Source organism: Streptomyces sp. NBC_00727 (assembly GCF_045161745.1).
In the GTDB taxonomy this organism is placed as follows: Bacteria; Actinomycetota; Actinomycetes; order Streptomycetales; family Streptomycetaceae; genus Streptomyces.
In genome coordinates this window covers 5,531,192-5,646,534 of record NZ_CP108981.1, presented here as the reverse complement: position 1 = coordinate 5,646,534, position 115,343 = coordinate 5,531,192, and the positions used below count along the sequence as shown (strand labels likewise).

General features: G+C 71.1%; 99 protein-coding genes and 8 pseudogenes (2 of these 107 running past the window's edge). 61 read left to right on the top strand and 46 right to left on the bottom strand.

What is annotated here, in order from left to right; genetic code table 11:
* Nucleotides 1-307, top strand: partial view of an electron transfer flavoprotein subunit alpha/FixB family protein gene (locus OG242_RS25630; RefSeq protein WP_405900379.1) — the end only. Its footprint begins 656 nt before the window's first position; the window shows 307 of its 963 coding nt (coding positions 657-963); its start codon lies beyond the left edge, outside the window; it ends in the stop codon at nt 305-307.
* A 74-nt stretch (nt 308-381) separates the two neighbouring features.
* Here OG242_RS25630 and OG242_RS25625 read toward each other — a convergent pair whose 3' ends face one another.
* Together OG242_RS25625 and OG242_RS25620 are read right to left on the bottom strand one after the other, a co-directional pair.
* A complete protein-coding gene (locus tag OG242_RS25625; protein WP_405900378.1) occupies nt 382-1,557 on the bottom strand; it encodes a macrolide family glycosyltransferase in 1,176 nt (391 codons plus the stop codon).
* 285 nt (nt 1,558-1,842) lie between these two features.
* Nucleotides 1,843-3,231, bottom strand: coding sequence for a lipase family protein (locus tag OG242_RS25620; RefSeq protein WP_405900377.1), 1,389 nt, complete (start codon nt 3,229-3,231; stop codon nt 1,843-1,845).
* Between the two features lie 191 nt (nt 3,232-3,422).
* On the opposite strand from OG242_RS25620, the gene OG242_RS25615 reads away from it, so the two are divergent.
* The 10 genes from OG242_RS25615 to OG242_RS25570 all read left to right on the top strand — a co-directional run bounded on the left by OG242_RS25615 (nt 3,423) and on the right by OG242_RS25570 (nt 15,687).
* Entirely contained in the window at nt 3,423-4,238 is an 816-nt protein-coding gene (locus OG242_RS25615) for an SAM-dependent methyltransferase (protein ID WP_405900376.1), read from the top strand.
* 33 nt (nt 4,239-4,271) lie between these two features.
* Complete coding sequence (locus OG242_RS25610) at nt 4,272-4,652, top strand: hypothetical protein (protein WP_405901787.1); 381 nt, start codon at nt 4,272-4,274, stop codon at nt 4,650-4,652.
* Between the two features lie 59 nt (nt 4,653-4,711).
* Complete coding sequence (locus tag OG242_RS25605) at nt 4,712-5,161, top strand: helix-turn-helix transcriptional regulator (RefSeq protein WP_405900375.1); 450 nt, start codon at nt 4,712-4,714, stop codon at nt 5,159-5,161.
* Nucleotides 5,162-5,227: 66 nt separating this feature from the next.
* Entirely contained in the window at nt 5,228-7,603 is a 2,376-nt protein-coding gene (locus OG242_RS25600) for an ATP-binding cassette domain-containing protein (RefSeq protein ID WP_405900374.1), read from the top strand.
* A gap of 490 nt (nt 7,604-8,093) precedes the next feature.
* The gene (locus OG242_RS25595; protein ID WP_405900373.1) at nt 8,094-10,463 is read left to right on the top strand and encodes a nitrate- and nitrite sensing domain-containing protein; all 2,370 of its coding nucleotides are present in this window, start codon (nt 8,094-8,096) and stop codon (nt 10,461-10,463) included.
* Nucleotides 10,460-10,864 (top strand): roadblock/LC7 domain-containing protein, encoded by a 405-nt coding sequence (locus tag OG242_RS25590; RefSeq protein ID WP_405900372.1) that lies wholly within the window; start codon nt 10,460-10,462, stop codon nt 10,862-10,864. Before OG242_RS25595 ends, OG242_RS25590 begins: the two co-directional genes overlap by 4 nt.
* A gap of 97 nt (nt 10,865-10,961) precedes the next feature.
* Nucleotides 10,962-12,170, top strand: a complete 1,209-nt coding sequence (locus OG242_RS25585) for an ABC transporter substrate-binding protein (protein ID WP_405901726.1) — start codon at nt 10,962-10,964, stop codon at nt 12,168-12,170.
* Nucleotide 12,171: 1 nt separating this feature from the next.
* Nucleotides 12,172-14,145, top strand: a complete 1,974-nt coding sequence (locus OG242_RS25580; protein WP_405900371.1) for an ABC transporter permease subunit — start codon at nt 12,172-12,174, stop codon at nt 14,143-14,145.
* Complete coding sequence (locus OG242_RS25575) at nt 14,142-14,948, top strand: ABC transporter ATP-binding protein (protein WP_405900370.1); 807 nt, start codon at nt 14,142-14,144, stop codon at nt 14,946-14,948. Before OG242_RS25580 ends, OG242_RS25575 begins: the two co-directional genes overlap by 4 nt.
* A 10-nt stretch (nt 14,949-14,958) precedes the next feature.
* Complete coding sequence (locus OG242_RS25570) at nt 14,959-15,687, top strand: ABC transporter ATP-binding protein (RefSeq protein WP_405900369.1); 729 nt, start codon at nt 14,959-14,961, stop codon at nt 15,685-15,687.
* A 39-nt stretch (nt 15,688-15,726) separates the two neighbouring features.
* Here the strand turns inward: OG242_RS25570 and OG242_RS25565 are convergent, their stop codons facing one another.
* Nucleotides 15,727-16,944: an FAD-dependent monooxygenase gene (locus OG242_RS25565; protein ID WP_405900368.1), complete on the bottom strand. Its 1,218-nt coding sequence runs from the start codon at nt 16,942-16,944 to the stop codon at nt 15,727-15,729.
* 568 nt (nt 16,945-17,512) lie between these two features.
* On the opposite strand from OG242_RS25565, the gene OG242_RS25560 reads away from it, so the two are divergent.
* From OG242_RS25560 to OG242_RS25535, 6 genes are read left to right on the top strand one after another with little or no spacing between them, the layout of a single operon-like run.
* A complete protein-coding gene (locus OG242_RS25560; protein WP_405900367.1) occupies nt 17,513-18,946 on the top strand; it encodes an ATP-binding protein in 1,434 nt (477 codons plus the stop codon).
* Nucleotides 18,947-18,948: 2 nt separating this feature from the next.
* Nucleotides 18,949-19,377 carry a roadblock/LC7 domain-containing protein gene (locus OG242_RS25555; RefSeq protein WP_405900366.1) on the top strand — a complete coding sequence of 143 codons (429 nt, stop codon included), beginning with the start codon at nt 18,949-18,951 and terminating at the stop codon, nt 19,375-19,377.
* A gap of 23 nt (nt 19,378-19,400) precedes the next feature.
* Nucleotides 19,401-19,727: a DUF742 domain-containing protein gene (locus tag OG242_RS25550; protein WP_405901725.1), complete on the top strand. Its 327-nt coding sequence runs from the start codon at nt 19,401-19,403 to the stop codon at nt 19,725-19,727.
* Nucleotides 19,705-20,331, top strand: a complete 627-nt coding sequence (locus tag OG242_RS25545; RefSeq protein WP_405900365.1) for a GTP-binding protein — start codon at nt 19,705-19,707, stop codon at nt 20,329-20,331. Before OG242_RS25550 ends, OG242_RS25545 begins: the two co-directional genes overlap by 23 nt.
* Nucleotides 20,328-21,539: a cytochrome P450 gene (locus OG242_RS25540; protein ID WP_405900364.1), complete on the top strand. Its 1,212-nt coding sequence runs from the start codon at nt 20,328-20,330 to the stop codon at nt 21,537-21,539. Before OG242_RS25545 ends, OG242_RS25540 begins: the two co-directional genes overlap by 4 nt.
* Nucleotides 21,540-21,548: 9 nt before the next feature.
* Nucleotides 21,549-22,778, top strand: a complete 1,230-nt coding sequence (locus OG242_RS25535; protein ID WP_405900363.1) for a cytochrome P450 — start codon at nt 21,549-21,551, stop codon at nt 22,776-22,778.
* A gap of 48 nt (nt 22,779-22,826) precedes the next feature.
* Here OG242_RS25535 and OG242_RS25530 read toward each other — a convergent pair whose 3' ends face one another.
* Both OG242_RS25530 and OG242_RS25525 read right to left on the bottom strand, forming a co-directional pair.
* Nucleotides 22,827-23,048: a CDGSH iron-sulfur domain-containing protein gene (locus tag OG242_RS25530; protein WP_405900362.1), complete on the bottom strand. Its 222-nt coding sequence runs from the start codon at nt 23,046-23,048 to the stop codon at nt 22,827-22,829.
* Nucleotides 23,032-23,718 carry a HemK2/MTQ2 family protein methyltransferase gene (locus OG242_RS25525; RefSeq protein ID WP_405900361.1) on the bottom strand — a complete coding sequence of 229 codons (687 nt, stop codon included), beginning with the start codon at nt 23,716-23,718 and terminating at the stop codon, nt 23,032-23,034. Before OG242_RS25525 ends, OG242_RS25530 begins: the two co-directional genes overlap by 17 nt.
* Before the next feature lie 231 nt (nt 23,719-23,949).
* Between OG242_RS25525 and OG242_RS25520 the strand changes: the two genes are divergently transcribed.
* A complete protein-coding gene (locus OG242_RS25520) occupies nt 23,950-24,828 on the top strand; it encodes an SDR family oxidoreductase (RefSeq protein ID WP_405900360.1) in 879 nt (292 codons plus the stop codon).
* 8 nt (nt 24,829-24,836) lie between these two features.
* Here OG242_RS25520 and OG242_RS25515 read toward each other — a convergent pair whose 3' ends face one another.
* From OG242_RS25515 to OG242_RS25505, 3 genes are read right to left on the bottom strand one after another with little or no spacing between them, the layout of a single operon-like run.
* Nucleotides 24,837-26,399 (bottom strand): phytoene desaturase family protein, encoded by a 1,563-nt coding sequence (locus OG242_RS25515; protein ID WP_405900359.1) that lies wholly within the window; start codon nt 26,397-26,399, stop codon nt 24,837-24,839.
* A 38-nt stretch (nt 26,400-26,437) separates the two neighbouring features.
* A complete protein-coding gene (locus tag OG242_RS25510; protein ID WP_405900358.1) occupies nt 26,438-26,893 on the bottom strand; it encodes an SRPBCC family protein in 456 nt (151 codons plus the stop codon).
* A gap of 32 nt (nt 26,894-26,925) precedes the next feature.
* Nucleotides 26,926-28,827 (bottom strand): alkyl/aryl-sulfatase, encoded by a 1,902-nt coding sequence (locus OG242_RS25505; RefSeq protein WP_405900357.1) that lies wholly within the window; start codon nt 28,825-28,827, stop codon nt 26,926-26,928.
* Nucleotides 28,828-29,020: 193 nt separating this feature from the next.
* Between OG242_RS25505 and OG242_RS25500 the strand changes: the two genes are divergently transcribed.
* On the top strand, nt 29,021-29,299 hold the full coding sequence (locus tag OG242_RS25500; RefSeq protein WP_405900356.1) for a metal-sensitive transcriptional regulator: 279 nt from the start codon (nt 29,021-29,023) through the stop codon (nt 29,297-29,299).
* Nucleotides 29,300-29,462: 163 nt separating this feature from the next.
* Here OG242_RS25500 and OG242_RS25495 read toward each other — a convergent pair whose 3' ends face one another.
* A complete protein-coding gene (locus OG242_RS25495) occupies nt 29,463-29,999 on the bottom strand; it encodes a GNAT family N-acetyltransferase (protein WP_405900355.1) in 537 nt (178 codons plus the stop codon).
* Nucleotides 30,000-30,202: 203 nt separating this feature from the next.
* On the opposite strand from OG242_RS25495, the gene OG242_RS25490 reads away from it, so the two are divergent.
* Together OG242_RS25490 and OG242_RS25485 are read left to right on the top strand one after the other, a co-directional pair.
* Complete coding sequence (locus OG242_RS25490) at nt 30,203-31,036, top strand: alpha/beta fold hydrolase (protein ID WP_405900354.1); 834 nt, start codon at nt 30,203-30,205, stop codon at nt 31,034-31,036.
* 353 nt (nt 31,037-31,389) lie between these two features.
* The gene (locus OG242_RS25485) at nt 31,390-32,640 is read left to right on the top strand and encodes a cytochrome P450 (RefSeq protein WP_405900353.1); all 1,251 of its coding nucleotides are present in this window, start codon (nt 31,390-31,392) and stop codon (nt 32,638-32,640) included.
* Nucleotides 32,641-32,746: 106 nt separating this feature from the next.
* On the opposite strand, the gene OG242_RS25480 is transcribed toward OG242_RS25485, so the two are convergent.
* Together OG242_RS25480 and OG242_RS25475 are read right to left on the bottom strand one after the other, a co-directional pair.
* Nucleotides 32,747-34,414, bottom strand: coding sequence for a carbohydrate binding domain-containing protein (locus OG242_RS25480; RefSeq protein ID WP_405900352.1), 1,668 nt, complete (start codon nt 34,412-34,414; stop codon nt 32,747-32,749).
* 319 nt (nt 34,415-34,733) lie between these two features.
* Nucleotides 34,734-35,117: a winged helix-turn-helix transcriptional regulator gene (locus tag OG242_RS25475; protein WP_405900351.1), complete on the bottom strand. Its 384-nt coding sequence runs from the start codon at nt 35,115-35,117 to the stop codon at nt 34,734-34,736.
* A gap of 46 nt (nt 35,118-35,163) precedes the next feature.
* On the opposite strand from OG242_RS25475, the gene OG242_RS25470 reads away from it, so the two are divergent.
* The gene (locus tag OG242_RS25470; RefSeq protein ID WP_405900350.1) at nt 35,164-35,853 is read left to right on the top strand and encodes an NAD(P)-dependent oxidoreductase; all 690 of its coding nucleotides are present in this window, start codon (nt 35,164-35,166) and stop codon (nt 35,851-35,853) included.
* 206 nt (nt 35,854-36,059) lie between these two features.
* The gene (locus OG242_RS25465; RefSeq protein WP_405900349.1) at nt 36,060-37,319 is read left to right on the top strand and encodes a DUF3500 domain-containing protein; all 1,260 of its coding nucleotides are present in this window, start codon (nt 36,060-36,062) and stop codon (nt 37,317-37,319) included.
* 27 nt (nt 37,320-37,346) lie between these two features.
* Here OG242_RS25465 and OG242_RS25460 read toward each other — a convergent pair whose 3' ends face one another.
* Nucleotides 37,347-37,895 (bottom strand): SRPBCC family protein, encoded by a 549-nt coding sequence (locus tag OG242_RS25460; RefSeq protein WP_405900348.1) that lies wholly within the window; start codon nt 37,893-37,895, stop codon nt 37,347-37,349.
* A gap of 189 nt (nt 37,896-38,084) precedes the next feature.
* Here OG242_RS25460 and OG242_RS25455 point away from each other — a divergent pair, with 189 nt between their 5' ends.
* From OG242_RS25455 to OG242_RS25425, 7 genes are all read left to right on the top strand, one after another.
* Complete coding sequence (locus tag OG242_RS25455; protein ID WP_405900347.1) at nt 38,085-38,990, top strand: helix-turn-helix transcriptional regulator; 906 nt, start codon at nt 38,085-38,087, stop codon at nt 38,988-38,990.
* 82 nt (nt 38,991-39,072) lie between these two features.
* The gene (locus OG242_RS25450; protein WP_405900346.1) at nt 39,073-40,101 is read left to right on the top strand and encodes a hypothetical protein; all 1,029 of its coding nucleotides are present in this window, start codon (nt 39,073-39,075) and stop codon (nt 40,099-40,101) included.
* A gap of 109 nt (nt 40,102-40,210) precedes the next feature.
* Nucleotides 40,211-40,414: a hypothetical protein gene (locus OG242_RS25445; RefSeq protein WP_405900345.1), complete on the top strand. Its 204-nt coding sequence runs from the start codon at nt 40,211-40,213 to the stop codon at nt 40,412-40,414.
* A gap of 113 nt (nt 40,415-40,527) precedes the next feature.
* Nucleotides 40,528-40,983 (top strand): helix-turn-helix transcriptional regulator, encoded by a 456-nt coding sequence (locus OG242_RS25440; protein WP_362458333.1) that lies wholly within the window; start codon nt 40,528-40,530, stop codon nt 40,981-40,983.
* Nucleotides 40,984-41,234: 251 nt separating this feature from the next.
* Nucleotides 41,235-41,762 (top strand): regulator component, encoded by a 528-nt coding sequence (locus tag OG242_RS25435; protein ID WP_405900344.1) that lies wholly within the window; start codon nt 41,235-41,237, stop codon nt 41,760-41,762.
* The gene (locus OG242_RS25430; RefSeq protein ID WP_405900343.1) at nt 41,759-42,949 is read left to right on the top strand and encodes an MAB_1171c family putative transporter; all 1,191 of its coding nucleotides are present in this window, start codon (nt 41,759-41,761) and stop codon (nt 42,947-42,949) included. The genes OG242_RS25435 and OG242_RS25430 overlap by 4 nt, the downstream gene beginning before the upstream one ends.
* A complete protein-coding gene (locus tag OG242_RS25425; RefSeq protein ID WP_405900342.1) occupies nt 42,946-44,136 on the top strand; it encodes a cytochrome P450 in 1,191 nt (396 codons plus the stop codon). Before OG242_RS25430 ends, OG242_RS25425 begins: the two co-directional genes overlap by 4 nt.
* A gap of 27 nt (nt 44,137-44,163) precedes the next feature.
* Here OG242_RS25425 and OG242_RS25420 read toward each other — a convergent pair whose 3' ends face one another.
* Complete coding sequence (locus tag OG242_RS25420) at nt 44,164-44,721, bottom strand: Pycsar system effector family protein (RefSeq protein WP_405900341.1); 558 nt, start codon at nt 44,719-44,721, stop codon at nt 44,164-44,166.
* Between the two features lie 261 nt (nt 44,722-44,982).
* Here OG242_RS25420 and OG242_RS25415 point away from each other — a divergent pair, with 261 nt between their 5' ends.
* The 7 genes from OG242_RS25415 (at nt 44,983) to OG242_RS25385 (ending at nt 53,233) form a co-directional block, all read left to right on the top strand.
* On the top strand, nt 44,983-45,636 hold the full coding sequence (locus OG242_RS25415) for a Crp/Fnr family transcriptional regulator (RefSeq protein WP_405900340.1): 654 nt from the start codon (nt 44,983-44,985) through the stop codon (nt 45,634-45,636).
* A 151-nt stretch (nt 45,637-45,787) separates the two neighbouring features.
* The gene (locus OG242_RS25410) at nt 45,788-46,597 is read left to right on the top strand and encodes a hypothetical protein (RefSeq protein WP_405900339.1); all 810 of its coding nucleotides are present in this window, start codon (nt 45,788-45,790) and stop codon (nt 46,595-46,597) included.
* Nucleotides 46,594-48,807 (top strand): hypothetical protein, encoded by a 2,214-nt coding sequence (locus tag OG242_RS25405; RefSeq protein ID WP_405900338.1) that lies wholly within the window; start codon nt 46,594-46,596, stop codon nt 48,805-48,807. The genes OG242_RS25410 and OG242_RS25405 overlap by 4 nt, the downstream gene beginning before the upstream one ends.
* Nucleotides 48,804-49,934: a hypothetical protein gene (locus OG242_RS25400; RefSeq protein ID WP_405900337.1), complete on the top strand. Its 1,131-nt coding sequence runs from the start codon at nt 48,804-48,806 to the stop codon at nt 49,932-49,934. The genes OG242_RS25405 and OG242_RS25400 overlap by 4 nt, the downstream gene beginning before the upstream one ends.
* 290 nt (nt 49,935-50,224) lie before the next feature.
* Entirely contained in the window at nt 50,225-51,406 is a 1,182-nt protein-coding gene (locus OG242_RS25395; protein WP_405900336.1) for a protein phosphatase 2C domain-containing protein, read from the top strand.
* Nucleotides 51,403-52,536, top strand: a complete 1,134-nt coding sequence (locus tag OG242_RS25390) for a hypothetical protein (protein WP_405900335.1) — start codon at nt 51,403-51,405, stop codon at nt 52,534-52,536. Before OG242_RS25395 ends, OG242_RS25390 begins: the two co-directional genes overlap by 4 nt.
* 19 nt (nt 52,537-52,555) lie before the next feature.
* Nucleotides 52,556-53,233 (top strand): vWA domain-containing protein, encoded by a 678-nt coding sequence (locus OG242_RS25385; protein WP_405900334.1) that lies wholly within the window; start codon nt 52,556-52,558, stop codon nt 53,231-53,233.
* 25 nt (nt 53,234-53,258) lie between these two features.
* On the opposite strand, the gene OG242_RS25380 is transcribed toward OG242_RS25385, so the two are convergent.
* The 4 genes from OG242_RS25380 to OG242_RS25365 are packed head-to-tail and all read right to left on the bottom strand — an operon-like array spanning nt 53,259 to nt 61,502.
* Nucleotides 53,259-54,518 (bottom strand): TIGR02679 family protein, encoded by a 1,260-nt coding sequence (locus OG242_RS25380; RefSeq protein ID WP_405900333.1) that lies wholly within the window; start codon nt 54,516-54,518, stop codon nt 53,259-53,261.
* Nucleotides 54,509-58,624: a TIGR02680 family protein gene (locus OG242_RS25375; protein WP_405900332.1), complete on the bottom strand. Its 4,116-nt coding sequence runs from the start codon at nt 58,622-58,624 to the stop codon at nt 54,509-54,511. The genes OG242_RS25380 and OG242_RS25375 overlap by 10 nt, the downstream gene beginning before the upstream one ends.
* Nucleotides 58,621-59,853 (bottom strand): TIGR02678 family protein, encoded by a 1,233-nt coding sequence (locus OG242_RS25370; RefSeq protein WP_405900331.1) that lies wholly within the window; start codon nt 59,851-59,853, stop codon nt 58,621-58,623. The genes OG242_RS25375 and OG242_RS25370 overlap by 4 nt, the downstream gene beginning before the upstream one ends.
* Nucleotides 59,850-61,502: a TIGR02677 family protein gene (locus OG242_RS25365; RefSeq protein ID WP_405900330.1), complete on the bottom strand. Its 1,653-nt coding sequence runs from the start codon at nt 61,500-61,502 to the stop codon at nt 59,850-59,852. Before OG242_RS25365 ends, OG242_RS25370 begins: the two co-directional genes overlap by 4 nt.
* A gap of 360 nt (nt 61,503-61,862) precedes the next feature.
* Between OG242_RS25365 and OG242_RS25360 the strand changes: the two genes are divergently transcribed.
* From OG242_RS25360 to OG242_RS25335, 6 genes and pseudogenes are all read left to right on the top strand, one after another.
* Nucleotides 61,863-62,189 carry a protein kinase domain-containing protein gene (locus OG242_RS25360; protein ID WP_405901724.1) on the top strand — a complete coding sequence of 109 codons (327 nt, stop codon included), beginning with the start codon at nt 61,863-61,865 and terminating at the stop codon, nt 62,187-62,189.
* A pseudogene (locus OG242_RS25355) lies at nt 62,093-62,878 on the top strand (3'-5' exonuclease); the annotation flags it as partial. The gene OG242_RS25360 and the pseudogene OG242_RS25355, both read left to right, overlap by 97 nt.
* Before the next feature lie 209 nt (nt 62,879-63,087).
* Nucleotides 63,088-65,130, top strand: a complete 2,043-nt coding sequence (locus OG242_RS25350) for a sigma-70 family RNA polymerase sigma factor (RefSeq protein ID WP_405900329.1) — start codon at nt 63,088-63,090, stop codon at nt 65,128-65,130.
* A gap of 90 nt (nt 65,131-65,220) precedes the next feature.
* Nucleotides 65,221-66,543 (top strand): LAETG motif-containing sortase-dependent surface protein, encoded by a 1,323-nt coding sequence (locus OG242_RS25345; protein ID WP_405900328.1) that lies wholly within the window; start codon nt 65,221-65,223, stop codon nt 66,541-66,543.
* Between the two features lie 485 nt (nt 66,544-67,028).
* Nucleotides 67,029-67,232 carry an SMP-30/gluconolactonase/LRE family protein gene (locus OG242_RS25340; protein ID WP_405900327.1) on the top strand — a complete coding sequence of 68 codons (204 nt, stop codon included), beginning with the start codon at nt 67,029-67,031 and terminating at the stop codon, nt 67,230-67,232.
* A gap of 43 nt (nt 67,233-67,275) precedes the next feature.
* Nucleotides 67,276-68,442 (top strand): annotated as a pseudogene (locus OG242_RS25335) (glucose-6-phosphate dehydrogenase); the annotation flags it as partial.
* Between the two features lie 59 nt (nt 68,443-68,501).
* On the opposite strand, the gene OG242_RS25330 reads toward OG242_RS25335, so the two are convergent.
* Both OG242_RS25330 and OG242_RS25325 read right to left on the bottom strand, forming a co-directional pair.
* A complete protein-coding gene (locus OG242_RS25330) occupies nt 68,502-69,584 on the bottom strand; it encodes a PP2C family protein-serine/threonine phosphatase (RefSeq protein WP_405900326.1) in 1,083 nt (360 codons plus the stop codon).
* A gap of 74 nt (nt 69,585-69,658) precedes the next feature.
* Nucleotides 69,659-70,154 (bottom strand): annotated as a pseudogene (locus tag OG242_RS25325) (gluconokinase).
* A gap of 239 nt (nt 70,155-70,393) precedes the next feature.
* Between OG242_RS25325 and OG242_RS25320 the strand changes: the two are divergent.
* From OG242_RS25320 to OG242_RS25300, 5 genes and pseudogenes are all read left to right on the top strand, one after another.
* Nucleotides 70,394-70,657 carry a CopG family transcriptional regulator gene (locus OG242_RS25320; protein WP_405900325.1) on the top strand — a complete coding sequence of 88 codons (264 nt, stop codon included), beginning with the start codon at nt 70,394-70,396 and terminating at the stop codon, nt 70,655-70,657.
* Nucleotides 70,654-71,070 carry a PIN domain-containing protein gene (locus tag OG242_RS25315; protein WP_405900324.1) on the top strand — a complete coding sequence of 139 codons (417 nt, stop codon included), beginning with the start codon at nt 70,654-70,656 and terminating at the stop codon, nt 71,068-71,070. The genes OG242_RS25320 and OG242_RS25315 overlap by 4 nt, the downstream gene beginning before the upstream one ends.
* A gap of 255 nt (nt 71,071-71,325) precedes the next feature.
* Entirely contained in the window at nt 71,326-71,574 is a 249-nt protein-coding gene (locus OG242_RS25310) for a hypothetical protein (RefSeq protein ID WP_405901786.1), read from the top strand.
* Between the two features lie 24 nt (nt 71,575-71,598).
* Nucleotides 71,599-72,603, top strand: a pseudogene (locus tag OG242_RS25305) (IS256 family transposase); the annotation flags it as partial.
* Nucleotides 72,604-72,803: 200 nt separating this feature from the next.
* Nucleotides 72,804-73,898, top strand: a complete 1,095-nt coding sequence (locus OG242_RS25300; RefSeq protein ID WP_405900323.1) for an ISAs1 family transposase — start codon at nt 72,804-72,806, stop codon at nt 73,896-73,898.
* Nucleotides 73,899-73,912: 14 nt separating this feature from the next.
* On the opposite strand, the pseudogene OG242_RS25295 reads toward OG242_RS25300, so the two are convergent.
* Nucleotides 73,913-74,542, bottom strand: a pseudogene (locus tag OG242_RS25295) (transporter); the annotation flags it as partial.
* Nucleotides 74,543-74,613: 71 nt separating this feature from the next.
* Between OG242_RS25295 and OG242_RS25290 the strand changes: the two are divergent.
* The 4 genes from OG242_RS25290 (at nt 74,614) to OG242_RS25275 (ending at nt 80,580) form a co-directional block, all read left to right on the top strand.
* Nucleotides 74,614-75,828: a tyrosine-type recombinase/integrase gene (locus OG242_RS25290; RefSeq protein WP_405900322.1), complete on the top strand. Its 1,215-nt coding sequence runs from the start codon at nt 74,614-74,616 to the stop codon at nt 75,826-75,828.
* A gap of 71 nt (nt 75,829-75,899) precedes the next feature.
* Entirely contained in the window at nt 75,900-78,278 is a 2,379-nt protein-coding gene (locus OG242_RS25285) for a tyrosine-type recombinase/integrase (protein WP_405900321.1), read from the top strand.
* A gap of 914 nt (nt 78,279-79,192) precedes the next feature.
* Nucleotides 79,193-79,795, top strand: a complete 603-nt coding sequence (locus OG242_RS25280) for a hypothetical protein (RefSeq protein WP_405900320.1) — start codon at nt 79,193-79,195, stop codon at nt 79,793-79,795.
* A 104-nt stretch (nt 79,796-79,899) separates the two neighbouring features.
* The gene (locus tag OG242_RS25275; protein ID WP_405900319.1) at nt 79,900-80,580 is read left to right on the top strand and encodes an ankyrin repeat domain-containing protein; all 681 of its coding nucleotides are present in this window, start codon (nt 79,900-79,902) and stop codon (nt 80,578-80,580) included.
* Between the two features lie 508 nt (nt 80,581-81,088).
* On the opposite strand, the gene OG242_RS25270 is transcribed toward OG242_RS25275, so the two are convergent.
* The gene (locus OG242_RS25270) at nt 81,089-81,559 is read right to left on the bottom strand and encodes a MarR family winged helix-turn-helix transcriptional regulator (RefSeq protein WP_405900318.1); all 471 of its coding nucleotides are present in this window, start codon (nt 81,557-81,559) and stop codon (nt 81,089-81,091) included.
* Between the two features lie 66 nt (nt 81,560-81,625).
* On the opposite strand from OG242_RS25270, the gene OG242_RS25265 reads away from it, so the two are divergent.
* Nucleotides 81,626-82,162 carry a carbonic anhydrase gene (locus OG242_RS25265; protein ID WP_405900317.1) on the top strand — a complete coding sequence of 179 codons (537 nt, stop codon included), beginning with the start codon at nt 81,626-81,628 and terminating at the stop codon, nt 82,160-82,162.
* Between the two features lie 26 nt (nt 82,163-82,188).
* Here the strand turns inward: OG242_RS25265 and OG242_RS25260 are convergent, their stop codons facing one another.
* Nucleotides 82,189-83,034, bottom strand: coding sequence for a helix-turn-helix domain-containing protein (locus OG242_RS25260; protein ID WP_405900316.1), 846 nt, complete (start codon nt 83,032-83,034; stop codon nt 82,189-82,191).
* Nucleotides 83,035-83,129: 95 nt separating this feature from the next.
* Here OG242_RS25260 and OG242_RS25255 point away from each other — a divergent pair, with 95 nt between their 5' ends.
* The 3 genes from OG242_RS25255 (at nt 83,130) to OG242_RS25245 (ending at nt 86,001) form a co-directional block, all read left to right on the top strand.
* On the top strand, nt 83,130-83,906 hold the full coding sequence (locus OG242_RS25255) for an alpha/beta fold hydrolase (RefSeq protein WP_405900315.1): 777 nt from the start codon (nt 83,130-83,132) through the stop codon (nt 83,904-83,906).
* Nucleotides 83,907-83,996: 90 nt separating this feature from the next.
* The gene (locus tag OG242_RS25250) at nt 83,997-84,740 is read left to right on the top strand and encodes an alpha/beta fold hydrolase (RefSeq protein ID WP_405900314.1); all 744 of its coding nucleotides are present in this window, start codon (nt 83,997-83,999) and stop codon (nt 84,738-84,740) included.
* A gap of 214 nt (nt 84,741-84,954) precedes the next feature.
* Nucleotides 84,955-86,001 carry a nuclear transport factor 2 family protein gene (locus tag OG242_RS25245; protein ID WP_405900313.1) on the top strand — a complete coding sequence of 349 codons (1,047 nt, stop codon included), beginning with the start codon at nt 84,955-84,957 and terminating at the stop codon, nt 85,999-86,001.
* A gap of 175 nt (nt 86,002-86,176) precedes the next feature.
* On the opposite strand, the gene OG242_RS25240 is transcribed toward OG242_RS25245, so the two are convergent.
* The 7 genes and pseudogenes from OG242_RS25240 to OG242_RS25210 all read right to left on the bottom strand — a co-directional run bounded on the left by OG242_RS25240 (nt 86,177) and on the right by OG242_RS25210 (nt 96,226).
* Nucleotides 86,177-86,755, bottom strand: a complete 579-nt coding sequence (locus OG242_RS25240) for a DUF6262 family protein (RefSeq protein ID WP_405900312.1) — start codon at nt 86,753-86,755, stop codon at nt 86,177-86,179.
* Nucleotides 86,752-89,406, bottom strand: coding sequence for a tyrosine-type recombinase/integrase (locus OG242_RS25235; RefSeq protein ID WP_405900311.1), 2,655 nt, complete (start codon nt 89,404-89,406; stop codon nt 86,752-86,754). Before OG242_RS25235 ends, OG242_RS25240 begins: the two co-directional genes overlap by 4 nt.
* On the bottom strand, nt 89,379-90,557 hold the full coding sequence (locus OG242_RS25230; protein WP_405900310.1) for a tyrosine-type recombinase/integrase: 1,179 nt from the start codon (nt 90,555-90,557) through the stop codon (nt 89,379-89,381). Before OG242_RS25230 ends, OG242_RS25235 begins: the two co-directional genes overlap by 28 nt.
* A gap of 120 nt (nt 90,558-90,677) precedes the next feature.
* Nucleotides 90,678-90,863: pseudogene (locus tag OG242_RS25225) on the bottom strand (transporter); the annotation flags it as partial.
* A 117-nt stretch (nt 90,864-90,980) separates the two neighbouring features.
* Nucleotides 90,981-91,748 (bottom strand): transposase, encoded by a 768-nt coding sequence (locus OG242_RS25220; RefSeq protein WP_405900309.1) that lies wholly within the window; start codon nt 91,746-91,748, stop codon nt 90,981-90,983.
* Nucleotides 91,749-92,711: 963 nt separating this feature from the next.
* Nucleotides 92,712-94,067 (bottom strand): class I SAM-dependent RNA methyltransferase, encoded by a 1,356-nt coding sequence (locus tag OG242_RS25215; RefSeq protein WP_405900308.1) that lies wholly within the window; start codon nt 94,065-94,067, stop codon nt 92,712-92,714.
* Nucleotides 94,068-94,177: 110 nt separating this feature from the next.
* Nucleotides 94,178-96,226, bottom strand: coding sequence for an APC family permease (locus OG242_RS25210; protein WP_405900307.1), 2,049 nt, complete (start codon nt 96,224-96,226; stop codon nt 94,178-94,180).
* 343 nt (nt 96,227-96,569) lie between these two features.
* Here OG242_RS25210 and OG242_RS25205 point away from each other — a divergent pair, with 343 nt between their 5' ends.
* Complete coding sequence (locus OG242_RS25205) at nt 96,570-97,238, top strand: TrkA family potassium uptake protein (protein ID WP_266783829.1); 669 nt, start codon at nt 96,570-96,572, stop codon at nt 97,236-97,238.
* The gene (locus OG242_RS25200) at nt 97,238-97,915 is read left to right on the top strand and encodes a TrkA family potassium uptake protein (protein ID WP_164401034.1); all 678 of its coding nucleotides are present in this window, start codon (nt 97,238-97,240) and stop codon (nt 97,913-97,915) included. The genes OG242_RS25205 and OG242_RS25200 overlap by 1 nt, the downstream gene beginning before the upstream one ends.
* A 52-nt stretch (nt 97,916-97,967) precedes the next feature.
* On the opposite strand, the gene OG242_RS25195 is transcribed toward OG242_RS25200, so the two are convergent.
* The 10 genes and pseudogenes from OG242_RS25195 to OG242_RS25150 form a co-directional block, all read right to left on the bottom strand.
* Nucleotides 97,968-98,723, bottom strand: coding sequence for a DUF3159 domain-containing protein (locus OG242_RS25195; protein WP_405900306.1), 756 nt, complete (start codon nt 98,721-98,723; stop codon nt 97,968-97,970).
* A 3-nt stretch (nt 98,724-98,726) separates the two neighbouring features.
* A complete protein-coding gene (locus OG242_RS25190) occupies nt 98,727-99,143 on the bottom strand; it encodes an OB-fold nucleic acid binding domain-containing protein (protein ID WP_405900305.1) in 417 nt (138 codons plus the stop codon).
* Between the two features lie 88 nt (nt 99,144-99,231).
* On the bottom strand, nt 99,232-99,924 hold the full coding sequence (locus OG242_RS25185) for a response regulator (RefSeq protein WP_405901723.1): 693 nt from the start codon (nt 99,922-99,924) through the stop codon (nt 99,232-99,234).
* A 53-nt stretch (nt 99,925-99,977) separates the two neighbouring features.
* A complete protein-coding gene (locus OG242_RS25180) occupies nt 99,978-102,521 on the bottom strand; it encodes an ATP-binding protein (protein WP_405900304.1) in 2,544 nt (847 codons plus the stop codon).
* Nucleotides 102,522-102,661: 140 nt separating this feature from the next.
* Nucleotides 102,662-103,396: an ABC transporter ATP-binding protein gene (locus OG242_RS25175; RefSeq protein WP_405900303.1), complete on the bottom strand. Its 735-nt coding sequence runs from the start codon at nt 103,394-103,396 to the stop codon at nt 102,662-102,664.
* Between the two features lie 100 nt (nt 103,397-103,496).
* Nucleotides 103,497-103,911: pseudogene (locus OG242_RS25170) on the bottom strand (potassium-transporting ATPase subunit C); the annotation flags it as partial.
* Nucleotides 103,899-103,970 (bottom strand): annotated as a pseudogene (locus OG242_RS25165) (K(+)-transporting ATPase subunit F); the annotation flags it as partial. The pseudogenes OG242_RS25170 and OG242_RS25165, both read right to left, overlap by 13 nt.
* 298 nt (nt 103,971-104,268) lie before the next feature.
* Nucleotides 104,269-105,027: a DUF3710 domain-containing protein gene (locus tag OG242_RS25160; protein ID WP_405900302.1), complete on the bottom strand. Its 759-nt coding sequence runs from the start codon at nt 105,025-105,027 to the stop codon at nt 104,269-104,271.
* 1 nt (nt 105,028) lies between these two features.
* Nucleotides 105,029-105,562, bottom strand: coding sequence for a dUTP diphosphatase (gene dut, locus OG242_RS25155; RefSeq protein ID WP_405900301.1), 534 nt, complete (start codon nt 105,560-105,562; stop codon nt 105,029-105,031).
* Nucleotides 105,562-106,146, bottom strand: coding sequence for a PaaI family thioesterase (locus OG242_RS25150; protein ID WP_405900300.1), 585 nt, complete (start codon nt 106,144-106,146; stop codon nt 105,562-105,564). The genes dut and OG242_RS25150 overlap by 1 nt, the downstream gene beginning before the upstream one ends.
* A gap of 58 nt (nt 106,147-106,204) precedes the next feature.
* Here OG242_RS25150 and OG242_RS25145 point away from each other — a divergent pair, with 58 nt between their 5' ends.
* Nucleotides 106,205-106,663 carry a DUF3093 domain-containing protein gene (locus OG242_RS25145; protein WP_405900299.1) on the top strand — a complete coding sequence of 153 codons (459 nt, stop codon included), beginning with the start codon at nt 106,205-106,207 and terminating at the stop codon, nt 106,661-106,663.
* On the opposite strand, the gene OG242_RS25140 is transcribed toward OG242_RS25145, so the two are convergent.
* The 4 genes from OG242_RS25140 to OG242_RS25125 all read right to left on the bottom strand — a co-directional run bounded on the left by OG242_RS25140 (nt 106,660) and on the right by OG242_RS25125 (nt 110,217).
* Nucleotides 106,660-107,613 (bottom strand): hypothetical protein, encoded by a 954-nt coding sequence (locus tag OG242_RS25140; RefSeq protein ID WP_405900298.1) that lies wholly within the window; start codon nt 107,611-107,613, stop codon nt 106,660-106,662. The genes OG242_RS25145 and OG242_RS25140 overlap by 4 nt on opposite strands.
* Before the next feature lie 13 nt (nt 107,614-107,626).
* Nucleotides 107,627-107,923 carry a DUF4193 domain-containing protein gene (locus OG242_RS25135; protein WP_003965732.1) on the bottom strand — a complete coding sequence of 99 codons (297 nt, stop codon included), beginning with the start codon at nt 107,921-107,923 and terminating at the stop codon, nt 107,627-107,629.
* 405 nt (nt 107,924-108,328) lie between these two features.
* Nucleotides 108,329-109,564, bottom strand: a complete 1,236-nt coding sequence (locus OG242_RS25130) for a sensor histidine kinase (RefSeq protein WP_405900297.1) — start codon at nt 109,562-109,564, stop codon at nt 108,329-108,331.
* A complete protein-coding gene (locus OG242_RS25125; RefSeq protein ID WP_405900296.1) occupies nt 109,564-110,217 on the bottom strand; it encodes a response regulator transcription factor in 654 nt (217 codons plus the stop codon). The genes OG242_RS25130 and OG242_RS25125 overlap by 1 nt, the downstream gene beginning before the upstream one ends.
* 389 nt (nt 110,218-110,606) lie before the next feature.
* Here OG242_RS25125 and OG242_RS25120 point away from each other — a divergent pair, with 389 nt between their 5' ends.
* A complete protein-coding gene (locus OG242_RS25120; protein WP_405900295.1) occupies nt 110,607-110,783 on the top strand; it encodes a hypothetical protein in 177 nt (58 codons plus the stop codon).
* An 81-nt stretch (nt 110,784-110,864) separates the two neighbouring features.
* Here OG242_RS25120 and OG242_RS25115 read toward each other — a convergent pair whose 3' ends face one another.
* Together OG242_RS25115 and OG242_RS25110 are read right to left on the bottom strand one after the other, a co-directional pair.
* On the bottom strand, nt 110,865-111,650 hold the full coding sequence (locus tag OG242_RS25115) for an inositol monophosphatase family protein (RefSeq protein WP_405901722.1): 786 nt from the start codon (nt 111,648-111,650) through the stop codon (nt 110,865-110,867).
* A 93-nt stretch (nt 111,651-111,743) separates the two neighbouring features.
* Nucleotides 111,744-112,871: a ferrochelatase gene (locus tag OG242_RS25110; protein ID WP_405900294.1), complete on the bottom strand. Its 1,128-nt coding sequence runs from the start codon at nt 112,869-112,871 to the stop codon at nt 111,744-111,746.
* Between the two features lie 210 nt (nt 112,872-113,081).
* On the opposite strand from OG242_RS25110, the gene OG242_RS25105 reads away from it, so the two are divergent.
* Nucleotides 113,082-114,404, top strand: coding sequence for a D-arabinono-1,4-lactone oxidase (locus OG242_RS25105; protein ID WP_405900293.1), 1,323 nt, complete (start codon nt 113,082-113,084; stop codon nt 114,402-114,404).
* A 16-nt stretch (nt 114,405-114,420) separates the two neighbouring features.
* Here OG242_RS25105 and OG242_RS25100 read toward each other — a convergent pair whose 3' ends face one another.
* A protein-coding gene (locus tag OG242_RS25100; RefSeq protein ID WP_405900292.1) for a hypothetical protein crosses the window boundary here: on the bottom strand, nt 114,421-115,343 show its 3' portion. Its footprint extends 49 nt past the window's final position; only the last 923 of its 972 coding nucleotides appear in the window; its start codon lies off the right edge, out of view; its stop codon occupies nt 114,421-114,423.

The following is a 115,343-nucleotide window of genomic DNA, read 5'->3' as shown; positions in this document are numbered from 1 at the left end:
CGAGGCGCTCGCGGACTCGCTGGGTGCCGCGGTGGGCGCCTCGCGTGCGGCGGTGGACGCGGGCTGGTACCCGCACACCAACCAGGTCGGCCAGACCGGCAAGTCCGTCTCGCCGCAGCTGTACATCGCCTCGGGTATCTCGGGTGCGATCCAGCACCGGGCCGGGATGCAGACCTCGAAGACGATCGTCGCGGTCAACAAGGACTCCGAGGCCCCGATCTTCGACCTCGTCGACTACGGCGTCGTCGGCGACCTCTTCGACGTCGTCCCCCAGCTCACCGAGGAGATCAACACCCGCAAGGGCTGACACCCCCTCAACCACGGCGCCCGGCCGGGGCGGTGAGCGCGGAGAACCCGCTCACCGCCCCGGCCGGGCTCGTTTCAGCCGAGCAGTTCCTCCACCAGGTCGGCGGCCCGCCGGGTGCCGCCCTCCGCGCGGGCGTCGTCGCGCAGCCCGGCCGAGCGCCGGGCGACCCCGGGATCGGCGGCAAGGGCGTCGAGCGCTTCCCGCAGCGCCTCGGGGGTGGCGTCGTCGGTGTCGATGCGGCGGGCGACCCCCAGCTCGACGAGCTTGTCCGCGTTCATGAACTGGTCGGCGCCCTGCGGTACGGCGATCATCGGCACCCCGCTGTACAGCCCCTCGGAGCTGCCGCCCATCCCGGCGTGCGTGACGAAGGCGTCCGCCTGCTGGAGGATCGCCAGTTGCGGCACCCACCGGTGGACCTCGACGTTGCCGGGTACGGTGCCCAGCTCCGCCAGGTCCGTCCGCTTGCCGACCTGGAGCACGACGTGCCACCCGGGCAGGTCGCCGTACGCCGCCAGGCAACTGCGGTAGAAATCCGGGCGGTTGGTGTACGCGGACCCCAGTGAGATCAGCAGTACCTTCTCCGCCCCGGCGGGCCGGGTCCAGGTCTGCTCGTCGCCGCGCCCGGCGAAGCACGGCCCGACGAACGTGACGGTGTCCATGTCCACGTCGTCCGCGTGCGGCTGCATCGCCCGGGGGATCAGCGCCAGGGTGTCGTCGGGGCGGCCGGCGAAGGCGTCCATGTCGAGCGTGGCCGCACCGCAGCCGGCCAGCCACTCGGTGAACTTCGCCCGGTACGCGTCGGCCCCGGGCAGCGTCCACAGCTGGGCCGCCACGTCCTTCTCGTAACTCCGCCAGCCGACGAAGGTCGGGTAGAGCTGCATCAGGCGGCGGTTCTGCGACTCGGCCAGCACCCGCGCCGGGTACGCGCCGATGTCGTACAGGTACAGGTCCGCGGGGTCCTCGTCGTAGACGGCACGCAGCTGCGGCAGGGCCTGGACGGCGTCGTCCAGGAAGAGGCCCATGGCGGCGATCGGGTCGTCCGGCCAGTTGTCGTCGCCGACCGGGAGCACGGAGTCGTACGGGACGAAGGTGGCGCCGGTGGCCTCGATGCGCTCGGCCATCACGGGGTCATTGGCGTAGGTGACGCGGTGGCCGCGGGCCACCAGTTCGCGGATGACCTCGATGCTCGGCAGCACATGGCTCACGGCGGGGATGCCGACCATGGCGATATGGGCACGACGACGTGTCATGGGGAATCACTCGTTTCAGTTCTGCGGCGGAAGTGGACACGGCAGACCGGCGCGTCGCCACCCCGGCGAAGGTCAGCCGGGCGGTGGGCGCGTGGATGCGGTGTGCCGGACGGGTCGGGGGTGTGCCCCGGCCGAGTCAGCCGTAGAGCTGCACGATGTTCATGCGGCGAACCTAGCCGCCGGCCGGTCCGCGCGCACTCGGTTTACGGGCGGCGTGCGGGCCGGCGGTCCGCGAATGCGGTCAGCGCCCGCCCCGGCGGACCGGGGCGGGCGCTGACGGCGGGGTCAGGGCTGGATCGGCATCGACCAGCAGTTGGAGGTGGCGCGCTTGCCGGCGAGGCGGTCGGTCATCCAGGAGATGGCGTCGCCCTGGTCCGTGATGAGCGGGACCATGTGGTTGGTGAGGATCTTGTCGCCGAGGTTGGGCAGGATGACGGCGTCGTACGTGACGTTGCCGCCCTTGCGGCACCAGTCCACGGCGAGCTGACGCGCCTGGGCGTGCGGCACGATGTCGTCCTGGATGCCGGTCGCCACCCGCACCGGGCCGGTGGGCTTGAGGGTGCCGATGCGCTGCTTGTCGAGCGCGGCCTGCGCCTTGGGCTCGGCGGCGATGATCTCGCCGAGGGACTTGCCGGTGGTGGTCCACTTGGAGCTCTTGGCGAAGCCGTAGCCGAGGATCGCGTCGCCGACGCACATCGTCGAGGCGTCCTTCAGCGCGGCTCGTCCGGCGTCGTTGATGTTGGCCTCCACGACGTCGCGCAGATCCGCGTCGGCCTGCGCGAAGCCGTTGATCGACCAGGCGAGGGCGGCGGCCAGGGCGCTGCCGTCGATGCCCTTCATCGTCGCGGTCAGGTCGGCGGGCGGCGCCCCGGCGTAGGTGCCGGCCAGCTGGATCTCGGGGGCGTACGAGGGCTGGAGCTCGGCGGCCGACGCGCTGGCCCCGCCGCCCTGGCTGTAGCCGTACAGGCCGGTGCGGGAATCGGGCGTGAGCGAGGTGGCGGGCAGCTTGTGCGCGGCGCGGACCGCGTCGAGCAGCGCGTGGCCCTCGTCGACCCGGTTGACGTAGGTGTGCAGCCGGTCGGTGGTGCCGAGGCCCACGTAGTCGGTGACGACGACGGCGACACCGGCGGACAGGAGCCGGTAGACGGAGAGGGTCTCGTAGCCGATCGACACGGACTCGGGGGTGAGGGCCAGCGGGTGCTGGAGCGCCAGCGAGGGTGCGCACTGGTCGCCCTGTCCCATGGTGCCGGAGGCCAGCGCCACCAGCGGGCGGGCGCCGCCGCCCTTCCAGGAGGCCGAGGGCTCGATGTAGGCGCCGGTCACCGCGGCCGGCTGCCCGTTGGAGTCGGTCGTCCGGTACATGAGGCGGGTCGCGGTGCCCGGCATCGGGCGGCCGTCCAGGCCGGGCAGGCTCAGGCCGAGCGGCAGGGGTTCGGTGCGTATCAGCTCCCCGTTGGCGGCGGGCAGTTGGGCGGGCGGGTTGTAGAACGCGGGGATGGTCGTGCCCCGGGAGACGACGGGCTCGGTTCCGTCCGCGCTGGCGGGCGCGGCGTATGCGGCCACGCAGGCCGCGGCGGTCATGGCGACGGCGGCGGTGCGGAGGGCACCGGCGCGCGGGCGGCGGGTGGGGGGTGTGAAGAAGGTGGAACGCGAACGGCTGTCCTTGCGGCTCACAGCTCACTCCTCGCTCTGCTTCGGAAGGCGGGTGAGCGCAAGCTAACAGCGCGGCTTACCGGTGGTAACCCATCAGTAAGTTACGCATTGGTAACTATCATCGGCGACCGAACCCGTGCCCCCCGGCAGCCAAGTTGCCTATTGTGGGCGCGAGCTGATCATCCGCAGCCTCCCGCACCCTGGAGTTGGCCATGTCCCGACCGGAGAACGACATCACCGCCCCCCTCATCGACACCAGCAAGCCGCATCCCGCGCGGATGTACGACTGGTTCCTGGGCGGCAAGGACAACTACCCGGTGGACGAGGCCATGGGCCGCCAGATGCTGGCCGTCGAGCCGAACGTTCCGGTGATGGCGAAGATCAACCGGGCCTTCATGCACCGCGCCACCCGCTGGCTGTCCGCCCAGGGCGTCCGCCAGTTCCTCGACATCGGCACCGGGATACCCACCGAGCCCAACCTGCACCAGGTGGCCCAGGAGGCCGCGCCCGCCACCCGGGTCGTCTACTGCGACAACGACCCCATCGTGCTGGCCCACGCCGAGGCGCTGCTCAAGGGCACGCCCGAGGGCGTCATCGACTACGTGCAGGCCGACGCGCGCAACGTCGACACCATCCTCGAACGCGCGGGCAAGACACTGGACTTCAGCAAGCCGGTGGCCCTGTCGATGATCGCGCTGCTGCACTTCGTGAGCGACGAGGACGGCGCGTACGAGCTGGTCAGCCGGCTGACCGACGTCCTCGCACCCGGCAGCTACATGGTCATCTCGCAGATCACCGCCGACTTCCACCCGGAGGAGGCGCGCCAGGTGGACGAGATGTACAAGGCCAACACCCTGACGCTGGCGCCGCGCACCCGCGCCCAGTTCGCCTCGTTCTTCGACGGGCTGGAGATCGTGGAGCCCGGCGTCGTCGCCGCCGAGGCCTGGCACCCCGAGCTCGGCGAGCCGGTCCCCGGCACCGGCGAGGTCGTCACCCCGGGGTACGTGGCGGTCGGCCGCAAGCCGTAGCGCGCACCCCATCAGCAGCGGCCCGGTGGGCACTTGGCGCGCGAACCGTCCGCGCCGGGTGTCACCGGGCTGTGTGATGATGCACGGAAAACGGACCGGCCGGGGTGCCGGGAGGGGCGGGAGCGCAGCCTGGACAAGGGCGGGTCTTCCATACCGGACGAGGAGTGGGAGCGCTTCCTGCGGGAGGCCGGGACCCCCGGCGCCCCCGAGGAGCCGGCGCTGAAGTCGTACCGGGTGGACTCCGCCAACGGCGGCTGCGACAACACCACCGGCTACTTCCGCCCCGAGTTCGAGAAGGAGCGGGGGACCTCGGACGACGGCACGAAGGTCGACCCGTACGAGCGGGGCACGTCGATGGACGAGCGGATGCGGGACCGGGACGCGGCGGAGTGCGGCACGGCCACCCGCACCTGACGCGGCCCCGTCCAGGCAATCCCGGGCGGGCCGGTGCCTCGCGTCGTACGCTTTCGAACGTGACCAGCAAACCCGACGCGGCGCAGAACCTGCGCGACCTCGCCCGGCTGCGCCGGGTCCGGGACCGGATCGACCGCGAGTACGCCCAGCCGCTGAACGTCGAGGCGCTGGCGCGCGGGGCGCACATGTCGGCGGGCCACCTGAGCCGCGAGTTCCGGCGGGCGTACGGGGAGTCCCCGTACGGCTATCTGATGACCCGGCGCATCGAGCGCGCGATGACGCTGCTGCGCCGGGGGGACATGAGCGTGACCGAGGTGTGCTTCGCGGTCGGGTGCGCCTCGCTCGGCACGTTCAGTACGCGCTTCGCGGAGCTGGTCGGGATGCCGCCGAGCGTCTACCGGCAGGAGGCGGCGCAGGCCACCGAGGGGATGCCGTCGTGCGTGGCCAAGCAGGTGACGCGGCCGGTCAGGAATCGAGAAGCACCGCTGCCGGGGACGCCGCTAGCGTAAGGGTGCCGGGACGGCGGGCGGCGACGACGGGGCTGCGCGACGGGCCCCGCCAATCCAGGGAGAGACATGAGCAGGGCCAGGGACACGCAGCCACACATCGCCGACAGCCACGATCTGATCCGTGTGCACGGGGCACGCGTGAACAATCTGAAGGACGTCTCCATCGAGATCCCGAAGCGCCGGCTGACGGTGTTCACGGGCGTCTCCGGTTCCGGCAAGAGCTCGCTGGTGTTCAACACGATCGCCGCCGAGTCGCAGCGGCTGATCAACGAGACGTACAGCGCCTTCGTGCAGGGGTTCATGCCCGCCCTGGCCCGGCCCGAGGTGGACGTCCTCGACGGGCTGACGACCGCGATCATCGTCGACCAGCAGCGGATGGGCGGCGACACCCGCTCCACGGTGGGCACCGCAACCGACGCCAACGCCATGCTGCGCATCCTCTTCAGCCGCCTCGGCTCCCCGCACATCGGCCCGCCCAGCGCGTACTCCTTCAACACCGCGTCGGTGAAGGCCAGCGGTGCGATCACCGTCGAGCGCGGCAACAAGAAGGCCGTGAAGGCGACCTTCAGCCGCACCGGCGGCATGTGCACCGAGTGCGAGGGCCGGGGCACGGTCTCCGACATCGACCTCACCCAGCTCTACGACGACTCCAAGTCCCTCGCCGAGGGCGCGTTCACCATTCCCGGCTGGAAGTCCGACAGCTTCTGGACCGTGCGGGTCTACGCGGAGTCCGGCTTCCTCGACCCGGACAAGCCGATCGCGAAGTTCACCGAGAAGGAGATGCGGGACTTCCTGTACCGGGAGCCGACCAAGGTCAAGGTGGAGGGCGTCAACCTCACGTACGAGGGGCTGATCCCCAAGATCCAGAAGTCGTTCCTGTCCAAGGACAAGGACGCGCTCCAGCCGCACATCCGGGCCTTCGTGGAGCGCGCGGTCACCTTCACCACCTGCCCCGCCTGCGAAGGCACCCGGCTCAGCGAGGGCGCCAGGTCGTCGAAGATCGCGGGCATCAGCATCGCGGACGCCTGCGCGATGCAGACCAGCGACCTGGCCGCCTGGATCGCCGGCCTGGACGAGCCCTCGGTCGCGCCGCTGCTCACCGCGCTCGGGCAGACCCTCGACTCGTTCGTGGAGATCGGCCTCGGCTACCTCGCGCTCGACCGGCCCGCGGGCACCCTGTCCGGCGGCGAGGCGCAGCGCGTCAAGATGATCCGCCACCTCGGATCGTCGCTGACCGACACCACGTACGTCTTCGACGAGCCCACCGCCGGGCTGCACCCGCACGACATCCAGCGGATGAACAGCCTGCTGCTGCGCCTGCGCGACAAGGGCAACACGGTGCTGGTGGTGGAGCACAAGCCGGAGACGATCGCGGTCGCCGACCACGTCGTGGACCTCGGCCCCGGCGCCGGTACGGGCGGCGGCACGGTCTGCTTCGAGGGCACCGTCGACGGGCTGCGCGCGTCGGACACCGTCACCGGCCGGCACTTCGACGACCGGTCCGCGCTCAAGGCGGAGACCCGCGAGCCCACCGGTGCGCTGGAGGTGCGGGGTGCGACGGCGAACAACCTGCGCGGGGTCGACGTGGACATCCCGCTCGGTGTGCTGACCGTCGTCACGGGCGTGGCCGGGTCCGGCAAGAGCTCGCTGATCCACGGCTCGGTGGCCGGGCGGGACGGCGTGGTGACCGTCGACCAGAGCGCGATCCGCGGTTCGCGGCGGAGCAACCCGGCCACGTACACCGGGCTGCTCGACCCGGTCCGCAAGGCGTTCGCCAAGGCCAGCGGCGTGAAGCCGGCCCTGTTCAGCGCGAACTCCGAAGGCGCGTGCCCCACTTGTAACGGTGCGGGCGTCGTCTTCACCGACCTGGCGATGATGGCGGGCGTCGCCACGGTCTGCGAGGAGTGCGAGGGCAAGCGGTTCCAGGCGTCGGTGCTCGAATACCGGCTCGGCGGCCGGGACATCAGCGAGGTGCTCGCCATGTCGGTCGCCGAGGCCGAGGAGTTCTTCGGCTCCGGCGAGGCGCGTACGCCGGCCGCGCACCGCGTCCTGGAACGGCTCGTGGACGTCGGGCTCGGCTACCTCAGCCTCGGCCAGCCGCTCACCACGCTCTCCGGCGGCGAGCGGCAGCGGCTGAAGCTGGCCACGCACATGGGCGAGAAGGGCGGTGTGTACGTGCTCGACGAGCCGACCACCGGACTCCACCTCGCGGACGTGGAGCAGCTCCTCGGGCTGCTCGACCGGCTCGTGGACTCCGGCAAGTCGGTCATCGTCATCGAGCACCACCAGGCCGTGATGGCGCACGCCGACTGGATCATCGACCTGGGCCCCGGCGCCGGTCACGACGGCGGCACGGTCGTCTTCGAGGGCACGCCCGCCGGCCTCGTCGCCGCCCGCTCCACCCTCACGGGCGAGCACCTCGCGCAGTACGTGAGCGCCTGAGCGAAACCGTGCGCCCGCCCCGGCCATGACGGCCGCGCGCGAGTTGCGCGTCGGGTCAAGGCGGCGTGCCGTAGGAGCCATCTCCCTGTTCAGGTTGGCCGGTTCACGCGGGACGGGCGGTCGCGCAGGCCCCGATGTGGACCATCGCCTTCGCTAATCGGACCCCCTGGTCCCCAACTCCGGCCAGCGTCGCGGTGCTTGCCGGTCCGCCGCGTACACAGGGGCATCCGAGTGCTCTACAGTCACACTTGACCGATTTCGATCACTTCCGCACGCATAGCTGATCGCAAATTTTCACGACCGCACGCATTCAGGGTTCTGCGCTAGGCATAGGATCAAGCCGCGCAACCTGAGCCCCGCCAAGCCCACTTGTCCCGTCCGCAACTGTGCACACGATGTGCGAGCACCCCTACCGACACCCCCACGACCCGTTAACAGGTATCTGCGTGTCATCGATACTCAGCACCGGTTCCGGCGATGGAGCCGCGCAGTGAAAATCAATCGTCGCCTCGTTCTGCTGGTCACCGCTCCCCTTACCGTCGCGGTCGCCTTCTCGGCCCTCGCCCTCGCACCCGCGACCAATCAGGCACTGCAGGCGAACCGGCTGGCCGACATGGCCGACGTCGCCGCCGGCGCAGCCGATTTAGCCCACCAGTTGCAGCGCGAGCGGGCGGCAGCCACCGCGCTGGTGTCCCACCAGGCGGACTCCTCCGCCTTCCAGGAGAGCTCCGACGCGACCGACAAGAGCATCGCCGCCTTCAAGGGCCGCACCGGCCGGCTCTCCGAGGTCCCCGGAAGCGCCCAGGAGGCGCTGAACCGCATCGACCGCTTCACCGACGAACTCCCCGCTCTGCGCGCCCAGGTGCGTTCCGGCTCCACCACCATCTCGGCGCTCGCCTTCGGCTACCGGATCGTGATCGCGGACCTCAACGGCTACCGCGACGGCATCGCGCAGGCCGACGGTGTCGACGCGGACATCGCCGACCGCATCCGTGCGGCCGCCGCCCTGTCGGAGGCCGCCGAGCACACCGCCCAGGAGCAGGTCACCGTCATGAGGGCGCAGGCCGCAGGCGGTTTCACCGTCGCCTCCCAGCGCACCTTCGACGCCAGTCGGCTCGGCTACACCGAGTCGACCGAGGTGATGTTCGGCCTCGGTCCCAGCGAATGGCGGACCTGGCTGGAACGCACGCTCTCCGGCCCGAAGGCCCTGGAGTCCCGGAAGCTCGAGGACCGGATCGGGCGCGCCGACCCCAGCAAGGCCATCGACGTCACCCCGAAGCAGTGGCTGAAGGCCTCCGAGGACCGCCAGACGCTGCTGCGCCAGGTCGAGGAGCGGATCGACGAGTCCGTCGCCGCGACGGTCGACGCGGAACGCACCAGGCTGCTGTGGACCGCCGGCGGCGAGGTCGCCCTGGTACTCCTGACCCTGGTCGGCGTCGTCCTGGTCGCCGTACGCCTCGGCCGGGTCATGATCCGCCGGCTGCGCTACCTGCGCAACGCCGCGCACGAGGTCGCCCACACCCGGCTGCCGGCCGTCATGAGCGAGCTGTCCCAGCCCGGCGCGCTGAGCGGGTCCACGCCCGAGCAGGTCGCGGAACGCACCGGCAACCCCGTCGAGACCACGGGCGGCGACGAGATCGGCGAGGTCGGTGAGGCGTTCAACGCCGTCCACCACGAGGCCGTGCGCCTCGCCGCCGAACAGGCCCGGGTGCACGAGCAGTTCGCCGAGACCCTGGTCCGGGTCGCCCGCCGCGGCGCCCAGCTCACCAGCGTCATGGTGTCCGAGCTGGACACCGTGCAGCGCGACGAGGCCGACCCGGAGCGCATGAAGACGCTCTTCGCCCTCGACCACCTCGCCATCCGCATGGAGCGCAACACCAACAACCTGCTGGTACTGGGTGGTTACGGCAACGCCCGGGTGCGGTCGGCCGACATCGGCTGTTCCACCGTCATCGTGGCGGCGGCCCAGCAGATCGAACGCTTCGACCGGGTCTCCCTCGGTGCCGTCGAGGCGGGCATCGGCATCGCCGCCCGCGCCGTGCACGACGTGGCCCACATCCTGGCGGAGCTGCTCGACAACGCCACGCGCTTCTCGCCGCCCGACGCCCAGGTCGGGGTCGCCGTCTGGCGGCTGTGGGACCGGGCGGTCGTCCAGATCGTCGACGAGGGCGTGGGGATCTCCGCGGACCGCCGCGCCGTGCTCAACGCCGCGCTCCGTGAGCCGAAGACGGGCATCGGGGACGTACGGTCCATGGGTCTGCACGTGGTGGCACGCCTCGCCGCCCGGCACGGCATCGTTGTCGAGCTCCGCGACTCCTCGGGCCCCGGCACCATCGCCGAGGTCACCCTGCCCAAGGGTGTGCTGGCCGAGGTGACCGGGGAACCGGCCCCGCCGACCGAGAACGGCTTCGAGTCGCCCCGTACGGTCGTCACCCGCCGGAAGCCGAACGACGTACGCGGACGGGTCGGCCACCCGGTCGGCGCGGGCGTCGGCGCCCGCGCGGGCGTCGCGGCGGACCCGGGCCCGCGCGAGGAGCACGAGGGCCCGGCCCGTACGGACGGCACCGACGCGCCCGCCCAGCACCCCGTGCACGACGAGCCGGCCTCGCGCATCGCGGGCGTCAGCGCGTCCGGACTGCCGGTCCGCAAGCGCACCGCGCCCCAGCAGTGGCCCGTGCGGGAGAAGCGGGGCGGCACCGAGCAGCGGTCCGGCGCCGGTGCGCCGCGACCGACCACCCGCCGCCGGGACTCCCGGCAGGTCTCCGACGTCCTCGCGGCCTACACGCAGGGCATCAGCCGGAGCACGAACCCCCGCGGGCGTCCCGCCAACAATGACGACACCGAACGGACCAAGAAATGACCTCACCCACCGACCTGAGCTGGATCCTGAGCGACTTCGCCGGCCGCATCCCGGAAGTCACCCAGGCGATAGCCGTGTCCGTGGACGGACTCGCGCTCGCGTTCACCGGCGTGGAGCGCGACGACGCCGACCGGCTGGCCGCCATCGCCTCCGGCGTCGTCAACCTGCTGTCCGCGGCAGCCCAGTTGACCGACACCGACCCGGTGGAGCACAGCCTGACCGCGATGGAGGGCGGCTACATGTTCTCCATGGCCGTCTCCAGCGGTGCCTCGCTCCTGGTCATGACCACCAGGGACGCGGACATCGGCGAGGTCAGCTACATGATGTCCGAGCTGATCAACCAGGTGGGCGACTCGCTGTCCCCCCAGACCCGTTCCCCGCACACCTCCCCCACGCACTGACCCGGCCGTTCCCCCACGGCCGCAGCGACCCGTCCGCGGAGCCCACTCCGCGGTCGGGCCACACCGTTGTCCGACCACTCCCCCGATGAGAGCCCTCATGTTCTTCGACATACCCCGCCGCACGCGCCACCGCAGATTCGTCCGGCCGGCCGGCGCCGCCGCCCTCGCCCTGGGCCTGGCCGCCGTCACCGGTTGCAGCAGCGACAGCGGGTCCGGCGACGAGACCGTCAAGGTCGGCCTGGTCGCCTCGCTGTCCGGCACCTACAAGCCGGTCGGCACCGACCTGCGCGACGGCTTCCAGCTGTACCTGAAGACGCACGACAACAAGCTGGGCGGGCGCAAGGTCGAGCTCGTCGTCGCCGACGAGGGCGACGGTCCGCCGACCGCCGTCCCGGCCGCCACCAAGCTGGTCAAGAAGGACAAGGTCGACGTGCTGACGGGCCTCGTCAGCGGTGGCTCGGTCAACGCGGTGCTGCCGCTGGTCGGCCAGGCCAAGATCCCGTTCCTCGGCTCCAACGCACGGCCCGAGGTCAAGGACGCCACGTACGTCTGGACGACGAGCTTCATGTCGGACGAGCCGGGCAAGGCCATCGCCCCGTACGTCAAGGAGAAGGTGAACGGCCCGGTCTACGCGATCGGTCCGGACTACCAGGGCGGTTACGACGAACTGCGCGGGTTCACCGAAGAGTTCAAGCGCGTCGGCGGCAAGCTCGCCAACCCGGACGGCAAGACCAAGTGGACGCCGTTCCCGAAGACGACCAACTTCATGCCGTACTTCGCGGACATCGCCAAGACCGACGCCAAGGCGGTCTACTGCTTCTACGCCGGCAAGGCCGCGATCGACTTCGCCAAGCAGTACGCGCAGTCCGACGTCGCCGATCTGCCGCTGTACACGGCCTTCGTCACCGAGGGCAGCGTCCTCCAGGCCGAGGGCGAGGCCGCCAAGGACATCTACTCCGTCCTGAACTACGCGCCGGACCTCGACAACGCGGCCAACCGCAAGTTCGCCGCCGACTGGACCGCCGAGCACGACACCCAGCCGACCACGTACGCGATGTCGTCCTACGACGCCGCCGCCGTGCTCGACAAGGCGATCGCGGACGCCGCGAAGAAGGGTGACGTGACGTCGGAGACCATCAACAAGGCCATCGCCGGCCTCGGCCAGATCGACAGCCCGCGCGGCGCCTGGGAGTTCAGCGAGAAGGCGCACGCGCCGGTGCAGACGTGGTACCTGCGCCAGGTGCGCCCGGACGGCAACCAGCTGTCCAACGTCATGGTCCAGGACCTGGCGACGCTCGGCGGCTGACATGGAGCTCCTCGATGCCCACCTCGTGCCGGCGGTGGACGGCGTGGCCTACGGGCTGCTGCTGTTCGTCGTCGCCGCCGGCCTGAGTCTCGCGTTCGGCACGGCCGGCGTACTGAACCTCTCGCACGGCATGCTGTACGCGATCGGCGCCTACACCGGCGCGGAGCTGAGCGACGGAACCTGGGGCGGTCTCGCCCTCGGCCTGGCCGCGGGCACCGCGGCCGCGGCCCTGGCCGGGGCGGGCCTGTCCGCCGCCACGGTTCCGCTCGCCCGGCGTGGGCATCTCGCTCAGGCCCTGCTGACGTTCGGGATCGCCCTGGCCGGCGGTGATCTGCTCATCCAGTTCTTCGGGGCGGACGAGCTGCCGGTGCGCGTCCCCGGCGCGCTCGACTCCTCGGTCCACCTGCTGGGCCACCGCTACCCCGCCTACCGGCTCTGCTTCATCGCCATGGCCGTCGCCCTGGCGGCCTTCGGTACGTGGGTGCTGACCCGGACCCGGGTGGGCGCGGCGGTACGCGCGTCGGCGGACGACCCCCAGATGCTCGCCGCCACCGGCCACAACCCGCGGGCGGTGCACACCGGTGTGCTCGCCGCGGCGGGTGCGCTGGCCGGTGCGGCGGGCGTGCTCGGGGCGCCGATCATCGGCCCCGGCCCCGGCACGTCCGAGAACGTGCTGATGCTGTCCCTCGTGGTCGTCGTACTCGGCGGGCTGCGCTCGCTGTGGGCGACGCTCGCGGCCGCGGTCGCCGTGGGCGAGGTCCAGACCCTGGGCGTCTCGGTGCTGCCGGACCTGGCGCCGTACCTGCTGTTCGCCGCGATGGCGGCGGTGCTGGTGTTCCGCTCCCGCTTCACGGAGCCGGAGGCCCACGAGGAGCGGGGCCCGTCCTCGGACCCGGTCTCCCGGCTGCGGCGGCTCCTCGCCGCGCGGTGGCAGAACCGGCCGCGCGCGACGGCGGCTGCGCCCCCACCGGCGGCCCCCGGGCGGCTCGGCGCGTGGCTGCGCTCGGCCGGGTGGCGGCAGGCCGTCCCGCTGCTGGTGCTGCTCGCCGTCCTGTTCGCGCTGCCGGGGATGCTCGACTCGTACAGCATCTCGCTGGCCGGGTCCGCCCTGGCGCTCGGGCTGCTCGCGGTCAGCGTCACCGTCCTGACCGGGTACGCCGGTCTGCCCACGCTCGGGCAGACCGCCCCGTTCGCCGTGGGCGCGTACGCCACCGCCAACCTGGCCGACGCCGGGTGGACGGTGGGCCCGGTCCAGATCGTCCTGTCGGCGCTCGCAGCCGCGGTGTTCTCGGCGGTGACCGGGCCCGCGGTGATCCGGGCGCGGGGAACCACGGTGCTGATGATCACCCTCGCGGTCGGCGAACTCACGAGTGCGGTGATCAACCAGGTCAAGTCCGTCACCGGCGGCGCCGACGGGCTGGTCGGCTTCCCGGCCACCCAGGCGCTGTGGGGCGGCGAGGGCATGACCGAGGAGCGCGAGCTGTACGTGTACGCGGTCGTCGTCGCGGTCGTCGCCGTCGCCCTGACGCTGCTGGTGCTGCGCTCCCCGGCCGGGAAGCTGCTGACCGGCACCCGGGGCGCCGAGGCGCGGATGCGCGCGTCCGGCCACCCCGTGGGGCGCTACCTGCTGGTGGCCCACATCTGCGCGGGTGCGCTGGCCGGGGTCGGCGGCTCCCTGATGGTCACCGTCCAGCAGTACCTCTCCCCCGCCGACGTGGGCTTCGAGATCGCCGCGTTCGCGCTGCTCGCGGTCGTCATCGGCGGTACGACGTCGGTCATCGGCGCGCTGCTGGGCGCCGGGCTGATCGTCTTCACCCGGGACTGGGTCGCCGGCTCCTGGCCCGGCCACGGACCGCTGCTCCTCGGGGCGCTGTTCATCGCCGCCGTGTACCTGCTGCCGCGCGGCCTGGCCGGTCTGCGCGCCGCCGTCGGCCGCCCGGCGCCCGCCGTCTCCTCCGGGAAGGTCGCCCCATGACGCCCGCACCGCACACCTCGCAGCCGGTCCCCGTGCTGGACCTCGACCGCGTCACCCGCAGGTACGGCAGCCTCACCGCCGTCGACGAGGTCTCCCTGCGGCTGCCCGCGGACGCCCGGCACGCCGTGATCGGCCCCAACGGCGCCGGCAAGACGACCCTGCTCAACCTCATCGCCGGCACCGACCGGCCCGACCACGGCACGATCGCGCTGAACGGTACGGACGTCACCCGCGTGTCCACCGCGAAGCGCAGCCGGCTGGGGATAGCCCGGAGCTTCCAGCAGCCGTCCGTCATCGCCGAGCTGACGGTGCTGGACAACATCGTGCTGGCCGGCTGGGCGCACCACCCCGAGCGCAGGGGCGCCTGGCGCAGCCGGTCCCGCTACCGGCTCCACACCGAGTCGGCCCTGCACCACCTGGAGACCGTCGGGCTGGCCGGCCTCGCGCACCGGCCGGCCTCCACGCTCTCCCACGGGCAGCGCCGCATGCTCGACCTGGCCGCGGCCCTGGCGGGCGGTCCCCGGCTGCTGCTCCTGGACGAGCCGGCGGCCGGGCTGACCGACGGCGACATCGGCCGGCTGCTCGCGATCCTGGGCGCCCTGCCCGCGAGCGTGGCGGTCGTGCTCGTCGAGCACCACGTCGAGGTGGTCGCCCAGGTCGCCACGTCGGTGACGGTGCTGGCGGCGGGCCGGGTGCTCGTGACCGGGCCGACCGGGGAGGCGCTCGCCCACCCGGAGGTCCGCGACGCCTACCAGAACACGGCGCCGGTCCCCGTCACCGGCAGCCACGAAGCGAGAGGATGACCGACCCCCGATGCTCGAACTCACGGGCCTGACCGCGGGCTACCACGGCGGCACGGTCCTCCACGGCCTCGACCTCTCGGTGCCCGCCGGCACGGTGCACGCCGTCGTCGGCCACAACGGGGCGGGCAAGACGACGCTCGTCCACACCGTCGCCGGTCTGATGCGCCCGGACGCGGGCACCGTTCGGCTGGACGGCCGGGACGTCACGGGGCAGCCCGCGCACCGGATCGCCCGCGCCGGGATCGGTCTCGTACCGCAGGGCCGCCGGGTCTTCGCCAACCTGAGCGTCGCCGAGCACCTGCGGCTGTCGCACCGTCCGCCGCGCCGGGGCGACATCTCGCGGCCGAGTGTGTGGACGCCGGAGCGGGTGCTGGAGCTGCTGCCCCGGCTGGGCGAGCGCCGGAGCAACCGGGGCACGGACCTGTCCGGCGGGGAGCAGCAGATGCTGGCCCTGGCCCGCGCGCTGCTCGGTTCGCCGAGCGTGCTGCTGCTCGACGAGCCGACGGAGGGCCTGGCGCCGGCCCTGGTCCGTCAGGTGCACGAGCTGGTGACCACGCTGGCCGAGGAGGGCATCGCCGTACTCCTGGTGTCGCCGAGTCCGGCGACGGCGGCCCGGTGTGCGGACACGCTGACGGTGCTGACGTCGGGGCGGGTGGGGCTGCGGCTGGACGGGGCCGAGGCCCGCGAGGACCCGACGGCCCTGCACGCGGCGCTGGAACTGGCGCCGACGGGGTTCTGACGGGCGCGAGGAGGGAGCCGCCCCTCCTCGCGCCCGCGGTCACTTCACCTTCAGGCTGTGGCCGCCGAAGCCGCTGCTGCGGTCGGAGCCGCTGTTCTGCTGCTGCCACCAGGCGTCGAACTCGGGCTGGCCCATGGCCGACCAGTCGGGCGTGTTCTCGACCTGGGTGCTGCCCATGCGGCGCGCGAGGGCGACCATGGCGGAGCCGACGGGGCCGCGGCCGGCGTCGTACCGCTCCAGCACGTCCTTCCAGCTGTCCCCGGCGATCCAGGCGGCCTCCAGGGCGGTGGCGTCCTGGAGCGCCTTCACGCTGCCGGCGCCGACGTGCGGGCGGGAGACGCTGGCGGCGTCTCCGACGAGCGCCATCCGGCCCGAGGTGTAGTGCGGGACCGCGAGGTCGTAGATGGGCTGGATGAAGGTGGTCCCGGCGGGCGTGCCGAGCACCTTGTCCGCCCAGAACGGCGGGAAGTGGTCCGCGACCAGGGCCCGCAGCCAGTCGGTGAGCTCGGAGTTGAGGCGGCCGGGCGGCAGCGAGGTGGGGGTGCGCAGGTCCGGGTGGAGGCCGTCGGTCTGCGGGGGCGTGGTGTAGAGCACCCAGTTGAGGCGGTGGCCGCCGGTGCCGTCCGGGATGCGGTAGATCATGCAGTGGCCGCCGGGGAAGACGATGTTGTGGGCGTCCAGCCCGTCCGATGGCAGGCCCTCGACGTCATCGGACGCGCCGCGCCAGCCGATGTATCCGGCGTACTCCGGGCTGATCCCGGGGAACATCGCCTCGCGGACCACGGAGCGGTAGCCGTCGGCGCCGATGACCAGGTCGAAGCGTTCCTCGTGTCCGTCGGAGAGCCGCAGGGTCACCCCGTCGTCGGCCGGGTCCACGGCGGTGACGACGGCGCCGGAGCGGTAGTCGACGTCCTCGGGGACCCGGCGGCGCAACTCGCTCCACAGGGATCCCCAGTTGTAGGCGCGGAACGGGAACGGCTGCTGCCCGAAGCCCCGGCCGTGCGGCGCGGCGCCGTCCCGTACGCTCCACACCCGCCGGGTCAGCGGCGCCCAGGGCATCTCGGGGGCCACATATCCGGCCTCTCTGAGCTCCTCGTAGCGGTCGCTCTGCAGGGCGATCCCGACGCCCCGGTCCCGGAGTTCGGCGTCGGCGCGCTCGAAGACGGTGACCCGGCCCGCTCCCCCGCGCGACACGGCCAGGGCCGTGGCACACCCCGCTATGCTCCCGCCGACCACGGCGACGCTGCCTCCACGCATGTCTGGCTCTCCACTCACTTGAGGTCCCGGCCGCCCGCCCGGCCGCACTCCCGCCGGGACGCCGCAGCGGAAGTACGCTTGCATTGGCGCTGGTTGAGCCGTTCCCGTGCGGTCGCGGCCCACTCCGAATCCTAGGGGGTGTCTGACAAGTCCCCGTGGCGTCGCGGCGTCTGGCACGCACGCTCCTTCATCCACGGGGACTTGTCAGACACCCCCTAGCGAGGGGCGTTCGGCGCGCGCATGCAGGCAGGTTTCGCTTTTCAGCCACCGATACATCGACAACAGTCGTCCGGTGTGCGCCCGTTGGCCGTTTCTGATTACTGTTCTGTCATGTCCCCATCGCCGGTCAACTGCTCAGCCCACCACCTGGCGGCCGGCTTCGGTACCGGCCGCGACGCGCTCCGAAGACGCCTCGCCCGCTCCGGCCGCCGCTGAACGAGCGGCCTCCCCCAGCGCGTCCGCCCGTACCTGCAAGCCGGTGCCCCGGCAGCAGCGGTCCGGGCGCCTGCCTGCGCGCCCGTGCCCGCACGACCGGCGGAACCGTCCCCTTGATTTCCGCGAGGACCCGATGACCGAACCGATATTGATCCTGCTCGCGCTGGCGGCGGGGACCTTCGCCTCGCTCCTGTTCCTGCGCCGCGCCCGCGCCGAGAAGCGGCGGGCCGACGAGATCGAGCAACAGCGCGAGCAGTTGGCCCAGCAGCTCCGGGCAGCCGAACAGTTCGTGGCGCACACCGCGCAGAGCGTCGTCCAGGCGGCCGCGTCCGAGGCGCAGACCGGCCGCCCCTACCAGCTGGATTCGGCCATCCCGCCGCAGCTGGCCCACACGCAGCTCGCGAACGGGCTGGCCGCCCTGGCGAACCAGGTGCGCTCCGCGATCACGATGACGGGCCGGCTGGCGCAGAACGCCGCCGAGCAACAGCTCGCCCAGGTACGGGCGGAGACGGAGCATCAGGTCGCCCAGGCCCGCCAGGAGTCGGTGGACGTGGCGCGGGCCGCGGTCCGCGCCTTCGCCTCCAGCACCGTGCACCGCGCGGCGAAGCTGAGCAGCACGATCAGCGCCGGGGTGCGGCGCCACGTCTCGGACGAGGCGTACGCGACGCTGGTCGAGATGGACCACCTGGCCCAGCAGATGCTGCTCACGGCGTCCGGCTACGGCGTCCTGGCCGGTGACAAGCTGTCGCGGCGCTGGCCGGCGACCACGCTGACCGATGTCGTCCGCACCGCGATGGGCCGCGTCGAGGGCTACCAGCGCGTCCAGCACACCGACCTGGAGTCCTTCGCGGTGCAGAGCCGGGCCGTGGAAGCGGTCGTCCACACCCTGTCGGTGCTGCTGGACAACGCCCTGCGCTACTCGCCGCCCAACGCCCGGGTGCACGTCTCTCTGGAGCACGGGGCGAACGCGGCGTTCCTCGTCGTCGACGACGCGGGTCTGCGGATGGAGGACGAGCGGCTGACCTGGGCCCGCGAGGTGATGTCCGGCGAGCAGCGGGACGACATCACACGGCTGGGCGCCTACCCCCAGACGGGGCTGCGAGTGGCCTCGGTGCTGGCTCACCAGTACGGCTTCCGCGTCGAGTTGACCGCCCCGAACCTGTACGGCGGCACCCGCGCGATCATCGTGCTGCCGCAGGCCCTGCTCACGACGCCGGGGCCGTCCAGGCCGGTGTCCGCACAGTCGCTTCCCGCGGCCCGGCCCGCCGCCGTCCGGCCCGCCGCCCCGCCGGTGCCGTCCACCGCCGCCCGGACTCCGGAGACCCTCATGCCCGAGCCCGAGCCCGTGACGCCCCCCGACGTGGAGCCCGCGCCCCAGCAGGCCCCGGCCACCACGGCCGGCGGGCTCACCGTCCGCCGGCGCGGTGCACGCCCGGCCGCAGCGGCGCGGCCGGGGCCCGAACCCGTGGTCGAGCCGGGCAGGCCCTCGGTGGCCGCCGCGTGGATGGCGGGCAGCCGCAGCAGCCGGGAAATCCAGAACCCCCCTCGTACGGACGAAGGACGTTGATCATGTCGGACACGCACGCGAACACCCTGGGCTGGCTGCTGGACGAGCAGCTCGGATCGGTGGAGGGCGTCCGCTACGCCGTGCTGATGAGCGGCGACGGGCTGCTCAAGGCCCGGACCCGCACCATCAGCCAGGAGGACGGCGAGAAGCTGGCCGCGCTGACCGCCTCGCTGCGCGCGTCGGGCCGCGCCTGGGACGAGTTCACCGGCGGACAGGGCGTGCGCCAGCAGCTGATCGAGTCCGTGTCGACGATCGGGCTGACGACCGCGGCCGGGCACCACACCATGCTCTCGGTCGTCACCACGGGCCCGCACGCCGACGTCGGCCTGATCAGCCACCACATGGGCCTGCTGGTGGTCCGCCTGGGCGAGCAGCTGGGCACGAGGGAGCGCACCCCGGTACTGCAGCCGGACGGGGGCTCCGCCGCATGAGCGGACCACGGCACGACCCGGACATGGTCAGGCCCTACATCCGCACGGGCGGGCGGGTCCGCCCGCACCGGGACGTACGGCTGGAGAGCGTGGTCGTCGCCGCGTCGGGCGCGGCCGACGAGCTGGGGCCCGACGCGCGGCGGGTGCTGAGCCTGTTCGCGGTGGGCCGGGGCGGTCTGGCCGTCGCCGACATCGCGGCCGCGCTCCGGCTGCCGCCCTCCACCGTCCGGATCATCGTGTCCTCCCTCATGGACAGCGGGCATCTGGCCAGCCCGGCCCCTGCCGTCGAGGACCAGCCCCGAAACGACCTCCTGCAGAAGGTGCTCGATGGACTCCGAGAACTGGTCTGACTCCCCGAACGGCGTCTCGTACGTACCGGCCACGGTGACCCAGTCCGCCAAGATCGTGATCGCCGGCGGCTTCGGCGTCGGCAAGACGACGTTCATCGGCAGCGTCTCGGAGGTCAGGCCGCTGCGGATGGAGGAGCCGATCACGCAGGACAGCGTCGGGGTCGACGACCTGCGCGGGGTGCCGGACAAGACCACGACGACCGTGGGCATGGACTTCGGCCGCATCCACCTGGCCCGCGGCGCCCTCGCCCTCTACCTGTTCGGGCTGCCCGGCCAGGTCCGCTTCCAGCCCCTGTGGGAGGACCTGGCGCACGGGGCGCTCGGCTGCCTGGTGCTGGCCGACACCCGCGACCTGGACGCGAGCCACGAGGCGCTGGGGCTGTTGGAGGACCAGGGCATCCCGTACGCGGTCGCGATCAACGTCTTCCCCGGCGCGCCCGATTACGGCCTCGGCGAGATCCGCGAGGCCCTCGCCCTGGACCCGGCGACACCGCTGACCACCTGCGACGCGCGGGACCGTACCTCCTGCGTCCACGCGCTGATCACGCTCACGGAACACCTCGCCGCGCAACGCCCGGCCCTCTCCCTGGAGCCCACGTCATGACGCCCCCCACCACCGCCCTGCCGTCGGCCCCGTCGGGCCGGGTCGCCCTCTACGACCCGGCCTACGCCGCCGACCCGCACGGCGCCTACGAGCTGATGCGGGCGGCGTACGGTCCGCTGGTGCCGGTCGAGCTGTCCCCGGGCATCCCCGCCACGCTGGTGATCGGCTACTTCCAGGCCCGGCGCATCCTCAACGACCCGCTGTACTTCCCGCACGACCCGCGCATCTGGCAGGAGCAGGTGCCGGCCTCGTGCCCGGTGCGGCCGATGATGGAGTGGCGGCCCAACGCCCTGCGCAGCGGCGGCACCGCGCACGCCCGTTACCGGGCCGCCAACACCACCGCGATCGACGCCGTCGACCAGCACGAGCTGCGGGCCCGGGTGGAGAAGCTCGCCGCGGCCGCCATCGCGGACTTCATCACCGCGGGCAGCGCCGACGTACTCACCCAGTACGCCTGGCCGATCGCCTTCCGCATCCTCAGCTCCCTGCTCGGCTGCCCGGACGAGATCGGGGCGCGCATCGCCGACGGGATGTCCCGGATCTTCGAGGCGACGGACGCCCAGCGGGGCAACGAGATCCTCGGCCAGGCCGTCGCCGACCTCGTCGCCCTGCGCCGGCGCCACCCGGCCGACGACATCACCTCCCGGCTCCTCGCCCACTCGGCGCAGCTGACCGACGAGGAGATGGGGCACCAGCTGGTCACGCTGTACGGGGCCGGCATCGAGCCGCTGACCAACCTCATCGCCAACACCCAGCTGAAGATCCTCACCGACGACGAGTTCTCCGCCGGGCTGCACGCGGGGCACTCCACCGTGCGGGACGCGCTCGACACCGTCCTGTACACGGACCCGCCGATGGCGAACTACTGCATCACCTATCCGCCGTACCCGGCGGACGTCGACGGGGTGCTGCTCCCGGCCCACCAGCCCATCCTCATCTCGATGGCCGCCTGCAACAACGACCCGGCGATCGCTCAGGCGCCGGGCGGCATCGCGGGAAACCGGGCCCACCTGGCGTGGAGCATCGGCCCGCACACCTGCCCGGCCCGGTCCCACGCGTACCTGATCGCGGAGACCGCGGTGACCTATCTCCTCGACGCCCTGCCCGAGATGGACCTCGCGGTCCCGGCCGCCGAACTGCGGTGGCGGCCGGGCCCGTTCCACCGCGCGCTGGAGTCCCTCCCCATCGTCTTCCACGCCTCCCACTGAAGGAGACCCATGTCCGAGCAGCCGATCCTCGTCCTCGATCCGGCCGGCACCGACCGCCACGCGGAGTACCGGGCGCTGCGCGAGCGCGGCTCCGCCACCCGTGTCGACGTCCTCGGGGTGACCGCGTGGTCCGTCAGCGACCCGGTCCTCCTCAAGGAGCTACTGACCAGCTCCCAGGTCTCCAAGGACGCCCGCGCCCACTGGCCTGCCTTCGCCGAGACGGTGGCCACCTGGCCGCTCGCCCTGTGGGTGGCGGTGAACAACATGTTCACCGCGTACGGCGCCGACCACCGGCGGCTGCGCCGGATGATCGCCCCCGCCTTCAGCGCCCGCCGCATCCAGGACCTGCGCGTCTCCGTCGAGAAGGTCGTCTCCGAACTCCTCGACGGGCTCGCCGAACGGCCGGCCGGCGTGCCCGTCGACCTCCGCACGGAGCTCGCCTACCCCCTCCCGATCGCGGTGATCGGCCGGCTCATGGGCGTCCCCGACGACCAGCTCGACGGCTTCCGCTCCGTCGTCGACGGCGTCTTCGACACCACCCTCACCGTCGAGCAGGCCACCGCCAACACGGCCTCCCTGTACGGCGCGCTCGACCAGCTCATCGCCTCCAAGCGGGACCGGCCGGGCGACGACATGACCTCGCTCCTGCTCGCCACCCGCGACGAGGAGGGCGACGGCGGCAGGCTCGACGACGAGGAGCTGCGCGACACGCTGCTCCTGATGATCTCCGCGGGGTACGACACGACGGTCAACGTCATCGACCAGGCCATCACCGCCCTGCTGACCCGCCCGGAACAGCTCACCCACCTCCGCGAGGGCCGCGCCGACTGGAACGACGTCGTCGAGGAGACCCTGCGCCACGAGCCCGCGGTCAAGCACATCCCGATGCGCTACGCCCTCTCCGACATCCCGCTGCCCGACGGGCAGAAGATCGACCGGGGCGAGGCGATCCTCGTCTCCTTCGCCCCCGCCAACCGCCACCCCGACTGGCACGGCGAGACCGCCGACGACTTCGACGTGACCCGCCCCACCAAGGAGCACCTGGCCTTCGGCCACGGCGTCCACTTCTGCCTCGGCGCCCCCCTCGCCCGCCTGGAGATCTCCACCGCCCTCCAGCAGCTCTTCACCCGCTTCCCCGAAGCCCGGCTCGCCGTCCCCGCCACGGACCTCCTCCCCCTCCCGTCCCTGATCAGCAACGGCCACCAGAGCCTCCCGGTCGTTCTCCGGCCGGCTCACTGAGGAAGACCGACGACGGCCCGCACCCGGAGGCGCGGGCCGTCGCTCGTCTCAGTCCTTACGCCCCTGCCCCGGCGGTTTCGTGTGGCGGCGGTGGCTGGTGTCGCACCAGGGGTACACGCGGCTGCGGCGGCAGGTGCAGACGGCGACGACGAAGCGGTCGGAGGTGGCGACGGTGCCGTCCTCCCGGACGATCTCGACCGGGCCCTCGATCAGGAGCGGTCCGTTGCGCTCGATGGTGAGGCGGCGGGGGCGGTCAGGGTCGTTCGGCACGGATGACCACCAGTTCCTCTGTGTTGTCGTGGGGGCCGATGAGGCCCTGCGCGCGGAGCCAGGGCAGCCGCTTCGTCATGACCGGACCGAAGGGTACGAAGGACCGGCTCGTCACCGCGCAGCGCAGGCCGCTCGCGGTGAGCCGGGCCAGGGTCTCCTCCGTACCGCACAGGCCGGAGTGGACCAGGAGCAGAGCGCCGTTCGGGCGCAGGACGTCGTGGGCGCGGGCGCAGATGCGGTCCAGGGCCAGGCGGCCGCAGAGGCCGGCGTCCCAGGCGAGGTCGGGGCCGTGGCTGCGGGTGGTGCGGGTGTGCGGGGCCGGGACGTACGGGGGGTTGCTGACGATCAGGTCGAAGCGCTGGGCGGCGACGGGGCCGGTGAGATCGCCGCGCAGGACCCGTACTCGGTGACCGGCGCGGGCGGCGTTCATGCGGGCGGTCAGCACGGCCCGGCGTGAGATGTCGACCGCGCAGACGCGGGCTCCGCTGCGGGCGGCCAGCAGGGCGAGCGCGCCGCTGCCCGTGCAGACGTCCAGGACGTCCATGCCGGCGTCGAGGCCCTCGGTCTGCAGGGCCCGCGCCAGCAGGTGGGTGTCGGCCTGCGGCGCGTAGACCCCTGGCAGGGTCCACAGGCTGCCCAGGTCGATGGGCGGTGCGGCGGCAGTCGTCATCCGAATCCTCCATGAGGGGGAAGGCGGGTCCTCGTTTCTCACCGGCGCGGGATCACCCCGTCCAGAGTGGACGGGCCCGCCGCCCGCCGCGACTCGGACGGCGGTCTCCGGCCTCCTGCCCCGAGGTCACCACCCCATGCGAGGCCGCTCCCGCCGCGCGCATCCGGCGCGCCCGGGTGACCATGGCCGGAACAGGGCGCTCCGGCCCTCCCGTCACCATGAAGGAGTTCCGTGACCGACCGGAAGCACCTGCTGAGCGGCCGTACGGCCGTGGTGACGGGCGGGGCGCGCGGCCTCGGCAAGGCCGTGGCCCGGGAGCTGGCCGCCCGGGGCGCCCGGGTGGCCCTGCTCGGCCTGGAGAAGGAGGCGCTCGCGCAAGTGGCGGGCACGCTCCCCGCACCCTCCGGGCACTGGCACGTGGACGTCACCGACGACGCCGCGATGGCGCGCGTCGCCGGCGAGGTGCGCCGCCGCCTGGGCCCCGCCTCCATCGTCGTCGCCAACGCGGGCGTGGCCGAGGGCGGGCCGTTCGCGGACTCCGACCCCGAGAGCTGGCGGCGCGTGATCGAGGTCAACCTCATCGGCAGCGCGGTCACCGCCCGGGTGTTCCTGCCACAGCTGCTGGACACCCACGGGCACTACCTCCAGATCGCCTCCCTGGCCTCCGTGGGGGCGGCGCCGATGATGAGCGCGTACTGCGCCTCCAAGTCGGGTGTGGAGGCCCTGTGCCACTCGTTGCGCGCGGAGATGGCCCCGCGCGGCGTCGGCGTGGGCATCGCGTACCTCAACTGGATCGACACCGACATGATCCGCGATGCCGACCGGTACCCCGTCCTGCGCGAACTGCGTGCCCACATGCCGCCGCCCACCCGCAAGACCTACCCGGCGCCCCACGTGGCCCGGCGCGTGGTCGCCGCGATCGAGCGCCGGTCGCCGTCCGTATACGTTCCCGGCTGGCTGCGCGGCGTCCAGGCGGTACGCGCCGCGCTTCCGGGCGTGGTCGCCCTCGCGACGCGCAAGGAGCTGACCCGGTCGCAGTTCACCGCCACGGGCCTGCTGGGCGCGGGCGGCCGTGCGGCGGGGCCGGCGGGCCCGGTACGGCGGGACTGACCCGCACGTCAGCGGCGCAGCCGCCTCCGCATCGCCGCTCGCGCCGCGTTCGCCCCCGGCGCCCCGTGCACCCCGCCCCCCGGGTGCGCCGAGGCGGAGGCCAGGTACAGGCCCCTGACCGGAGTCTCGGGCCGCCCCGCGCCCGGGGTCGGGCGGAACACCAGTTGCTGGTGTGCCGACGCCGTACCGCCGTTGATCGCACCGCCGGGCAGGTTGGCGTCCATGGATTCGATGGTCGGGGGCGCCAGCAGGCGGCGGGCGGTGATGCGGGAGCGGAAGCCGGGGGCCCAGCGTTCCACCTCGTGCTCCATGCGGTCGGCCATGGCTTCCTGCTCGCCCCGGTCCCAGCGCCCGGTCAGGCCGTCCTCGCCCGCGTCGCCCTTGATGCGGTGCGGGACGTGGGTGTACGCCCACGCGGCCTCCGTGCCGGCCGGGGAGCGGGTGGCGTCGGCGGCGCTCATCTGGCCGAAGAGGAGGAACGGGCGGTCCGGCACCTGGCCCATGGCGATCTGCGCCGTGAACCGGGTGAGGCCGTCGACGCCGTCCGCCAGGTGCACGGTGCCCGCCGTGGCGGCCGGGCGGGCGGTCCAGGGCACCGGGCCGTTCAGCGCCCAGTCCACCTTGTACGTCGCGAAGTCCCACTGGAAGCGGTGGAGGTCGTCCAGGAGACGGCCGGGCAGGTGCCGGGCGTCGACCAGCCGGGTGTAGAGCGCCGGGGCCGAGACGTCGGCGAGCACGGCGCGGGACGCGGGCACGGCCTCGCCCTTCGCGGTGCGTACGCCGACGGCGCGTCCGCCGCGTACGACGACCTCGGTGACCTGCTCACCGCAGCGGAGCACGCCGCCGTGCCGCTCAAGCCGCCGTACCAGGGCCGCCGTGAGCGCGCCCGCGCCCCCGACCGGCACCGGGAAGCCGTAGGTCTGCCCCAGCATGGACATCAGCCAGCCGAAACCGCCGCTCATAGCCGCTTCGGGGCCGAGGTCGGCGTGCAGCGCGGTGCCGGCGAGCAGCAGTCTGGCCGCCTCGCCGCCGAACCGTTCCTCGCCCAGGCGGCGTACGGGCAGCAGCAGGGTCCGCGCCAGGCGGAGGCCGTCGGCGGCGCGGAGCCGGGCGGCGAGGCGGATGCCGGAGCGTACCGGCGGGAAGGGCGTGAACAGCGCGCCCAGCACATCGCGGCGCACCCGGTCCCAGGTGGCGCACAGCTCCAGCCACGCCGCGCCGTCGCCCTCGGCGAACGCGTCGAGGCTCGCCGCGGTGTCCCGCGCGTCGCTCTCCAGCACCGCGCACCGGCCGTCCGGCAGCGGGTGCGCCAGGACGCGGGGCGCCCGCGACCAGCGCAGCCCCTCCGCCCGGAGGTCGAGCCCGTCGAGGACCGGCGAGGCCGCCGCCAGCGGGTAGAACGCGCTGAACAGGTCGGTGACGTAGTCGGGGTGCACCCCGCGGTCGCTGCGGACGGCGCCGCCGGGCTCCGGCTGCGCCTCCAGCACCTCCACGCTCCACCCCGCGGCGGCGAGGAGGTTCGCCGCGACGAGGCCGTTGGGTCCCGCGCCGATGACCACGGCGTCCGGCATCAATGCCTCCAGTTTCGGGGAGCCGAGAAGGTGCCTGGTCAGACCGCTTCGCGCGCGCCCTTCGGGGCCGACTCGACGGTCTGCGCCAGACGGGCGAGCACACTGCGGTGGCGCAGCTGGATCACGGCGTCGATGGCCGTGTTGTGCAGCTTTCCGGCCGGCCCGCGCAGGGGGTGTTCGTCCAGCGTCACCAGGGCGTTGTCGCCCCACTGCCGGATCTCCAGGGCGATCCGGGCGGTGCCGATCCGGCCGCTGTCGGCCTCCAGCTCCAGCACGTGCGGGGCCTCGCACCGCCGGACGATGGTGCGTCCCTGCACGGACCAACGGCCGATTCCCAGGGTGTAGGTGAGACTGGAGCCGACCTCCGGCCAACTGCCGTTACGAGGCTGCGAGTCGGATGTTCCGACCACCCAGTCGCTGTAGCGCGAGGGGTCCGCGAGGACTCTCCATACGTCCGCCACCGATGCTTCGATCAAGCGGTGCCGTACCGCCATGGGGTCCTCCGGTGCTCGTGGGTCGGGGCTGTTCAGGGGGTGACGATGGCGAAGTCCGGGTCGGGGGCGTCGAGGTGGCCGAGGAGTTCGGTCAGCAGGGCGGCCTCTCCGACGACTTCGACGCCGGGGCGGGACGCCAGGTCCTCGGGCGGCACCGCGCCGGTCAGGACGTCCCGCAGGTCGGCCTCCGCGAGCGCGATGACGAGGCCGGGCTCGCCCGCGGCCGGCCCGGGGCCCACGACGTGGATGAGGACTCCGTTGCGCAGCCGCGTCGTGAGGGGTTCGCCGCCGTGGACGTCCCAGCGGACGGTGATGTCCGCGTCCCAGGCGCGGGGGCCGTTGACGCGGATGGCGACCGAGTCCACCAGCTGGTCCAGGGTGAGGGCCGCCAGGACGTCGGGCGACGCGGTGGCGGTCGGGGTGCCGAGGCTGCCGTGGCGGAGTTCCCGGGCGCCCATCAGGTAGACGTTGCGCCAGGTCCCGTTCTCGCTGCCGTAGCCGAGCTGTTCCAGCGCGTCGGCCTGGAGGGCGCGCGCCTGCGCGTTCCCCGGGTCCGCGAAGACCACGTGGTTGACGACCTCCACCACCCAGCGGTAGTCACCGTCGGCGAACGACTGCCGCGCCCTGCGCAGGACTTCACCGGCGCCGCCCATGAACTCCACGTACCGCCGGGCTGCTTCGGCCGGCGGGCGCTGCCACAGGTGTGCCGGGTTGCCGTCGTACCAGCCGAGGTAACGCTGGTAGACCGCCTTGGCGTTGTGGCTGACGGAGCCGTAGTAGCCGCGGGTGTGCCAGACCCTCTCCAGCGCGGGCGGCATGTCGATCCGCTCGGCGATCTCCGGTGCGGTGAAGCCCTGGTTGAGCAGGCGCAGGACCTGGTCGTGGAGGTACGCGTACAGGTCGCGCTGTTCCGTGAGGAAGGTGATCACGCGCTCGCGACCCCAGACGGGCCAGTGGTGGGAGGCGAAGGCGACGTCCGACAGCTCGCCGAAGAGGCTGACCGACTCGGTGAGGTAGCGGGACCAGACGTGCGGGTCGCGGACCTCGGCGCCGCGCAGGGTCAGCAGATTGTGCAGGTTGTGCGTGGCGTTCTCCGCCATGCACAGGGCGGAGAGGTCGGGGAAGTGGATGTTCAGCTCGGCCGGTGCCTCGGTGCCGGGGGTGAGCTGGAAGACCATGCGGATGCCGTCGACGGTCTCGGTCTGGCCGGTGCGGGTGATGTCCAGGGTGGGCGGGACCAGCCCCGGCGCGCCCGTCGAGACGCTCTGTCCGAGCCCGGCGCCGATCTGGCCCTGCGGCCCCTTCGGGAGGGCGGCGCCGTACATGTAGGCGGCGCGCCTGCTCATCGCCGTACCCGCGTAGACGTTCTCGCTGACGGCGTGTGCCAGGAATCCGTGCGGGGCGAGCACGGGCACTCCGCCCGCGACGTTCTCGTCGGTCAGCACGCCGCGCACGCCGCCGAAGTGGTCGACGTGGCTGTGGGTGTAGAGCACGCCCGTGACGGGCCGCTCGCCCCGGTGGGCGCGGTACAGCGCGAGACCGGCGGCGGCCGTCGGGGCGCACACCAGGGGGTCGATGACGAGGACGCCGCGTTCGCCCTCGACGATCGTCATGTTGGACAGGTCGAAGCCGCGTACCTGGTAGATGCCCTCGGTCACCTCGAACAGGCCGTGCTCGGAGCACAGCCTGCTCTGCCGCCACAGGCTCGGGTTGGCGGTGTCCGGGCATTCCTGGTCGAGGAATCCGTAGGCCTCCAGGTCCCACACGGCACCGCCCGTCGCGTCACGGATCAGGGGGTCCGGTGCCGTCCCCATGAACCCGCGCCGCGCGTCCTCCAGGTCCTGGGTGTCGCCGAAGGGGTAGTCGCGCCGGACCGCCCGGTTGGCCTGGGCCACGGCCCGCTCGGCGGGCTTGGCGTCGGTGTCCTGCGGCATGTCGGTCTCCCTCACGGCGACGGCCTGACGGCTCGGCAGCGCGCGGACCCGGGCCACCGCCACCCTCACCCGGCGTACGGGCCCCCACAAGCGGGTGTACGCCGTACGGGGAGGCCGGGGCGCCCTGGACCGACCGGGCGAGGGCGCCGAACGCGCTAGGATATACCCCTATGGGTATGACGAGGGAGGAGCCGTGGAGCTGGACATGGCGGCCGACGAGCTGAAGTCGGTGCTCAACCGGCTCAAGCGGGCCCAGGGCCAGATCGCCGGGATCATCAGGATGATCGAGGAGGGCCGGGACTGCGAGGACGTGATCACGCAGCTGGCCGCGGTCTCCCGCGCCCTGGACCGGGCCGGGTTCGCCATCATCGCGACGGGCCTGCAGCAGTGCATGGCCGAAGGCGAGCAGCCGGCCGCGGACCGGAACCAGATGCGGGCCCGCCTGGAGAAGCTGTTCCTGTCCCTGGCGTGAGGCGCGCCGCGGCGCTCTCCGCGTACGGGGGAGCGCCGCGGCCCCCGTACCGCCGTCACGTCAGCGCGTCGACGAGCATGAACGCGGCGACCGCGAGGAGTAACCGGGCGAACAGCCGCTGGAGCCCGCTCCCGGAGGGGGTGTTTTTCGAGCCGTGGGCGCCCTACGGGACGGGGTCCGTCGCGAGCCTGGCGTGGGTCTCGACGTCGTAGCGGACGCCGTCGTACGCCAGCTTCCGGCGTTGCAGCCCCTCGGCCGCGAAGCCGGAGGCGAGCGCCACCCGGCAGGAGGCGGGGTTGTTGGTACGGTGCCCCAACTCCAGCCGGAAGAGCTCCAGTTCGGTGAAGCACCAGTCGGCGAGCGCCCGGCAGCCGAGGGTGGCCGCTCCCCTGCCGCGCGCTGCGGAACCGGTCCAGTAGGAGACCCACCCGGTCGCGTGGCGGGTGTCCAGGCTGCTCACGGCGACGCCGCCCAGCGCGGTGTCCGACGCGTCCACGACGGCGAACGCGAAGGCGGCACCCCGGCTCCACTGCTCCTGCCGCCTGCCGATCCACAGCCCGGCGTCGGGCACCGAGCAGATGGGTGCCTCGGCCTGCCGTTCCATGCCCGGCTCGGCGAACGCCTCCCGTACGGCGGGGGCGTCGGCCATCTCCCAGGGGCGAAGACCCAGCCCTTCCGGCAACTCCACACGTTCGTTCACCGCACGGATTATCCCGGTGGCGCGGCGGGGCGGAGGGGCGGCGGCGACTCCCCCGTCGCCGAGCCGAGGCACTGGGGGGTGTCTTGCGGTCGGCGGGTTGCGGGTTGCGGGTTGCGGGTTGCGGGTTGCGGGTTGCGGGTTGCGGGTTGCGGGTTGCGGGTTGCGGCATGATCAGCACGAATGGTCGAGCACCTGGGGGAAGCATGCCGTGGACCGAACACACCGTGGTGCGGGACGGGGTCCGGCTCGCCTGTCGGGACCGGAGCGGCCCCGGCCGGCCAGTCGTGCTGCTGCACGGCCTCGCCGGCCACGCGGGCGAGTGGGACGCGCTCGCGGAGCTGCTGGCTCCCCGCCACCGGGTCGTCGCGGTCGACCAGCGCGGGCACGGTGCGAGTGAGCGCCGGCCGGAGGACGTCTCGCGCGCCGCGTACGTGGACGATGTCGTTGCCGTCGTACGGGACCTGGGCCTGGAGCGGCCCGTCCTGGTCGGGCAGTCGCTGGGCGGCCACACGGCCATGCTGACCGCCGCCGCCCACCCGGACCTGCCGAGCGCGCTCGTGCTCGTGGAGGCCGGGTCCGGTGGGCCGGCCCCGGGCCTCGACGAGCACATCGGCCGCTGGCTCGACTCGTGGCCGGTGCCGTTCGCCTCCCGCGAGGCGGCGGCCGCCTTCTTCGGCGGGGGGCCGGCCGGTGCGGGCTGGGCGGCGGGGCTCGTGGAACGCGACGGGGCATGGTGGCCGCGCTTCGACCGGGACGTCATGACCGGCTCCATTACGGAGAACGCCCGGCGCTGCTTCCACGACGAGTGGGACCGGGTCGCCTGTCCCACGCTGCTCGTGCTGGGCCAAAAGAGCTTCCTTCCGGCCGAGCAGGTGGACGAGATGCTGCGCCGTCGCCCCGGCACGCACGCGGTGAGCGTCCCCGGCACGGGCCACGACCTGCACCTGGAGCGGCCGGAGGCGCTGTACGGCGCGCTGTCGGCGTTCCTGGAGCAGCTCGAAGTCTCCACGTCGACCAGCGCCCACCCATGGCAGTAGTCGGGCAGGGCAGGCCACCAGCCGTCACACCCCCTGCTCCACAGCATCACGACGAACGACGGACTGGCCCTCGTCCATCCCTGGGTGGAGGGCGAAGTCCTCTGCCACCCCACACGGTCCCGCCGCGGGGGCAGAGCCGCTCCCGGCAGCCCGATGGCCCGGTTCCGTACCCTCCCGCTCCCCGAGATCCACGCCGCCATGGACACCATTCCGGACGCCCATCTCGCCGTGGAGGCCGTGGGGTCAGTGGTCGTCGACCTCTACGACGGCTGCATCGGGGCCTCAACAATTCCGACCGGCCGGCCTACGCTTTGCGTGCCCCTCGCCTCGCATTCCGAAGACCTGGAGCCCTGTTGAACACGCCGTCGCCGAACCCCGTGGCCGACCTTCCGCACCGCCTGGACCCGGCGGGGGGCTGCCCGCACGCCGCCAACGCCCGGCTGCTGGCCCGGGGGGCGGTCACTCCGGTGGTCCTCCCGGGCGAGGTGCAGGGGATGGCGGTGCTGGGCCACGACGCGCTGAAGGAATTCCTCGCGCACCCGGACGTCGCCAAGAACGCACAGCACTTCACCGCGCTCCAGGCCGGGGAGATCCCCGACGGCTGGCCGCTGAAGACGTTCGCCACGGTGCAGGGGATGACGACCGCGGACGGCGCCGACCACCGGCGGCTGCGGTCGCTGATGAGCAAGGCGTTCACGGCCCGCCGGATCGAACAACTGCGCTCGCGCATAACCGTTCTGACGTACCGTCTACTGGACGGCCTGGAGGCGGCAGCCGCCACCGAGGACGGCGTCGTCGATCTGCGCACCCACTTCGCGCTGCCGCTGCCGATGGGCGTCATCTGCGAGCTGCTGGGCGTGGACGAGGCCCACCACGACCGGCTGCACGCCCTCTCCAACCAGATCGTGGCCACCGACATCGGCCCGGCCGAGGCGATGGCGGCCAACCGGGAGATGGCCGGGATCCTGAGCGCGGTCGCGGCCGCCCGGACCGCCGACCCGGGCGACGACCTCACCAGCGCGATGATCGCGGCCCGCGAGGAGAGCGGCGACCGGTTCACCCCGCAGGAGCTGGTCGGCACGCTGATGCTGACCATCATCGCGGGGCACGAGACGACGCTGAACCTGATCACCAACGCCGTACGCGCCCTGTGCACCCACCGCGGCCAGCTCGACCTGGTCCTCTCCGGCAGGGCGAGCTGGTCGGACGTGGTGGAGGAGACCCTTCGCTGGGACAGCCCGGTCAGCTACTTCCCCTTCCGCTACCCGACCCGCGACCTGACCCTGGACGGCACCGTGATCCCCCGGGGCACCCCGGTCCTCGCGGGCTACTCGGCGGCCGGTCGCGACACGAAGGCCCACGGCCCGGACGCGACCCACTTCGACATCACCCGCACCGACGGACCCCGCCACCTCTCCCTCGGACACGGCGCCCATTACTGCATGGGCGCACCCCTGGCCCGCCTGGAAGCCACCACGGCCCTGGAACAGCTCTTCACCCGTTTCCCCACCCTGGACCTCGCGGCCCCGGACCCGGAACTCCCGCGCCACGCCTCGTTCGTGGGCAACAGCGTGCGACGGCTGCCGGTGCGGCTGAGGGGGTGAGGGAACGCGCGTCCGGAGCTGCCCGGCCGCCCCGCGGCGACGGACAACTCCGGACGGGATGTGTCAGGTTGATGCGTCCGGCCCCGGTGGACCGGACGCATCGGTCCTAGCGGTTCTGCAGGGACTTGACGTTGTTGCCGAAGGACCAGCCCTTCGAGCCGTCCCAGTTGAGGGACCACGTCATGAGGCCCTTGAGCTGGCCGTTGAACGTGTTCCACGCCTGGCTGACCTGGCTGGGCGCCATGTAGCCGCCCCCAGCGCCGGGCTGGGCCGGCAGGCCGGGCACCTGCTTGTCGTACGGCACCTTGATCGTGGTGCCCTGGATCGTCAGGCCGTTGTTGAGGCAGGTGGTCTGGGCGGCGAAGCCCTCCACGGTGCCGGCCTGGTAGGAGTCGCCCGAGCAGCCGTACATGCTGCCGTTGTAGTACTGCATGTTGAGCCACCACAGCCGGCCGTTGTCGGCGTACTTCTTCACGATCGGCAGGTACGCGCCCCAGATGGACCCGTAGGTGACGCTGCCGCCGGTGACGTACGCGGTCTCGGGCGCCATCGTCAGGCCGAAGCCCGCCGGCATCTTGGCGAGTACGCCGTCGATGATGCGGATCAGGTTGGACTGGGAGGCGGACAGGGTGTTGATGTTCCCGCTGCCGGACAGACCGGTCTCGATGTCGATGTCGATCCCGTCGAAGTTGTACTTCTTGAGGATCGGGACGACCGTCTCCACGAAGCGGTCGGCGACCTTGCTCGACGACAGGTCGATGCCCGCGGCCGCGCCGCCGATGGACATCAGGATCGTGGCGCCGTTCGCCTTGGCCTCACACATCTCCGCCGGCGTCGACACCTTCACACCCGCGTCCATGCCGTCCTCCCACAGGACGGTTCCGTCCGAGAGGATCACCGGGAAGGCGGCGTTGATGACGTTGTAGCCGTGCTGGGCGATCCGGCTGTCGGTGATGGGGGTCCAGCCCATGCCCGGGTGGACACCGTTCGAGGCGCCGTCCCAGTTCTCCCAGTACCCCTGCAGCACCTTGCCGGCCGGCTTGGGCTTCGTGGCACAGGTGGCGTCGCCCGGCGGGTCGGTGGGCGGGGGCGTCGTCGGCGGGTCGGTGGGCGGGGGCGTCGTCGGCGGGTCGGTGGGCGGGGGCGTCGTCGGCGGGTCGGTGGGCGGCGGGGTCGTCGGCGGGGGCGTCGTACCGCCGGGGCCGGTGAGCGACACGTCGTCCGCGAAGTAGGCGGGTGTCCCGTACCAGCCGTGCAGGTAGACCGTCACCGACGTGGTGTTGGCGCCGGTGGTGAAGCCGACGCTGAGCTCGCTGTACGAGGACGAGTTGGGCGTCCAGGTCGACGGCTCGCTGGTGGCTCCGGTGCCGCTGGCGCCGAGGTAGACGTAACTGCCCTGGACGAAGGCGCTCAGCGTGTACTTCGAGTTGGGCTGCACGCTGACCGTCTGGGTGCACTGGGCGTTGCCCAGCCCGGACGGCGTGGCCTTCAGCGCGGACGAGCCGGAGTGGGCCGGGCTGCTGGTGGCCGCGCCGGAACCGTTGGTACAGGTCCAGCCGGAAAGCCCGCTCTCGAAGCCGGAATTGGTCACCAGGTTGGCCGTGGCGGCACCGGCCGAGCCGGTGCCGACGAGGGTGACGCAGGCGCCGATGACGGCGGCGGCGCTCACCCCGGCGAGCGTGCGGGTCAGGGCGGTCGAGCTGCGCCGGGGCCGAACGGCGGTCGAATGCCCGTCATCCGCCTCGGAGAGAGTCCGAATCCTCCGACGGAACATGCTGTGCTCCATTCTCGCCCCGTGCAGCGGGCGTGGGCGTGCGTGAGGGGGGCGTGGACGCACGGCCCCGGATGAACTGGGGAGATGCGGTGCGCCGATCGACGGGAGCGTAGAAGCGGGGACCGGGCCCGTCAATAGGTCTGGACCAAAGACGAACGACTGCGGGGTGCCTCGCTTGCCGGAAGTTGACAGACAGGGCGCCGACCGGCGAATCGCTTGCACGCGAGCCCGGTCCGGTGCGAGGGTGCGGCCCGTACCCTGCGGACGGCTGCTTCCGGGGGCAGACCCCCGGTGGTCCGGATCTGCGAGAACCCGGCCGTCAGTCCGCGCGGTCGTAGGCTTCCTGCGCCGCTGTCACGTCGCCGAGGTGCGCGATCGACCATTCCTCCAGCGCGCGCAGCGGCGCGCGCAGGGTGCGGCCCGCCTCGGTGAGCGTGTACTCGACGCGGACCGGAACCTCGGGGTGGACGGTACGGCGCACGAGCCCGTCCCGTTCGAGCCCGCGGAGAGTCTGGGTGAGCATCTTCTGCGAGACGCCCTCAATGCGCCGGCGCAATTCCGAGAAGCGGGCACTGCCGTCCCAGAGGGCGCCCACTATGAGCACCGTCCAACGGTCGCCAATGCGATCCAGGATGTGGCGAGTCGGGCAGTCCGCGCGATAGGGGCTGCCGTGGAGCACCGACTCGGACTGAGTGGTTACCACAAAGTGCCTTCTTCCGATAGGAGAGCTGCGCGCCTACGGTAATCGCATGGCGTCGTCCGACACCACCCGTTCCGTGGAAAGGCACCTCATGTCCCGCATTACCGTCATCGGCGGCACCGGATATGCCGGCTCGGCCATCGTCGCGGAGGCCGCTGCCCGAGGTCACCAGGTCACCGCGCTGAGCCGCTCGCTCCCCGGCACTCCCCTCCCGAACGTGGCCTATGTCCAAGGCGACGCCACCGACGAAGCGACGCTCTCGGCACCCATTGGGGGAGCGGACGTCGTAGTGGGCGCACTCGCCCCGCGCGGCCCGCTGGCCAGCACCTTCCGCGACGCCTACAGCACCGTCGCGCGTCTGGCCGACGCCTCAGGCGCACCCCTGTTCGTCGTCGGCGGCTACTCGTCGCTGCGCCCCGCCCCCGGGGCGGACCGCTTCGTCACCGACCTCAGCCACATCCCCACGGAACTCCACGACGAGATCCGTGCAGGAGCGGCGCTCATCATTGAGGACCTTCCGGCCACGCCCACGACACTCGACTGGGTCTTCGTGAGCCCGGCGCTCAGGTTCGGCTCACGTATGCCCGGCGAACGACTGGGCCGTTATCGGCTCGGCGACGACGTCGCGGTCCAGCCCGAGGACGGCGGCGCGATCTCCGCCGCGGACTACGCCCTCGGGTTCGTCGACCTGATCGAGAAGGGGAACCACCACAGGGCACAGGTCAACCTCGGCCACTGAGCGGACGACTTCAGAGAATTCTTCCGGGATCGACCGGGAAAACGAAACGTTGACGCGTTCCCCCGGTAGCGGCTTTCCGTCTTTTCGACGGGTCGCGAGGAACAACCGGAGCACCACACCAAAAGACGGCTCACTCACCCGGCCTTCCTGAATTCCGTCCCGGGGGAATGTTCTGGCTGTTTTTCCGCAGAGTAGAAGGACACGGCATGAATGCCGAAAACACGCAGCGCGCCACCCCGGTCCGGCAGCACACAGCCGCTTCCTTGCCGCTTCCGAAGGCGAAGGGCACCATGCCGGTGGTCGACGGCATCCTCCACGCCGACCTGCTTCCACCGGAGATCACTTTCGAACTGACGGCGCCGATCCGCGCCCACGGCGAGCCCTACGTCGGCATCACCACGGACGGTGCCCCTGCCCCCGGCCTCTACCGGCTGACCGACACGGGAATCCGGCCCACCGCGGCGGCCGACGCGGCTGACGCCTACCTTGACGCCCTCATGCCCTTCGAGCGGACCGTCGCACGGCTACCGATGAACTCGCCCGACTGGCGGCTCTGGACCAACGCCATCCCGACCTGGACCCCCAAGGGAATGCGGCTCGAACGCCTGACGGTCACCCAACGCGAACTGGCCCTGGCCGTCATCGAGGAGAGCCTCAGCCGGGAGGGGTTCGACCTCGTCCGCGCCGCGATGCAGCTCAACGGCGCCCTGGGCGAGCTGATCGACGACTACCGTGACACCCTGACCGAGTTCACCTACTGGTTCACGGTCTTCGGCGACCCCACCTCCGGACAACCGTGGGGCTGGAAGCTCATGGGACACCACATCGACGTGCACTGTGTCTTCGTCGGCAGCCAACTCGTCATGGCCCCCGTGTTCCTCGGTGCTGAACCGACCTCCTGCGACACCGGACGCTACGCCGGTGTCCACGCGTTCGACGACGAGACCGGACACGGCCTGAGATTCCGCCGGTCCCTCACGAGGCGGCAGGAGAGCAGTTTCCTGCTCAGCCGCTCCATCAGCGCCGCCGACCCGGCCGGGTCCTGGAACGGCCGGCACCTCGCCGGTGCCGGCAGCGACAACCTGATCCTGCCGGCCGAAGGGATCAACGGCAGCGAACTCTCCGCGGACCAGCAGGACCTCCTCCTGGACCTCGCCCGCGTCTACCTGCGCCGGCTCCCCGCACTCCACGCGGAGCGCAAGCTCGAAGAGGTCGCCCGCCATCTCGACGACACCCACTTCGTCTGGCGCGGCGGCCACGACGATGTCTGCGCCTTCTACTACCGCATCCACTCCCCGATCCTGCTCGTGGAATACGACAACCATCCCGGCGTCTTCCTCAGTAACGAAGAACCCGCGCGCCACCACGTCCACACGATCGTCCGCGAACCCGGCGGCAACGACTACGGCAAGAGCCTCCTCGCCCAGCATTACGCCACGCACCACACGCCGGACAGCGACCACTGACGTTCCCGGGCGGCGTCCGACGCGGAATCATCTCGTCGAGCCGAACACGGGCTGACCGCCGTGGCCCGCGATCCACTCTGCCAGGGCGACCAGGGTGGACTCCGCGCTCTCCGCCATGTGATCCCGCAGGGCGAGGACGTCCTCGACGGTGTCGCCCAGAACCGGGTCCGTACGCAGCAGTCGCCAGGTCTGCTCGACGACGCTGCCCGTGCCCTGCGCGCGGATGCGCCAGTCCCAGCGCACGATGCCGTCCTCGGCTCCGCCGACGACGAAGGCGAACCGGGAACCGGGATCGGCTCGCACCACCTCGGAACGGGTGACCCATTCGCGCCCCTCCCGGCGGTTGCTGCCACTGAACCGTGCGCCGGCCCAGGGGCCGTCCCCCGGCTCGTACTGCACCGCGCTGGCGCTCGGGCTCCACGTCCCGATCAGTGAGACATCGCTGATCAGGCGGTAGACGGAGTCCGGCGGCAGGGCCACCCAGCACCGCCTGGCAAAGGTGAACGGCGTCAGATCGAGACCGGTCAGAGGACTGCGCTCGCCACGGGGGACGCTGTTGGACGTGGTGGTGCTCATGGCTGGCTCCGTAGGTGTCGGGTGGCCCGGAGAGGGCCGGGTATGGGCCGTGATCGCCCTGCGCCCGTCGGCCGACGAGCGCGCTGCGGGCTCATCCTGGGGGACGGTGCGGAGAGCCGGCCACACCCTGCGGAGCCGTACCCCAGCAGGGTGAGGCAGGGCTCGGAGGCGCCGCGCATACTCGTTCCCATGGACAAGCAAGGGCAGCTCGCCGACTTCCTCCACGCACGCCGGAGCCTTCTGCAACCCGACGATGTCGGGCTGCGGACCTACGGCGAGCGGCGCCGGGTGCCGGGGCTGCGGAGGGAGGAGCTGGCCATGCTCGCGGGCATCAGTGCGCCGTACTACGCCCGGCTCGAACAGGGCCAGTCGCGCAACGCCTCCCGCGAGGTGCTCGATGCCCTCGCGTCCGCCCTGCGTCTTGATGAGTCGGAGCGGGCCCATCTGCACGAGCTCGCCCGTGCACCGAAGCGGGGCAAGGCCGCACCCCGTCCACGTCCTGAGCGCATCACCCCGCCCACCAGCGCGTTGCTGGCAGCTCTGGGAGGCACTCCCGCCATCGTCATGGGCCGGCGCAGTGACGTCCTGGCCTGGAACACCCAAGGCCACTCGTTGTTCGCCGGCCATCTCGACCAGGGCGCCCCCGCCGAACCGGGCTGCCGGCCGAACATGGCCAAGTTGGTGTTCCTCGACGCGCACACCCGCGACCTCTACACCGATTGGCCCGCCAAGGCCAAGGCCGTGGTCGGCAACCTGCGCCTGACCGCCGGCCGGTACCCGGACGACCCGCTGCTGGCCGGGCTCGTCGGCGAACTGATCATGCGCAGCCCGGAGTTCGCCACCATGTGGGCGGATCACCGGATCCTGGCCTGCGATGTCGCCGATTACGAGATGCACCACCCCACGGTCGGGACCCTGACCGTCACTCAGCAGACGCTCCAGAGCCCGCAGGGGACCGGTCCGGCCGTGGTGATCGCCACAGCCGTTCCCGGATCCCCTTCCGAGACGGCTCTGCAGCTGCTCGCCCACGGCACCGCGTCACGGGAAGCGGCCTCCGCTCGCGCAAACGCCGACGCGAGCACCGACACCTTCTGAACCGACCCCTCGACCACCATCACCCCGGCACCGCCGCATCGCGGCTGCCGCCTGCCCGAAAACAGTGAGAGTGAAGGAATTCATGTCCCAGCGCATCAGCCGACGGAGCAGCAAGATCATCACGACGGTCGCCCTGATGGCCGCCACCGCTTCCGCACTGGCCCTGCCCGCCCACGCGGCACCGGCGACGACCTACGCCGCCCCGCCCGCCCACAGCGCCGCGGTGTCTCCGGGGTTCCTGAGCGACGTGCGGATCGCCACCCACTTCGACCTGGACGCGCACCAGATGCCGGAGAACATCGCACTGCTGCCCGACGGCACGGCAGACGTCACGTTCGCCGCCGCCCGCCAGGTCGCCCGGATCACGCCCCGGGGCACCACCCGCGTCCTGGCGACCCTGCCCGCGCCCGCCGACGGCGGAGTCAACACGCCCGCCCTGCACTTCCCCCTGACCACGGGCATCGTCCACGGTCCGGACGGCGCCACATACGTGCTGTACGCGACCGGTACCGCCGACCTGACGGGCCTGTGGCGGCTGCGTCCCGGGCACGCCCCGAAGCGCATCGCCGCACTGCCCGCGGACGGGCTGCCCAACGGCCTGGCGCTGGACCGGCGAAGCAAGCGGCTCTACATCACCGACTCGGTGCTCGGCACCATCTGGACCGTGCCGCTCTCCGGGGGCCGGCCCACCGCCTGGTCGACCGCACCCGAACTCGCCTCGACCGGCTTCCTCGGAGCCAACGGCGCGAAGGTGCACAACGGCGCGCTGTGGGTGACCAACCTCGACAAGGGCACCCTCCTGCGCATCCCGGTCCGTCACGGAAACCGGGCGGGAAGGCCGCAGGTGAGGGCAACGGGCCTGGCCGGCATCGACGACTTCGCGTTCACCGGCCGCGGCAACGAGGTGCTCGCCACCCTCAACGCCCCCAACAAGGTCGTCCGCATCCAGCCGGACGGCACCAGCACCACCGTCCTGGACGCCGGCGACGGACTCCAGAACCCCACCTCCGTCGCCCTGCGCGGCAAGGAGCTGTACGTCCTCAGCGCCGCCTACACCACGGCCACCGACCCCAACCTCCTGCGCGCCCGCCTGCACGGCCACCACCACTAGTGACCTGATTGGGCAACTCCCCTACGGCACAGGGCCCTTCCGGCTCCCCTGCTCCTGGGCCACTCTGCCGTCGGGTTTGTGACGGCTCGCCCTGATCGCCGGGGTCCCGGTGGCCTCGGAGACCGTCCACACCGGCTGGGGCGTGTTGTACGTCCTGACGCTGACGACGGTCTCCGAGGCGCTCGGCCCGCTGACGCTCGGTCTGGTGCCGCGCTCCGGGTCGTCGGCCGAGCTCACCCCCGTGAAGCTCGACCCCGGCCCGGCCGGCGCCGCCACCCTCCTCGACACTGCAGTGGCGACGAAGCATTGGTAACGTACACCAGAGTGACTGCCCGGCGTCAACCAGAGTGTTGCCGGGGCAGTCCCGAGGGGCTTCGAGAGACACTGTGGTGGGCAAGGCTCGCCATCGCCAAGGAGGTCGTGTACGTGGAGGATGACCAGTCGCCCACCTTCGCCCAACTCCTGGACCACCTCTTCCGCGAGGTGCACCCCCCTTCCCGGGGGCCGTACACCTACGCGGAGGTCGCCGAGGGAATCCGCAGGGCTGCGACCGGAGAGGGACGCGGGGTGACGGCGAGCGCCATCCAGCAACTGCGCACCGGCGCCAAGCGGAACCCGACGCGACACACCATCAAGGCCCTGGCCGACTTCTTCGGCGTGCCGGCGGGCTACTTCGTCGACAGCGCGGCGGCCGAACGCACCAAGGCGGAGATCGGCCTGCTCGCCGCCATGCGCGACCAAGACGTCCGCAAGGTGGCCCTGCGCGCCAACGGCCTGAGCGTCGACAGCCTGAAGATGCTGTCCACCGTGATCGAACAGGCCCGGAAACTCGAAGGGCTCACCACCGACGACCCCGCGCAGGACCTCAACCTGGACGACTGAGCCGCGCACCGGGCGGCGATCGTGCGATCCCCGCCCCGACAACGACACCCCCCTGTGGCCGGTCATCGGCAGGGGGCATCAGCCGTTTCCCGGGACCGGCCTGGCGTCCCGGGCCGCACGGCACGTCCGCGGCAACACCCCGCCCGCACCGCGGAGTCGCGAACATGCCAGCATGGGGCGCGCATACCGGGCTTCCGGGGAGAGGCTCGCAACGGCCGACCGAGCCCGCCCGGCGTCACCGGAGTGAGGACATGGACTTCGAGCAGCTTCGCGCCGCGTGTGAGGCACGCGTCGAGGCGCTCCGACTCCCGCACCGCTTCAGCACCCGCGACCTCCGCGACGCCGTGGCCGGACAACGCGGGCGCCCCATCATCCTGCGCCCCCTGAGCACCCTGGGCGCCATGGACGCCCCGTGCGGCATCCGCCTGGAGACCCCGGACGCCGACCTCTTGTTCTACGAGGAGGCCACCTCCCCCCTCCACCAGAACCACATCCTCGCCCACGAGATCAGCCACATCATCTGCGACCACCCCGGCAGTCTGGAACTGGACCAGGACGCCCTGCGCGCGATCGGGTTCAGCCCCACCCTCGTGCAGCGCATGTCCGGCCGGACGAGTTACACCAGCGAGGACGAACGCGAGGCCGAGGTGATGGCCAGCGTGATCCGGCAACTCATGTACCGGGGACGCGAAAGCCCGTCGAGCCGGCCCGCCAGCGGCGCCGAGAGCTGGGATGCGCTGTTCGCCGAGCCACACAGGAAGAAGCGCCACCGGAAATGATCAACATCCTCTTCACGGGCACGTCCGTCGTGCTGCTGTGCTTCGCCGCCTACTGGGTGCGAGGACGCGGCGGACACCGCCCCACGGGCACGTGGGCGATGGCGGCGCTGCTGACCTCGTTCGCCCTCGCCTTCGCCTCCTACGCCCCCGCCGTGGAGCACGCGGTCGAATCGGTGGTCCCTCACGTCGCCCGACTCCTCAGCAACACCTTCACCCTGACGGCGGCCACCTCGGTCCTCGCCTTCCTCTTCCAGCTCAATCTGGACCGCGAACGGGCCCACCGGCAGATCCGACTGCGCGTCATCGCCCTCGCGATCTCCGTCGCCTGCATGACCGCCTTCTTCGCCGCCGAACAACTCACCGGACGAAACACGGTGTTGTACGCGTGCTACGTGCTCGTCTACATCTCCTGCCTGGGGTACACAGCCAAGGACTTCCTGCTGCAGACCTGGGCCCAGTCCAAGCGCTCGACCCGCCGCAGTCAGCGCTGGGGCCTGCGCACGACCTCGGTCGGCTGTGGCTTCGCCCTCGTCTACGCCGCGTACAAGCTCTTCGCCCTGGTCTCCATCGGCCTCGGTCTGGGGCTCGTTCCCGACCACGCCCGGTGCTCGACGCCGCTGACCCCCTTCCGCTGCACGTTCAGCGTGACCGCCCCCGCCGTCGCCGTGCTCCTCATCACCTTCGGGCTCACCCTCCCCGCCCTGCTGTGGCCGCTCAGCCGGCTGCGCCGGCGTCGCTGGGAGCGGAACTCGTTCACCGCGCTGGAACCGCTGTGGCGGGAGGTGACCGCAGCGGTCCCCGAGGTCGTGCTCGATCCGGGGAACACCGGGGCCGACACCCACGACCTCGACTTCCACCTCCACCGCCGGGTCATCGAGATCAACGACTGCGTGCTGGCCCTGCGCCGGTACCGTCGGTCGTCGGTACGGGACGCCGCGGCCGCCGAGGCCGCCCGCCGGGGCACGGCCGGCACCCCCGAGGGCGAAGCAGGGGTGGAGGCGGCGGTCATCGCCGCGGCCGTCGCCGCGAAGCACACCGGAGCCACCCCCGAAGACGACGAGGCCCCACCGGCCACCGGCACCGCCTCCCGCAAGGGCGACCTCCAGGCGGAGACCGCGTGGCTGCTGCTCGTGGCGGACGCCTACGCGCGGCAGCCGGCACCCGCGCACGCGGGCGCGGCCTCGTGACCGCCCCCCGGCAGGACCCGCTGCGCGACCCGCGCTTCTTCGCCGACCCCTACCCCACCTACGAGCGGCTGCGCGAAGGCTGCCCGGTCCGGCGGATCCCCACCGGCTCCGGCAGCCACCACGCCTACCTGATCACCGGCCACCCCGAGGCCCGCGAGGCGTTCACCGACCCCCGCCTGTCCAAGGACACGGCCCGCTTCTTCGCCGATCGTCCGTCGAACCGCGACCTGCACCCGGCGATCTCCCGCAACATGCTGGCGAGCGATCCTCCCGCGCACACCCGCCACAGGCGGGTGGCGACGCCGCTGTTCACCACCGGACGCGTCCGGGCCCTGCGCCCGTACATCACCCGGGTCGTCGAGGACCTCGTGGCCGCGTGGCGACCGGGCGCGGAGGTCGACCTGGTGGCGGAACTGGCGGTGCCCCTGCCGGTCACCGTGGTCTGCGAGCTGCTGGGGGTGCCGGAATCCGACCGCTCCACGCTCGCCGGCTGGTCCCACGACCTCTTCGACGCGACCGACACCGACCGTATCGACGCCGCCTCGCACAGGATCGGCGCGTACCTGACCCGCCTCGTCGAGACAGCCCGCGCCGGCTCCGGCGACCGCGCGCTCCACTCCCTCCTGCGCGACTGCGACGAGGGCGGGCTCGACCGGGACGAGACCGTCTCCCTGGCCACCCTCCTCGTGGTCGCCGGGCACGAGACCACCACCCAGTTCATCGGCAACGCCGTACTTGCCCTGCTCCGGCACCCGGAGGCCTTCGACCGACTGTGCCGGGACCCGGACTTGATCCCGGACGCCCTCGACGAACTGCTCCGCTTCGACTCCCCGGTGAGCGTGGCCACCTTCCGTCACAGCACGGAGGAGCTGCGCGTCGGCGGGGTCGGCATCCCGGCGGGCTACCCGGTGCTCATCGCGCCCGGGGCCGCGAACCGCGACCCGGCGGCGTTCCCCGACCCGGACCGCCTCGACCTCGACCGCGACGCCGGCGGCCACCTCTCCTTCGGGCACGGCATCCACCGCTGCCCGGGTGCCCCCCTGGCCCGGGCCGAGGCGGAGATCGCCCTCCGCACCCTCGTGACCCGCTTCCCGAACACCCGCCTGGCCGTCGCCCCAGAAGCCCTGACCTGGCGCCGGACCCGCCTCACCCGCGGCCTGACCGCCCTCCCCCTCACCCTCGCCTGACCCCCGAACGCAACCGCCGGATCGCGGTCAGACCGTCGACCAGACCGCCAGAGAGATCAGCAGAAGCCCGGAACAGGCGGCAATCAGCGAGTACTTGACGAGTACCAGCTTCCGCCAGCCGATGTGGGACATCGTCACGAGCTGACCGCTCAGCACCTCCAGCACATCGGTGTCCCGGAGCATCGCGACGACCCGTTCCGACGGCATCCTGCGCAGCGTTCCGAAGTAGACGAAGTTCTCGGGCGGAGCCGCTTCACCCGTCCGGCCCGTCCGCGTCCAGCTACGGGGAAACAGCGCGGCAGCCGCCATGAAGACACCCAGCAGCACGAGCAGCATGCCCGATCCCATCAGCACGGCACTCACCACGTTCCCGTCCTGCCCCGTACCTCGGCCGGACGAGATGAGTGCCATCCCGCCCGCCAGTACGGCGAGTTCCACGCTCAGGGCCGTGGAAGCCTTCGCGTCCGCCCGGCCGGTCCACTCCGCGAGGGAGGCGTGAATACGCCAGGCCGTCGTGACCGCCGGCGGCTCGGCGCCTTCCCGGCTCGGCGGCAGGTGCGCGTCCGGTCTGAAGCTGTCCGTCATGGCACATCCCCCTCGGTTGGCAACGTGGCCCGTCCCGGCCGCCGGTACCCGGCGCCCGGCCGGTGACCGTCATCTCCTGATTGTGTGCGCGGGCCACGCGACGCTGTAGGTCAAATGCCTCTCAACCAAGCAGTCTCAGCAATACAGTTGGCCGCCGCAGCCGCACCTCGGCCGCGTTCCCGACCGGAACAGGAGGGGGGTCCTGTGCGGGACCGCTTACGTCCGTTGCCGGATGCCGGGCCGCCCCACCCGGCACCGTATGTGTTCAGCCCCGACCACCTCGCCCTCCTTCGCGGCGCGGGGTCCCCGGAGAAATGGCGGCGCGGGGACGTGCTCCTGCGCCAGGGAGAGACGGCGGACCGGACCATCCTGCTCGGCGGCGGCGTGGTGAAGGTCGTATCCGAGTCCGTGGGCGGATACACCAGCCTCCTCGCCTTCCGGGGGGCCGGTGAGCTGGTCGGCGAACTGGCCTGCATCGACGGGGACGTGCGCTCCGCCTCCGTGATCGCGCTCCAGGACGGACACGGGACGGCCCTGCCGGGCAGCAGGTTCGCCGCGCTGATCCGGGCCAACGGCGACCTCGGCCTCTCGGTGCTCCGGAGCATCACCGCCCGCCTCCGTCATGCCGACGTCCAGCGCGAGGCACTGGGAGCGGAAACCGCCGCCGAACGGGTGGCCGGGCTGCTGGTCGAGCTGGCCCACCGGTACGGCACGGACATGCCCTCCTGGGCACCATCGGCCCGGTCGGTGCGCATCACCCAGTACGAACTCGCGGGTGCCGTCGGCACCTCCAGGGAGTCCGTCGTACGCACCCTCCGGGAGCTGCAGTCGGCTGAGCTGGTCGCCACCCGCAGGGGCGCCGTCGTGGTTCTCGACCCCGCCGGCCTGGCCCGCTGGGAACCGGAACGGCCCTGAGCCGGTCCGAACGGCCCTTCGTTCTGTGTCATTTGATGCGGAAGGGACGGCCGCGTGTGGGCTTATCTGAGAACGGCAGCCGCCGGAGCTTCACGGGGGAAAGCGTCTGGCGGCTGCCATCCGTCACAAACCGAGGAAGGTACGTCCAGCCATGGGTATCAAGCCGCACTACTACCTCATCGTGGTGCTCGACATCGAGCAGTTCGGCAGCCGAACGGACCCGCTTCAGCAATGGCTCAGGGATCAGCTGCACGAGATGGTCGGGGAAGCACTGCGGCAGGCCGGTGTCGGCACAGCCGACACCGAGGCCGTCGGAGACCGGGGAGACGGCAGTTTCCTGCTGATCAAGCCCACCATATCCAAGCTCGATCTGACCACTCGGTTCGTCGACGCCCTCCAGGCCGGTCTCCGAGGTCACGCACAGCGAGGCAACGAGGAGTCCGCCCTGCGCGTACGGGTCTCACTGCACGCCGGTGATGTCGCGCAGGACGACCGGGGCTGGGTGGGTGAGGCGCTCAACACCGCCTGCCGGCTGGTCGACCTCGACGCGCTGCGCACCACGCTCGCCGCCGCAGACCGCTCAGGGCTGGCGCTGGCAGTGTCCGCCGACTGGCACGCCGCCGTCGTCCGCCACGACTTCCCCGAGCTCCCCAAGGCAGAATTCCGGCAAGTCCCCTTCCGGGCCAAGGAGATCAGCTCGCACGCCTGGCTCCGCGTACCCGGCTACGACGAGCCGCCCGGACTCGGTTCACGTGCCCGCGAGCCCGAGAGCCCGCCGCCGCCCCCGCCCGCCGCCGCCCGGAAGGCCTCTGTCCCCGACCGACAGGCGGGCGGCAATCACGGTCCCTTCGCGGGCGCGGTCTTCCACAACCCGCAACGGGTGTACGGCGGGAACCACTACGAGGGAGTGGCCCCGGACGAGGACTGGAACCACGACGCCGGGAGCGGGGCCGGCGCATGAGCGAGCAAGCCGCACAGGAGCATCACCAGAACGTCCAGGGAGCCGCCGGTCCCGCCCCGCAGGGCGAGGCAGCGGCCCCCGGCCCCGCCGTCCCGCCGGAACACCCGGAACCGGGCGTCGACGACCTGCTCAGGGCTCTGTCCGCGCGCACGGCCCAGCCGGGCGCGACGGACGAACGTCTCTACGCCGAGCGCGACGCACGGTCCTCCCTCTCCCGCTTCACCGAGTCACGGATCAGCAGCGACCGGGTCTACGGCGGCGACCACATCGAGGTCGTCCTCGGCCGGGGCGACCGTTCCGTCCGCGCCTACCAGCTGCCCGCCCAGGACATCGACCTCGTGTCGTCCGCCTTCCTGCCTCCGGCAAGCTACGAGACGGTCCTGCGGGCCGGCGAAGCCCTCCGGGTGATCCTGCTCAGCGGCCGGCCGGGAGACGGCAAGTACGCGGTGGCGCAGCGGCTCCTGCTGGACCTGGGGCACTCCACGCTGCAGTGCCTGGAGCCGGATGCCGACCTGGCCCGGATCGACGAGACGTCGCTGCGACCGGGGCACGGGTATCTGCTGCAGGACCGCGACCCCGGCAGCCCGGCCACCGCCCTGTCCGGCTTCGAACTCCAGCGCCTCAACACGGTGATGCGCGCGAGGGGCTGCCGACTCGTCGTGACCTTGCGCGACGGCGTCGGCACGAGCGACCCGGAGCTCGTCAAGCAGACGCTCCCCGTGCAAGGGCCGCCCGCACCCCGGGACGTACTCGAGAAGCACCTTCGCTGGTGGCTCGGGCCCCGGGGGGCCGGCCGGGCGGACGAGCTGCTCGGTGCTCCGGAGACGACGCGCCTCTGCGCGGAGCCGAACGGCACGGATACTCCGCTGGCCCGGGTCGCCGATAACGCCCGTCTGCTCTCGCTGTCGTCCGCTCCACCCGCCGAGGCGGTGCGTGAGGTGACGGAGCACGCGTCGCTGCGCGACACGCAGGAGTTCGAGAAGTGGTTCAGCGGTCTCCGCGATCTGCCGACGCAATGTCTGGCCGTGGCCACGGCGGTCTTCGGAGGGGAGGCGTACGAGACGGTCTCCTCGCTGGCCGGCTCGCTCGGCCGCCGGCTCCAGCCGCCTCCGACGGCCGCACACCCGGAACGTCCGCGCGACATGGCCGTCACCGCGACGCGGGGGACACGGCTCCGTGAGGTGAGCGCCACGCTTGTCAGCGAGAGCGTCGCCTCCCGGCACGGCGGTGCCCCCGCCCGGGTCGTCCGCTTCCTCGACCCCATGATGGCGAGCCGGGTCCTGCGGACGGTGTGGGAGGAGTACGACGTACTGCGCCACGAGCTGCCCAGCTGGCTGAAGAACTGCGCGGGCCACGAACTGGCCACCGTGAGGACCCGAGCAGCCGTCGCAGTCGGCTTCCTCGCCGGTCTGTCCTTCGACAGTCTCCGCACGGGAGTGCTGCAGCAGTGGGCCGGAAGTCCCCTGGCGATCCTGCGGGAGGCGGCTGCGACAGCTCTGGTCATGGCAGCGGAGAACGACGAACTGGCGGGCCCCGTCAGTGACCTGGTGCACGCCTGGGCTGCTGACGAGGCCGCTTTCCAGGCCACGTCGGCGCGCGCCTGGACCGCGCTGCGCCGACCGGGCGGGCAGCACGACGGCGAGGCCCTCGCCTTGCTCCACCGGCTCGCCGCCACGGACCGGGGTCTGGTCATCGAGGCGGTCTGCCTCGGTCTGACCGACTCCCTCGCAGGCTCCGACCACTCCGAGACGCGTGATGTGCTGGCCGTGCTTCAGCACTGGGTCTCCGCGAACGACCCGCAGCGACGGGCCGTCGGCGAACTGGCCTTCCTCTTCTCCGCGGCCGATCTGCTGGACGTACCCGCCGAAGCAAGCGGCGGCACGCACCGGCGATGGCCAAAACTCCTGGCGCTGGCGGCACACGATCCCGTACACCAGCGGGACATCGCAGTTCTGTGGGATGCCGTACTCCAGTCCCCGGGTTCCTACACCGCGGCCAGCCAGATCCTCACCGAATGGGCCCGCATGGTGGACGCGGATGCCTACGGCCACCGGGCGCTGGGGCGTCTGCTCCACGCCGCGGCCTCGACGCCTCGCAGCCGGCACATCATCCTGCGCCACGTTTCGACGTGGCGCGGCACCGAGAGCCGCGCCTCCCGCACCGCGGCACAGGTCCTGAGTCACTTCGACAGCAAAGGCACCGACCAGTGAGCACACCCGAAGTCGAACAGCTGGTGGCCGGTCCCTGGCCCGCAGGGCCGGTGAAGCGGGGCGAGACGCCGCAGCCCGGAAGGGCCCTGGTGTTCTCCCTCAACACGGGCGAAACCGTCGTCGTGGACCGGCGGCCCTCCTTCCTTGAGGCGACACGCTTCCACTACCGGTACGAGGTGGACGTCACCGACCATCACACGAGCTGGGCGGACTCACTGCCCAGCGGGACCAAGGGCTTCGCCTTCCACGCCGAGATCACCACCACATGGCGGGTCACCGCCCCCGACGTGCTGGTCAGCCGCAGCCTCACCACACTGACGACTGCCGAGGCACTGGTGCGCGGAACCCTGAGCGACCTGCTCCGCCCGCACACACGCGGGTTCGACATAGAGGACGTGGACCGCGCGGAGGACTCGGTCAACCGAACCCTGCGCGCTCGTCAGCACGTCCTCGACACGGGCCTGACCGTGCTCGCCTGCGCGGTGACACTGAGCCTCGACGAGACCGCCGAGGCGTATCTGCGCGGGCAGCGTGACCTGGCGTGGCAGAAGACGCGGACGGAACTCACCAACCGTGTGAAGGTGGCCGAGGCCCAGGGGGCGGAGCAGCTGACCACACTTGCCGAGGAGCACGAGACACAGCGGGTACGGGAGAGGACGGCGGCGCTGCAAGCGGCTCAGCGGGGTGACGGCGGGCTGCTGATACACCTGATCGCCCAGGACCCCACCCAGCTCCGCAGCATCCTCCAGGAGGTCGCCACCCGGCAGGATATGAGGCTGGACAGGAAGCAGGCGCTGCTGCGCGACTTCAAGGACGACCTGCACCCCGCCGAGTACGCGGAGTGGGTCCAGCGGTTCATGGGCGAACCTCTTCCCTACGCCGGCCCGGCGCTGGGCGGCGGATCCCCCATGGCCCAGCGGCCGCCCATCGCCTCGCCCCAGGAGCCGTGGAGCGCTTCCGCCGAGAGCTCTCGGCGGACGCCCGCCGGGGCCGGCGGCGGCACACCGGAGGAGCAGCCCGGCAGCGGCGTCGTCAACTGGAAGCCGGTCGGCCGGCGCCGTCCCCACACCGAGGGCGCCGGGGGGCAGGGCGGTTCGCCCCGGGGCCAGGAGGACGACCGGGGATGAGACGGAGGTTCTTCGACTACGACTCCGGCCCCGACAACGGCTTCGAGTCCGGCCACGACCCACGTGCCGGGGGCGACCGGCGCCCGGCCGTGCCCGACGGCGCATCGGCCCGGTGGACGACGGGTCCGGCCCAAGGCGGACGGAACCCGGCCGGCCCCGGCGATTCCTCCGCACGGAGACTCGGGGCCCCGTCACCGCGGCGTTCCCGCAGCAGGCGCCGGCCGCGTTGGCGCCCCGCCGGGGTCGCAGGTTGGCTGACCGCGGTCATCACGACCCTTTCGGGAGGAATCATGGCGGGGCGGATAGGCGCGATGGTGGGCCTGGCCGCAGGAGCCGCGACCGGCTATGTCGTGCGAGAGGTCATGCACGCCGTCACGTCCCGGAAGCAGGACGAGCAGGCCCCGCCGGAGCCCTCGGCCGGCCGGGCGCCGCAGACCGGCCCCTCCGCCGGAACGGCACCGGCGCCCCGGACAGCGGGGGACGGCGTCGACCCGCACCGGCAGCAGCCCACCGCCGGGCCGGCCCCGCTCGCCGAGGAGGGAAGAGCCGCGGCGAAACCCACGTCCGTGGTGTATCCCGCCCTCCCGCCCGCAAGGACGGCAGCACATCCGCCTCCCCCGGTGATGTACCAGGGCTCACAGCTCACCGAACTGCCATGGCGCCTGCCGGCCCAGCCGGCGCCACCGGGCATGGCCGCCGATTCCGCGCGAGTGGGCGACCTGGAGGTGCGGGCGGCGTCCGTGGTGGGCGCCGGGCACCGGATCGACGAAACCAACGCCTCTCCGAGACAGGACGCCTACCGGGTCGGCCGGGACGCCGCCTCCCGGCACCTCGTCGTCGCGGTCGCGGACGGCATGTCCGACAGCCCTCACTCCGACACCGCCGCCGCTGTGGCCGCCCTCGCCCTCGTCAACGCTCTCCGCAGGCAGCTCGACGAGGGCGTGCCGCTCCTCCGCCTCGACCACGCCTCCGCCTTCCTGGAGGCCGCCGGCCAGGTCCACGCCGTCGCCCGGCAACGGCACTGGCCGGCCGACAGCGTACGTACGGTGGCGACCGCGGCCGTCGTCCCCGCGGCCGCGGGACCGGACGGCGGCCGCGACCTGTGGCTCGCCGGACTCGGCGACACGACCGCCTGGGTACGCCGCCCCCAGCGCTGGTCGCTGAAGCTGGGCGACAAGCAGCGGGGATTCGACGCGGGGCGGCTCGACGCCTACCTCCCGCACACCCCCGAGGCCGTCCGGCAGCAACTCGTCCGGCTGGCACCGGGAGACGTGCTCGCCCTGACCTCCGACGGCGTGGGCGACGCGCTCGCGGATCTGCCGGAGGCGCACGACTGGTTCCATCGTCAATGGGCCTCCCCGGTCAGCGCGTTCGAGCTGCTCCTGCACATCAACTACGACTCCCATCAGCGCAATGACGACAGGACCGCGGTCGTCGTCTGGCCCTGGCCCCCCGAAGGAGGCAGGCGATGAGAACCTGGTCGGACAGCCCCTTCTCCACCCAGGTCGAGGTGTCCTCGGTCAAGCTCACCGGCGAACACCTGGGGGAGGGCGGCCAGTCCCGTTCGGTGGAACGCATCGCGGACCGTCCGCACTGGGTCGCCAAGTTCTACAAGTCCCCGCTCGGTCCGCAGGAATCGGCCGTACTGGACCGGATGGTGCGGTTACCGCACTCCATGACCGCGCGGGAACGGGAGAAGCTCGACCACAGCACGGCGTGGCCGGTCTCCCGCATCACGGACAGCGGCCGGACCGTGGGCGTGATCATGGCCGAGGCACCCTCCGGCTTCTACGTGCCCTTCAACCTCCGGGGAGGACGCAGGAGCGAGCCGAAGGAACTCCAGCTGGACCATCTGGTGAACGACTCCGGCTACCTCTCCGGAATCGGCGTCCACCCGCCCAGCCGGCAACGGAGACAGGAGATCACGTGCGGCTTCCTGGAGCTGGGCGTCGTCCTGGAACGGCATGACGTGGTCTACGGGGACTGGTCCTACCGCAACGCGCTGTGGGATCACGACGGCGCGTCGGTGTTCATGCTCGACATGGATTCGTGCGGGATCGGAACGCGGCCCTGGATCTCCTCGCACGAATGGACCGACCCCGTCCTCCCCGAGGGCTCCACACTGACGGTCACGACCGACCGGTACCTGATGGCCCTGCTGAGCCTGCGCTGCCTGACCGGCGTCCGCGGCGAACCCCTGGACAGTCTCGGCGCGCTGGAGGAGGACTGGCCGACGGGAGACGGACTCCCCCGTCTCCTCCGCCGCGCGTTCACCGCCACGGACCCCTCGCAGCGGCCCCGTGCGGCCGAACTGCTGGACGCCTTGCGGAACCCGGGAGCCGCCCGCCCGCCCGCGAACGTGCCGCAGGGCAGCAATGTCACCGGCTTCCGTCCGGTCCGCAGCCGCACCGGGACCAAACCCCCTCCGGCACCCGTGCAGGTGAAGCCGCAACCGCCGGCACCCGCACCCGCACCCGCACCGACGAAGCCGCAACCGCCCGCGCCGGGGAGGAAGAGCTCCGGCAGGAGGCTCCTTCCCCTGATGCTGCTCGTGCTGTGCGCCGCGCTCCTCGTCGGCTTCCTGTCCGCCCGGTACTTCTGAATCCTTGAAGAGGACCACCATGACCTACGCACCCTCGTCCGGCCTCCCCATGTACGTGGTGCTGGACACCTCCGGCTCGATGGAGAAGTCCGAGCATCTGCTCAACCAGACCCTGGAGACCATCTACGACACGATCGACACGACCCCCCAGGTCAAGGAGTTCGTCCATCTCTCCGTTCTGGCGTTCAACAGCCAGCCACACGTCGTCACGGAGATGACCGACTTCGACAGCGTGGACCGGCTCCCGACGGTCACGTGCTCGGGACGCACCAACTTCGGCCCGATGTTCCGGCTGGTGCGCAACCGCATCGAGACGGATGTGCCCGCCTTGATCGACCGCGGGGTCCGGGTCCTGCGACCGGTCGCCTTCATCCTCACGGACGGAATCCCCACCGACGAGGAGGACCTTCCGGGAGACCCGTGGGAAGACCACCTGAACGATCTCCTGGATGCCCGCTGGAAGACGCACCCGCACGTCATCGCCTACGGATTCGGCAACGCCCGGGAAGACGTCCTCAAGCGAATCGCCACCGCGGCGGCATTCGTCGCGGAGCGCGGCGAAGACAACGCCTCAGCCCTCCGCAACGCCCTGAACGGCTTCCTCAACTCCATGGTCGCCTCAGCGGCCAAGCGCTCTCTGGAGGTCCCGGAGGAGGTCAAGGGCTACCGGTCGATCCCCCTCGACTACATCGACTGACCGATTCCGGCGACCGCAGCAACCCTCACGTGAGATCGGACAACAGCAGCTCCAGCTCCCTCTCCTCCTCGACACGAACACCGAGTTCGGCGACGGCCGTAGCGAGTGCGGGCTCCCAGGGGGTCTCCGTCGGCGTGCTGACGAGCGGTGACAACGGAGGTTGGGCACAGCGGAGCACGGCGGCGCGGTAGTCCGCGGCCGTGTAGCGCCAGGGCTGCCAGGGCACGCGGCGGCGAAGGGCTCCGGCGATCCGGAGCCCTCCCCAGTCGAAGTCCCCGTGGTAGTACAGGGTCGCTCCATGGTCGTACAACCCCCGGAGCAGTGTGAGGGCGGCGGCGGAAGGCTGGCCTTGGAGGCAGACCAGGGGCGGGCAGGCGGGGCCGAGCATGTCGGCCGCCGCCGCGAGGACGGTCGGGTTCTCGCAGATCCGCACCACGGGATCGGCGACGGCCGGAGGTCTGCGGGTGAGCTGGCGAAGGGTGAGCACACAGGGTTCGCCGTCTTCGGCCAGGCGGTCCAGGGCCGGGGTGCCGCGCAGGTTCAGGGTCAGGACGGTCGAGGACAGCTCGTCCCGCAACAGCCCCACCGAGGCCCAGGCCTCACGTCGCCATTCGGCGCCCTGACCATCGCGGAAACCGGTCAGCGCACGGGCCCCGGACAGAGTGAGGGTGGCCAGCGGTGTGCCGTCGTCAAGGGCATGAGCCCAGCCGAGGACCCGGGCAGCGAAGGCGGGTAGCGAAACGACCGGGACGGCGGGGAGTGCGTACAGGGCGGTACACACACCGGTGAGCAGGCCGAACGTGACGTCTGGTGTGCGCCCCAGACGCCGCGCCAGGCCGTCGGCGCGTATCCGGGCCGACCACTCCGCAAGCGCGGGGACCGTAGCGGCAAGCTCGTCGAGCGGCGTGTGCGCCCGTCTCCAGGCTTCCTCCTCCTCTTGGCGGGCTTGGACGAGCGATGTGACAGGCCCGGTGAGCGCCGCGACCGCGGCGGCGAGGCCATTCGGGCTGGCGCCCGAACGGCGCAGTACAGCGTCGACCGCTTCCAGCCGTACGGTCAGAGACCTGCCGCCACCGGGGGCCCGGGCGAGAAGTCGTTCGGCCGCCGCTCGCTGGGCCGGAGTGGGATCGGCCAGGGACACAGAACCAGTCATGGGCTGCCCGGCCACCAGTCGTCGGCGTGCTCGTTCGACGAGCCAGGAGAGGTCCGGCGTGCCGAGCAGCCTGGCCAGCCGCGGGCTGTCGACCGCTTCGGTGCCGGGCTCAGGCCCGTGGGTCAGCCCCACAGTGACTCGGGCTCCTCAACGCCGGGCGCGTCCTGGAGGGCGTCACGTACGGGGTCCTCGCGGCGCTGCCGTCGCGTGCCGTCCCATTCCCACCGGGTGACGAGGACCGCCGCCACCTCGTCGATCCGGGACAGTTGGGCGATGGCGATGCCGGGCACCTGCGGGTAGCAGGCCCACTCCCGTTCGCTGGTCATGACGACATCGAGGTCGAACGCGCTCAGGAGGCCGAGGCACTTGGCGCGGGAGTCGTCGTCCACGCCGGCGAACGCCTCGTCAAGGGTGACCAGGCGGGGCGCGTGCGGGCTGCCCGCGCTGGCGTAGTGGGAGGAGGCGGCGGCGAACAGCGGTACGGACACGGCGAGGACGCGTTCACCGCCGGAGGCCGGGCCGGTGGCGGGTACCCAGCGCCCGTGTTGGTGGCGTTCGACGCCGAATTCGTGCCAGGAGCGGTAGTCGAGCGCGGCGGTGAGGTGCTCGAGCCAGCTGCCCGGGCCGTCGTCGGACTGCTGGCGGGCGATCTGGGCCTGGAGGAACTCGCCCACTGCCGCGCGGTCCTGCGAAGTCCAGGCGTCCGCGGACTGGCGCAGCCTCTCGCGGGCTTGGGCCAGTCCGGACGGGGCCTTGCGCGAGGCCCGCCACACCAGCCGGAGTCTCATGCCGGTGGAGGTGGGGCGGTCCTCCAGTTCGGTGTTCATGTCCCGCACCTGTCGTTCGGCGGCACCGATGAGTTCCTGGAGGGTGCCGGCGACCTCGGTGATCAGGTGGGTCTCGAGGATCTCGCGTTCGTGAGCGGAAAGGATGCGGGTGAGCTCGCCCACTTCCGTGGCGAGCGCTTCGGCAAGTTCGGGTACGGCACGCTCACGGCCCTGGTAGACGATGTCGACGACCATGCCGTACTCGAGCATGCGGGCGGAGGCGCTGTGTCCGTGCCGGGACAGGGTGTCCTGCAGGGTCTTGAGTTCCTCGCTGAGCCGGCGCTGTACGCGTTCCCAGGCCGCGTCCGTGTCGTCGACGGACGACAGGCCGGAGTCGATGGCCCGGGCGAACGCGATGGCCGGGGTCGCGGCCCAGTGGCCGTCGTCCGAGGCGGGGACGGTGACCTCGGGCAGCGCGACCGCGACCAGGCCGGTGGTCGTGAAGCGCTGGAGCGCGGCGATGGCCTCCGCACGTGCGTCGACGGCTTCGGCGAGGTCCTTCTCCAACTGCTCGATCCGCCCCTCGGCCCGGCTCGCCTCCCGGTCCGCCTGGGCGTGGCGCTGCCCGGCGTTCTTCCGGTCGGTCTCACAGGTCCGCTGTGCCTCGGCGGTCTCGGCGAGGCGCCGTTGGAGTTCGGCGACGGCGGCGCCGACGGTGGAACGCAGGGTCCGGTGCCGCTCATCGGCCGCCGCCGCCTCGCGGGCCGCCTCCTCGGCCCGCTGGGCGAGACCGACGACCCGCTGCTCCGCCTCGGCCGCCTCGGCACGCTCGTCGTCCACCTGTCGTGCGGCCTCCCCTCGTTCGCGCAGCGCGGGCCACAGAGCCGCCAGCGCGGTGGCGAGGACGCCGAGGGCATGACGCACGACGGTGAGTCCGGCCCGGTCGGCGGGGAGCCCCAGATCCGCGGCGGCCTCGGTGAGCTCGGCGGCAGCCCGCTCGGCATTTTCAGCCGCCTCGACGACCTCAGTGGCACGCCCCTCATACCGGGCACGGGCCTTGCGTACGGTCTCGGCGGCGGCGCTCACGAGCGCGTGTGCCCTGGTGAGCGCCGACTCGTCAGGGACGTCCGCGAGCTCGGCGTCGAGCGTGCGCCGGCGTGCCGCGATCGCCGCGGACCGAGCGGCGAGATTCTCCGACTCCTCGCGCAGGGAGGTGAGTTCCATACCGAGCGCCGCGACACGAGCCCTGCGGGCGGCTTCGCGTGCGCCCTCGCCGATGTGGGCGGCGGCGGGCTTGGCCCACGTACCGGTGAGAGCGCCGACCCGGAAACGCCCGTCGGGTGCCGCCCATGTCGTGGCTCCTCCCCCGGCGTCGAGGCCGATGGCGGCGAGCAGCCGGGTCACCGTGGTCTCGTCCAGGACAGCGGCTTGCCCATCGCCGTGGTCCACGGCCGGGCACAGCACGTCTGCCAGCGAGGGGCCGCTCACCGGTCCGTTCGACGGGGAGAGAAGGACGTCGTGTCCGTCCACGGCGAGGGCGGAGCCGTCGGGCAGCACCCAGGCGTCGAGGAGGCCGGAGGCTTCGAGCGCCGCTTCGAGCCCGGCACGGCCGGCTTCGGGCAGTTCGTCACGGAAGTCGACCAGGCGCCAGAGCGGCGCGCCCGGCAACGTTTCGCGCAGGCCGGGGGTGCGCGCCGCCGGGGGCCGGGGTTCGCGTCCGGCGCCGGCTTCCAGCGCGGTGAGCTCGCGACGGGCCTCGGCGGTGCGCTCAGCCAGCTCCGTGGTCGCGCGGGCGGCTTCGGCCGCCTGGTCGGCGAGGTCCACCGAGCGGGCGGTGTGCGCCCGGGTGGCCGAGACCCGCGCCGGGTAGGGGCCGTCGAGGTGGCGGGTCCACTCCTGGAGTTCGTCCAGGACGCCCGTCGCGTCGGCGTAGGACAGCTCCTTCCAGGCGCGGGCGCGTTCCCGTACGTCGTCCAGGAGGGCCCGGCCCGCCCGCGCCGCGTTCTCCTCCGCCTCGCCGTGCGTCTCGGCGGCCAGCGCGAGGTCGGTCTCCGCCTCGTCGAGACGGCCCGACGCCCGGCGCTGCTCGGCCGCGGCCTGCTCGGACACTTCGAGGCGGCCCTCGATGTGGCCGAGCGCCCGCCGGGCGCGGTCCGTGGCTTCCTCGACGGCCCGCCGCGATTCGGGCTCGGGCAGCAGGTCGTCCGCCGGCAGGGCGACGTGCGCGGCGGCTGCCTGCTCCCGCACGTGGGCACAGGTCTCTTCAGCGCGGCCCCGCGCCGCACGCAGCCGGTTGTCGGCGGTGCCGAGCCGCCCGAGGGCCTTGGTGTGAAGGGCGTCCGCCTGCTGCTGGTCCTCCCGCGCCCGGTTCGCCGCCTGCCCGGTTCGCGTCACGGCCTGGGCGGCGTGCTCCAGCTCTCGGGCGTCGCGCATCTCGGGCGCCTCGCGCAGCGCTTCCTCCTGGGCCCGCAGACGTTCACCGGTCTCGGCCAGGGAGCTGATCTCCTCTTCGGCCGCCGCTCGCTTCTCCTCCGCCCGGGTTCGGCGCTCCTGGTCCTCGGCCAGATCTCGCTGCACGCGCTCGTAGCGGGAGTGCTCGGTGCGAGGGAGCCGGGCACGGCGCCGGGTGGCGATCCGGGCGTACCGCCGGTAGTGCTCCAGGAAGGCGGCGGCGGCTCGCTCAGCGGCGGACGCGGCGGTCAGCTCGTCCTTCTCCTCGTCCAGGGAGCGGAACGCCTCGGCCACGTCGGCGATGACGGCCTGGTCCACGGGCGGCAGCGCCTCGGTGAGGGCGCGGGAGAGAGCGGCTTCGTTGGGCCGCTTGGAGAGCTGGGGCTGGCGCAGCTGGATGAGCAGGTCGACCAGGGCCGCGTAGCGCTGCTCTCCGAGGCCGAAGAGCGCTTCGTCGACGGCCCTGCGGTACGCCTTGGCCTGGTCGTACACCATGCCGTGCCCGGCGACGGCCTCGGTAAGACGGTCCCTGGACAGGGCCGTGCCGGTGGCGTCGAGGAGCCGGAAGCTCTCCTCCGTTCGTTCGGTGGAGCCGTGGTCGACGCGCTGGCGGGTGACGGCGTACCAGTGTCGGGCGATACCCCGCCCGCTGACGGCCTTGAGCCCGCACAGCAGCGTGCGGAACTGCTGCTCGCCGGTCGCGTCGTCGAGCCTGCCGAATTCGATCCAGGTGTAGCCGAGTCGTTCGGTGTGCGGGTGCTCGCCCCCGAGGAGCAGGTTCCACTCCATCCGCTTGCCGGGGTCGCCGTCGGGTTCGACACGACGCGGACTGAGGTCGCCGTCGAGCAGGAACGGCAGGGTCAGGGCGAGCACCTTGGACTTGCCGGTGCCGTTGTTGCCGCGCAGCAGCAGGCGCCCGTCCCGGAAGTGGAACTCCTCCACGTCGTAGTGGAACAGGTCGACGAGCCCGATGCGCAGGGGTTGCCAGCGGGAACGCCGCGGGGTGGGGAGGCGGGTCACGAGGTGGCCTTTCGCTGCGGGGGCACGGGGGCGGAGCCGGGTTCGCGGATGACGGTCTCGCCGACCGCGTACCGGGCGAGGGCGGGTCGCACCACGACCGCGTAGGGAGTACGGGAGACCAGGCCGAGCGCGGCCAGCCGGGCGACGGCCTGTTCGACGAGCTCGGTCTCCATGCCTGGCTCCCGGGCGGACTTCGACCAGAATCCGCCGTGCTGGGAGGCGAGTTCACGGACTCGGAGGGCAAGCTCGTCGAGGTCGACGGGGCCGTCGGCGGCGGCCAGGTGCTCGGCGAGCAGCAGGGTGACATGGCCGTAGGTGCCCTGTTCGGGCATGCGGAGGTCGGTGAGGTCGTCTTCGGGGTCGACCATGGCGATCCCCTCGGCCCGCACCTCGGCGACCAGTCCGGTCAGCTCGGTGATCCGGGCGGTGAGGAAGCCGCGCTGCCGGGTGAGATAGCCGAGTTCGGCGTCGCTCAGGTCGTCGTAGTAGAGCACCGGATCGTCGAGGAGTCTGCGGGTGAGCGAGCGGCGCATCGCGCGGAAGCGCAGCTCGTCGCTGTCCATGGCCGTTTCCGCGACGAGTTCGACGAGCCGGTCGTCGAAGGCTTCGGCGTGGACGGTGGAGGGGCCGCGGCGGGAGGCCAGAAGCCCGGCGAGGACGCGGCGTTCGACGTCGTACAGGACGTCGCCCGCCCCGCTGACGTACGCCTCTTCCTCGCCCGCGACCCGCCTCAGCACGCCGAGGCCGAGCAGCAGCCGTACGACGGCGGCGAGATCGAGGCGCTCGTCTCGGCGTTCCAGGGCGAACTCGATCCCCGTCGCGACGAGTCGGGGATCGGCGGCGTCGAGGACGATCTGGTCGGCGAGGCGCCCCAGGGCGATCTGGGCCTCGCCGCGTTCGAGGGCGGCGAGCGCGAGACAGAGCAGGACGTAGCGGCGGCGCGTGAAGGGAGCAGCACCGCGGGTCGTGTCCCGCGCGGGGTGGGTGGGGTCGGTGAGGACACCGGGGCTCTTGCGCAGCCGGGCGGCTTCGGTGTCCGCCTGGAGCGCCCAGCCGGTGTTGCGGTCGAACCACTCCCGTAGCTCCGAGGCGTGCCGGCGGGCGAGACGGAACTCGTCGGCGTACCGGCCGCGCGCGAGCAGAAGCGGCTGCTTGAGCAGGGCGCGGGCGGCTTTGCGCAGCTCGGCGGCGTGCTGGCCGTCCAGGACCTCGGCGAGTGGTGTCGTCATCGTCGGGGTTCTCCGTCCGCGGGACCGTTTCCGTACGCCGGACCGTCTCCGTCCACCAAGCCGTCTCCGTCCGTCAGACCGCCTCCGTCCGCGTCCGTCAGGTCGACGATCTCGATGAGGTGGTCCGGGCCGCTGAAGACTCCGCCGGGGGTGCGGACCTCGGCGGTCGTGCCGTCGGCGAGTGCGGTGAGTCTGATCTCCATGGCGCCGTCGTTGCTGGTGGCCGTGGTGTGCCGCATGCCGGGCCGCCATGTGGCCAGGGCGTCCCCGAGCAGTTGGAGGAACAGCCCGAAGGAGGCCGGGTCGAGCTCGCCGAGACCGGACAGGCGCGTGACACCACGGGTGACGAGCCGGGCGCGGGCGGCGGCCGTTTCGGCGGCCTGCTTGGCGGCGGTCTCGGCGAGCGAGCGCCGCAGCTCCTCCCGGTCCTCGACCTTGCGGGGCTTGCCGCGCCGCTCGTAGCTGCCGGTGCGGCGCAGCTGCGGGCTGATGCGCAACGGCTCGGCCTCGGCCCACGGAGTGGCGGCCGGGACGGGCCTCGCCGCCCGGGCGGCGAGGGTGTCGGCGTCGACGGTCAGGTGCCGGGCCGGATAGAGGCCGAAGGCGGCCCGCCACAGCCGGTGCCGGGCATCGTCGTCGGGCGCCTCGGCGAACCAGCGCGCCAGCGTACGGAAGTCGGCCGACCGGTCGGAGCGGCCGGCCCGGCGCTCGTTCAGCGCTCGTACGACGGCGAGGAGCTGGGGAATCGCGCCGAGTGCCCGGCCTCGCAGGAGCCTGGCCTGCGATTCGCGCCCGTCCCTGCTGATGAACCAAGCGCCGAGCCCCGACCAGCGGGCGGCCCACCGCTCGTACATCTCCCGCTCCGCGCTCGCGGCATCCTCCGGCGAGGCGTCGACGGCTTCGCGCCCGGCGGCTGCCCGAAGCAGGGGCTCCACCCGCCCGTCCTCCTCCAGCTCCAGGATCAGCCGTGCGATCCGTCCGCCCAGCGTGATCAGGTCCTGGATGAACCGCTCCAGGTACTGGATGAGCCGGTCCTTGTACGCGAGGAAGACCGCCTCTTCGACATCGTGCAGGTCGATGGTCTGCTGGAGCGATCCCATGAAGGCCCGGGCGTTGTCGGCGAGCGCGGCGAACCGGCTGGCCAGCGCGTCGAGCGCCAGATGCGCTTTGGCCGGATCCGGCTGCTCCTCGGCAGCCAGGACGAGAAGGGCGCGAAGCTGGGTGACGATGTCGTGCAGGGCCACGGCCTGGAGGGCACCGCGCCGCCCGAGCGCCTCGTCATAGGCGGACAGCGCCTCCTCGGCGGCCTCCCCCTCCCTCGTGAGCTGGTAGATGAACCGCTTCCGGTAGAAGTCCTCGACCGCGGTCACACGGGCGGTGTCGGGGTCCGCCCGCAGATTGCCCCAGCCGACGAGCCTGTCGAGCGCGCCGACGACAGCCTCCAGCTCGGCGGGACGGACCTCCGCCGGCAGTGCGGTGTGCACGTCCTCGGGCCGCAGGTGGACCGCGAACCGCTCCTTGGCCGTCAGGAACGCCCGCATCACCTGGCGGTAGAGCGGGGTGTTGGGCACGGTGAGGTGAGCGAAGGGGCCGAAGCCCGACGGCTCGGGAAGGGGGCCGGCGGAAGCACTGGGAGCGGTGACAGTCATCGCCGTCATTGTCCCTGAGGCGCGGCAACCTCGGAAAGAGACCGAAATATCCGGCCGATTCACCCCGTTCTGACCGGTTCAGGATGTCAGGACGCAGCCGGAGAAGGGGCGTCTCCCGACCGCCCGCTGGCTGTATCCGTTCGGGGCAGGGGTGACCTGCACCGAACGGGACCTGCTGTCGGATACCGCCGATGCCCTTGGCCGTAGGCGCGCGACCATCCGACCGCACGCGCGCGGCCATCGCACAGCCTTCGGCAGACCTTCGAGGTGGGGACCAGAGTGAACGCGACGCCGCTGAGCCCGGACGATCCGGCCGAGCTGGGCGGGTTCACGCTGCTGGGACGGATCGGCCACGGCGGCATGGGCCAGGTCTACCTCGGCGAGTCCGCCGCCGGTGAGGCCGTCGCGGTGAAGGTCGTCAAACCCACGGTCGTCGATTCGGAGACCCGGCAGCGGTTCGCCCAGGAGATCGAAGTCCTCAAGACGGTCTGGGGACCGCGTGTCGCCGCGTTCGTGAAGGCCGACACGGAGTCGGAGCAGCCGTGGCTCGCGACCGAGTACGTGGAGGGCCCCGACCTGCGCCGGCTCCTCACATCGTCGTCGACGAGGCACAGGACCTGCGGGCCGCGCACTGGAAGCTGCTGCGGGCGATGGTTCCTCGTGCCGCCAACGACATCTTCCTCGTAGGTGACACTCACCAGCGCATCTACGGCAACCAGGTCACACTGGGCAGCCTCGGGGTCCATATCCGCGGGCGCTCGGCCAAGCTGACGTTGAGCTACCGAACGACGCGGCAGATCCTCGGCTCCGCTCTCGGTGTGCTCAGCGGTGAACGCTTCGACGACCTGGACGGGAGCACCGAGGACCTGGCCGGGTACAGGTCCGTCCTGACCGGAAGCCTTCCGGAGTTGCACGGTTGCGACGACTGGGAGTCCGAGCAGGAGACGATCGCCGCACTCCTCGCCGACTGGATCGCCCTGCCGACGCCCCCCGGGCAGATCGCCGTCTGCGTTCCGACCAACGCCATGGCGAGCGAGCTTGCTTACACCCTGCTCGCCCACAAGGGCATCAAGGCCGTCGAGATCGGCCCCGAAGGCCCTCGTGGAGACGAAGGCGTCCACATCGGCACGATGTTCCGCTTCAAGGGACTCGAGTACCAGCGCATGGTCATCGCGGGCGTGCGGGACGGGCTCGTCCCCCGTGAGGCGGTCACCCGCCTACAGAGTGACGATGCCGTCCGCTATCGGCGCGAGCTCCAGCGGGCCCGCTCACTGCTCTTCGTCGCTGCCACCCGTTCTCGGGACAGCCTCGCCATCTACTGGCACGGCCGTCCGAGCCCGTTCCTCCAACCGCTCATGCGTGTGCCCGCCTCGTGAACACACCGGACGGCTGAGCCCTCCTGGAGCAGGAGATCCTCGGGGGACTCAGCCGCCCTGTTCGGCGAGCCAGACGCTCCGGAGCACTGATGGCGCAGGTGACGTGTAATCGACATGGACGGGACATGGCACGAGGCGGCCACGAAGCGCACGCCCAGCAAGGACGCGACGCCCCGTGCCGCTCGGTGAGCTCGAACTTTGGCTGACGCGTGGTGTGGATCTTCCCCGTCTACCGGATGGTGAACACCGCCTTCAAACCGCGCGCCGAGGCGATGACGGCCACCCCGCACTTCTGGCCCCACTCCCCCACCCTGCGCAACTTCGACGTCGCGATCAACCAGTCCGGCTTCCTGACCAACCTCCGCAACAGCCTGATCGTCGTGGGCTGCTTCGTCGCCCGAGGTCCGGCACCGGCCGAGCCTGAGGCACTGATCCGGGTGTGGCCTCCTTCACGCCGCCCGGAGAGAGTCGTGAGCGCACCGGCACGCCTCGCACGGGCCAGTCACGGGGCCTCGACGGTCCGGCGGCGACGGTATGCGAGACTGCGCACCGATTGTCGTACGGATGTGAAACGAGCGCAGGGCTATGACCGACCACAGGGCTGCCCCCCCCCGAAGCAGCGACGCGGTGTGAACCGCGGCCGGAGCGGTCCCGGCGGCGCCGCCGACAGCGACGGCCTCACCGACGCGCTGCTGACCGCGGCCCTGCGCGACGGCGGTGACGCGGGCGCGGTCGAGGAGCTCTACCGCCGGCACGCCGGCGCCGTGCTCGCGTACGCCCGCACCTGCTGCCGCGACCCGCACACCGCGGAAGACCTCGCCTCGGAGGCGTTTGCGCGCACCGTGCAGGCAGTGCACGACGACAGGGGCCCCACCGACGCCTGGCGCCCGTACCTGCTGGCCGTGGTCCGGCACACCGCGGCCCAGTGGGCGGACCGGGACCGTCGGGTCGACCTCGCACCGGAGTTCGACGCATGGTTGGAAGCCACGGCACGGAACCGCGACCCGGCCCCGGCGGGTGCGGAACAGAGCGGCGAGGACCGCGTGCTGCGCGCGGTGGAAGGAAGTCTGATCGCGGCGGCGTTCCGGTCCCTGCCGGGACGCTGGCGGGCGGTGCTCTGGCACTCCGTCGTCGAGGACGAGCCCGCGGCGAAGGTGGGGACCCTGCTCGGACTGACGTCCAGCGGGGTTGCTTCCTTGACGGCGCGGGCCCGCGAAGGGCTGCGGGAGGCGTACCTCGCGGCCCACGCGGAGCAGGGGGCGGTCCACGAGGAGTGCCGCCGGTGCAGCGGGCGGCTCGCCGCGGCGGTACGCCGGTCCCGGCCGCGCCGGGACGTCCACCTCGACCGTCACCTGGACCAGTGCGGACGGTGCCGCAGGGCGGTCCGGGAACTGACGGACCTCAACCAGCGGTTGCGTTCGGTGCTTCCGGCGGCGGTGCTGCTGTTCGGCGGGCCCGCCTATCTGAAGGCGCGTGCGACGGCGGCGAGTACGGTCGGCCCCGCCATGGGCGGCGGGGTGACCGGGGCGAAGGCCGGTGTGCTGGCCGCGGGCACCGTGGCAGTGCTGTTCGGCGGCTGGGCCCTGTGGCCCGGCGGCGGTGCCGAGCCCGAGGTGCCCGCACCCGCGGTGAGCGCCGCACCGTCCTCTTTCGCCGCTCCCTCTCCCTCACCGGCGTCCCGGGCCCCGCAGAGCCCGCGGCTGCCCTCGGCGACCGCGAGCCCCTCACCGTCCGTGTCCGCACCCTCGGCACCGGCCAAGTCCACGAGCCCTCGGCTGCCCGCCCTCGGCGGGCCGAGCACGCTGCGTTTCGTGTCCACCGGACGCTGCGTGGAGATACCCGGTGGTGCCGTGCAGCCCGGCGTCCGTCCGGTGGAGGCGGCCTGCGACGGTGGCGCCGCCCAACAGTGGACGCTGCTCGAACCGTTCCCGGGGGACCGGGCGCGCACGCAGGTGCGCAACGAGGCGACCGGCATGTGTCTGACCCGGTCGGGCAGTACGGAGGACCACGCGCCGGTGACTCAGCAGACCTGTGACGCCGGGCAGGCGAACCAGTTGTGGAACCTCTGGACGGACACCGCGAAGAGCGAAGCCGCCCTCCGGACCGCCGACGGCACCCGCTATCTGGGCCTCGTCGAGTGGCCCCGCGCAGACAAGGACCAGGAGCACGGCACGGCGATCGGGACCACGCGCTACTACTACGGGTCAGCCTCGATGAGGTTCCGCTACGAGCCTCGACTGCTCGGAGGGTAAAGAAATAGCAAAGTCGCGGGACGGTCCGCGGACCTCGGACTCCTCCCCCCTCGGAAGCACTTCCGCACCACTTCCGAAGGATCAGGAACCATGAAGACATCCGCCCTGGGCCGTATCGCCCTGGCCACCGGCATCACCGCGCTGACCGCCGGACTCTTCCCCGCCACGGCGCACGCGGACGACGCCGTGGTGGAACGCCGGACGCTGCCCGTCCTGGTGGAGTTCGCCGACAGCTCCTTCCAGTACCCCGACAAGGTGAAGGAGAGCACCCCGGACACCTACTTCGGCACGAAGAAGGACTCGCTCGCCTCGTTCTACTCGGAACTCTCGCGCGGCCGGTACCGCGTGGTCCCGGCCGTCGACGAGCAGTACCTCGGCCCGATCAAGCTGTCGATGAACGCGAGTTGCGACCACGGGGAGATCAACAGCCAGACGCAGAAGGCACTGACGGAGCAGGGACTGGTGCAGGGCGAGGACTACGACAGCCTGTCGATGGTCTTCCCCGCGCAGAAGACCGGCTGCGACTGGGCCGGCCTCGGCTCCGTCCCCGGCCCCTACACCTGGATCAACCTCTACGGCACCGCCAGCGGACTGGGCATCGTCGGGCACGAGTTCGGCCACAACCTGGGCCTCGGCCACCAGACCCGCTCCATGTGCGGCGACGGGGACCTCGTCGACTGCGAGGCCAACGGCACCAGCGCCAAGTCCATGATGGGCGGCGGCGGTCCGGCGGCCGGCATATCGGCGCCCGAGATGATCCGCGCCGGCTGGCTCTCCGACAGCGAGGCCGTGAAGGTCGCCGAGTCGGGTACCTACACGCTGCGTTCCCTGCACGGCGAGGGCAGCGGCACCCGCGCCCTGGACATCCCGATGGGCAAGGACCGGCTCGTCGTCGAGTACCGCCACGCGGCCGGCTCCTTCGACCAGGACATCGAGGGCGTGCACGCCTACCGCGTCCCCGAGGGCAACTACGGCTCCTCCACGCTGATCGACACGACCGAGGTGAACAAGACGGCCGGCAACGACGCCCCGGCCGACGCGGACGCCATCACGTCCGTCACCGACAAGGAGGGCAAGGTGTCGGTGGCCGTCGTCTCCTCCGGCGCCGGCCACGCCGAGGTCAAGGTCTCCCTCAACGGCGAAGACCTCTCGACCGTCGTGGACACGCCGGAGAAGACCACCTCCCCGGCCCCCGAGCACACGGGCACGGACACCGACGCGGGCGACGGACTGCCCGACGGCACGGAGGTCAAGGGAGGCAGCGCGGAGCAGCCCGCCGCAGCCGACAACTCGCAGGATCTCGCCGCGACCGGCGGCGACTCCAGCACCCTGCCGCTGACCGTGGGCGGCGCCGCCCTCGTGGTGGCCGGGGTCGGCGCACTCGTCCTGATGCGCCGCCGCAAGCGCGCCTGACCCCTCCGCGCGGACCCCGGGTCCGGTACCGCCCGGCCCGGGGCCCGCGCCAACCGGTACCGGACCCGGGGGCAGGTGTGGGTGCCGTCCGGGGGAACGCCGTCGGGCAGCCCGCCCGCACCAGCGCCCTCGTCGGCAGCATGCGAACCGGCGGACTGTGGTGATCGTGCGTCCGGTCCGGGGGATGGTCCGGATGGCGGTCGGTGGAGATGCGGCAGGGCAAGAGGCTGAGGAACACTGCTGCATACGGCCCCGGGTCGTCCGGTTCCGCTCGACCACATCCGGGGATTGCCATGCCCACCAGCCACGCGGAAGGACCGCACGGCTGTCCGGTCCTGCGCCCTCCGGCTCGTCCGCCCGCTCTCTGCGGCGTTCTTCGGTGGCTCGACCTGCCGGCCGGCGACGCGCTGCCGGACGCGGCCGTGGCGCGGCGGCACATCGACACGGTCGTCGCCGCGGTCCGGCCCCGAAGACAAGGAGGCACCGTGAACGGAGCGGAACACGGCTTCGCCCTCCTGTGCGGACGGCGCCCGTTCGCCGTCGCACCGGACGGGCCGGGCAGGCCCGACGGGCTGACGGTCGACGCGGAGGGTGGGGTGCGGGCCGCCCTGTACGACGGCGGCGCGGTGCATCGGTACGCGCTGGACGGCACCCTCGACGCCGTGTTCGTACGGGAGTTCGCCGGATGAGCGCTGACGGCGCCGCCCGGACAGGGCCGGCGGACCGGCCGTCGACGCCGTCGTCCGCGGCGCCCGCTACGTGGCGACCGACGCCACCGACGAGGACGGCCTGCGCCGGCTGCTGGCGGGCCACCGCGGCCGCCTCTCGCTGTATTTCGCGCTGCCGGCGGCCGTCACCGTCGAGGCTTGCCGAGCGCTGTCCCGGATCGGGGTGCCGGAGGGGACGCGGCTGGTGCTGGAGAAGCCCTTCGGTACCGACGCGGCCAGTGCCGCCGCGCTGAACGACCTGCTGCACGGTTTCGTGCCGGAGGACCACGTGCACCGCGTCGACCACTTCCTCGGCATGTCCACGGTGCTCAACATCCTCGGCGTCCGTTTCGCCAACCGGGTGATCGAGCCCATGCTCACCTCCGAACACGTCGCGGCGGTCGACATCGTGTTCGACGAGACGCTCGGCCTGGAGGGCCGCGCCGGCTTTTACGACGTGACCGGCGCCCTGCGCGACATGCTGCAGAGCCATCTGCTCCAGGTGCTGGCACTCGTGGCGATGCCCGCCCCGAGCACCCTGGAACCGGCCGACGTACGGGATGCCAAGGCACACGTCCTGCGCGCCACCCACGTCTGGGAACACGACCCCGAGCGATTCAGCCGACGCGCCCGCTACACCGCCGGCACGGTCGACGGCCGTTCACTGCCCTCGTACGTCGACGAGCCCGGCATCGATCCCGCGCGGGAGACCGAGACCCTGGCCGAGATCGTGCTCGCCGTCGACACCTGGCAGTGGGCCGGTGTGCCCTTCCGGGTCCGTTCGGGCAAGGCGATCGGCTCGCCCCGGCAGGAGGTCACCTTCTGGTTCAAGGCACCCCAGCACGTGCCGGACGGGCTCGCCGGTGAGGTCCACCGCAACCGGCTGGGCATCGGCATCGGGCCCCGTCGCCTTCAGCTGGACATCAACATCAACGGTCCTGGGGACCCCACCACCGTCTCACCGGTGACGCTCGACACCAGCTTCAGCCCGGGCGAACTGCTCGAATACGGCGAGGTCCTGCGGGGTGTCCTGGAGGACGACAAGCCCCTGTCGGTGCGTGACGACATGTCGGTCCAGTCCTGGCGCATCGTCGGACCGGTCCTTCAGGCGTGGCGCGAGGGCCGCGTCCCCCTCGACGGCTACCGGGCCGGCAGTACGGGCCCGGCGCACTGGGAGGACCGTACGACATGAGCGCCGACCGCTGCTCGGCGTCCTCGGGGTGCTGCCCCCGGTGTCTTCCCGGGGCGGGCCTACTCGACACGAGTGACCGCGACGAGCGCCGCATCGTCCTGAAGTTTCCCCCCGGTGTGCCGCAGTACGGCGGTGAGGAGGGTGTCGAGCACCGTCTCCGGATCGGACGGCAGGGGCCGGGACAGCACCGGAACGGGGCCGAAGAAGGTTCCCTCCGTGTCGCGGGCCTCATCGATGCCGTCGGTGAACAGCACCAGAGTGGCGCCGACGGGCAGTTCGAACCGGTCGACCGGAACGCCGTCGCCGCCGAGGGAGCCAAGGCCCAGTGGCAGTGACGGCGTGGCCGGCTCCAGGGCGTGCACCTTGCCGTCGTGGACCAGCAGGGACGCCGCGTGGCCCCGGTTGGCGACGTGCAGCACCGAGTGGTCCGGGGGCAGCTCCGCGACGACCGCCGTGGCGAACGACTCCGCTTCCGCCCCGTCCGCCTGTGCGGCCCCCACCCGCATCCGGTCCTCCAACTGCCGGACGACACCGGGCAGATCCGGCCGGTGGTCGGATGCCTCACGGAAGGCGCCGAGCAGGGCGTTGACCGTGCGCACCGCCTGGAGGCCCTTGCCGCGCACGTCGGCGAGGAGGATCCGGACACCGTGCGGCGTCTCGTGGACCGCGAAGAGGTCCCCTCCGATGGCGGCCTCCTCATGGGCGACCTCGTACCGGAAGGCCACGGCCAGCGGCCGCACTCTGCGAGGCAGTTCCGGAAGCACCGCGCGCTGCACGGCCGCGGCCACCTCGCGGCTCGTCCTCAGCTGCCGCCGGTCGCGTGCCAGCAGCACGTTGAGGGCCGACGCCACGATGGTGAGAAGGATCAGACTGGTGAACGGGACGAGATCGTCCCGGGCCGGTTCCCGTTCCAAGAGGACCAGGACAAGCCCCGCCACGTTGGCCGCCACCCCGGTGGCGATCGTCCCACGCAGGGAGAGGAGGGGCGCGGCCGTTCCCGGGGCCGCCGCCGCGAGCAGGGGGAACACGTTGATGCCACCGAGGGTGGAGTAGTCGATGACGAACGCGCACCCGATCACCGCGGCGGGCAGCCACCGGAGCCTCTGCCGTCGCTTCTCCGCGGTGTTGTGGCTGTGGCGCATCTGGTGTCCCTGAGGTGATCGTCCCGCGAGGTCCGGAAGCCCGAGGATCGCGGGTCGGCGGGAAAGGAGGGGGACTATCGTTCGGCGGCGGAGTCCCAGAGGTCGCGCAGGGCCGCCACGACGCGGTCGGTGACCTCCTCCGGGGGGCCCGAGACATCCACCGTGACACCCGTCTCGTCCGGCTCCAACGGCTCGAGCTCGGCAAGCTGGGAGTCCAGCAGCTCCCGGCGCATGAAATGCCCCTGGCGGCGCGCCAGCCGCCCCGGATGAGCTCGCGATCGCCCGCGAGGTGCACGAAGACGACTCCGGGAGCCGTCGCCCGCACCCGGTCGCGGTACGCCCTGTGCAGCGCCGAACCGCTGATCACCCCGCCGAGTCCCGCCCGTTCGCTCGCCCAGGCACCGATCCTGTCCAGCCAGGGCCACCGGTCCGTGTCCGTGAGCGGCTCACCGGACGACATCTTCGCGATACCGGCCCGCGTGTGGAAATCGTCGCCCTCCGCGTAGGGGGCCCCAGCTGGGCCGCGAGCAGGACACCGACAGTCGTCTTGCCGGTACCCGTGACGCCCATGAAGAGATCGAATTTCGACTACTCGGAAAGACATGCAGGTCAGAGCCGGTATGCGTTTCAAAATCACACCTGGTACGCGCCCTCAGCGTCAAACGAGCGTCACGGATCACCACGGCGGCAGGCAGTGACGTGTCAGCTACACGGACGACGCGGGCGCCCAGAGCTCAGAAGGACTTGCCTGATCACGCAGCCCGAACGGCTCCGAAACCACGAGGAGCGCCAGCGGTAGGATAGGTAGCATGAGTGAAGCCACCAGCAAGTACTCCATCACCATGCCGCGGGACATCGCCGAGGCCGCCCGCCACCGCAGCGGGCCTTCCGGCCTCTCCGCCTACGTCGCCGCAGCGGTAGCCCGTCAGGTCGAGCGCGACAATCTCAACGAGCTCATCGCCGTCGCCGAGGCGGAACACGGCCCCGTCACCGACGAGGAGATCCAGGCCCTGCGCGACGAGCTCCACCAAGCCCGGCAGCAGCAGGGCTCGGGCCGGGCGGACGCCGCGTGACCCGCACCTCCCCCGCGGTCCCGGGCGGCACCCTCGTCCTGGACAGCGAAGGGCTGGCGAAGGCTGTCTTGCGCGACCGCACGATCACTGCCTGGCTCGCCCTCGCCCGCGCCGATGATCTCCGGGTCGTTACCTCCGCGGCCACCCTGGTCGAGGTCATTCACCCCCGGATCAACCGCCCTGCCCTGGAGTGGACCCTCTCCCGGCTGGTCGTGGAACCGGTCACCGACCCGCTCGCCCGGCACGCCGCCACGCTCCTCGCCGACGCCGGGCTCCACGGCCACAAATACGCCATCGACGCCATGCTCGCCGCGACCGCACTCGCCGCCCCCGGCCCCACCACCGTGCTCACCTCTGACCCGGAGGACCTCACCACCCTCTGCGGGACACGAGTCACGGTGATCAAGATCTGACGGGAACCGCCCAGCTTTCCGTCAGGACCAGAAGTCCGGTCGCAACCAAACTGCTGAAGCAGACGACGACTACCAGCAGTACGGGAAGTTTCTTGATCTTGGGTCTCCAAGATCTTCGTAGGCGTTGGTCGAAACTGCCCGGGCTTCAGCCGAGCAGGATGCGCCGGCGGAGTCGTACGTGGTCGGGAAGCGCCCGCGGACACCCCGCTTGCCGCCCGGCGTGAAACGCAACTGCCGCAGTGATCGCATCCTCACATGATCCGCCTTCTCCGTGCCGAGCGGGCCACCGAAGCGCGCCGGCCGAGCCGGCAGGTGACCTTCATCGACTGGGAACGCAAGCGGGCTTTCGTCGAACCGGTCGACGGCGGAGGGATCGCCAAATGGTCGAGCGGGACAGTCATGGGGCTCTCCCATGCACTGACCCGTGCCACGCGAGCAGTACTTCTCGGATCCGACCCGGTCGTCTCGCTCACCCGGCGGGGGACTGTAAAACGTTCGGTGTAACTCCCGATCATGGAAGATGCATCGATGACCAGCAACAACGTGACCGAGGCCGAGACCGCCGAGCCGTCTGGGCCGGTGCCGCCGAAGTCTGTGGATGACCGGCTGATCGACGAGCTCGTGGGGCGGGCTCAAGCCGAGGGCCTGCAGCTGACCGGCGAGGGCGGGCTGCTCCAGCAGCTGACGAAGCGACTCCTGGAGTCCGCTCTTGAGCGGTGAGATCACCGACCACCTCGGCTATGACAAGCACGACCCCGCCGGGAAGAACGGCGGCAACTCACGCAACGGCACCCGAGCCAAGACCGTACTGACCGACGTCGGCCCGGTGGAGATAACCGTGCCTCGCGACCGCGAGGGCTCCTTCGAGCCGAAAATCGTCAAGAAGCGCCAGAAGCGCCTTTCCGGCGTCGACGAGATGGTCATCTCCCTCGCCGCGAAGGGCCTGACGACCGGTGAGGTCCAGGCCCACCTGTCCGAGGTCTATGGCGCCGAGGTATCCCGTCAGACGATCTCCACGATCACGGACAAGGTCCTCGAAGGCATGGCCGAATGGCAGAACAGGCCACTGGACTCGGCTTGAGTTCTATCGGTGGTCTTCATCGACGCGATCCACGTGAAGATCCGCGACGGCGCCGTGGCGAACCGACCCATCTACGTGGCCCTGGCCGTCACGGTCGAGGGCCGGCGGGACATTCTCGAGCTGTGGGCCGGCGATGGCGGCGAGGGTGCCAAGCACTGGTTGCACATCCTCACCGAGATCAAGAACCGTGGTGTGAACGACGTCCTTATGCTCGTCTGCGACGGGCTCAAGGGCCTGCCCAAGGCACTCGAGGCCGTCTGGCCCCGCACCGTGGTGCAGACCTGCGTGGTCCACCTGCTGCGGAACCCTTTCCGCTATGCCGCCGCCAGGACTGAGACAAGATCGCGAAGGTCCTCAAGCCCGTCTACACCGCGGCGACCGAGGAGGCCGCACTCGAGCGGTTCGCGGAGTTCGCCGACGCGTGGGTGGGCCAAGGCTTCGGCGTAGTCGTGTGACGTCCGGTTCGTGTCGTTCTGGCGACCGGATGATGAGGGTGCGAGACGAGAGCAGGCACGGCTTCCAAGATCATGGAGTTCTCTACGCCCCGTGATCCGACTGGAAGACCGTGCCTGCCTGCGTATCATCGCCGATCCCGGCGGCCCTTGACCAACTTCGTGATCGTCCCGAGGCCGGGGACGGGGAGTTCGCCGGCTTGCTGGAGCGGCTGGCCGAGGTGCCCGACCCGCGCGATCCGCGCGGGGTGCGCCACCGGCTGACCGCCGTCCTCGCCCTCGTCGCCTGCGCCGTCCTGTCCGGGGCGACATCGCTGCTGGCAGTGGGTGAGTGGATCGCCGACGCCCCGCCGTTCGTACTGGAACAAGTCGGCGCCCCGCACGATCCGGTGCTGCCCGGCCGGGCCCTGCCGGCCGAAGCCACGGTGCGCCGACTGCTGACCCGCGTCGACGGTGACGCACTGGACCGCGCGGTCGGTCGTTGGCTCGCCGACCGTCGCACCAGACCGAAGGGGCTGCGCGGCCTCGCGGTGGACGGCAAGGCGCTTCGCGGAGCGGCCAGGGCCAAGGGCCGAAGGATTCACCTGCTGGCCGCGCTGGACCACGCCACCGGCCTGGTCATGGCCCAGCTCGACGTCGGTGAGAAGACGAACGAGATCACCTGCTTCCAGCCGTTGCTGGACACCGTCGCCGATCTGGCCGCCACCGTGGTCACCAGCGATGCCCTGCCCACCCAGCGCGATCACGCCGACTATCTCCTCGCCCGGGGCGCCCACTACATCGTGATCGTCAAGAAGAACCAGAAGAAGCTGTTCAAGCAGCTCAAGTCCCTTCCCTGGAAGGAGATCCCGCTACAGGGCCGCACCCGGGACGCCGGACACGGACGGTCCGAGATCCGCAGGATCAAAGCCGCCACCGTGCACAACCTGCTGTTCCCCGGCGCCCGCCAGGCCCTCCAGATCAAGCGACGTCGCACCGACCGCAAGACCGGCCGGACCACTCTCACCACCGTCTACGCGGTGACCAGCCTGACCGCCGAGCAGGCAGCCCCGGCCCGCCTCGCCCAACTCGTCCGCGATCACTGGAAGATCGAATCGCTGCACAACATCCGCGATACCACCTTCGCCGAGGACGCCTCACAACTCCGGACCGGCAACGCACCTCGCGCGATGGCCACCTACCGCAACCTCGCCATAGGCGCCCTCCGGACAGCCGGAACAAAGAACATCGCGGCCGGCCTCCGCCGTAATGCCCGCGACCCCCGCCGTCCCCTCGCCTGCCTCGGCCTCACATGATCACGAACCGGACATCACGCGACTACGCCGAAGCCTTGACGCTCCAGGTCGCCCTCGGTGCGTAGCTGACCCTCCAGGTCGCCCGTGCCATGGTGACCAAGCCCCGTCACGTCCCGCGTGAATCCAGGCACTAGGTCTACCGCCGCTGGAGCCGCCTTCAGATAAACCACCACTTTGGCCTGCTGCGGCGGGATGAGGCACGCGAAGTTCCGGAGCCGCTGATAGGCGCAGTACTGCTTACGCTGTACCCGAGTGACGTTTGCGCCCAGTCCGACGAGTACCTCGTCGACCGCTAGCCCCAGCTCGGCCATTGCTCCACCCTGCTTTCGAAGGCGCGGATCCCCGGCTGCGCGTCGACGTTCCCGTTTTCCCTGAGCCGACTGCCCCGTGACGGAAGCCACGGTCTCAAGGCTGAAGTGATCCCTGCCGAAGTACTGGTAGCGCACCAGATCGATTGACCGTCGGTGCTCGCGGACCGCGTGCGCGTCGTAGCGGGTGAAATCGCCTGCCACACAGATCAGCCGAGGTGCGCTCCACAGGATCTGGGAGGCGGCCGTAACCCCGAGCCGGTCGCGAACCAGGTTCCGGAAGGCATCCTTATGGTTCACCAGCCAGGCCATGTAGTAGAGGCCCTGGTTGATGACCTGTTGACTGAACTACTTGCGGAGTTTTCGCAGGTCAGTGACGTTGTGGCGTTGACGTCGTTAAGTCGACCATGGACGCATCTCGAGACCTGGCTGTCCTCTCCGTTCCCCTGGTCGGGGAACTGGTGGCCAGGGTTGATCCGTGGGAGCCCTACCGGCTCATCGGCCCGGCCGGAGAACCGGTCGAGGGAGCTCGCGCCTTCCTGCGAGACCTGCAGGGAGTCGGCCGTTCGGCGACGACCGCCCGTTCTTATGGGATGGACATGCTGCGCTGGTTCCGCTTCCTCTGGGCTGTCGAGGTGCCGTGGAATCGGGCGAGCCGGATCGAGGCGAGGGACTTCTCCCGCTGGCTTCAGGTCGCTGGACAGCCGAGGCGTCCGCACTGGCGACGCCCGAGCGACGCGGGCCGGTGGGCCGCAGGTGGCAAGCCGTACGCACCGTCGGTGCGAGCGCACAGCGAGACAGTGCTGCGGAGCTTCTACGACTTCCACCGCGACATCGGCACCGGGCCGGTCCTCAACCCGTTTCCGCTGGACCGCTCACGTCGCGGTCGGCGGGCTCACGCCCATCACAACCCAATGGATCCTGCTGCTCGGAACGAACGCGCCGGGCTCTACCGCCCGAGAGTACCCAAGCGAGTACCCCGCAGCGTCCCTGACGAGGAGTTCAATGAAATCTTCGCTCGACTTCCTTCGCACCGGGACCGCGCCCTGGTCGCCTTCTACGTCTCGACCGGTGCACGGGCCAGCGAACTGCTCAGCACGTGGCAGGCTGGCGCCGATCCGGGGCGCCAGCTGATCTCGGTTGTCCGCAAGGGCACCCGCGAGGTCCAGGAACTACCTGCCTCGACCGACGCGTTTGTCTGGCTGCGGCTCTATCAGCTGGAGATGGACGACGCGATCCCGTGCGGGCAACGGCTCCCGCTGTGGTGGACTCTGCGCTCGCCGTCGAGGCCGTTGACCTACCACGCGGTTCACCGCATGTTCGAGCGGGCGAACACCAAGGCAGGAACTTCCGCGACGCTCCACGCGCTGCGGCACACCGCCGCCTACCGGATGGCCGAGGACCCTAGCCTCCCTCTTACAGATGTCCAGTTCGTCCTTGGCCACGCTCAGTTGACCACGACACAGCTTTACCTAACGCCTCGCAAGGAAGTCGTGATCCGGCGCCTGCTGGCCCACCATGCCGAGCAGACGCGACAGGCAGCCGCACGCATCGCGCCGCCTCCAGCCGCCGACTACCGGCCGGAAAGTCTCAAGGTGTTGTTCGGAACCGGCGCCGGATGACCATCACCTCGTCGGCCCGTGCCGGCTCGTGCACAGCGGCTACTGGGACGGAGCCTCAACTAACCCGCACCATGGCCGCCCAGCAGCGCTACCCCGCCCGGACCGTTCCGGACATCTGGCCGGGTACCGAGCGATCCCGCACAGAGGTGGCCCGGCTGCTGTCCCGTCCCCCCTTCACGCTGGAGAATGCCGGCAGCGAACTGCACCACAAGCACGGCATCGTCATGGTGCTGGACTGGCTGGAAGACCAGCCGGGACAGACCTGGCAGGAGCGGTGGCAGGCCAGCGGCATCGAGCAGGCAGGCGCCGCTTGGCGGCCGGTGATCAAACATTGGTTGCACGAGCGCGGTCTCAAGGCAGCTTGGCGCATACCGGTGGTGGGCCGGGCCCTGACGACAGTGATCAGTGCTGATCTTCTACGGCCGTCGGTGGATTGGCTGGCCGCCGGGGCCAGCCGCCAAGGGGTGCTGGTTCGCTCCATGGCCCGCAGCCGCGACCCGCACGGGTTCGAGCGCCTGCGAGAGCTGGGCGCGTCAGTCGAGGACGTACGGTCGGGTGCAATCAGCGCGGCTCTCTGCCGCGGCGCCCTCATCCTTGCGGCCAAGGGCGGCGTGCTGACCGGGATCACTGTCGGCGACGTCCTGGAGCTCTTCGAGGCCCAGGCCACGGTTCTCAAGCGGATGACGGCGGGGACCGAGGTGTTCTACCGGCTGCTGCACCAGCTCGGAGCCCTGGGAGAGGCCGCCCCGCAGAATCTGCGCGAGGTCCGCAACCGAGGACAGCGGACCCCCGAGGAACTGGTCGACCGTTACGCACTGCGCTGCCGTCCCGTCCGTGACCTGCTCGTGGACTATCTCCGTGAACGCCAGCCCGCGCTGGACTACAACAGCTTGAAGTCCCTCTCCTACCACCTCGGCAAACGCTTCTGGCAGGACATCGAGCACCATCACCCCGACGCCGTTGGTCTCCGCCTCGCCCCGGACGTCATCGGGCAGTGGAAGCAGAGGATTCGCACCAAGGACACGACCGTTACCGGACCCGACGGCCGACGCAGCAGCACAAAGGTCGAGAGACTCAACCACCGGGACACACTCACCCAGGTGCGGGCCTTCTACCTCGATATCGCCCAGTGGGCACTGGAAGATCCCGGTCGCTGGGGCCCATGGGTGGCACCGAGCCCGGTGAGGGCCGACGAGCTGGAGAACCGCAAAATACAACGGCGGCGCAAGGCAAGGATGGACGCCCGCACCCGCGAGCGCCTGCCGGTACTGCCGATCCTCATCCGCACGGTCGACCAGCGCCGCAAGGACGCTGCCGCGGTACTGGAAGCCGCCCGGCATGCCGCCCCCGGCGAGGTGTTCACCGCTGCCGGTCAGCAACTCGAACGCGCTGTGGTTCCGCACGGAACGGCCGGCAGGGTCTGGGCTGAGAACCCGTCCACCGGAAAGCGCCGCGATCTGGGACTCGAGGAGGAGAGAGCCTTCTGGACCTGGGCCGTAGTCGAGGTCCTGCGGGGCACCGGCATCCGCATCGAGGAACTGCTGGAACTCAGTCACCACAGCCTGGTCCAATACCGGCTGCCCACCAGCGGTGAACTCGTCCCCCTGCTGCAGATCGTCCCGTCCAAGACGGATACCGAGCGGCTGCTGCTGGTCAGCCCTGAGCTCGCCGACGTCCTGAGCGCGATCATCTGCCGAGCCCGGAAGACCACTGGTGCCGTTCCCCTGGTCCGCTCCTACGACCGCCGCGAATGTGCGTGGCAGGAGCCGGCCCCGCTGCTGTTCCAACGACGCATCCGTGGTGAGGACTGCGCGTTCACCGATGAAACCGTTCGCACCATGCTGGACGAGGCCCTCACCGACGCGGGCCTGACCGACGTTATGGGTGCCCCGCTTCGCTATACACCGCACGATTTCCGTCGGCTGTTCATCACCGATGCCATCCTCAACCGGCTGCCGCCGCACATCGCCCAGGTGATCGCTGGCCACCAGGACATCAACGTGACTCTCGGTTACAAGGCCGTCTACCCCGAAGAGGCGATCCAGGCGCACGTGGCCTTCCTCGCCCGCCGCCGGTCCCTCCGCCCGAGCGAGGAATACCGCGTTCCCACCGACGAGGAATGGCAGGAGTTTCTCGGCCACTTCGAGCGGCGCAAGCTCTCCATCGGAGCATGCGGCCGCGCGTTCGGTACTCCCTGCATTCACGAACATGCCTGCGTCCGCTGCCCGATGCTGTGGCCCGACCCCGCCCAGCGTGACCGTCTCGTTGAGATCCGCGACAACCTCCTCGCCCGCATCGCCGAGGCCGAACGGGAGGGATGGGTCGGCGAGGCGGAAGGGCTCTATCTGAGCCTTGCCGGGACGAATGAAAAGCTCGCCCAACTCGACCGGCGCCCGTCCCGCGTCGTCGTCGACCTCGGTCTTCCCGCTAGGAGGGCGCCGTTCCCATAACAGTCGTCTTACGCGGATGCGCCTACAACCTGACCGCCGCTATGCATCACCTAGATGTGCGAGCGCCAGAGACGTTCCCCATTCTAGCCAACCACGCATGCCAAGTTGTCGCCTCCTGAAGCTCCATCAGCCTCCAAGGGGCACACCGTCGCACTCACCAGCAACTGCACCTTCGCCCCACGCCCGAGGCACCGTCGAACGGGGCGTAGCAGTGCTGCAGCGTCGGCAGCTCTTTCGCAGTGCGGCACCGTCCCCAACCGCATGACCATCAACGCTGAAGCCGGAGGCACCCAGGGGTGAGGCCGCTTGGTGATCATTTCAAGCCGATCCCCGCAACTGCTCTAGGCACTCCCATGCATAGTGCATACGATCACATCGCCCCAAGGTCAACAACACCGCGAGTTCCGTGGACACGGTTTGCGAAGCAGGTTACGCACCAGCGCAGGGAGTGCTTGCTACGCGTACGCCAACACTAGCCACGGAATTTTGCAGCCCGTCAAGCCACTGTCGCGAGGGATGGAATAGTGAGATTCACATTCAGATCGGCTGTCGCATTTGCGGCCGTATTGGCTTCAGCGCTGATGATAGGAGGGCCCTCTGCGGCTGCCGCTGAATCGTCGACCCCAGTAGGCACGTCATCGTCTGTAGCGACCCTCGGCCTCCCTGACGGGGAAGTCGGTTTGACTTCCCCTAAGAGCGCAGCAGCAGCAACCACATGCAGTTGGACCGGCGCCGGCGTCACCGGGTCGCCCTCGTATTCCACAGAGGCCCCGCGGCCGCTAATCGCCGTTGCCTGGACCGGCAGGGTCAGCGCAAGCTGCGTCGGATCCAATCCTGTCACCATCTCCACCTCAATTCAGGTAACCGATCCGCAAGGCGCCCCCCATTTGGTGGCAAGCGGGGCGGGAAGTCCGGTGAACACCGGATATGTCTGCTCGCAGGCGACCACGAACTGCGCCGGAGTATGGTCCGCAAAATTTACGATCACGTTCAGTGCAAAGCCGGGTTCCACATGGCCGGGAAGCAGTAACTGCACTTCCTCAGGTGCCGTGCAGACTTGCACCTTCGGTGGCCCTTCCGGAAATGTTCCGCCTGCTCAGATCCCGGACTTCACCACATGCTCCGAGAATGCCAGCCATGCTCTCCTCGCGGCAGCCCCGTGCTATAACCTTCCCCCCACCGGCGATATTCCTCTGCTGTCCCTGAGGGCGATCACCAATATTCGCAACTACCACTTCGAGGGCGGAAGCAACGCGGACGGCACCAAGGGGCTTTTCTACTCGACCTTGACGAACAGCAATCTGACAAAAATCTGGGAAACGGGGATGGTCGACGCTGGAAGCTGGAAGCTTAACAGTTCAAATTACTTCGAAAAGACTTTCACATTCACGGGCGCAGGCATTCAGTCTCCGCTCTACGGGGCTGGCGCTCCCGCCACCAAGGTGACGCTGGTGGTCGAACAGTACGGGGCTGGCGGGTACTCCGAAGTGGTCACCATGTACCCGGCCACGGGGTGAGCCCGAAAATAGTATGATGGGCCGCCGTCCCGAGACAGGGGCGGCGGCCCATCATTATCGTTTTTCGCTGCCGTTTCGATCAACGCAGAGAGGGTTCTACGAAAATGAATGATCCCCCCCGGGTGCTAAGTCAAGCTGCTGCATCTGGAGACGATCAGCAGGTCGCTGCAGTGCTATCGTCGGGCGCCCCCCCGGACCTGCGCGAGAACGGCAGCGGCCGCACCGCCCTCGACCTGGCCGTATGGAACAATCATCCCAACGTGGTGCGAATTCTTTTGGCTGCCGGAGCTGACCCCGATGCCGAGATGGGCGAGTACGGCGAGACGACTGCGCTGCGGCATTCCGCGCCGAGACGTATGCGCGAGGTGGCTCAACTTCTCCTCGACGCAGGAGCCAATCCCAATGGTCGAAAAAATACGAATCAATCCACACCGCTGATACTCACAGCCGCGCAAGGTGAAGTCGAAATGGTTGAATTGCTGTTGGACAGGGGGGCTTCCCCTGATTTGGCAGTGGAACTTCAATTGGTTGAAGGTGGTGCCGAAAAACTCGGATTTTCAACAAGAGTGAGTCCTTTGTCCAGTGCCGCCTGGGGTGGACATTTGGAAACAGTGCGCCTCCTCTTGGCGAGAGGGGCAAGACCGGATAATCAAGTACTGCAATCCTTGAAAAACGGCATGGCGAGAGCTGAAAAAGAAACAGCTCCATCCACTCATCACCGTGGCACCCGTCATGATTTCGCTTTGATCAGGGAGATCATCGAGGAATCTCTAAAACTCTCATAAAGTAGCGTTTTCAGCGACCTCTCCGACTGTGAACGGTTCGATTTGACAGCGACGGTCACGCAGCGTGACGGGGGCTTTGCTGAAGGTCTGGCGAAACCTTAACCGCGCCATTCCCTGTTCGGCGGAGCTCGGGCGTGAGTGCAACCTCGGTTGGCGATGAGTCTGACGCCGGGTAGCGGTCGGAGGACGGTGGTGCCCAAAAGGCCAGCGACTTGGCAGGCACAGTCGGCAAAAAATCGGCTGATCTGGTAATGCGTAGGTGCGGGCCCGGCCGGGAACCACACGGCTGAGTTCAGAGAAAACGCCGGCGTCTGTGCCGCGCTTGTACTCAACATTACCGACCGCAGGAGCCCGGATACCGGCTCTGAACTGCGATGATTCGTAGACTACATGTCCGTGACGCTGAGTGCACCGGCCGGTGTCGTTCAGTGGGTCGGGCACCAAAAAATTCTGAATTTGAGCAGGCGGGCACCGTGGTCGCCGCAGCCTCCGGGTAGGACGTTCGTGGTCAGCGGGGCCGCGGGGCGAGTTCGAGGGCGGTGAGCCAGCGGTCGAGTGCGTCGACGGCGTCCTCGTCGACCGCGCCGCTGATCCATGCCTGCGCCCGTTCCCAGGCGGGCTGGGCGTCCGCCAGTGCCTGGTGGCCGGCGTCGGTCACGACGACACGGGTCGTTCGCCCGGTCGCCGAGGTCTCTGCGGCGCGGACGTAACCGAGTTGTGCGAGCAGGTCAAGGTTCCGGCTGATCGTGGAGCGTTCGATGCCAAGCCAGCCGGCGATCTCCGACGGGCGGACGGGCTCGCCGGAGACGGCCATCTCGGAGAGCACTTCGACCTGCGGCAGGGTGAGTCCCGACTCCCGCAACTCCGCCTCGAAGCGCCGCGAGACGAGCCGGTGCAGCCGCGCGATGCGCCTGCCGAGACACCGGTCCGCCATCCACAGAGCCTGCCGTCGTACCTCTTCCGATCCCTGGTGTTGCATATGCACCTCCTCGTATGTAGTGTAGCCGACGCGATCAATGTTGCAGATACACCACATGGAGGAATCGTGTCGAACTTCGACGAGTTCTTGAAGCGCAACCAGGTTTTCGCGGCGAACGTCGACCTCGCCCGGCTGGCGATGCCCACATCGATGCCGGAGCGGCTGCCGCTGGTGCTGACCTGTGCCGATCCGCGAGTCGAGCCCGCGGGCTTCCTCGGGATCGGGACCGGGGACGCGGGAGTGCTGCGGAACGCGGGCGGACGGGTGGACGGCCGGGTGATCGAGGACATCGCGTATCTGGCGGTGCGGCTCGGGGTCAGGATGGATGTCGCAATCGTTCATCACACGCAGTGCGGCACCGGCCTGCTCGCCGACCCGGCGTTCCGCCGCTCTTTCGCGGATCGCACCGGAGGCGACGACTCGGTGCTCGCCGAGCGCGCGGTCACGGACCCGGTCGCGACCGTGCGGCGCGACGTCGAGAAGCTGCTCGCCGACCCGCTGATGACCAGCGAGGTTCTCGCGTCGGTGTCGGGATACGTGCTGCGGCTGGAGACCGGGCTCGTCGAGACCGCCGCCGAACCCGTGGCGCCGGCCAGCAGGTAGCCGAGCGGGAGGCGAGCGCCGACGGGTCAGTCGAGGATCGTGGCCGCCTGCCAGGCGCCTGGGCGCAGACCCGTCGCATTCTGGAAGAAGAGCGAGAAGTTCGACGGGTCCGGGAACCCGAGTTCGCTCGCACATCGCGCCGCGGTGAGGCGTTCGTGGGCCAGCAGGCGCTTCGCCTCCAGCACGATCCGTTCCACGATGTACGCCTTCGCCGTACGTCCGGTGACCTGCTGCACGGCCCGGCTCAGGGTGCGCGGGGCGAACCCGAGCGCAGCCGCGTAGTAGCCGGCGTCGTGGTGGGTCCGGAAATGCGCCTCGACGCTCGAGCGGAACAGCTGGAACGTCGGGTTCGCCGAGCGCACCTCGGAATGCGGCGGCTCGACGCGGGTGATCAGTGCGGACAGCAGGATCGCGGGCAGCTCCGTCGACGGGTCCTCGGCCAGGGCGGCCGCCTCGAGGACAAGGTGTCCGCGCGCCGCGTCGACGAACGGCCAGGACTCGGCGGGCACCGGCCACCGGGCGACGAGATCGGGAGAGGCGACCAACTCGCGCGTGCGATGCGTTACCGGCGCGGTCGGGACGAAGAGCACCAGGTGCCCCGCGACGCGGGTGATGTCGTCCCAGCGGTGCACCGCGCCGGGCGGGATCCACACCGCGGTCCGCGCCGAGAGCGGGTGGGAGACGAAGTCGACCGTGACCGCGCCCTCCCCTTCGTCGACGAGAGCCAAGACGTGGAAATCGGCTCGTTGCGTGCCGCGGTCGTTGATGTCCCGGAGCCGTTCGAACGTCATCACCTCGACCGACGAGGCCCCGCGCTCGGCGGGCTGATAGGTCATGTGCCGGATCGTTGCCACGAGTCCAGTTTTCACCATCGGCCGTCCACTCGCGCCGATGTCTCGTTCCGCGCCCGGCGGTCCAATGGAACCACGGCAAAACCAGCCGCAAAGCGAGACCGAAGGATCCCCGCATGACCAGCACACAGCACCTTTCCCTGCCCGCATACGACCATCGCAGGGGCACGGGTCCGACCCTGGTCTTCCTGCACTACTGGGGCGGTTCCGCCCGCACCTGGGACCTGGTCGTGGACCGTCTGCCGGGCCGCGACACGCTCGCGGTCGACTTCCGCGGGTGGAGTCGTTCGAACACGCTCCCCGGGCCCTACACGCTCCGCCAACTCGCCGATGACACCGTCGCCGTCCTCGCCAACGCCGGAATCGACGACTACGTCCTCGTCGGGCACTCCATGGGCGGCAAGGTGGCGCAACTCGTCGCTGCGACGCGCCCCGCCGGTCTGCGGGGGGTAGTCCTCGTCGGATCCGGACCGGCCAGGCCGGCCGCGGAGATCACCGCCGAGTACCGCGAGTCCCTCTCCCACGCGTACGACACCGAAGAGTCCGTCGCCGGCGCGAGGGACACCGTCCTGACCGCCACCGACCTGCCCGCACGGGTAAAGGCCCAGATCGGCGCGGACTCCCGGGCCGGCGCCGAGGCGGCGCGCACGGAATGGCCGCTGCGCGGCATCGCCGAGGACATCACGGAACACGCCCGCATGATCAGCGTCCCAGCCCTCGTCATCGCCGGCGAGCACGACCGCGTCGAACCCGTCGACGTGCTGCGCCGCAACCTCCTTCCCTACCTCTCCGGAGCGCAGTTCGCGGTGATCGCGCACACCGGCCACCTCATCCCGCTCGAAGCCCCCGACGAACTCGTCGACGCGATCACCGCGTTCGCACCGGCCGCCTGACCGGCGATACGCACCAAAACGTTCCGCACCACAGAAGTTGCGCTTCGAGCAGCGGCCACCGTTCCATCCGACAAGAAAGCAGGGCACGACATGACCGACACGACCACGACCGATGCCAAACCCACCATCGTCCTCGTCCACGGCGCCTTCGCGGACGCGTCCGGCTACAGCGGACTGATCTCCGGCCTGGAAGCCGACGGCTTCACCGTCGTCGCTCCGCCGAACCCGCTGCGCGCTCTTGCGTCCGACGCCGCCTCGATCCGGACCCGCGTCGCGGCCGTCGACGGCCCCGTCGTGCTCGTCGGCCACTCCTACGCCGGCGCCGTCATCAGCCACGCCGTCGACGGCCTCGACAACGTGATCGGGCTGGTCTACCTGGCCGCTTTCGGCCTCGATGTCGGCGAGAGCTGCCTCAGCGCCCAGGACGGGTACGCGCCGTCGCTGCTCGCCACCGAGAACGCGCCGACCCCCTACGACGCTCCCGGCGCCCCGGGCGGCCCCGATCTCTACATCAACCCCGGCCGGTTCCGCGAGGTGTTCTGCGCCGACTCCTCCGACGAGCTGGCCCGCGCGATGTACGCGACGCAGCGGCCGCTGTCCGCATTCGCCTTCACCGAGGCCGCCACCGTCCGGGGATGGGACCGGAAGCCGACCTGGTACCTCGTCTCCAACGACGACAACTCCATCCCGCCGCAGCTGCAGCGGGACATGGCCGACCGGATGCACGCACACACCGAGGACATCGACGCCTCCCACACAGCCTTCGTCGCACATCCCAAGCGCGTCGCCGACTTCGTCGAGCGCGCCGCCAAGGACTTCACAGAGAGCGTCTGACCCGCCGGGGCCGCGCGCGCCCCCTCCCTCACCTCCAGCAAACCGCACCACTCCACCAGCCGCACCGATGGCGCCGCACATCCCTGGCAGGGCGATCCGCCGTCGCTCCACGTGCCGTGCGCAGCACCTCCAAGACGAGGCACGCGTCAGCGCGTCACCGAGACAACGAACCAGTCGGCCCCGTACCGGGGCATCCGGATGAAAGACACACATCATGACCGCAGATGCAGGCTTGTCTGTCTTCGAGCAGCTCGATCTGCCCGACACGAGCCTCACCCGGGACACCTATGCCTATGTGGACCGGACCTCGCCCGCCTTCGTTCTCCATCACAGCGTCCGTAGCTATGTTTTCGCTCGCGCTCATGCTCAGAACCAGGGTCTGCGCGCCGGCAGCGACTACGACGACGAGTTGCTGTTCCTCAGCTGTGTTCTGCACGACATCGGCCTGACCGAGGAGGGCAACGGCGACCAGCGCTTCGAAGTCGACGGCGCTGACGTCGCAGCGGCATTCCTGCGCGAGCACGGCGTCGAGGAACGGCGTATCGCCATCGCCTGGGACGCCATCGCCCTGCACACCTCGGACGGCATCGCCGCGCGGAAGGGCACGGAGGTCGCGCTGGCCCAGGCCGGCATCGGCACCGATATCCTCGGAGTCCAACGTGAGAGCCTGCCATCCGGCCTCGCCGACGATGTGCACGTCCTGCTCCCGCGCCTGGACCTGGCCTACGCGCTCAGCGACGCCATCCTCACCCAGGCCACGGCCAAGCCGCACAAGGCGTCCCCGATCACCTTCCCGGGCGAGCTGCTGCGCCGTCACTTGCCGTACGGCGCCTATCCCTCCTGGTACGACCTACTGGCCTCGGCCGGCTGGGGCGACAAGCCGGTCGGTCTCACCGCCCGGCGCCGCGCTGAAACGCCTCAGCAGGTGGGGACCTTGTTCATGGAGTACCTGGAGGCAGGGGACGTCGAGGGTCTGGTGTCGCTCTACGAGCCGAACGCCCACTTCGTCCCTGCCCCCGGGACTCACTTGACGGGCACCGACGCCATCCGCGCGACCATGCAACAGATGGTCGACAGCGGCTCCCGCCTCAACCTCGAACTGCGAGACATCCGACAGGTCGACGACGTCGCCCTGGTGTCGAACAACGCCACACTCACCGGAGCCGGACCGGACCCGGTGATCTCCACCACCACCGAGATCCTCCGACGACAGCCGAACGGCGGCTGGGCCCACGTCGTGGACGACCCGTTCTTCAGCTGACCACATCGGGGGCTGCGCCCGGGCGCGCAGGCCCCCTGGCCGCAGCGCTGAGCGGTCTCGCCCTGTCCGCAAACCGCCTCGTCGATATCACCAACCTCGCCTGGCGCGCGTGCTCGAGCCGGGACGGCTGGCCGGCGCCGCCATCCGCCACGAGGCATCTGCCTGGGTGTGATCATTAGTCGCGAGACGCGAGTTGGGCTTCGAGGTCTGCGACGCGGCGGTCTTGGAAGCGGAGGTTGGAGCGGGCGGCCTTGAGCCGTTCGTCGAGGGTGCGGTTGGCGGCGGTGAGCTGACGGACCCGTTGCTTGAGGGCGGTGTTCTCGGTGGTGATCCGCTGGACGGCCTCCTCGGTCCATTCGGCTTCCAAGTCCCGTATTTGACCCAGGAGTTCGCCGATGCGGGTGCGCTGGGTGAGGATCTCGGCGTGGGCGGCCTTGAGGGCGTCCTCGGCGTTCAGCGCGCGTTCGCGCCAGGTTGCCTCGCGTTCGTTCCCCTGCGCGACGAGGATCCCCAACCGCCGTTCGCCGACCTGCGTCATTGCTGCGGCGACCGCAGCTCTGGCCTCGACGTTGTCGTAGAGGAAGGTACGTGAGACGTCCGCTCGGCGGGCGACGACGGCGACACTGATCTGGGCTTTCTCGCGTCGGAGCCGGGCGATGGCCTGGTGGACGCGTTCAAGGGCGGCTTCGGTCCTGCGGCGGCGGGCGGCCAGGGCCGACGCGGTGCGGGGTTCGGGAACGGTGGCGGTGTTCATGCTGCTTCCTGTTCGGGGTCGTCGCTGTCGGCTGTGCACGTATCGCTGTACTCGTCCGGCTCGTCGCTGCCCGCGTCGGCGAGGTCGGCGGCACGGAAGGCGGTGGACCACACGCGGTGGAAGTAGTCCTGGGGTTTGCGCAGGTCCAGGGCGAGGGCGTCGTCGAGGAGGCCGAGGCCGGCCAGGGCCTTCTCCAAGCCGTCGATGGCACGGGCAGTGGGCTCGAAGTAGTGGTGGAGGTAGTCGGCGGTGGCGTCGTCGGGGGCGCGCTCGGCCAGCAGCCGCCACTGTTCGCGCTTGCGCCGCCAGTAGAGGAGGTCGGCGCCCGAGAGGACGAACTTGTCGCAGTTGTGGCAGTCGAGGTTGAAGGGGCAGGCGCCGCCGTTGACGACGGGCTGGAAGGTGCAGAATCCACCCTCGGCGGGAGTGCTGCGGCGGGACAGATCGATGGCGAGGGCCTGGGCCTGCTCGTGGGTGAGCGGGGCGGTGTCGCTGGTGAGGAGTTCGCCGGGATGAGCCGTGCCGGGGCCGGCGACCCACACGTGCTGGAGGACGTTGTCCAGGTCGGTGCTGGTCAGGTGGACGTAGTGCTCGGCCATGCGGTCGGAGACGTGGCCGAGGTAGCGGCGGATGTGCGTCAGGCTCGCGCCGTGCCGCAGCAGCCGGGTGGCCAGCGTGTGCCGGGCCTGGTGGGCGACGTAATGACCGCCGAGGTCAAGCTCGGCGAGCCAGCTGCGGAAGCCGGTGTGGAACCAGGTGTAGGACAGGGCACGGCGGCCGTCGGGGTTGAGGATGTCGGTGGGGAACAGCGCCAGCTGGGCGCGCTCGGCGGGAGTGGGTGGGCGGCCGGCGTGTCGGTCGGCGTAGTGGGTCAGGGTCTTCTTGCGGCGTTCTTCGAGCCGGTGAAGGAGATGGTCGGGGATGCGGACAGCCGCGTTTAGGTTGCCGACCTTGGTCTGGTCGTGCCAGAGCAGGGGCAGCCCGCCGTAGCGGCCGACGCAGTCCAGGCGCAGCTGGATGACCTCGTTGGCGCGCCGGCCGGTGACGATGATGGTCTCCCACATGTCTCTCAGGCCGCGGTCGTGAGGGTCGTGGCCGGAGGCGAGCTGCTGCAGGTTGGCCTCGTCCGCAAGCGCCCGGGCGACTTCGTCGGGGAAGGGGTTGCGGCTGCGGGGCGTGCCCGGGCCGCCGGCTGGCATGGCGGCGATGAAGGCGCGGTCCAGGCCGATCTGCTCGGCGCTGCCGCTGTCCAGCGCGCCGCGCAGCAGGGCCCGGCCATAGTTGAACACCATGCGGCGCGAGTTCTCGGTGACCTTCGCTCTTTTGCCGTCCAGGCGGGCATGACCGCGGAAGGGCAGGCCGAGGCGTTCGCGGTTGCGCAGGTCCGCGACGAAGCGGTGGACGTGCTCGCCGCGCAGCATCGTGGAGTTGTGGCCGCCGCCCGGCGCCTCGGCCTCCAAGAACGCGGACAGTTCGGCGCCGGCGCGGCGCACGAAGTCCACCGGCTGGGCGCTGCGCGGGCAGGTGGGCGAGCGCAGCACTACGGCGATGTGGTCCCACAAGAGGTCGCGCAGCCACCGCTGGGTGATGCAAGTCAGGTCGATGTAGCTGGAGCGGTGGGGGAAGCGCACCCCGAAGTGCTCGGTCTCGATGTAGCCGGCATCCCGGGTCTCGGAGGGGATGAAGTAGATCTTCCGCAGGGCCTGTTGTATCTCCTGGACCATGCGCTGGTGGTAGGCGCGGCGGAAGACGGACGCATCCAGGCCGGCCAGGGAGTCCGCGTCGCGGCGCTGGCACTCGTCCGCGAGCGACTGCACCCACGTCAGATGCCACACGGCGACGGGCTGCAGGCCGTGGACATACATGCCCCACTGCACCTCCGCCCGCAGCAAGGGCCGCAGCCCGCGCAGGTTGACCGTTCCGGTGCGGTGCACCGGCAGCTGTGCGCGGCACCAGGCACGAAAGGCGACCTCGTCCTTGCAGGTCACCGGAACAGGGCGATCACCGCGCTCGTAGGTGGCGAAGAAGTTCTTCGGCAGTGTCGCCCCGCCCGGCCGCCCGGCCCGGATGTAGCCACGCTCGTGCGCCCCGCACAACCCCAGCGGCGAGGCGGCCAGCTCATCACAGACATCCGCGCAGCACTCACCGTAGCCCGGCAGCGACGGCTGGTCGGCCAGCCACCGCTCGAACTCCCCCTCGCTCACACTCGCTTCGGGGTGCCGCTTCAGGTGGCCAAGCCACCGGTTGCGGTGCCGGAAGCACAACACCAGCTGCAGGCTGAACGCCGGACGCTGCGGGCAGATCCGGCACATCATCGCCTCCGGCATCTCCGTGGCCGGCAGCGGTTCCGCGGTCCGCAGGAACTGAGCCCGGTTCATGCCGCGCGCCTCCGCCTCCCGACATTGCTCTGCGTGCACCGAGCACATCGCGTAGCGCCGCCAGCGGGGCCGCGCGCAGTCGACGACCGTGCAGCTCCACGGAAAGACCGCGTGCAGCGGCGGGATCTTCAACACCCCGCCGCGCAGCACCGGATCGAAATCGGGCCCGCTGATCAGCGCGGTGAGCACCTCCAGCCGGTCCCGTCGCGTGCGGGCATCCTGCTGCGGCAGCAGCGACAGCGCCGTCACTTCGTCCCACCCCAGACCGTGCATAGGGCGGCATCGAACACCGGGTCGTGGACATCAACGTGTCCGTAGACCTCATCCACCATCGCCGCCGACGCCCAGCCGCCGGCGTCACGGGCGATCAGCGTGTTGCCGTCGGCGGCGTCGAGAACCGCGGACGTGAACGTATGCCGGAAGGCGTGGGGTTTCACGACCCCGAGTCCGGCGCGTTTCCCGGCCCGGCCGAGCATCCGCCGGGCCCCGACCGGCGCCCACGGCTGTCCGGTATCGGCGCCGTGCAACTGGACCAGGAGCATGCCGTGCTCGGCACCGCGCGGGTACTCGGTGGTGACGTACTCGAAGTAGGTGTGCACCATCGCGGGGCTGACCCGCTTGATCAGCCCGCCGGTCACGATGCCGTGTTCGACCCGCCAGGGGTGCTTCGTCTTGGCCTCGGCGCGGTTCGGATTGCCGGGCCGGTGGCAGACGTGCAGGTGAGGGGCGCGGCACTCGCCGCAGGCCGCGTTCTCCCGCAGATGTAGGTCGACCAAATGCAGCCCGCACAGCTCGCCGATGCGAAGCCCGCCGTCGGCGAGCCAGGTGACCACCAGCCGGTCCCGGGCGGCGTTCACCGTCTCCAGCAGCCTCTCCCGGGCGCCGTCAGGAAGCATCTTCGGATGCCGACGGTGCGGCCCCTTCGGCGCCAGCGGGTTGGTGGGCAGCGAGGACTTCACATGCCCGAGGAACGAACGGCGCCGGCCCACCCGCGACGGCAGCCGCGACGTATCGAGCTTCTTGCCGAGTTCACCGTTGATGCCCAGGGAGGACTGATGCAGGTAGAAGCCCTTCAGACAGGCCGCCGCGGTCGACAACGCGGAGCGGCCGTAGGAGCGCTTGCCGACCCGCCACGGCTCGCCGAGCGGGATGCGGACCTCGGCGCCGACCATTCCCATGTACCGTTCCAGGTCCCGCAGTTGCACTGCGGCGAAGGCCAGGCACTCCCGCTCCAGCCACCTCAGATGGTCCACCAGCAGATACGCGTACGTCCTCTGCGTTCCCGAACCATTATGCAGACGCAGGAACCGGTCCGCCTCCGTGTGCACCGCCCCCTCGGGCCACACGATCGTCCACGACCGCCGCCCGTCCTTCCGCTCGATCTGCTGGACCCTCAGGTCCCCGATCACCACGTGCCGTGCCACTCGTCCTCCGTACCGACACCAGAACATGACAGACGTCCCGGACACGGTCGGTAAACAAGCCTGGGACGTGCTGGTCACAGTCCCAGACGGACATCACGGGCGGGGCTACCTGCGGTCGGTAAACTCAACGATCACGGGCGCGCCATTCTCATCGAGGCCCAGCGAGTCGATACGTCCGCCATCGGTGCATCCAATTACGTACTCGCTCGCCAGGAATCGCACCCCTAGCATCGCCTCCATGTGCGCCTCGATAAGGCTCTGCACATCCGCCTCGACGTCGGCAAGATGCGGCGTGACCTCAGTCACGCCGCCTTTCGTTGTATGAAACAGCTTCACGCCCGACTTCCCCCCTCGGCTAAGACTTGTCCCGTAAATGATCTATGACTGGCGTGGACGTGGTCGGTGATCGATCCGACCGCTCGTCTATCCGGCGAGGTTGAGGTTGTGCAGGCGGGCGATGCCGAGCATGGCGTGGTGGACGCCGTCGCCCTTGAGGCGGCAGTCGCGGAGGATCTTCCAGGTCTTCATGCGCGCGAAGACGTGCTCGACACGGGCGCGGACCTGTTTGTGGGACGTGTTGTGGGCCTGTTTCCAATCGGGCAGTTCTTCGCCCTTGCGGCGACGGTGAGGCATGACAAGTCCTGTGCCTGGATAGCCGCCGTCGGCGATCGTCGTGGTCGTGCCGACGGCCGCCTTCGCGCCGGACTCCTCCCACGCCTTGCAGTCGTTCCGATTGCCGGGCAGAGGCCGGCCGACCACCACGACGAGGCGGGTATCGGCGTCGATGACGACCTGGTGGTTAGTGGAGTAACGGTAGTTCTTGGACTGCTCGGCGATGGTGTGGTCGCGGGTGGGAACCAGGGTGCCGTCCACGATGAGCACGGTGCCCTTCGCGAAGCGCTGCCTGGGCTGCAGGGCGAGGAGCGGGCCGAGTTGGTCGATGATGCGGTCTGCGGCCGACTTCGAGATGCCGAACAGAGGTGCGATCTGGCGCATCGTCAAGTTTGTGCGCCAGTAGGCCGCGACCAGCAGTACTCGGTCCTCCAACGGCAGTCCCCACGGCCGGCCCCGCCGTACCGCGTCCGCACCCTCGCGGCGCAGTGCGGCCACCAACTTCCCGAAGGCGCGCGGGCTCAGCCCAGTGAATGGGGCTATCCAGGACGGCTCCGACGCCGTGATCACACCAGCCACACCAAGATCATCGCACCACCGGCGAGGCGACTCAGATGCGGGAGCGCAGACGCAGGGTAAGCAGGCTGCGTAGACGAGTAGAGGCCCCGCGGTGAGTCCCGAGCCTCCTCACCTCGTCCGCCCCAAGCTCCAGCCGATCTGCGAGAGCATGCACGGCGGCGTAGGGCCGTTCGCCCTCCTCGAGCTTCGCCGCTACAGCATCGAGGACAGCTCGAAGAACGATGCGGTCCGCGCCGGGATGTTCTGCCAGCAGGCGCAGAAGTCTGTTGTCGTTCCAGACGCTGTCGCGGGCCTTGCTCAGTTCCAGGAGAGCTACGGGCGGGGTGTGGGGGTTGGTAGCCAGGGCCTGCCAGACGAAGGGGTACGGACATTGCGCGAGACGCTGCAGGACAGGGCCGTCTGTCTCGGCATGCGCCAGTGCGAGGTAGTCGGCAGGCGTGGGCACGAGGATGGCCTCTCAGGAGCGTCGAGGTCGCCATCTTGCCACCGCACCTTGACTACCAGCGGACACCGGGACGGTCATGCCCCATCTCAGCTGCCTCGACCATCGCTTACGGGACAAGTCTTAGGAGATCGACAACGTCGCGCGGGTGCAAGTTTGTTTCCACATGAGGCCACGGGGCCGTGAAGAAAGCGTGTGGATGCATCCTGCCCCTGCTCGCCCGACGCACCGGGCGGCACTCCACGACGTCACGACGGGCAAACACTGACCAACGGCGACCAAGCCCTACCCCGTCCCTCCGGGGCCGCTACACGGCGCTGGCTCCGCCACAGAGAGTTATCAAGATTGAGCACCCCCCTGCCACACCTGTCACGCCATCAGAAGTAGAGGCGATCGCCTGATGACTCGTCAGGGCGTGCGTCAAACGTGCGTCAGAAAGGCCGATCGTGCGTCGAATATGCGTCAAGATATCGCCCGTAACGCCCACAGCGCACATAATGCACACTCGACAAAACCGCAGCTCAGGCGCCCTTTTCGGCAGGCTCAAGGATCGCGACGCACTCGACATGGTGCGTCATCGGGAACAGATCGAACGCCCGCAGCGTCCGCACCCGGTATCCGCCCTCCCGGAAGTACCCCAGGTCCCGCGCCAGCGCCGCCGGGTCGCAGGCCACGTAGGCGATGCGGCGCGCGCCGAGCCCCACCAGCTGCTTCACCGTGGACTTGCCGGCGCCCGCGCGGGGCGGGTCCAGGACGATGAGGTCACACTCGGTGATGCCGGTGCGGGGCAGGACCTGGTCGACCTTGCCGTGTTCGATGCGGACGCGGTCCAGGTCCGCCAGGTTGTGGCGGGCGTCCTCGACCGCGCGCTTGCCGGACTCGATGCCGAGGACGGCGCCCTTCTCGCCGATGCGCTGGCCGATGGCACCGGCGAAGAGGCCGACGCCGCAGTAGAGGTCGAGGGCGGTGTCGTTCTTGCGGGGCAGCAGGCCCTGCATGACCGCGCGGACCAGGGTGTTCGCGGCCTGCGGGTGGACCTGCCAGAAGCCGCCGGAGCCGACGCGGTACGTGCGGTCGTCGGCGCGCTCGCGGACGAAGCCGCGGCCGTGGACGCGGTGGACGCCGCCGTCGCGTTCGTCGACGCGCAGGACGGAGACCGGCTTGTCCAGCTCGACCAGGGGGAGCCGGCCGCCCGGGCGGGGGGTGAGGATGACCTGGCGGTCGTGGGAGCCGGTGGCGGCGATGGCCTCCACCGTGGCCATCCGGGGCCAGTCCTGCTGCTCGACGCCCAGCTCGGAGACGCCGGGCGCGGCGATCATGCAGTGGTCGATGATCTCGATGTCGTGCGAGCGGTGCTTGCGCAGGCCGACGCGGCCGTCCTCGTCGATGGCGTACTGGACGCGGGTGCGCCAGGCGGGCACCTCGCCCGCCGGGACCTTGTCGCCCTCGGCCGGCATGACCGTGCCGTCCCAGCCCGCCTCCTCCGGGGTGAGCCCGGCGAGGCGCTGGAGCTGTTCGGCGATGACCTCGCCCTTGAGGCGGCGCTGGGCGCCCGGCTTGGCGTGCTGCCAGTCGCAGCCGCCGCACTTGCCGGGGCCGGCGAACGGACAGGGCGCCTTGACCCGGTCCTTGGACGCCTCGATGATCTGCACCGCGTCCGCGCGGAGGAAGCGCGAGTCCTCGGAGCCGTCGGTGATCCGGGCGACGATCTTCTCGCCCGGCAGGGTGTGGCGTACGAACAGCACCCGGCCCTCGTCCGTGCGGGCGATGCAGTGGCCGCCGTGCGCGACCGGGCCGACCTCGACCTCGTACTCCCGCCCGACCAGCGACTCCGGCTGTGTCTCCCCGGTCTGCGGCGACGTGGATTCGTTCTGCATGAGGGGATGGCTCCAGGGAGGGAAGGGGACGGCCCGCGGCCGGACGACAACAACCTACGAGTCTACGTGCGTGCCGTCCGCCCGCCGACCACACTCGGCGGGCCCCCGCCTCAGCCCTTCGGTGCCGGCTCCTTGTGCTTGCGTTCCACCGGGCCCCGGCGCACCGAGCCAGGGGCGCTCCAGTCGGCGCGCCTGCGGGCACGCTTCTTCGCGACCTCGGAGGACTCCAGCTGGTACGGGACCGAGGTGACCATCACACCGGGGGTGAAGAGCAGCCGGCCCTTGAGCCTGAGGGCGCTCTGGTTGTGCAGCAGGTGCTCGTACCAGTGGCCGACGACGTACTCCGGGATGTAGACGCTCACGACATCGCGCGGGCTCTCCCGGCGCAGGCTCTTGACGTACTCGATGACCGGACGGGTCACCTCGCGGTACGGGGAGTCGAGGATCTTCAGCGGTACGTTGATGCCGCGCCGCTCCCAGTCCTCCCTGAGGGCCTTCGTCTCGGCCGGGTCCACGCTGATGGAGAGCGCCTCCAGGTGGTCCGTGCGGATGAGCTTGGCGTAGGCGAGCGCGCGCAGGGTGGGGCGGTGGAGCTTGGAGACCAGGACGATCGCGTGGACGCGGGAGGGGCGGATCGACTCGTCCGGGGCGGTCTCGTCGGCGGCGATCTCCTCGGCGACCCGGTCGTAGTGCTTGCGGATCGCGGTCATCGTGCCGAAGAAGATCACCATGCCGAGCAGCGCGACCCAGGCACCGTGGGTGAACTTCGTGGCGAGGACGACGACGAGCACCAGGCCGGTGAAGAAGGCGCCGAAGGTGTTGATCGCCCGGGAGCGGATCATGTGGCGGCGCTTGGCCTGGTCCTTCTCCACGCGCAGGTGGCGGTTCCAGTGCCGGACCATGCCGGTCTGGCTGAGCGTGAAGGAGACGAACACGCCGACGATGTACAGCTGGATGAGCCGGGTCGAGTCGGCCCCGTAGATCACGACCAGCAGGATCGCGGCGCCGGCCAGCAGGACGATGCCGTTGGAGAAGGCGAGCCGGTCGCCGCGGGTGTGCAGCTGGCGGGGCAGGTAGCGGTCCTGGGCGAGGATCGAGCCGAGCAGCGGGAAGCCGTTGTACGCGGTGTTCGCGGCCAGGAAGAGGACGAGGGCGGTGGCGGCGGCGAGGATCACGAAGAAGAACGTGCCGTCGCCGAAGACCGCGGCCGCGACCTGCGAGATGACCGGGTCCTGGACGAAGCCCGCGCCGACCGGCCGGCCGTTGCTGACCAGGTCCTTCGCCGGGTTCTCGGCCATCTTGACGTCGGTGGCCATGGCGAGACCGATGATGCCGCAGAACATGGTGACGGCGAGCAGACCCATCATCGCGAGCGTGGTCGCGGCGTTCTTGCTCTTGGGCTTGCGGAACGCGGGTACGCCGTTGCTGATCGCCTCGACGCCGGTGAGCGCCGCGCAGCCGGAGGAGAACGCACGCAGCAGCAGGAAGACGAGGGCGAAGCCGGCGAGGCCCTGGTGCTCGGGCTTGATCGTGTACCCGGAGGTCGGGGCGTGCATGGTGTCGCCGAGGACGAGTCCGCGGAAGGCGCCCCAGATGATCATGATGAAGACGCCGGCCACGAAGAGGTACGTGGGGATCGCGAAGAGCTTGCCGGACTCCTTGACCCCGCGCAGGTTCATCAGGGTCAGCAGCACGATGGCGGCGACCGCGCACGCCGTCTTGTGCTCGACGACGAACGGGACCGCGGAGCCCAGGTTCTCGACGCCCGAGGCGATCGAGACGGCGACGGTCAGGACGTAGTCGACCAGCAGGGCGCTGGCGACGGTCAGACCGGCCTTGGGGCCGAGGTTGGTGGTGGCCACCTCGTAGTCGCCGCCGCCGCTGGGGTAGGCGCGCACGTTCTGCCGGTAGGAGGCGACGACCGTGAACATCAGGACCACGACCGCGACCGCGATCCAGGGACTGAAGTGGTAGGCCGACACACCCGCGATGGACAGCACGAGGAGGACTTCTCCGGGTGCGTACGCCACCGAGGACAGCGGGTCGGATGCGAAGACGGGGAGTGCGATGCGCTTGGGGAGGAGCGTCTCCCCCAGCTTGTCGCTGCGCAGGGCCCGTCCGATCAGGATCCGTTTGGGCACGTCGGTCAGTTTGGACACGCTGAGGATCGTAAGGGTTCGGCATGTGACCCGCCCCCGCCCCACGGGCGTGGCCCGCCAATCTCCTGCACTCGGCCGGAAACGCCACGGAATCCTTAACGCAATCCTTGCGCCGTGTGCCCCGGCAAAGCGCCCGGAGCGGTCCGGGCCACGCCGCCTTTGCCCCGGCCGCCCCGCGATGCGCACACTCGGATGAGGCAACGCGACCGGCGCCGCATAAGCTCGTATCCGGGCGACGGGACACACCGTTGCCCCGTTGTTTGCCCGGCCAGCCGAGGAAAGAGTGTGAGCAGGGTGTTTTCGCAGGTCAGCCGGACGACCAGGACTGCGAGGTAGGCGCAAGGTGCACATCGTCATCATGGGCTGCGGGCGAGTGGGAGCCGCTCTCGCGCAGACCCTGGAGCAGCAGGGGCACACGGTCGCCGTCATCGACCAGGACCCCACGGCGTTCCGGCGCCTGGGCTCCGGGTTCGGCGGCCGTCGCGTGACCGGGGTCGGTTTCGACCAGGACACCCTGCGCGAGGCGGGGATCGAGGAGGCCGGGGCGTTCGCCGCGGTGAGCAGCGGCGACAACTCCAACATCATCGCGGCCCGCGTGGCGCGCGAGATGTTCGGCATCGAGAATGTCGCGGCCCGCATCTACGACCCCCGTCGCGCCGAGGTCTACCAGCGGCTGGGCATCCCGACGGTCGCGACCGTGCGCTGGACCGCGGACCAGATGCTGCGCAGGCTGCTGCCCTCGGGCGCGGAGCCGCTGTGGCGCGACCCGAGCGGCGGGGTACAGCTGGCCGAGGTGCACACCACGCCGTCCTGGATCGGCCACAAGATCAGCACGCTCCAGGAGGAGACGGGTGTGCGCGTCGCGTTCATCACCCGGTTGGGCGAGGCCATACTGCCGTCGTCGCAGACGGTGCTGCAGGAGGGCGACCTCGTCCACGTGATGATGCGTACGGACGAGATCGCGAAGGTCGAGGCGGCCTTCGCCGAGGGCCCCGAGGAGGGCGGTCACTGATGCGTGTCGCGATTGCCGGGGCCGGTGCGGTGGGGCGTTCCATCGCGGGCGAGCTGCTGGAGAACGGGCACGAGGTGCTGCTCGTCGACAAGGCACCGACCGCCATCTCGGTGGAGCGGGTGCCGATGGCCGAGTGGCTGCTGGCGGACGCCTGCGAGATCACGTCGCTGGACGAGGCGGCGCTGCAGCGGTGCAACGTCGTGATCGCGGCGACCGGTGACGACAAGGTGAACCTGGTCGTCTCGCTGCTGGCGAAGACCGAGTACGGCGTGCCGAGGGTCGTCGCCCGGGTGAACAACCCGAAGAACGAGTGGCTGTTCAACGAGTCGTGGGGCGTCGATGTGGCGGTCTCCACGCCGCGTCTGATGTCGGCGCTGGTAGAGGAGGCGGTGAGCGTCGGCGATCTGGTCCGGCTGCTGCGCTTCAGCCACGGCGACGCGAACCTCGTGGAGCTGACGCTGCCGCCGGAGTCGGCACTGGCGGGTACGCAGGTCGGGGAGGTCGCCTGGCCGGAGGACACCTCGCTGGTGACGATCATCCGGGGCCAGCGGGTGCTGACGCCGAGCCCGGAGGAGAGCCTGGAGGCCGGGGACGAGCTGCTGTTCGTGGCCGCGCAGGCGCGCGAGGAGCAGCTGGAGGACCTGCTGTCGGTGCGCCGGGGCGACCCGGAGGCGTAGGCATGCGAGAGGGGCCCCGTCACCAGCGGTGACGGGGCCCCTCTCGTACGTCTCAGAGCTCCTGGCCCCCGGACGCTTCGGCGGCGGCCGCCTTGCGGGCCTTCTCGGCCTCCTCCTCGGCTTCCATCTCGGCGAAGACGTCGATGGGCGGCGGCGCCTTGGCGAGGAAGACCCAGGTCAGGTAGACCGCCAGCAGGAAGGGCGGGATCTTCAGGGCGATCAGGACCCAGCCGAACTGGGTGGTGTCGGCCCACCAGTACAGCGGGAAGAGGATCGCGCACTTGGCGAGCAGGATCAGCCCCCAGGCGTAGCTGGCCTTGGCGTACGCCTTCTTGCGGCCGGGGTTACGGGTGCGCCAGGAGAGGTTCTCCTTGAACACCGGGCCCAGGATGAGGCCGATCAGCGGCAGGCCGGCGACCGTGCTGACCAGGTAGGCCAGCGCGAGGCCGAGGGTGTAGAGCATGCCCGGGAGGTAGAAGTCCTTGGCGTTGCCCGTCATCTTGGCGAAGACGACGCCGAAGGCCACACCGAAGACGCCGCTGAAGGCGTGCTTGACGGTGTCCTTGCGGATCAGCCGGACGGCCACGAGGCCCAGCGACACCGCGACGGCCGCGACGGCCGAGTAGGTGAGGTTCTTGTCGATGGTGAAGATCGTGACGAAGAGCAGCCCGGGCAGGACCGTCTCCACCATGCCCCTCACGCCGCCGAAGGCTTCGAAGAGCGCGGCCTCGGTGACCGCCCTGGCGTCGGCCTCCTGCTGGTCGGTGGTGCGGTCCGTGTCGGACGTCGGCTTGTCGAGAGACGTCACCGGCTACTCCTTGCCGAGCGGTCGGAGTTCGTATTTGGGGTTGAACAGCACCCGGCGGCCGTGGCTCATGGCGATCCGGCCGGAGGCGATGAGCTTGCGGCCCGGTTCTATGCCCACGATGGAGCGGCGGCCGAGCCAGACCACGTCGAGCGGCGCGGTGCCGTCGAAGAGCTCCGCCTCCAGGGCGGGCACTCCGGCGCGCGGTCGCAGGGTGACCGTCCGCAAGGTACCAGTGACCTTCACGATCTGGCGGTCGGTGCATTCGGAGATCCGGGTGCACCCCGAGGCCTGCGAGTCCTCTTCCAGCTCCTCGCACTCCAGGTCCTCCTGGGAGCTCGAAAGCCGGTCGAGCATCCGCCGGAAGCGCCCGGACGGGCGGTCGCCCTTGTGGGCCTTCTCGAATCGGGGAACAGCACTCATACCCGAAGGGTACCGGTCCTACGAGGTCATCGCGGGTGGCCGCCGTCTCACTCGGACGGGGGACACGGACACGCCGGGCGCATCGGTTTCAGGCGCGCTCGAAGCGGTAACCCATGCCGGGTTCGGTGACGAAGTGGCGGGGGTGGGAGGGGTCGGCCTCCAGCTTGCGTCGCAGCTGGGCCATGTAGACGCGCAGGTAGTTGGTCTCGGTGCCGTACGAGGGCCCCCAGACCTCCTGGAGCAGCTGGCGCTGGCTGACGAGCCGGCCTCCGTTGCGGACGAGGACCTCCAGCAGGTGCCACTCGGTGGGCGTGAGCCGTACGTCGCGGCCGTCGCGCTGGACCTTCTTGGCGGCGAGGTCGACGGTGAAGCCCTCGGTCTCCACGACGACGACCTGGTCGCCCCCGTCCTGCCCGACCGGCTCGGCCCTGCGCACCGCCGCCCGCAGCCTGGCCAGCAGCTCGTCCATCCCGAACGGCTTGGTCACGTAGTCGTCGGCTCCCGCGTCCAGCGCCTCGACCTTCTCGTCGGAGGTGTGGCGGGCCGAGAGCACCAGGATCGGCACCCGGGTCCAGCCGCGCAGGCCCCGGATCACGTCGACGCCGTCCATGTCGGGCAGCCCGAGGTCCAGGACGACGACGTCGGGGTGGCGGGCGGCGGCGAGCTGGAGGGCGGTGGCCCCGTCGGGCGCGGCGTCCACCTCGTAGGTGCGCGCCTTCAGGTTGATCACGAGGGCGCGTACGATCTGCGGCTCGTCGTCGACCACAAGCACCCGGGTCATCGCGGTCCTGCCTTTCTGCTGGGCGTACGTCGGTGCGGGGAGGTCCCCGCGGTTCATGAGGTGACCCGCGCGGGCAGGCCGGGGGCGGCCGGGGCGTGGCCCGGTGCCGCCCGGAGGGTGAGGACCATGGTGAGGCCGCCGCCCGGGGTGTCCTCGGCGTCGAGGGTGCCGCCCATGGACTCGGCGAAGCCGCGGGCCACGGCGAGCCCGAGGCCGACCCCGGCACCGCGCGGGGCGTCCCCGTACCGCTGGAACGGCTCGAAGATGCGCTCCTTGCCCTCGTCGGGGACGCCCCGGCCGCGGTCGGCGACCCGGAGTTCGACGCGGGCGCCGAGCGCGCTGGCCGCCACGGTCACGCGGTCGCCGTCGGGGCTGTACTTCACGGCGTTCTCCACGATGTTGGCGACGGCCCGCTCCAGGAGTCCGGGGTCGACGGCGACCATGGGCAGCGTCTCGGGGATGTCCAGGTCGACGCTGTCCTCGGGGACGCCGCCCAGGGCCATGGGCACCACCTCGTCCAGGTCGATCTCGCGGATGAGCGGGGTGACGGTGCCGGTCTGGAGGCGGGACATGTCCAGGAGGTTGCCGACGAGGTGGTCGAGGCGGTCGGCGCCGGCCTCGATGCCCTCAAGGAGTTCCGCCTCGTCGTCCTCGGACCAGGCGACGTCGTCCGAGCGCAGGGAGGAGACGGCGGCCTTGATCGCGGCGAGCGGGGTGCGCAGGTCGTGGCTGACGGCGGCCAGGAGAGCGGTCCTGATGCGGTTGCCCTCGGCGAGTCTGCGGGCCTCCTCGGCCTCGTCGACCAGGCGCTGGCGGTCCAGGACGACGGCGGCCTGGGCGGCGAACGCACCGAGGACCCGGCGGTCCTCGGCGGGCAGCACCCGGCCGGTCAGGGCCAGGGCCATGTGGTCGCCGACGGGCATGTCCACGTCGGCGTCCTCGGGCCGGGCGGCGGGGGCCGGGCCGACGCTCCCGGCGCACGTCCAGGGGTCGACGTCGCTGCGCCGCTCCAGCAGGGCGACGGAGCCCATGCCGAAGGTCTCGCGGACCCGGTCCAGGAGCGCGGCGAGCGTGGTCTCGCCGCGGAGCACGCTGCCGGCCAGGAACGACAGGATCTCGGACTCCGCGCGGAGCCGGGCGGCCTGGTGGGTGCGGCGGGCGGCGAGGTCCACCACGGAGGCCACCGCGACCGCCACCGCGAAGAAGATCACGATGGCGACCAGGTTCTCCGGATCCTGGACGGTGAGGGTGTGGGTGGGCGGGGTGAACCAGTAGTTCAGCAGCACGGAGCCGACGGCGGCCGAGGCGAGGGCGGGCAGCAGTCCGCCGATGAGGGCGGCGGCGACGGTCATGAAGAGGAAGAGCAGGACGTCGTTGGCGAGCCCGGGGCCGCCCTCCAGGCCCTTGAGGAGCACGGCGAGGAGGACCGGGCCGCCGACGCCGACCGCCCAGCCCCAGAGGATGCGGGCGCGGCCGAGGCGGGCGCCACGGGCGATGGGCAGGCCCCGGCCCTTGGCGACCTCGTCGTGGGTGACGATGTGGACGTCGAGGTCGGTGCCGGACTCGCGGGCGACGGTGGCGCCGACGCCGGGGCCGTAGACGTACTGCCAGGTCTTGCGGCGGCTGGAGCCGAGGACGATCTGGGTGGCGTTGACGCCCCGGGCGAACTCCAGGAGCGCGGAGGGTATGTCGTCGCCGATGACGTGGTGGAAGGTGCCGCCCAGGTCCTCGACGAGGGTGCGCTGGACCGCCAGCTCCTTGGGCGAGGCCGAGGTCAGCCCGTCGCTGCGGGCGATGTAGACCGCCAGGATCTCGCTGCCGGACCCCTTGGCCGCCATCCGGGCGGCGCGGCGGATGAGGGTGCGGCCCTCGGGGCCTCCGGTGAGGCCGACGACGATGCGTTCGCGGGCCTGCCAGGTGGTGCGGATGTTGTGCTCGCCCCGGTACTGCTGGAGGTATTCGTCGACCCGGTCGGCGACCCAGAGGAGGGCCAGCTCGCGCAGGGCGGTGAGGTTGCCGGGGCGGAAGTAGTTGGAGAGGGAGGCGTCGATCCGGTCCGGTTTGTAGATGTTGCCGTGGGCCATGCGGCGGCGCAGGGCCTGGGGCGACATGTCGACCAGTTCGAGCTGGCCGGCCCGGCGGACGACTTCGTCGGGCACGGTCTCGCGCTGGCGTACGCCGGTTATGGACTCGACGACGTCGCCGAGGGATTCCAGGTGCTGGATGTTGACGGTGGAGACGACGTCGATGCCAGCCTGGAGGAGTTCCTCGACGTCCTGCCAGCGCTTGGCGTTGCGGGAGCCGGGGACGTTGGTGTGGGCCAGCTCGTCGACCAGGGCGACGGCCGGGGCGCGCTCCAGGACGGCGTCGATGTCCATCTCGGTGAAGACGGCCCCGCGGTGCTCGATCTCGCGGCGCGGGACCGCTTCGAGGCCGTGCAGCATGGTCTCGGTGCGCGGCCGGTCGTGGTGCTCGACGAAGCCGATGACGCAGTCGGTGCCCCGCTCGACGCGCCGGTGCGCCTCGGAGAGCATCGCGTACGTCTTGCCGACGCCGGGTGCCGCACCGAGGTAGATCCGAAGTTTGCCGCGCGCCATGGCCCCATCGTCTTCCGAAACCGGTGGCCGCCGCCGTGGCTGCCATGGTTCGAAAGTACCTGGTGAATTTCCGGCATATCGGGCGGGGGTGGGAAGCGGCGGGAATTGACGCAACCCTGATACGGCTCCCGGGCCGCCGGTCAGTGCTCGATGATGTGCCCGTCGCTGAGCTCCAGGACCCGGTCGGCGAGGCCGAGCAGCTGGGCGTCGTGGGTGGCGACGAGCGCGGTGACGCCCTCGCTGTGGACGACGGCGCGCAGCAGCTCCATCACCGCGAGGCCGGTCTCGGCGTCGAGCTGTCCGGTCGGCTCGTCGGCAATCAGCAGGGCGGGCCGGTTGGCGAGCGCGCGGGCGATGGCGACGCGCTGCTGCTGGCCGCCGGAGAGCTCGCCGGGGCGCTGGGCGGCGTGGTCGGCGAGGCCGACGAGGGAGAGCATCAGCGACACCCGCTCCTCGCGCTCGCGCGGGTCGGCCTTGCGCAGCCGCAGGGGTACGCCCACGTTCTCCGCGGCCGTCAGGATGGGGATCAGGCCGAACGACTGGAAGATGAAGCCGATGCGGTCGCGGCGCAGCTCCAGGAGCCCGTTCTCACCGAGCGAGGAGAGGTCGGTGCCGTCGACGGTGATCCGGCCGCCGTCCGGGCTGTCGAGGCCGCCGACGAGGTTGAGCAGGGTCGTCTTGCCCGAGCCGGAGCGTCCCTTGAGGGCGACGAGCTCGCCGCGCGGCACCTCGAAGGAGACCCCGCGCAGCGCGTGCACGGCGCCCGCGCCGGAGCCGTACGAGCGGTGCAGGTCCTCGACGCGGACCATGGGGCTGTCCGCGACGGCCGTGCCGGCTCCCCCGCCGGTGCTCGTGTCGGCGGTGTTCTCGGTCATGTCGCTCCCCCGGGGGTCCTCGGTCGTGTCGGCCGCCAGTATGTGCAGGTGGCACGGGACCGGGCAATGCCCGGGTGGGCCCCGGGCACCGCCCCGCCCGTCAGCGCGTCCCGGTCACCAGCCGCCGCAGCGCGATGTTGAGCTCCAGGACGTTGACGCGCGGTTCCCCGATGAAGCCGAGGAGACGCCCGTCGGTGTGCCGTTCGACCAGCTCGGCGACCCGGCCGGCGTCGAGGTGGCTGCGCGCGGCGACCCGGCGGACCTGGAGCTCCGCGTACGCCGGGGAGATGTCCGGGTCGAGGCCGGAGCCGGACGAGGTGACGGCGTCGGCGGGTACCCGGGGACGGGGTTGTCCCGGACGACGGCCGCCTTGGCGGCGGTGACCCGGTCGATCAGCTCCGCGTTGTCGCCGGAGAGGTTGCTCGCGCCGGAGACGAGCAGCGAGTACCGGTGTTGCGGCTGTTGGTGCCGAGCCCTTCGGAGGGGCGCGGCTGGAACCACAGAGAAGGGCGAGGACGAGGTAGCCCAGCAGGGCGGCGGCCACGACGAGGCCGGCCACGTTGTCCGCGGTCACAGCTTCGCCACCCCCTTGGCGACGAGTGCCACCAGCGCGAAGACCGCGATCGTGGTGACGACGAAGGCCGCACCGGCCATCGGATGCTCCTGGATGAGGTGTCGAGGAATCGGACCCCTTGAGCAAACCGCCCACCAGCACCGCCTTGACCTGCGTTGATGCTTCTCTTACGGGAGTGGGCCCGGCCTTGACGGCGCCTGTACGCCCCCGATACGCGCCCCGTACGCGCACGCAAAAGCCGGTGGGCCGCACCCCGGGAAAGGGGTACGGCCCACCGGCCGGTGTCAGCGGGTGCGGATCAGCGCACCTCGGTGATCTCGGGACCGCGCTGGAGTCCGGCCATGCCGCCGGAGAACCTCGACTCCTCCTGCTCCTCCTGCTGGACGCCCTCGGGAACCATCTGGGCGTCGTTGGGGAGCTTGAGGACGATCGGGTCGCGCGGGGCCATCGGGCCCTCGCCGCGGACGACCACGGTGTCCCGGAAGACCGTCTCCAGAAGCCCGGCGGCCTCGGGCTGCACGGCGCCCTGGCCGGAGATCACACCGCGCAGGAACCAGCGCGGGCCGTCGACGCCGACGAAGCGCACCAGCTGCACGCCGTTCGTCCCGTCGGGGAGCTGTACGGGGACCTGCGCGCGCAGCTCCCAGCCCAGCGGGCCCTCGACCTCGTCGATGACGCCGCCCTGCTGGGTGATGCCGGAGGCGATCTCCTCGCGGACCTCGCCCCAGATGCCCTCCTTCTTGGGGGCGGCGAAGGCCTGGAGCTGGACCGCGCTGTCGCGGAGCACGACGGTGGCCGCGACGATCGCGTCACCGGCGACCTCTACGCGCAGTTCCATGCCCTCGACGCCGGGCACGAAGATGCCGCCCAGGTCGACCCGGCCGTCGCCGGGCTGGGACACCTCGCTGATGTCCCAGGGACCGTCCGGGCGCGGCGCCGGCGGAAGGTTCGTCCGGCGCGGCTCGCTCTCGGTCTGCTCGTCGACGACCTGCTCGGCCTCGCGCGCCTCGTCCACCGTGTCATCGGCGGAACCACTGTTCTTGCGACGTCCGAACACGTCACTGTCCTTCCCGGTCGGATTCGACCGAAGCGTAGCTGTTCCCGCCCTGGGGAACCCCGCCCCGGACGCCATCAACATCAACGGCGGCATGACCGCCGGTGGACCCGAAGCCCCCCTCGGCCCGCGCCGAGCCGGGAAGCTCCGACACCTCGTGGAAGCGCGCCTTCTCGACCTGCTGCACGACCAGTTGGGCAATCCGGTCGAACCGCTCGAACCGCACGGACTCGCGCGGGTCGAGATTGATGACGATCACCTTGATCTCTCCACGGTACCCGGCATCGACCGTCCCCGGGGCATTCACCAGGGCGACCCCGCAGCGGGCGGCGAGACCGGATCGTGGGTGCACGAACGCGGCGTACCCGTCCGGCAGGGCGATCGAAACCCCGGTCGGCAGTACGGTCCGTTCCCCCGGCGCCAGCTCGGCGGCCTCGGTCGTCACGAGGTCGGCGCCGGCGTCACCGGGGTGTCCGTAGGCGGGAATGGGCACGTCCGGGTCGATCCGGCGGATCAGGACGTCGACGGGATGGCGCATCAGGGGTTCACCTCGAAGGCACGGGCCCGCTTGACCTGGTCGGGGTCGGCCATGGCGGCCTGGATCTCGGCCGGCCGGCCGTTCTCGATGAAGTGGTCGACCTTGACCTCGATGAACAGGGCGTCGGCACGCACCGCCACCGGTCCGTCCGGGCCGCCGATCCGGCCGGTGGCCCGGGAGTAGAGCTTCCGCCCGTGGACGGCGGTGATCTCGGCGTCGAGGAACAGCACGGTGTCGACGGGGACGGGACGCACGAAGTCGGTCTCCAGCCGTCCGGTCACCGCGATGACCCGCAGCAGCCAGTTCAGCGAGCCGAGCGTCTCGTCCAGCGCGGTGGCCAGCACCCCGCCGTGCGCCAGGCCCGGGGCGCCCTGGTGGGCGGCCTTCACGGTGAACTCGGCGGTCACCCGGACACCCTCCTCGGCGCGCGCCTGGAGGTGCAGCCCGTGGGCCTGTCCGGAGCCGCAGCCGAAGCAGTGTTCGTAGTGCGCGCCGAGGAGTTCGCCGGGGGCCGGGGCGTCGGGGTGCCGGACCGGTTTCACCGCGTCGGCCGGGGGCGTCAGAGCCGCAGATGTTCCACTCACAGGCGCAGACCTTACCCGCGCGGGTCCCCGCCGGTCGCGCCGTGCCAAGCTTGGAGCCATGCAGCCTTCCACCCCGCCCTTCGACGAACGCCTCACCGCCCCCCGGTCGTGGTGGCTGATCGCCGTCCTGATCGGCATCGCGTGCGCGCTGATGCTGCTGCCGCTGGGCACCCTGCCGCTGCTCGGCGGCCTCGCCGGCGGCACGGTCCTGTCGGCCGTCGCGGTGAGCTCGTACGGCTCCGCACGCATCCGGGTGGTGGCGGGTGCGCTGGTCGCCGGTGACGCGAGGATTCCGGTCACGGCGCTCGGTGAGGCCGAGGTGCTGGACGCCGAGGAGGCGCGCGCCTGGCGCACGTACAAGGCGGACACGCGGGCCTTCATGCTGCTGCGCAGCTACATCCCGACGGCGGTGCGGGTGGAGGTCACCGACCCCGAGGACCCGACGCCGTACGTCTATCTGTCGACGCGCGACCCGCAGGCGCTGGTGGCCGCCCTGAAGGCGGCGGTCCGGGCCTAGGGCCTTTCGTCTGGATCAGGCTGTTCCAGCGGGGGCAGCTCGGGCAGGCGGTCCCAGGGGATCTGCTTCTCGCGCAGGTCCTTCCTGACCCGTTCGGCGAGCTTCCTGGTGTCGCGCCGGTTCATGGACGCGCCGACGGCGGCGCCGATCATGAACGGGATCAGGTTCGGCAGGTCGCGCACGGTGCGTTTCATGATCTGCCGGCGCAGTTCGCGCTTCGTCCGGCCGCTCAGCGCCGCGTCGACCGTGGCCGGGCGGGTGACCTCGATGCCGCGCTCCTCGGTCCAGGCGGTGAGGTAGGCGGTGGAGCGCCGGCCGATGTTGCCCGGGGGACGGCGTCCGTAGACCTCGTGCAGTTCGGCGACGAGCTTCATCTCGATCGCGGCGACGCCGGCGATCTCGGCGGCCAGCTCCGCGAACATCGCGGGCGGCACGGGCATCATGGCCGCCGCGCCGATTCCGGCGCCGACGGTGGCGGTCGCGCGGCTGGCTCCCACGACGAGCCGGTCGGCGATCTCCTCCGGCCCGAGGCCGGGAAAGTGCTTGCGCAGGGTGTCGAGATCGCGCACAGGGACGCGGGGAGCGACATGGATGATCAGGTCGGCGATATGACCGATCGCTGCCTTGGCGCTCTCCCCGCCCTTGCGTACGCCCCGTTTCACTGAATCCAGACGGCCTGCCCCGGTCACGGGCTCCGTCCTGCCGACCTCTCCGGCCCTTTTCGCCGTGTCGGCTCCGGCAGCCGCACGGGCTGCCTCCATCGCTGCTTCGGCCGCTTCGAGCGAGGCCTGCAGGCCCCGCTCATCGTCCTGTCCGTCCGGCGGGGGTGGCAGGGCGGACCGCTCGGCAGGCGCCTGGGCGCCTTCTGCCGGGCCTGTACCGCCCTGGTGCTCCCCGGACGACTTCCTGCCCCAGGGGCGCCGCTTGTGGAACGGTGTGTCCCCTGCCACGGCCGACCCGACCTCAGTCGCAGTCGCGGCAGATCGGCTGGCCGTTCTTCTCGCGGGCCAGCTGGCTGCGGTGGTGCACGAGGAAGCAGCTCATGCAGGTGAACTCGTCGGCCTGCTTGGGCAGGACCCGTACGGCCAGCTCCTCGTTGGACAGGTCTGCGCCGGGCAGCTCCAGTCCCTCTGCCGCGTCGAACTCGTCGACGTCGACGGCGGACGCCGTCTTGTCGCTCCGGCGCGCCTTCAGCTCTTCAAGGCTGTCCTGATCGACGTCGTCGTCGGTCTTGCGTGGGGTGTCGTAATCCGTTGCCATGTCGCTCTCCCCCTCTGGGTGTCTGCGGTGTCTCAGCGCTCGTAACGCGTGAGAGGCCGGACTTGTGCCCGACCTGAGGCGGAGATTTTGCCTCACATCAAGGTCTGTTACTCAATCGACACCCAAAAGGACCGCTCGGGAGTGATCGGCTTGGGTGGCGATGGGGACCGTACACGGTCCCGGCGGCGCCCTTTACAGGCGCCACCCCGTGTACTTCCCGTGATGTCTACCCCCGAAAACCCGGCGATTCGCCGGGATTCCGGTGAGTTCCCTGCTCACGGAGCGTGGGCAGGGGGCTATTCGCTCCTGTGATCGATCACACACGGTCTCTTCGAGGTCAGGTCCCGAAAATTCCGCTCAAAGCGAACAAAAAATAATCAGTGTGCGAACCCTTCGTCCCGCTGGTCAGACGGGCAGTGAGACGCGCATCACAAGACCACCGCCTTCGCGCGGTTCGGCGATGATACGGCCGCCGTGGGCGCGCGCGACGGACCGCGCGATCGACAGCCCGAGACCGACCCCCTTGTCGCTGCCCGTCCGCTCCGTACGCAGCCGCCTGAACGGCTCGAACAGGTTGTCGATCTCGTACGCGGGCACCACCGGGCCGGTGTTCGAGACGACGAGCACCGCCTGGCCCGGCAGCAGCTCCGTACTCACCTCCACCCACCCGTCCTCCGGCACGTTGTACCGGACGGCGTTCTGTACGAGGTTGAGCGCGATGCGCTCCAGGAGGACGCCGTTGCCCTGGACGACGGCCGGGGCCAGCGTGGCGCGCATCCCGACGCCCTTGGTCTCGGCCTCGCCCCGGGTCTGGTCCAGCGCCCGGGAGGCCACCTCGGCCAGGTCCACGGGCTTGCGCTCGACGATCTGGTTGTCGCTGCGGGCGAGCAGCAACAGGCCCTCCACGAGCTGCTCGCTGCGCTCGTTGGTGGCCAGCAGGGTCTTGCCCAGCTGCTGGAGCTCGGGCGGTGCCCCCGGGTCGGAGAGGTGGACCTCCAGCAGCGTGCGGTTGATCGCCAGGGGCGTACGCAGCTCGTGCGAGGCGTTCCCGACGAACCGCTGCTGCGCGGTGAAGGCCCGCTCCAGCCGGTCCAGCATGTCGTCGAAGGTGTCGGCGAGCTCCTTGAGCTCGTCGTCGGGCCCGTCCAGCTCGATGCGGCGGGCGAGGTCCGTGCCGGCGACGGTGCGGGCGATGCGGGTGATCCGGCCCAGCGGCGAGAGCACCCGCCCCGCCATGGCGTAGCCGAAGGCGAAGGCGATGATGCTCAGGCCCACCAGGGCGAGCAGCGACCGGTTGAGCAGCGTGTCCAGTGCCTGCTGGCGCTGGTGGTTGACGCAGGAGTTCATCGCGGCGTTGACCGCGTTCGGCGAGTTGCCGTGTTCGAGGAGGTTGCAGACCTTGCTGGACATGTAGCCGTCGACGACCTTGAACGGCAGCTCACTGCCCACGTGCAGTGCCTGCGCCGCCAGCATGTAGATGATCGACAGCAGCAGGATGCCCGCGATCAGGAACATGCCGCCGTACAGCAGCGTGAGCCGTATCCGGATGGTCGGACGCAGCCAGGGGTACGAGGGCTCCTGCTGTTTGGGCTCCCAGGTGGGCTTGGGGGGTGCGGACGGCGGGGCGGCGGGCACGGGCATCAGATCCGGTAGCCGGAGCCGGGCACCGTGACGATCACGGCCGGCTCGCCGAGTTTGCGGCGCAGGGTCATGACGGTCACCCGGACGACGTTGGTGAACGGGTCGGTGTTCTCGTCCCAGGCCTTCTCCAGCAGCTGCTCGGCCGAGACGACGGCGCCCTCGCTGCGCATCAGGACCTCCAGGACGGCGAACTCCTTGGGCGCGAGCTGGACCTCCTGGTCGCCCCGGAACACCTCGCGGCGGTTGGGGTCGAGCTTGATCCCGGCCCGCTCCAGGACGGGCGGCAGGGCGACGGTCGTACGGCGGCCGAGGGCCCGGACGCGGGCGGTCAGCTCGCTGAACGCGAAGGGCTTGGGCAGGTAGTCGTCGGCACCGAGCTCCAGGCCCTCCACGCGGTCGCTGACGTCACCGGACGCGGTGAGCATGAGCACCCGGGTCGGCATGCCGAGCTCGACGATCCGGCGGCACACGTCGTCGCCGTGGACCAGGGGGAGGTCGCGGTCGAGCACCACGACGTCGTAGTCGTTGACCTCGATGCGCTCCACGGCCGCGGCTCCGTCGTACACGACATCCACGGCCATGGCCTCGCGGCGCAATCCGGTGGCCACCGCATCGGCGAGCAGCTGCTCGTCCTCCACGACGAGTACGCGCACGGCGCTTCCTTCCTTAGAACTTCGCAAGCGATCTTCACCACGGGGCCCCGGGGCGTCCGGAACGGCCCGGCCGCCCGCGCCGCGGGCATGCCCCGGCACACCCCGTGCTGTTCCATCCTGCCCGTAACGCGTATAAACCGGCGGTAAGACGGTGCGGTCCCGACCTGCGGCTTCCAGGAATCGACGGGAAATCCGGGCCAGTTGAGGTTTCCCTGAGGTTCGCCCGGGGGAGGACGCATTCACACCCGCGATCACGACTTCCCATGTGGCGTTGTCACAGGCCCCTCCGATTCCCCGGAGAGTGCGTGATCACCCGCCCTACCGCTTCGGCGGAGGGAAACCCGGGCACACCCCCGTGCCACCGACCCACGACGATGAGGGGGCGCTTCATGGACGCTTTCACCGCAGGTCTGCTGCACCGCATCAAGACCACCGAGGACGACCTCACGAAGGCCCGCGAGACGGGCGACGACTTCCTCGCGGACGTCGAGCAGAGCGAGCTCGACGACCTCCATCGCCTCGCCGCCGAGCACGGTGTACGCATCGGCACGGCGACGAACGCCTGACCGGCGCAGAAGGGCCCCGCAACCGCCGTACAGCGGTTGCGGGGCCCTTCTGCCGCCCGGACACGGGCCCGGCGCCCAAGATCAGTCGTGCCAGGCTCCCAGCTCCTCCAGGAGGGCCTGGAGCGGTTCGAAGACGCCGGGGGACGCCGCGACGGTCAGTTCCCCGTCGGCCGGCCCGCCCGGGCGTCCGCCGGTGAGGGCGCCGGCCTCCCGTGCGACGATGTCGCCCGCGGCCAGGTCCCAGGGGTGCAGGCCGCGCTCGAAGTAGCCGTCGAGCCGGCCGGCGGCCACGTCGCAGAGGTCGATCGCCGCGGAGCCTCCGCGCCGGATGTCCCGCACCCGCGGGATCAGCTCGCGCGCCACCTCGGCCTGGTGGGCCCGGACGTCGGCGACGTAGTTGAAGCCCGTGGCCACCAGTGCCTCGGCGAGCGGGGCGGTGGGGCGGCACCGCAGCCGGACGTGCTCGTCGCCGTGGGGACCGCCGGTGACGAAGGCGCCGTGGCCCTGGCGCGCGAAGTACGTCTCGCCGCGCATCGGGACCTCCACCACGCCGGCGACCCGCTCGCCGTGCACCTCGACGCCGATGGAGACGGCCCAGGACGGCAGCCCGTAGAGATAGTTCACCGTGCCGTCGAGCGGGTCGATGACCCAGCGGACGCCGCTGCTGCCCTCGGCGGTCGTGCCGCCCTCCTCACCGAGGTAGCCGTCGAGGGGGCGGCGCTCGATCAGGTACTCGGTGATCAGCTTCTCGGCGGCGATGTCCATCTCGGTGACGACGTCGACCGGGCTGGATTTGGTCGCGGCCACACCCAGTCCCGCCGGACGCCCGTCACGCAGCAGCCGGCCCGCGAGTTCCGCGGCTTCCATGGCGAGGTCGAGCAGGGTGTCCACTGGGTGTTCGACTTGGGTCACGGCGTTCCCTAAGGGATTGAGGGGCGGCGGGCAGGGAAAGACGAAGGCTTACGCGTAGGGGCTGTCGGCGCCCGCGGCGGCGGGCCTGGGGGCCCTGGCCGGGCAGCAGCCCACCGGGCACAGGTCGTGGCTCGCGCCCAGCGTCCCGAGGGCGCACCGCTCGGGCCGGCGGCCCCGCTCGGCGGCGGCCCGTTCCAGGACGAGGTCGCGCACGGCCGCGGCGAACCGGGGATCGGCGCCGACCGTCGCGGAGCGGCGTACCGGCAGGCCCAGCTCGGCGGCCTTGTCGGTGGCCTCGGTGTCGAGGTCGTACAGGACCTCCATGTGGTCCGAGACGAAGCCGATGGGCGCCATCACGACGGCGGGGACACCGTCGCCGTGGAGGGCTTCCAGGTGGTCGCAGATGTCCGGCTCCAGCCACGGGATGTGCGGGGCGCCGCTGCGCGACTGGTAGACGAGCCGCCAGGGGTACGCCGTACCGGTCCGCTCACGCACCGCGTCCACGATCAGCCGGGCCACGTCGAGGTGCTCGGCGACATAGGCGCCGCCGTCCCCGTGGGCCTCCACGGGGCCGGAGGCGTCGGCCGCCGAGGTCGGGATGGAGTGCGTGGTGAAGGCCAGGTGGGCGCCTCCGCGCACGTCGTCGGGCAGGTCCGCCAGCGAGGCGAGGACACCCTCCACCATGGGCTCCACGAACCCGGGGTGGTTGAAGTAGTGCCTGAGTTTGTCCACGCGCGGCAGGGGAAGACCCTCGGCCTCCAGGGCGGCCAGTGACTCCGCGAGGTTCTCGCGGTACTGCCGGCAGCCGGAGTACGAGGCGTAGGCGCTGGTCGCCAGGACGGCGATGCGGCGGTGGCCGTCGGCGACCATCTCGCGGAGCGTGTCGGTGAGGTACGGGGCCCAGTTGCGGTTGCCCCAGTACACGGGCAGATCCAGTCCGTGTTCGGAGAAGTCCTTGCGCAGCGCGTCGAGCAGGGCCCTGTTCTGGGCGTTGATCGGGCTGACGCCCCCGAACAGGAAGTAGTGCTTGCCGACCTCCTTGAGCCGTTCCTCGGGGATGCCGCGGCCGCGGGTCACGTTCGCGAGGAACGGAACCACGTCGTCCGGGCCTTCGGGGCCCCCGAAGGAGAGCAGGAGCAGGGCGTCGTAGGGGGCGGGATCGCGCAGATCGGACATGACCTCGATCCTGCCACCCCCGCCGCGGCCGGGTCCCACCGACATCCGGGACCGGGTGCGCGGCCGGGCCCCGCGGGGACGGCGGAAGGGGTGGATGCATGTGCGAGAACCGTGAGTATGATCCCCCTCCAACCGGCCGGTAACCCGTGGTTTCCGGCCGGGGGAAGCGCCGGCTGGGTGGGCCGGTTCCTAGGGAAGGGCGCGGGGAAGATGACCGAGACCTACGCACGGACGGCGACGAGTCCGTGGCGCAACTGGGCGGGGAACGTCACCGCACGGCCGGCCAGGACCGTGTCCCCCGCGTCGGTGGACGAGCTGGCCGAGACGCTGCGCAGGGCCTCCGAGGACGGGCTGCGGGTGAAGCCGGCCGGCACCGGCCACTCCTTCACCTCGACCGCGGCCACCGACGGGGTGCTGATCCGGCCCGATCTGCTGACGGGCATCCGCGAGATCGACCGCAAGGCGATGACGGTGACGGTCGAGGCGGGCACCCCGCTGAAGCGGCTCAACACCGCGCTGGCCCGCGAGGGCCTCTCGCTCACCAACATGGGCGACATCATGGAGCAGACGGTCGCCGGGGCCACCTCCACCGGGACGCACGGCACCGGCCGCGACTCGGCGTCCATATCGGCGCAGATACGCGCCCTGGAGCTGGTCACCGCCGACGGCACGGTCCTGACCTGTTCGGAGACCGAGAACGCCGACGTGTTCGCGGTGGCGCGGATCGGACTCGGCGCCCTGGGTGTGATCACCGCGATCACCTTCGCCGTGGAGCCGGTCTTCCTGCTGACCGCCCGCGAGGAGCCGATGAGCTTCGACCGGGTGACGACCGACTTCGACCAGCTCGTGGCCGAGAACGAGCACTTCGAGTTCTACTGGTTCCCGCACACCGGGAACTGCAACACCAAGCGCAACAACCGCAGCGCCGGGCCCGCCGCCCCGCCCGGCAAGGTCAGCGGCTGGGTCGAGGACGAGCTGCTGTCCAACGGCGCCTTCCAGGTCGCCTGCTCGCTGGGCCGGGCCGTGCCCGCCACGATCCCCTCGATCGCGAGGATCTCCAGCCGGGCCCTGTCGGCGCGTACGTACACCGACATCCCGTACAAGGTGTTCACCAGCCCGCGCCGGGTGCGGTTCGTGGAGATGGAGTACGCGCTGCCGCGCGAGGCCGCCGTCGAGGCGCTGCGCGAGGTGCGGGCGATGGTCGACCGCTCGCCGCTGCGGATCAGCTTCCCGGTCGAGGTGCGCACCGCGCCGGCCGACGACATCGCGCTCTCCACGGCGTCGGGCCGGGAGAGCGCGTACATCGCCGTCCACATGTACCGGGGCACGCCCTACCAGGCGTACTTCACTGCGGTGGAGCGGATCATGACCGCGCACGGCGGCCGCCCGCACTGGGGCAAGGTCAACACGCGGGACGCCGCTTACCTCTCCGGGGTGTATCCGCGCTTCGCCGAGTTCACGGCCGTGCGGGACCGGCTGGACCCGGACCGCCTGTTCGGCAACGACTACCTGCGCCGGGTGCTGGGCGACTGACCCGGCATCCCCGGGTTCACTCCCCCGCGCCGGTTCCGTCCGGCGCGGGGGCGCTGTCGGTGGTCGTCGGGTCGGGCGCCGTGCTCTCGCCACCGTCGGTGGTGCTCGGAGTCGGCGTGGGCTCGGGCTTTACCGCGCCGCCCGCCGGGTCCGAGGGGGTGGGCGTGGGCGTCGCGCCTGCGGTGGGACCGCCGCTCCGCTCCGGCTGCGGGGCGGTGCTGTTGCCGTCCTGGCCGCCGGTGCCGGGGGTCGCCGTGCCGCTCTCGTCCTGCCCGCCGGGCTTCGTCCCGTCCCGGTCGGGGCCGGTGGTTTCGGCGGGCTCGGGCGTGGAAGGGCCGCTGTCGTGGCCACCGCGTACGACGGAGCCCACGGTCGTACCGTGTCCGCCGCTCAGGTCGTCGCCGGAGATCAGCTCGTACGTGGTGATGCCGGCCATCGAGACCGCGAACACCACCGCCGCACCGATGGCCGACCGCTTCCATCCGCGCAGCCGGGTGCCGTGCGTGGTCGCCTCGGAGAACGCCTCGTCCGGCACGGGGGACGTGGCGGGGCTCCGCAGCACGGTCGTCGCGTCCGGCTCCACGCGGCGCAGGAGCACCGTCTCGTCCGCCTGTACGTCCGCCCGGCGCAGCACCGTGGTGGCGTCGTCCACCGCTCCCAGCAGGACGGTCTCCGGCACGTGGGGCTCCGGCCGACGCGGGCCGGTCTCGCGGGCGTGAATGGTCACCTCGCGGTCCGGGTGCTTCACCTGGACGGTGACCTCGCGTATCTGCTCCCCCGTACGACGGAAGAAGTGCTGGAACACCGAGCCGCCGCAGGTGGCCACGACGCTCATGACGCCGGCCCCGGCGATCGTCCCGTACACGCCGAGCTGGGAAGCCGCCACGGCTGCCGCCACCGCCGCGACCGCGCTGCCCGCGACCTGGGGCAGGCTCAGAT

Coding starts and splice junctions, on each gene's coding strand:
- OG242_RS25625 (WP_405900378.1), bottom strand. CDS start 1,557: ATGACACGTCGTCGTGCCCATATCGCCATGGTCGGCATCCCCGCCGTG.
- OG242_RS25615 (WP_405900376.1), top strand. CDS start 3,423: ATGTCCCGACCGGAGAACGACATCACCGCCCCCCTCATCGACACCAGC.
- OG242_RS25600 (WP_405900374.1), top strand. CDS start 5,228: ATGAGCAGGGCCAGGGACACGCAGCCACACATCGCCGACAGCCACGAT.
- OG242_RS25590 (WP_405900372.1), top strand. CDS start 10,460: ATGACCTCACCCACCGACCTGAGCTGGATCCTGAGCGACTTCGCCGGC.
- OG242_RS25585 (WP_405901726.1), top strand. CDS start 10,962: ATGTTCTTCGACATACCCCGCCGCACGCGCCACCGCAGATTCGTCCGG.
- OG242_RS25580 (WP_405900371.1), top strand. CDS start 12,172: ATGGAGCTCCTCGATGCCCACCTCGTGCCGGCGGTGGACGGCGTGGCC.
- OG242_RS25575 (WP_405900370.1), top strand. CDS start 14,142: ATGACGCCCGCACCGCACACCTCGCAGCCGGTCCCCGTGCTGGACCTC.
- OG242_RS25570 (WP_405900369.1), top strand. CDS start 14,959: ATGCTCGAACTCACGGGCCTGACCGCGGGCTACCACGGCGGCACGGTC.
- OG242_RS25565 (WP_405900368.1), bottom strand. CDS start 16,944: ATGCGTGGAGGCAGCGTCGCCGTGGTCGGCGGGAGCATAGCGGGGTGT.
- OG242_RS25560 (WP_405900367.1), top strand. CDS start 17,513: ATGACCGAACCGATATTGATCCTGCTCGCGCTGGCGGCGGGGACCTTC.
- OG242_RS25555 (WP_405900366.1), top strand. CDS start 18,949: ATGTCGGACACGCACGCGAACACCCTGGGCTGGCTGCTGGACGAGCAG.
- OG242_RS25550 (WP_405901725.1), top strand. CDS start 19,401: ATGGTCAGGCCCTACATCCGCACGGGCGGGCGGGTCCGCCCGCACCGG.
- OG242_RS25545 (WP_405900365.1), top strand. CDS start 19,705: ATGGACTCCGAGAACTGGTCTGACTCCCCGAACGGCGTCTCGTACGTA.
- OG242_RS25540 (WP_405900364.1), top strand. CDS start 20,328: ATGACGCCCCCCACCACCGCCCTGCCGTCGGCCCCGTCGGGCCGGGTC.
- OG242_RS25535 (WP_405900363.1), top strand. CDS start 21,549: ATGTCCGAGCAGCCGATCCTCGTCCTCGATCCGGCCGGCACCGACCGC.
- OG242_RS25525 (WP_405900361.1), bottom strand. CDS start 23,718: ATGACGACTGCCGCCGCACCGCCCATCGACCTGGGCAGCCTGTGGACC.
- OG242_RS25515 (WP_405900359.1), bottom strand. CDS start 26,399: ATGCCGGACGCCGTGGTCATCGGCGCGGGACCCAACGGCCTCGTCGCG.
- OG242_RS25510 (WP_405900358.1), bottom strand. CDS start 26,893: ATGGCGGTACGGCACCGCTTGATCGAAGCATCGGTGGCGGACGTATGG.
- OG242_RS25505 (WP_405900357.1), bottom strand. CDS start 28,827: ATGCCGCAGGACACCGACGCCAAGCCCGCCGAGCGGGCCGTGGCCCAG.
- OG242_RS25490 (WP_405900354.1), top strand. CDS start 30,203: ATGCCGTGGACCGAACACACCGTGGTGCGGGACGGGGTCCGGCTCGCC.
- OG242_RS25480 (WP_405900352.1), bottom strand. CDS start 34,414: ATGTTCCGTCGGAGGATTCGGACTCTCTCCGAGGCGGATGACGGGCAT.
- OG242_RS25470 (WP_405900350.1), top strand. CDS start 35,164: ATGGCGTCGTCCGACACCACCCGTTCCGTGGAAAGGCACCTCATGTCC.
- OG242_RS25465 (WP_405900349.1), top strand. CDS start 36,060: ATGAATGCCGAAAACACGCAGCGCGCCACCCCGGTCCGGCAGCACACA.
- OG242_RS25460 (WP_405900348.1), bottom strand. CDS start 37,895: ATGAGCACCACCACGTCCAACAGCGTCCCCCGTGGCGAGCGCAGTCCT.
- OG242_RS25455 (WP_405900347.1), top strand. CDS start 38,085: ATGGACAAGCAAGGGCAGCTCGCCGACTTCCTCCACGCACGCCGGAGC.
- OG242_RS25450 (WP_405900346.1), top strand. CDS start 39,073: ATGTCCCAGCGCATCAGCCGACGGAGCAGCAAGATCATCACGACGGTC.
- OG242_RS25435 (WP_405900344.1), top strand. CDS start 41,235: ATGGACTTCGAGCAGCTTCGCGCCGCGTGTGAGGCACGCGTCGAGGCG.
- OG242_RS25430 (WP_405900343.1), top strand. CDS start 41,759: ATGATCAACATCCTCTTCACGGGCACGTCCGTCGTGCTGCTGTGCTTC.
- OG242_RS25420 (WP_405900341.1), bottom strand. CDS start 44,721: ATGACGGACAGCTTCAGACCGGACGCGCACCTGCCGCCGAGCCGGGAA.
- OG242_RS25410 (WP_405900339.1), top strand. CDS start 45,788: ATGGGTATCAAGCCGCACTACTACCTCATCGTGGTGCTCGACATCGAG.
- OG242_RS25405 (WP_405900338.1), top strand. CDS start 46,594: ATGAGCGAGCAAGCCGCACAGGAGCATCACCAGAACGTCCAGGGAGCC.
- OG242_RS25395 (WP_405900336.1), top strand. CDS start 50,225: ATGGCGGGGCGGATAGGCGCGATGGTGGGCCTGGCCGCAGGAGCCGCG.
- OG242_RS25390 (WP_405900335.1), top strand. CDS start 51,403: ATGAGAACCTGGTCGGACAGCCCCTTCTCCACCCAGGTCGAGGTGTCC.
- OG242_RS25385 (WP_405900334.1), top strand. CDS start 52,556: ATGACCTACGCACCCTCGTCCGGCCTCCCCATGTACGTGGTGCTGGAC.
- OG242_RS25370 (WP_405900331.1), bottom strand. CDS start 59,853: ATGACGACACCACTCGCCGAGGTCCTGGACGGCCAGCACGCCGCCGAG.
- OG242_RS25365 (WP_405900330.1), bottom strand. CDS start 61,502: ATGACTGTCACCGCTCCCAGTGCTTCCGCCGGCCCCCTTCCCGAGCCG.
- OG242_RS25360 (WP_405901724.1), top strand. CDS start 61,863: ATGGGCCAGGTCTACCTCGGCGAGTCCGCCGCCGGTGAGGCCGTCGCG.
- OG242_RS25345 (WP_405900328.1), top strand. CDS start 65,221: ATGAAGACATCCGCCCTGGGCCGTATCGCCCTGGCCACCGGCATCACC.
- OG242_RS25330 (WP_405900326.1), bottom strand. CDS start 69,584: ATGCGCCACAGCCACAACACCGCGGAGAAGCGACGGCAGAGGCTCCGG.
- OG242_RS25320 (WP_405900325.1), top strand. CDS start 70,394: ATGAGTGAAGCCACCAGCAAGTACTCCATCACCATGCCGCGGGACATC.
- OG242_RS25310 (WP_405901786.1), top strand. CDS start 71,326: ATGATCCGCCTTCTCCGTGCCGAGCGGGCCACCGAAGCGCGCCGGCCG.
- OG242_RS25290 (WP_405900322.1), top strand. CDS start 74,614: ATGGACGCATCTCGAGACCTGGCTGTCCTCTCCGTTCCCCTGGTCGGG.
- OG242_RS25285 (WP_405900321.1), top strand. CDS start 75,900: ATGGCCGCCCAGCAGCGCTACCCCGCCCGGACCGTTCCGGACATCTGG.
- OG242_RS25275 (WP_405900319.1), top strand. CDS start 79,900: ATGAATGATCCCCCCCGGGTGCTAAGTCAAGCTGCTGCATCTGGAGAC.
- OG242_RS25270 (WP_405900318.1), bottom strand. CDS start 81,559: ATGCAACACCAGGGATCGGAAGAGGTACGACGGCAGGCTCTGTGGATG.
- OG242_RS25260 (WP_405900316.1), bottom strand. CDS start 83,034: ATGGTGAAAACTGGACTCGTGGCAACGATCCGGCACATGACCTATCAG.
- OG242_RS25255 (WP_405900315.1), top strand. CDS start 83,130: ATGACCAGCACACAGCACCTTTCCCTGCCCGCATACGACCATCGCAGG.
- OG242_RS25250 (WP_405900314.1), top strand. CDS start 83,997: ATGACCGACACGACCACGACCGATGCCAAACCCACCATCGTCCTCGTC.
- OG242_RS25245 (WP_405900313.1), top strand. CDS start 84,955: ATGACCGCAGATGCAGGCTTGTCTGTCTTCGAGCAGCTCGATCTGCCC.
- OG242_RS25240 (WP_405900312.1), bottom strand. CDS start 86,755: ATGAACACCGCCACCGTTCCCGAACCCCGCACCGCGTCGGCCCTGGCC.
- OG242_RS25235 (WP_405900311.1), bottom strand. CDS start 89,406: ATGCACGGTCTGGGGTGGGACGAAGTGACGGCGCTGTCGCTGCTGCCG.
- OG242_RS25215 (WP_405900308.1), bottom strand. CDS start 94,067: ATGCAGAACGAATCCACGTCGCCGCAGACCGGGGAGACACAGCCGGAG.
- OG242_RS25200 (WP_164401034.1), top strand. CDS start 97,238: ATGCGTGTCGCGATTGCCGGGGCCGGTGCGGTGGGGCGTTCCATCGCG.
- OG242_RS25190 (WP_405900305.1), bottom strand. CDS start 99,143: ATGAGTGCTGTTCCCCGATTCGAGAAGGCCCACAAGGGCGACCGCCCG.
- OG242_RS25185 (WP_405901723.1), bottom strand. CDS start 99,924: ATGACCCGGGTGCTTGTGGTCGACGACGAGCCGCAGATCGTACGCGCC.
- OG242_RS25180 (WP_405900304.1), bottom strand. CDS start 102,521: ATGGCGCGCGGCAAACTTCGGATCTACCTCGGTGCGGCACCCGGCGTC.
- OG242_RS25175 (WP_405900303.1), bottom strand. CDS start 103,396: ATGACCGAGAACACCGCCGACACGAGCACCGGCGGGGGAGCCGGCACG.
- dut (WP_405900301.1), bottom strand. CDS start 105,562: ATGCGCCATCCCGTCGACGTCCTGATCCGCCGGATCGACCCGGACGTG.
- OG242_RS25145 (WP_405900299.1), top strand. CDS start 106,205: ATGCAGCCTTCCACCCCGCCCTTCGACGAACGCCTCACCGCCCCCCGG.
- OG242_RS25135 (WP_003965732.1), bottom strand. CDS start 107,923: ATGGCAACGGATTACGACACCCCACGCAAGACCGACGACGACGTCGAT.
- OG242_RS25130 (WP_405900297.1), bottom strand. CDS start 109,564: ATGCCCGTGCCCGCCGCCCCGCCGTCCGCACCCCCCAAGCCCACCTGG.
- OG242_RS25120 (WP_405900295.1), top strand. CDS start 110,607: ATGGACGCTTTCACCGCAGGTCTGCTGCACCGCATCAAGACCACCGAG.
- OG242_RS25115 (WP_405901722.1), bottom strand. CDS start 111,650: ATGGAAGCCGCGGAACTCGCGGGCCGGCTGCTGCGTGACGGGCGTCCG.
- OG242_RS25110 (WP_405900294.1), bottom strand. CDS start 112,871: ATGTCCGATCTGCGCGATCCCGCCCCCTACGACGCCCTGCTCCTGCTC.
- OG242_RS25105 (WP_405900293.1), top strand. CDS start 113,082: ATGACCGAGACCTACGCACGGACGGCGACGAGTCCGTGGCGCAACTGG.